The 113,282-nt window shown below is 66.2% G+C and carries 105 protein-coding genes and 3 tRNA genes (2 of these 108 running past the window's edge); 49 read left to right on the top strand and 59 right to left on the bottom strand.

Features of this window, described 5'->3' with window-relative positions:
• Both gluQRS and TK49_RS14450 read right to left on the bottom strand, forming a co-directional pair.
• On the bottom strand, positions 1 to 934 hold the 5' portion of the coding sequence (gluQRS, locus tag TK49_RS14455; RefSeq protein ID WP_045787323.1) for a tRNA glutamyl-Q(34) synthetase GluQRS. The gene continues 11 nt to the left of window position 1, outside the view; only the first 934 of its 945 coding nucleotides appear in the window; its start codon is at positions 932 to 934; its stop codon lies beyond the left edge, outside the window.
• Between the two features lie 61 nt (positions 935 to 995).
• Entirely contained in the window at positions 996 to 1,898 is a 903-nt protein-coding gene (locus tag TK49_RS14450; RefSeq protein WP_045787322.1) for a LysR substrate-binding domain-containing protein, read from the bottom strand.
• Between the two features lie 106 nt (positions 1,899 to 2,004).
• Here TK49_RS14450 and TK49_RS14445 point away from each other — a divergent pair, with 106 nt between their 5' ends.
• Complete coding sequence (locus TK49_RS14445) at positions 2,005 to 2,703, top strand: pirin family protein (protein WP_045787321.1); 699 nt, start codon at positions 2,005 to 2,007, stop codon at positions 2,701 to 2,703.
• 71 nt (positions 2,704 to 2,774) lie between these two features.
• Entirely contained in the window at positions 2,775 to 3,347 is a 573-nt protein-coding gene (locus TK49_RS14440; protein WP_045787320.1) for a flavodoxin family protein, read from the top strand.
• A gap of 184 nt (positions 3,348 to 3,531) precedes the next feature.
• On the opposite strand, the gene TK49_RS14435 is transcribed toward TK49_RS14440, so the two are convergent.
• Positions 3,532 to 4,380 (bottom strand): sulfurtransferase, encoded by an 849-nt coding sequence (locus TK49_RS14435; RefSeq protein ID WP_045787319.1) that lies wholly within the window; start codon positions 4,378 to 4,380, stop codon positions 3,532 to 3,534.
• Positions 4,381 to 4,530: 150 nt separating this feature from the next.
• Between TK49_RS14435 and dnaE the strand changes: the two genes are divergently transcribed.
• Positions 4,531 to 8,049, top strand: a complete 3,519-nt coding sequence (dnaE, locus tag TK49_RS14430; RefSeq protein WP_045787318.1) for a DNA polymerase III subunit alpha — start codon at positions 4,531 to 4,533, stop codon at positions 8,047 to 8,049.
• Between the two features lie 3 nt (positions 8,050 to 8,052).
• Here dnaE and TK49_RS14425 read toward each other — a convergent pair whose 3' ends face one another.
• On the bottom strand, positions 8,053 to 8,820 hold the full coding sequence (locus tag TK49_RS14425) for a glycosyltransferase family 2 protein (protein WP_045787317.1): 768 nt from the start codon (positions 8,818 to 8,820) through the stop codon (positions 8,053 to 8,055).
• An 11-nt stretch (positions 8,821 to 8,831) separates the two neighbouring features.
• Here TK49_RS14425 and TK49_RS14420 point away from each other — a divergent pair, with 11 nt between their 5' ends.
• The 3 genes from TK49_RS14420 to TK49_RS14410 all read left to right on the top strand — a co-directional run bounded on the left by TK49_RS14420 (position 8,832) and on the right by TK49_RS14410 (position 12,494).
• On the top strand, positions 8,832 to 10,088 hold the full coding sequence (locus TK49_RS14420; protein ID WP_045787316.1) for an O-antigen ligase family protein: 1,257 nt from the start codon (positions 8,832 to 8,834) through the stop codon (positions 10,086 to 10,088).
• A gap of 92 nt (positions 10,089 to 10,180) precedes the next feature.
• A complete protein-coding gene (gene msbA, locus TK49_RS14415) occupies positions 10,181 to 11,848 on the top strand; it encodes a lipid A export permease/ATP-binding protein MsbA (protein WP_240479987.1) in 1,668 nt (555 codons plus the stop codon).
• A 49-nt stretch (positions 11,849 to 11,897) separates the two neighbouring features.
• Complete coding sequence (locus tag TK49_RS14410) at positions 11,898 to 12,494, top strand: peroxidase-related enzyme (protein WP_045787314.1); 597 nt, start codon at positions 11,898 to 11,900, stop codon at positions 12,492 to 12,494.
• A gap of 13 nt (positions 12,495 to 12,507) precedes the next feature.
• On the opposite strand, the gene TK49_RS14405 is transcribed toward TK49_RS14410, so the two are convergent.
• Positions 12,508 to 13,407 (bottom strand): LysR substrate-binding domain-containing protein, encoded by a 900-nt coding sequence (locus TK49_RS14405; protein WP_045787313.1) that lies wholly within the window; start codon positions 13,405 to 13,407, stop codon positions 12,508 to 12,510.
• Between the two features lie 89 nt (positions 13,408 to 13,496).
• On the opposite strand from TK49_RS14405, the gene mdlC reads away from it, so the two are divergent.
• The 4 genes from mdlC (at position 13,497) to TK49_RS14385 (ending at position 19,024) form a co-directional block, all read left to right on the top strand.
• Positions 13,497 to 15,086 carry a benzoylformate decarboxylase gene (gene mdlC / locus TK49_RS14400; protein WP_045787312.1) on the top strand — a complete coding sequence of 530 codons (1,590 nt, stop codon included), beginning with the start codon at positions 13,497 to 13,499 and terminating at the stop codon, positions 15,084 to 15,086.
• On the top strand, positions 15,086 to 16,570 hold the full coding sequence (locus TK49_RS14395) for an aldehyde dehydrogenase (protein WP_045787311.1): 1,485 nt from the start codon (positions 15,086 to 15,088) through the stop codon (positions 16,568 to 16,570). The genes mdlC and TK49_RS14395 overlap by 1 nt, the downstream gene beginning before the upstream one ends.
• Positions 16,571 to 16,582: 12 nt before the next feature.
• Positions 16,583 to 17,518 (top strand): ketopantoate reductase family protein, encoded by a 936-nt coding sequence (locus TK49_RS14390; protein WP_045787310.1) that lies wholly within the window; start codon positions 16,583 to 16,585, stop codon positions 17,516 to 17,518.
• A gap of 114 nt (positions 17,519 to 17,632) precedes the next feature.
• A complete protein-coding gene (locus TK49_RS14385; protein WP_045787309.1) occupies positions 17,633 to 19,024 on the top strand; it encodes an MFS transporter in 1,392 nt (463 codons plus the stop codon).
• Positions 19,025 to 19,046: 22 nt separating this feature from the next.
• On the opposite strand, the gene rng is transcribed toward TK49_RS14385, so the two are convergent.
• The 8 genes from rng to TK49_RS14345 all read right to left on the bottom strand — a co-directional run bounded on the left by rng (position 19,047) and on the right by TK49_RS14345 (position 26,307).
• On the bottom strand, positions 19,047 to 20,516 hold the full coding sequence (rng, locus tag TK49_RS14380; RefSeq protein ID WP_045787308.1) for a ribonuclease G: 1,470 nt from the start codon (positions 20,514 to 20,516) through the stop codon (positions 19,047 to 19,049).
• 125 nt (positions 20,517 to 20,641) lie between these two features.
• Complete coding sequence (locus TK49_RS14375; protein WP_045787307.1) at positions 20,642 to 21,265, bottom strand: Maf family protein; 624 nt, start codon at positions 21,263 to 21,265, stop codon at positions 20,642 to 20,644.
• Positions 21,262 to 21,732, bottom strand: coding sequence for a 23S rRNA (pseudouridine(1915)-N(3))-methyltransferase RlmH (gene rlmH, locus TK49_RS14370; RefSeq protein ID WP_045787306.1), 471 nt, complete (start codon positions 21,730 to 21,732; stop codon positions 21,262 to 21,264). Before rlmH ends, TK49_RS14375 begins: the two co-directional genes overlap by 4 nt.
• A 21-nt stretch (positions 21,733 to 21,753) precedes the next feature.
• Complete coding sequence (gene rsfS, locus TK49_RS14365; RefSeq protein WP_045787305.1) at positions 21,754 to 22,377, bottom strand: ribosome silencing factor; 624 nt, start codon at positions 22,375 to 22,377, stop codon at positions 21,754 to 21,756.
• A gap of 72 nt (positions 22,378 to 22,449) precedes the next feature.
• Complete coding sequence (locus TK49_RS14360; protein ID WP_045787304.1) at positions 22,450 to 23,160, bottom strand: nicotinate-nucleotide adenylyltransferase; 711 nt, start codon at positions 23,158 to 23,160, stop codon at positions 22,450 to 22,452.
• Positions 23,157 to 24,065, bottom strand: coding sequence for an oxygen-dependent coproporphyrinogen oxidase (gene hemF, locus TK49_RS14355; protein ID WP_045787303.1), 909 nt, complete (start codon positions 24,063 to 24,065; stop codon positions 23,157 to 23,159). Before hemF ends, TK49_RS14360 begins: the two co-directional genes overlap by 4 nt.
• Before the next feature lie 153 nt (positions 24,066 to 24,218).
• A complete protein-coding gene (gene purD, locus TK49_RS14350) occupies positions 24,219 to 25,487 on the bottom strand; it encodes a phosphoribosylamine--glycine ligase (RefSeq protein WP_045787302.1) in 1,269 nt (422 codons plus the stop codon).
• Positions 25,488 to 25,581: 94 nt separating this feature from the next.
• A complete protein-coding gene (locus TK49_RS14345; protein ID WP_045787301.1) occupies positions 25,582 to 26,307 on the bottom strand; it encodes a YebC/PmpR family DNA-binding transcriptional regulator in 726 nt (241 codons plus the stop codon).
• A gap of 171 nt (positions 26,308 to 26,478) precedes the next feature.
• On the opposite strand from TK49_RS14345, the gene TK49_RS14340 reads away from it, so the two are divergent.
• Positions 26,479 to 28,050 (top strand): helicase HerA-like C-terminal domain-containing protein, encoded by a 1,572-nt coding sequence (locus tag TK49_RS14340; protein WP_045787300.1) that lies wholly within the window; start codon positions 26,479 to 26,481, stop codon positions 28,048 to 28,050.
• 70 nt (positions 28,051 to 28,120) lie between these two features.
• On the opposite strand, the gene upp is transcribed toward TK49_RS14340, so the two are convergent.
• Both upp and TK49_RS14330 read right to left on the bottom strand, forming a co-directional pair.
• Positions 28,121 to 28,771 (bottom strand): uracil phosphoribosyltransferase, encoded by a 651-nt coding sequence (gene upp, locus TK49_RS14335; protein WP_045787299.1) that lies wholly within the window; start codon positions 28,769 to 28,771, stop codon positions 28,121 to 28,123.
• A gap of 73 nt (positions 28,772 to 28,844) precedes the next feature.
• Positions 28,845 to 30,323: an NCS1 family nucleobase:cation symporter-1 gene (locus tag TK49_RS14330; protein ID WP_045787906.1), complete on the bottom strand. Its 1,479-nt coding sequence runs from the start codon at positions 30,321 to 30,323 to the stop codon at positions 28,845 to 28,847.
• A 173-nt stretch (positions 30,324 to 30,496) separates the two neighbouring features.
• Between TK49_RS14330 and TK49_RS14325 the strand changes: the two genes are divergently transcribed.
• Genes TK49_RS14325 through TK49_RS14310 form a run of 4 tightly spaced genes read left to right on the top strand, consistent with a single transcriptional unit; the run spans position 30,497 to position 33,671 of the window.
• Positions 30,497 to 31,435, top strand: coding sequence for a DMT family transporter (locus tag TK49_RS14325; RefSeq protein ID WP_045787298.1), 939 nt, complete (start codon positions 30,497 to 30,499; stop codon positions 31,433 to 31,435).
• A gap of 22 nt (positions 31,436 to 31,457) precedes the next feature.
• Complete coding sequence (locus tag TK49_RS14320; RefSeq protein ID WP_045787297.1) at positions 31,458 to 32,249, top strand: SDR family oxidoreductase; 792 nt, start codon at positions 31,458 to 31,460, stop codon at positions 32,247 to 32,249.
• A 10-nt stretch (positions 32,250 to 32,259) separates the two neighbouring features.
• Complete coding sequence (locus TK49_RS14315; protein WP_045787296.1) at positions 32,260 to 32,694, top strand: methylglyoxal synthase; 435 nt, start codon at positions 32,260 to 32,262, stop codon at positions 32,692 to 32,694.
• A complete protein-coding gene (locus TK49_RS14310; RefSeq protein ID WP_045787295.1) occupies positions 32,691 to 33,671 on the top strand; it encodes a quinone oxidoreductase family protein in 981 nt (326 codons plus the stop codon). Before TK49_RS14315 ends, TK49_RS14310 begins: the two co-directional genes overlap by 4 nt.
• A gap of 9 nt (positions 33,672 to 33,680) precedes the next feature.
• Here the strand turns inward: TK49_RS14310 and TK49_RS14305 are convergent, their stop codons facing one another.
• From TK49_RS14305 to TK49_RS14285, 5 genes are all read right to left on the bottom strand, one after another.
• Entirely contained in the window at positions 33,681 to 33,977 is a 297-nt protein-coding gene (locus tag TK49_RS14305) for a YkvA family protein (protein ID WP_045787294.1), read from the bottom strand.
• 164 nt (positions 33,978 to 34,141) lie between these two features.
• Positions 34,142 to 35,299 (bottom strand): BMP family ABC transporter substrate-binding protein, encoded by a 1,158-nt coding sequence (locus tag TK49_RS14300; RefSeq protein WP_045787293.1) that lies wholly within the window; start codon positions 35,297 to 35,299, stop codon positions 34,142 to 34,144.
• 79 nt (positions 35,300 to 35,378) lie between these two features.
• On the bottom strand, positions 35,379 to 36,299 hold the full coding sequence (locus tag TK49_RS14295) for an ABC transporter permease (protein WP_045787292.1): 921 nt from the start codon (positions 36,297 to 36,299) through the stop codon (positions 35,379 to 35,381).
• Between the two features lies 1 nt (position 36,300).
• Positions 36,301 to 37,410, bottom strand: coding sequence for an ABC transporter permease (locus tag TK49_RS14290; RefSeq protein ID WP_045787291.1), 1,110 nt, complete (start codon positions 37,408 to 37,410; stop codon positions 36,301 to 36,303).
• Entirely contained in the window at positions 37,403 to 38,917 is a 1,515-nt protein-coding gene (locus TK49_RS14285) for an ABC transporter ATP-binding protein (RefSeq protein ID WP_045787905.1), read from the bottom strand. The genes TK49_RS14290 and TK49_RS14285 overlap by 8 nt, the downstream gene beginning before the upstream one ends.
• A gap of 480 nt (positions 38,918 to 39,397) precedes the next feature.
• Here TK49_RS14285 and TK49_RS14280 point away from each other — a divergent pair, with 480 nt between their 5' ends.
• From TK49_RS14280 to pcp, 8 genes are all read left to right on the top strand, one after another.
• Complete coding sequence (locus TK49_RS14280) at positions 39,398 to 40,609, top strand: multidrug effflux MFS transporter (RefSeq protein ID WP_045787290.1); 1,212 nt, start codon at positions 39,398 to 39,400, stop codon at positions 40,607 to 40,609.
• Positions 40,610 to 40,879: 270 nt separating this feature from the next.
• Positions 40,880 to 41,527 (top strand): 5-oxoprolinase subunit PxpB, encoded by a 648-nt coding sequence (pxpB, locus tag TK49_RS14275; protein WP_045787289.1) that lies wholly within the window; start codon positions 40,880 to 40,882, stop codon positions 41,525 to 41,527.
• Positions 41,524 to 42,573 carry a 5-oxoprolinase subunit C family protein gene (locus tag TK49_RS14270; protein WP_082076323.1) on the top strand — a complete coding sequence of 350 codons (1,050 nt, stop codon included), beginning with the start codon at positions 41,524 to 41,526 and terminating at the stop codon, positions 42,571 to 42,573. Before pxpB ends, TK49_RS14270 begins: the two co-directional genes overlap by 4 nt.
• A 16-nt stretch (positions 42,574 to 42,589) precedes the next feature.
• Complete coding sequence (pxpA, locus tag TK49_RS14265; protein ID WP_045787288.1) at positions 42,590 to 43,333, top strand: 5-oxoprolinase subunit PxpA; 744 nt, start codon at positions 42,590 to 42,592, stop codon at positions 43,331 to 43,333.
• A 59-nt stretch (positions 43,334 to 43,392) separates the two neighbouring features.
• Positions 43,393 to 44,115, top strand: coding sequence for a DUF969 domain-containing protein (locus tag TK49_RS14260; protein ID WP_045787287.1), 723 nt, complete (start codon positions 43,393 to 43,395; stop codon positions 44,113 to 44,115).
• Between the two features lie 3 nt (positions 44,116 to 44,118).
• A complete protein-coding gene (locus TK49_RS14255; protein ID WP_045787286.1) occupies positions 44,119 to 45,075 on the top strand; it encodes a DUF979 domain-containing protein in 957 nt (318 codons plus the stop codon).
• Positions 45,076 to 45,213: 138 nt separating this feature from the next.
• A complete protein-coding gene (locus TK49_RS14250) occupies positions 45,214 to 46,239 on the top strand; it encodes a TRAP transporter substrate-binding protein (protein ID WP_045787285.1) in 1,026 nt (341 codons plus the stop codon).
• 78 nt (positions 46,240 to 46,317) lie between these two features.
• Positions 46,318 to 46,965, top strand: a complete 648-nt coding sequence (gene pcp / locus TK49_RS14245; RefSeq protein ID WP_045787284.1) for a pyroglutamyl-peptidase I — start codon at positions 46,318 to 46,320, stop codon at positions 46,963 to 46,965.
• A 25-nt stretch (positions 46,966 to 46,990) separates the two neighbouring features.
• Here pcp and TK49_RS14240 read toward each other — a convergent pair whose 3' ends face one another.
• The 9 genes from TK49_RS14240 to TK49_RS14200 form a co-directional block, all read right to left on the bottom strand.
• The gene (locus TK49_RS14240; protein WP_240479884.1) at positions 46,991 to 47,713 is read right to left on the bottom strand and encodes a ribonuclease E; all 723 of its coding nucleotides are present in this window, start codon (positions 47,711 to 47,713) and stop codon (positions 46,991 to 46,993) included.
• Positions 47,714 to 47,905: 192 nt separating this feature from the next.
• On the bottom strand, positions 47,906 to 48,538 hold the full coding sequence (locus TK49_RS14235; RefSeq protein WP_045787282.1) for a DUF2968 domain-containing protein: 633 nt from the start codon (positions 48,536 to 48,538) through the stop codon (positions 47,906 to 47,908).
• Positions 48,539 to 48,573: 35 nt separating this feature from the next.
• Positions 48,574 to 48,762 (bottom strand): hypothetical protein, encoded by a 189-nt coding sequence (locus tag TK49_RS24980; protein ID WP_238587561.1) that lies wholly within the window; start codon positions 48,760 to 48,762, stop codon positions 48,574 to 48,576.
• Positions 48,763 to 49,083: 321 nt separating this feature from the next.
• A tRNA-Ser gene (locus TK49_RS14225) sits at positions 49,084 to 49,173 on the bottom strand.
• 74 nt (positions 49,174 to 49,247) lie between these two features.
• Complete coding sequence (hemW, locus tag TK49_RS14220; protein WP_045787281.1) at positions 49,248 to 50,516, bottom strand: radical SAM family heme chaperone HemW; 1,269 nt, start codon at positions 50,514 to 50,516, stop codon at positions 49,248 to 49,250.
• Between the two features lie 7 nt (positions 50,517 to 50,523).
• Positions 50,524 to 51,129, bottom strand: coding sequence for an RdgB/HAM1 family non-canonical purine NTP pyrophosphatase (gene rdgB / locus TK49_RS14215; protein ID WP_045787903.1), 606 nt, complete (start codon positions 51,127 to 51,129; stop codon positions 50,524 to 50,526).
• A 20-nt stretch (positions 51,130 to 51,149) separates the two neighbouring features.
• Complete coding sequence (gene rph / locus TK49_RS14210) at positions 51,150 to 51,866, bottom strand: ribonuclease PH (RefSeq protein ID WP_045787280.1); 717 nt, start codon at positions 51,864 to 51,866, stop codon at positions 51,150 to 51,152.
• 100 nt (positions 51,867 to 51,966) lie between these two features.
• Positions 51,967 to 52,881, bottom strand: coding sequence for a PP2C family protein-serine/threonine phosphatase (locus tag TK49_RS14205; protein ID WP_045787279.1), 915 nt, complete (start codon positions 52,879 to 52,881; stop codon positions 51,967 to 51,969).
• Positions 52,882 to 52,982: 101 nt separating this feature from the next.
• Positions 52,983 to 54,005, bottom strand: a complete 1,023-nt coding sequence (locus TK49_RS14200) for a serine/threonine-protein kinase (RefSeq protein WP_045787278.1) — start codon at positions 54,003 to 54,005, stop codon at positions 52,983 to 52,985.
• Positions 54,006 to 54,152: 147 nt separating this feature from the next.
• Between TK49_RS14200 and TK49_RS14195 the strand changes: the two genes are divergently transcribed.
• The 3 genes from TK49_RS14195 (at position 54,153) to rpoZ (ending at position 56,122) form a co-directional block, all read left to right on the top strand.
• Positions 54,153 to 55,088: a YicC/YloC family endoribonuclease gene (locus TK49_RS14195; RefSeq protein ID WP_045787277.1), complete on the top strand. Its 936-nt coding sequence runs from the start codon at positions 54,153 to 54,155 to the stop codon at positions 55,086 to 55,088.
• A gap of 26 nt (positions 55,089 to 55,114) precedes the next feature.
• Positions 55,115 to 55,780, top strand: a complete 666-nt coding sequence (gene gmk / locus TK49_RS14190; protein WP_045787276.1) for a guanylate kinase — start codon at positions 55,115 to 55,117, stop codon at positions 55,778 to 55,780.
• A gap of 138 nt (positions 55,781 to 55,918) precedes the next feature.
• Positions 55,919 to 56,122 (top strand): DNA-directed RNA polymerase subunit omega, encoded by a 204-nt coding sequence (gene rpoZ / locus TK49_RS14185; RefSeq protein ID WP_045787275.1) that lies wholly within the window; start codon positions 55,919 to 55,921, stop codon positions 56,120 to 56,122.
• A gap of 71 nt (positions 56,123 to 56,193) precedes the next feature.
• Here rpoZ and TK49_RS14180 read toward each other — a convergent pair whose 3' ends face one another.
• Positions 56,194 to 56,376, bottom strand: coding sequence for a hypothetical protein (locus TK49_RS14180; RefSeq protein WP_045787274.1), 183 nt, complete (start codon positions 56,374 to 56,376; stop codon positions 56,194 to 56,196).
• Here TK49_RS14180 and TK49_RS14175 point away from each other — a divergent pair.
• Entirely contained in the window at positions 56,375 to 58,789 is a 2,415-nt protein-coding gene (locus tag TK49_RS14175) for a RelA/SpoT family protein (protein WP_045787273.1), read from the top strand. The genes TK49_RS14180 and TK49_RS14175 overlap by 2 nt on opposite strands.
• Positions 58,790 to 58,950: 161 nt before the next feature.
• Here TK49_RS14175 and TK49_RS14170 read toward each other — a convergent pair.
• A tRNA-Arg gene (locus TK49_RS14170) sits at positions 58,951 to 59,027 on the bottom strand.
• 136 nt (positions 59,028 to 59,163) lie between these two features.
• Here TK49_RS14170 and greB point away from each other — a divergent pair.
• Positions 59,164 to 59,727, top strand: coding sequence for a transcription elongation factor GreB (gene greB / locus TK49_RS14165; RefSeq protein WP_045787272.1), 564 nt, complete (start codon positions 59,164 to 59,166; stop codon positions 59,725 to 59,727).
• Positions 59,728 to 59,736: 9 nt separating this feature from the next.
• Here greB and TK49_RS14160 read toward each other — a convergent pair whose 3' ends face one another.
• Positions 59,737 to 60,570, bottom strand: a complete 834-nt coding sequence (locus tag TK49_RS14160) for a DMT family transporter (protein ID WP_045787271.1) — start codon at positions 60,568 to 60,570, stop codon at positions 59,737 to 59,739.
• A 136-nt stretch (positions 60,571 to 60,706) separates the two neighbouring features.
• Here TK49_RS14160 and TK49_RS14155 point away from each other — a divergent pair, with 136 nt between their 5' ends.
• The 3 genes from TK49_RS14155 (at position 60,707) to TK49_RS14145 (ending at position 62,532) form a co-directional block, all read left to right on the top strand.
• Positions 60,707 to 61,642, top strand: a complete 936-nt coding sequence (locus tag TK49_RS14155; RefSeq protein WP_045787270.1) for a transcriptional regulator GcvA — start codon at positions 60,707 to 60,709, stop codon at positions 61,640 to 61,642.
• A 72-nt stretch (positions 61,643 to 61,714) separates the two neighbouring features.
• Positions 61,715 to 62,110: a YXWGXW repeat-containing protein gene (locus tag TK49_RS14150; RefSeq protein WP_045787269.1), complete on the top strand. Its 396-nt coding sequence runs from the start codon at positions 61,715 to 61,717 to the stop codon at positions 62,108 to 62,110.
• A gap of 116 nt (positions 62,111 to 62,226) precedes the next feature.
• Positions 62,227 to 62,532, top strand: a complete 306-nt coding sequence (locus tag TK49_RS14145; protein WP_045787268.1) for a hypothetical protein — start codon at positions 62,227 to 62,229, stop codon at positions 62,530 to 62,532.
• A 6-nt stretch (positions 62,533 to 62,538) separates the two neighbouring features.
• On the opposite strand, the gene TK49_RS14140 is transcribed toward TK49_RS14145, so the two are convergent.
• Positions 62,539 to 63,573: an extracellular catalytic domain type 1 short-chain-length polyhydroxyalkanoate depolymerase gene (locus tag TK49_RS14140; RefSeq protein WP_045787902.1), complete on the bottom strand. Its 1,035-nt coding sequence runs from the start codon at positions 63,571 to 63,573 to the stop codon at positions 62,539 to 62,541.
• Between the two features lie 298 nt (positions 63,574 to 63,871).
• Here TK49_RS14140 and lysM point away from each other — a divergent pair, with 298 nt between their 5' ends.
• The 9 genes from lysM (at position 63,872) to TK49_RS14095 (ending at position 72,930) form a co-directional block, all read left to right on the top strand.
• Complete coding sequence (gene lysM, locus TK49_RS14135; RefSeq protein WP_045787267.1) at positions 63,872 to 64,357, top strand: peptidoglycan-binding protein LysM; 486 nt, start codon at positions 63,872 to 63,874, stop codon at positions 64,355 to 64,357.
• 366 nt (positions 64,358 to 64,723) lie between these two features.
• On the top strand, positions 64,724 to 65,734 hold the full coding sequence (locus TK49_RS14130; RefSeq protein ID WP_045787266.1) for a thiamine pyrophosphate-dependent dehydrogenase E1 component subunit alpha: 1,011 nt from the start codon (positions 64,724 to 64,726) through the stop codon (positions 65,732 to 65,734).
• A 32-nt stretch (positions 65,735 to 65,766) separates the two neighbouring features.
• A complete protein-coding gene (locus tag TK49_RS14125; protein WP_045787265.1) occupies positions 65,767 to 66,840 on the top strand; it encodes an alpha-ketoacid dehydrogenase subunit beta in 1,074 nt (357 codons plus the stop codon).
• Complete coding sequence (locus tag TK49_RS14120) at positions 66,837 to 67,088, top strand: lipoyl domain-containing protein (protein ID WP_045787264.1); 252 nt, start codon at positions 66,837 to 66,839, stop codon at positions 67,086 to 67,088. Before TK49_RS14125 ends, TK49_RS14120 begins: the two co-directional genes overlap by 4 nt.
• Positions 67,085 to 67,795 carry a dihydrolipoamide acetyltransferase family protein gene (locus TK49_RS14115; RefSeq protein ID WP_045787263.1) on the top strand — a complete coding sequence of 237 codons (711 nt, stop codon included), beginning with the start codon at positions 67,085 to 67,087 and terminating at the stop codon, positions 67,793 to 67,795. Before TK49_RS14120 ends, TK49_RS14115 begins: the two co-directional genes overlap by 4 nt.
• Positions 67,795 to 68,574, top strand: a complete 780-nt coding sequence (locus tag TK49_RS14110; protein ID WP_052698612.1) for a lipoate--protein ligase family protein — start codon at positions 67,795 to 67,797, stop codon at positions 68,572 to 68,574. Before TK49_RS14115 ends, TK49_RS14110 begins: the two co-directional genes overlap by 1 nt.
• 74 nt (positions 68,575 to 68,648) lie before the next feature.
• Positions 68,649 to 69,221: a twin-arginine translocation signal domain-containing protein gene (locus TK49_RS14105; protein WP_197742964.1), complete on the top strand. Its 573-nt coding sequence runs from the start codon at positions 68,649 to 68,651 to the stop codon at positions 69,219 to 69,221.
• A 32-nt stretch (positions 69,222 to 69,253) separates the two neighbouring features.
• A complete protein-coding gene (locus tag TK49_RS14100; protein ID WP_045787261.1) occupies positions 69,254 to 70,834 on the top strand; it encodes a GMC family oxidoreductase in 1,581 nt (526 codons plus the stop codon).
• Positions 70,835 to 70,977: 143 nt separating this feature from the next.
• Complete coding sequence (locus TK49_RS14095; RefSeq protein ID WP_045787260.1) at positions 70,978 to 72,930, top strand: sigma-54-dependent Fis family transcriptional regulator; 1,953 nt, start codon at positions 70,978 to 70,980, stop codon at positions 72,928 to 72,930.
• 132 nt (positions 72,931 to 73,062) lie between these two features.
• Here the strand turns inward: TK49_RS14095 and TK49_RS14090 are convergent, their stop codons facing one another.
• From TK49_RS14090 to pepN, 5 genes are all read right to left on the bottom strand, one after another.
• Positions 73,063 to 74,577, bottom strand: a complete 1,515-nt coding sequence (locus TK49_RS14090) for a sensor domain-containing diguanylate cyclase (protein WP_045787259.1) — start codon at positions 74,575 to 74,577, stop codon at positions 73,063 to 73,065.
• A gap of 405 nt (positions 74,578 to 74,982) precedes the next feature.
• Positions 74,983 to 75,375: a LysR substrate-binding domain-containing protein gene (locus TK49_RS14085; protein ID WP_157774005.1), complete on the bottom strand. Its 393-nt coding sequence runs from the start codon at positions 75,373 to 75,375 to the stop codon at positions 74,983 to 74,985.
• 299 nt (positions 75,376 to 75,674) lie between these two features.
• Positions 75,675 to 75,750, bottom strand: a tRNA-Thr gene (locus TK49_RS14080).
• Positions 75,751 to 75,825: 75 nt separating this feature from the next.
• The gene (locus TK49_RS14075) at positions 75,826 to 76,842 is read right to left on the bottom strand and encodes a class 1 fructose-bisphosphatase (protein ID WP_045787258.1); all 1,017 of its coding nucleotides are present in this window, start codon (positions 76,840 to 76,842) and stop codon (positions 75,826 to 75,828) included.
• A 46-nt stretch (positions 76,843 to 76,888) separates the two neighbouring features.
• Positions 76,889 to 79,603: an aminopeptidase N gene (pepN, locus tag TK49_RS14070; RefSeq protein WP_045787257.1), complete on the bottom strand. Its 2,715-nt coding sequence runs from the start codon at positions 79,601 to 79,603 to the stop codon at positions 76,889 to 76,891.
• A 154-nt stretch (positions 79,604 to 79,757) separates the two neighbouring features.
• On the opposite strand from pepN, the gene TK49_RS14065 reads away from it, so the two are divergent.
• Both TK49_RS14065 and TK49_RS14060 read left to right on the top strand, forming a co-directional pair.
• Positions 79,758 to 80,402, top strand: coding sequence for a DUF4136 domain-containing protein (locus TK49_RS14065; RefSeq protein ID WP_045787256.1), 645 nt, complete (start codon positions 79,758 to 79,760; stop codon positions 80,400 to 80,402).
• A 294-nt stretch (positions 80,403 to 80,696) separates the two neighbouring features.
• Complete coding sequence (locus TK49_RS14060) at positions 80,697 to 83,018, top strand: NADP-dependent malic enzyme (RefSeq protein ID WP_045787255.1); 2,322 nt, start codon at positions 80,697 to 80,699, stop codon at positions 83,016 to 83,018.
• Positions 83,019 to 83,118: 100 nt separating this feature from the next.
• Here the strand turns inward: TK49_RS14060 and TK49_RS14055 are convergent, their stop codons facing one another.
• The 6 genes from TK49_RS14055 to TK49_RS14030 form a co-directional block, all read right to left on the bottom strand.
• Positions 83,119 to 84,189, bottom strand: a complete 1,071-nt coding sequence (locus TK49_RS14055; RefSeq protein ID WP_045787254.1) for a porin — start codon at positions 84,187 to 84,189, stop codon at positions 83,119 to 83,121.
• Positions 84,190 to 84,326: 137 nt separating this feature from the next.
• A complete protein-coding gene (uraD, locus tag TK49_RS14050) occupies positions 84,327 to 84,848 on the bottom strand; it encodes a 2-oxo-4-hydroxy-4-carboxy-5-ureidoimidazoline decarboxylase (RefSeq protein ID WP_045787253.1) in 522 nt (173 codons plus the stop codon).
• A complete protein-coding gene (gene puuE, locus TK49_RS14045; RefSeq protein ID WP_045787252.1) occupies positions 84,845 to 85,807 on the bottom strand; it encodes an allantoinase PuuE in 963 nt (320 codons plus the stop codon). Before puuE ends, uraD begins: the two co-directional genes overlap by 4 nt.
• 193 nt (positions 85,808 to 86,000) lie before the next feature.
• Entirely contained in the window at positions 86,001 to 87,419 is a 1,419-nt protein-coding gene (locus TK49_RS14040) for an 8-oxoguanine deaminase (RefSeq protein ID WP_045787899.1), read from the bottom strand.
• Positions 87,420 to 87,435: 16 nt separating this feature from the next.
• Complete coding sequence (locus tag TK49_RS14035; protein ID WP_045787251.1) at positions 87,436 to 88,845, bottom strand: nucleobase:cation symporter-2 family protein; 1,410 nt, start codon at positions 88,843 to 88,845, stop codon at positions 87,436 to 87,438.
• Between the two features lie 92 nt (positions 88,846 to 88,937).
• Positions 88,938 to 89,693 (bottom strand): GntR family transcriptional regulator, encoded by a 756-nt coding sequence (locus TK49_RS14030; protein ID WP_045787250.1) that lies wholly within the window; start codon positions 89,691 to 89,693, stop codon positions 88,938 to 88,940.
• Positions 89,694 to 90,060: 367 nt separating this feature from the next.
• Between TK49_RS14030 and uraH the strand changes: the two genes are divergently transcribed.
• Together uraH and TK49_RS14020 are read left to right on the top strand one after the other, a co-directional pair.
• Entirely contained in the window at positions 90,061 to 90,414 is a 354-nt protein-coding gene (gene uraH / locus TK49_RS14025; RefSeq protein ID WP_045787249.1) for a hydroxyisourate hydrolase, read from the top strand.
• 17 nt (positions 90,415 to 90,431) lie between these two features.
• The gene (locus tag TK49_RS14020; RefSeq protein ID WP_045787248.1) at positions 90,432 to 91,700 is read left to right on the top strand and encodes a urate hydroxylase PuuD; all 1,269 of its coding nucleotides are present in this window, start codon (positions 90,432 to 90,434) and stop codon (positions 91,698 to 91,700) included.
• Between the two features lie 213 nt (positions 91,701 to 91,913).
• Here the strand turns inward: TK49_RS14020 and TK49_RS14015 are convergent, their stop codons facing one another.
• From TK49_RS14015 to xdhA, 6 genes are all read right to left on the bottom strand, one after another.
• Positions 91,914 to 92,486 (bottom strand): TMEM165/GDT1 family protein, encoded by a 573-nt coding sequence (locus TK49_RS14015; protein ID WP_045787247.1) that lies wholly within the window; start codon positions 92,484 to 92,486, stop codon positions 91,914 to 91,916.
• Between the two features lie 237 nt (positions 92,487 to 92,723).
• A complete protein-coding gene (gene guaD, locus TK49_RS14010; protein WP_045787246.1) occupies positions 92,724 to 94,061 on the bottom strand; it encodes a guanine deaminase in 1,338 nt (445 codons plus the stop codon).
• An 18-nt stretch (positions 94,062 to 94,079) separates the two neighbouring features.
• The gene (locus tag TK49_RS14005) at positions 94,080 to 95,117 is read right to left on the bottom strand and encodes an adenosine deaminase (RefSeq protein WP_045787245.1); all 1,038 of its coding nucleotides are present in this window, start codon (positions 95,115 to 95,117) and stop codon (positions 94,080 to 94,082) included.
• Positions 95,118 to 95,119: 2 nt separating this feature from the next.
• Entirely contained in the window at positions 95,120 to 96,148 is a 1,029-nt protein-coding gene (gene xdhC / locus TK49_RS14000) for a xanthine dehydrogenase accessory protein XdhC (protein WP_045787244.1), read from the bottom strand.
• Between the two features lie 19 nt (positions 96,149 to 96,167).
• On the bottom strand, positions 96,168 to 98,534 hold the full coding sequence (gene xdhB / locus TK49_RS13995) for a xanthine dehydrogenase molybdopterin binding subunit (protein ID WP_045787243.1): 2,367 nt from the start codon (positions 98,532 to 98,534) through the stop codon (positions 96,168 to 96,170).
• 3 nt (positions 98,535 to 98,537) lie between these two features.
• Positions 98,538 to 100,061: a xanthine dehydrogenase small subunit gene (xdhA, locus tag TK49_RS13990; RefSeq protein WP_045787242.1), complete on the bottom strand. Its 1,524-nt coding sequence runs from the start codon at positions 100,059 to 100,061 to the stop codon at positions 98,538 to 98,540.
• Between the two features lie 210 nt (positions 100,062 to 100,271).
• On the opposite strand from xdhA, the gene TK49_RS13985 reads away from it, so the two are divergent.
• A complete protein-coding gene (locus tag TK49_RS13985) occupies positions 100,272 to 101,216 on the top strand; it encodes a LysR substrate-binding domain-containing protein (protein WP_045787241.1) in 945 nt (314 codons plus the stop codon).
• A gap of 34 nt (positions 101,217 to 101,250) precedes the next feature.
• Here the strand turns inward: TK49_RS13985 and TK49_RS13980 are convergent, their stop codons facing one another.
• Positions 101,251 to 102,087 carry an ABC transporter substrate-binding protein gene (locus TK49_RS13980; protein ID WP_045787240.1) on the bottom strand — a complete coding sequence of 279 codons (837 nt, stop codon included), beginning with the start codon at positions 102,085 to 102,087 and terminating at the stop codon, positions 101,251 to 101,253.
• Between the two features lie 157 nt (positions 102,088 to 102,244).
• Here TK49_RS13980 and TK49_RS13975 point away from each other — a divergent pair, with 157 nt between their 5' ends.
• Genes TK49_RS13975 through TK49_RS13960 form a run of 4 tightly spaced genes read left to right on the top strand, consistent with a single transcriptional unit; the run spans position 102,245 to position 106,978 of the window.
• A complete protein-coding gene (locus tag TK49_RS13975; RefSeq protein WP_045787239.1) occupies positions 102,245 to 103,345 on the top strand; it encodes a substrate-binding domain-containing protein in 1,101 nt (366 codons plus the stop codon).
• A 57-nt stretch (positions 103,346 to 103,402) separates the two neighbouring features.
• Positions 103,403 to 105,937: an ABC transporter permease gene (locus TK49_RS13970; protein ID WP_045787238.1), complete on the top strand. Its 2,535-nt coding sequence runs from the start codon at positions 103,403 to 103,405 to the stop codon at positions 105,935 to 105,937.
• A gap of 21 nt (positions 105,938 to 105,958) precedes the next feature.
• Positions 105,959 to 106,363, top strand: a complete 405-nt coding sequence (locus TK49_RS13965) for a group II truncated hemoglobin (RefSeq protein ID WP_045787237.1) — start codon at positions 105,959 to 105,961, stop codon at positions 106,361 to 106,363.
• A 36-nt stretch (positions 106,364 to 106,399) separates the two neighbouring features.
• Entirely contained in the window at positions 106,400 to 106,978 is a 579-nt protein-coding gene (locus TK49_RS13960) for a DUF924 family protein (protein WP_045787236.1), read from the top strand.
• Between the two features lie 6 nt (positions 106,979 to 106,984).
• Here TK49_RS13960 and TK49_RS13955 read toward each other — a convergent pair whose 3' ends face one another.
• The 8 genes from TK49_RS13955 to TK49_RS13920 all read right to left on the bottom strand — a co-directional run.
• Positions 106,985 to 107,581 (bottom strand): LysE family translocator, encoded by a 597-nt coding sequence (locus TK49_RS13955; protein WP_045787235.1) that lies wholly within the window; start codon positions 107,579 to 107,581, stop codon positions 106,985 to 106,987.
• An 8-nt stretch (positions 107,582 to 107,589) separates the two neighbouring features.
• Positions 107,590 to 108,174, bottom strand: coding sequence for an LOG family protein (locus TK49_RS13950; protein WP_045787234.1), 585 nt, complete (start codon positions 108,172 to 108,174; stop codon positions 107,590 to 107,592).
• A complete protein-coding gene (locus TK49_RS13945) occupies positions 108,171 to 108,872 on the bottom strand; it encodes a TetR/AcrR family transcriptional regulator (protein ID WP_045787233.1) in 702 nt (233 codons plus the stop codon). The genes TK49_RS13950 and TK49_RS13945 overlap by 4 nt, the downstream gene beginning before the upstream one ends.
• A 127-nt stretch (positions 108,873 to 108,999) precedes the next feature.
• Positions 109,000 to 109,452, bottom strand: a complete 453-nt coding sequence (locus TK49_RS13940; protein ID WP_045787232.1) for a diacylglycerol kinase — start codon at positions 109,450 to 109,452, stop codon at positions 109,000 to 109,002.
• A 12-nt stretch (positions 109,453 to 109,464) separates the two neighbouring features.
• Positions 109,465 to 110,508, bottom strand: a complete 1,044-nt coding sequence (locus tag TK49_RS13935; RefSeq protein WP_180964254.1) for a glycosyltransferase family 4 protein — start codon at positions 110,506 to 110,508, stop codon at positions 109,465 to 109,467.
• A 98-nt stretch (positions 110,509 to 110,606) separates the two neighbouring features.
• Entirely contained in the window at positions 110,607 to 111,557 is a 951-nt protein-coding gene (locus tag TK49_RS13930; RefSeq protein WP_045787231.1) for a UDP-2,3-diacylglucosamine diphosphatase, read from the bottom strand.
• Between the two features lie 244 nt (positions 111,558 to 111,801).
• Positions 111,802 to 112,818, bottom strand: coding sequence for an esterase/lipase family protein (locus TK49_RS13925; RefSeq protein ID WP_045787230.1), 1,017 nt, complete (start codon positions 112,816 to 112,818; stop codon positions 111,802 to 111,804).
• Between the two features lie 27 nt (positions 112,819 to 112,845).
• A protein-coding gene (locus TK49_RS13920) for an RDD family protein (RefSeq protein WP_045787229.1) crosses the window boundary here: on the bottom strand, positions 112,846 to 113,282 show its 3' portion. The gene runs 88 nt beyond the window's last position; only the last 437 of its 525 coding nucleotides appear in the window; its start codon lies off the right edge, out of view; the stop codon is at positions 112,846 to 112,848.

Raw genomic sequence — 113,282 nt, 5'->3', positions numbered from 1 at the left:
GGGTCAATCGTGCAAGGCGGTTGGCCCATGCCGGGATGGCCTCCCGGTAGAAGCCTTCCACATCCTCCGCGTGAATCTCCAGCCCAAGATGTCTTGCCGCCTCGGTGAGCGCGGCAAGCGGCTGATTGCGGTTGATGGCGCGCGCGCCGGTCTGCTTGCTCAGCTTTTCGCCTTCGGCATTGACGACGACAGGCACGTGCAGGTAGCGCAGGGCGGGCAACCCGAGCAGCTGCTGCAGATAGATCTGGCGCGGGGTTGAGTCGAGCAGATCGGCGCCGCGCACCACATCGGTGATGCCCTGGGCGGCATCGTCCACCACCACCGCGATCTGATACGCCCACATGCCGTCGGCGCGCTTGAGCACGAAGTCGCCCACGGCTTCGGCCAGGTTCTGGCATTGCGTGCCCTGCCAGCGGTCGTTGAAGCAGACGCTCGCGGCCTGCGGATCGGGCACGCGCACGCGCCAGGCGCGCGCCTGGCGCCCGTGCAGGCCGTTGCGGCACGTGCCGGGATAGATCAGTGTCTGGTGACGCAGCCGGCCGTTGGCGTCGATGGTTGTGACAGAGTCGGCAATCTCGCGCCGCGTGCAGCCGCAGGGGTAGAGCTTGCCGACGGTTTGCAGCCGTTCCAGTGCCGATTCGAAGCGCGCCAGATGGCTGCTCTGCCATTGGGGCGCTTCGTCGGCGATCAGGCCGAGCGCTTCGAGCGTGGCCAGGATGTCGCGATCGGCGCCCGGCACGTTGCGCTGGAAGTCGATGTCTTCAATGCGCACGAGCCACGTGCCGCCGTGCACGCGCGCGTCGAGCCAGCTCGCCAGTGCGGTGACCAGGGAGCCGATGTGCAGCGGCCCCGTCGGCGATGGGGCGAAGCGCCCGCGGTATGGCCCGCGCGACGCGATAGTGGAATCCGGAAAATCGAGATTGGCTTGGGACAACGCAGCACTCCAGGCGCAGATACCGATACCGCTATTGTGCGCGATCTCGCAGCGGCTACCGCTACTGCATCAGCAGGGCCTGCGCCAGGCGCGGGTCTTCCAGCTTGTCGACCCACCATTGCAGTGCCTTGCCGCGCATGTTCGTGCGCCAGGCGACCTGGAAGGTGCCGGCACGGTCGTCTTCGGTAGTGGTCTTGGCGATCAGGACGCCGGAGTCCAGGTACGGCTGCGCCAGCGGAACGGGCAGCCAGCCGCAGCCCAGGCCGCGGATCTGCGCCTGCACCTTGTCGGCCATCGACGGCACCACCAGCGTGTCCTGCCCCGCCATGACGCCGATCGTGCGTGCCGGGAGACTGCGCGACGTATCACCGACCGCAACGATGCGATGTCGCGTGATGGCGGCAGCGGGCAGCGGCTCCTCCAGCCGCGCAAGCGGGTGGTGCGCCGCCACCGCAAACACGAACGGGATCTTTCCGAGCGTGCGCGTCTGCAGGCCCTGCATCTGCATCACCTGGGCCGGGCCGATCAGCAGGTCGGCCCGGCCCGAGAGCAGTGCATCCCATGTTCCGGCCAGCACTTCGCGGGAGAAGCGCAGGCGCGTGGCGGTGTTCTCGGCGTAGAAATCCTGGATGACCGGCATGAGTGCGCGGAAGTGCACGAGATCATCGACCACGATGGTCAGCGTGGCCTCCCAGCCGGTGGCGAGCCGCTTGACGCGGCGCGCGAGATCGTCGGCGGCCTGCAGCAGGTGGCGGCCTTCGTCGAGGAGCGCCCGGCCGGCAGGCGTCAGTTCCGCGCGGTGGCGCCGGCGGTCGAACAGCAGCACGTCCAGGTCGTCTTCCAGCTTGCGCACCACATAGGTGAGCGCAGACGGCACCTTGCCGAGCTCATGCGCGGCCGCGGCAAAGCTGCCCTTGCGTTCGATCGCGTCCAGCACTTCCAGGGATTCCAGCGAGAGCGCCATATTCAGAATTTTTGATGGGATGTGTCAAAGCGGTACCGCGTAAATATAGCCAATGCGCGTAGCATTCACACATCAATGCAGTGATTTGGATAGGAGATTCATCAAAATGATTGAAATCCGCCCCTCGCAGGACCGCGGCTACGCAGACCACGGTTGGCTGAAGTCGTATCACAGCTTCTCGTTTGCCGACTACATGGACCCGGAGCACGTGCAGTTCGGGCCGCTGCGCGTCATCAACGAAGACCGCGTCGCCCCCGGCATGGGCTTCGGCACGCACGGCCACCGCGACATGGAGATCATCAGCTACGTGCTGGACGGCGAGCTCGCGCACAAGGACAGCATGGGCAACGGCAGCGTGCTGCGCCCGGGCGACGTCCAGCGCATGACGGCTGGGACTGGCGTGCGTCACTCCGAGTTCAACCACGCGCAGGACCAGACGACGCACTTCCTGCAGATCTGGGTGCTGCCCGCCCAGATGAACCTCACGCCAGGCTATGAAGAGCGCCATTTCGATGCGGCGGCCAAGCGCGGCAAGCTCGCGCTGATCGCCAGCGCCGATGGCCGCGACGGCTCGGTCGAGGTGCACCAGGATATGGCGCTCTACGCCGGCCGCTTCGACGGTGCCGAAGCCGCGACGCTGTCCCTGGCAGACGGCCGGCGCGCCTACGTGCACGTGGTGCGTGGCAAGGTGAGCGTCAACGGCCGGGTGCTGAGCGGTGGCGATGCGGCCAAGCTGACGCACGAAACCGCGGTGACGCTGTCGGACGGCGAAGACAGCGAAGTGCTCGTATTCGATTTGCCGTAATGTTGACGGCGCACGCTGGGTGCGCCGTTTCTTTCGTCTTTTTGTCGACCCCCAACCCAAAGAGGATTCTCATGGCAAAAGTTGCCGTCGTTTATCACAGTGGTTATGGCCATACCAAGAAGCAGGCCGAAGCCGTGTTCGCAGGCATCCAGAATGCCGGCGCGGAAGCACATCTGATCTCGGTGGCCGACGTCAGTGACGACACCTGGGCCCTGCTGGCCAGCGTCGATGCGATCGTGTTTGGCGCGCCGACCTACATGGGCGGTGTGTCGGGCGACTTCAAGAAGTTTGCCGATGCCTCGTCCAAGGCCTGGTTTACCGGGGCATGGAAGAACAAGATCGCGGCCGGCTTCACGAACTCGGCATCGATGAACGGAGACAAGTACGCCTCGATCCAGTACCTGTGGACGCTGTCGCAGCAGCACGGGATGATCTGGGTGGGCACGGGCATGATGCCGGCCAACACCAAGGCGGCCACGCGCAACGACGTCAACTACCTGGGCGGGTTTGGCGGGGCGCTGGCGCAATCGCCGTCGGATGTAAGCCCGGAAGAGGGCCCACTGCCGGGCGACCTGGAAACCGCCAGGCTGTATGGCGAACGCATTGTCGCCATCACGAACCAGTTTGTGCGCGGCGCCCAGTAAGCGCGTGCACCACAATAAGAAACGCCGGCATCATGTCCGGCGTTTTTTTATGAGGCGTGCGTTCAGAACCGCGTGCCGGTGCCGCAGAACACGCCCCGGTTGGAGCCGCCCGCACAGCTGGTGGAGCACCCACCCAACACCGCAAGGCAGCATAGTGCAAGCAGGAGGGCGGCGCTCAGTTGCTTCATGCGGCGGCGCGGGTCTGGCGGTCGGCGCAATGCGGGCAGCGCTGACCGGGGATGTAGTCGGCGGATTGCTGTTCTTCCGGTGTCACCACGGCGCGGCAGGCGAAGCACTGCTTGGGGCCGGCCGGCAGCAGCTGGGCATTCAGCGCGGTGCGGTGGTCGAAGACGAAGCAATCGCCATCATAGTGCTCGCCGCCGACTTCTTCGAAGTATTTGAGGATGCCGCCTTCGAGCTGGTACACCCGTTCGACGCCGATTTCCTGCATGTGGATCGCCGCCTTCTCGCAGCGGATGCCGCCGGTGCAGAACGACACGACGGTCTTGCCCGCAAAGTCGTCCTTGTGGGCCGCAATGGCCGGCGGGAATTCGGTGAACTTCGTGATGCCGTAGTCGACGGCGTTGCGGAACGTGCCGACCGCGACTTCAAAGCCGTTGCGCGTATCGAGCATGACCACGGGGCGGCCTTCATCGTCGTGGCCCTGGTCGAGCCAGCGCTTGAGGTCGGCCGGCGAGACCGACGGCGCCCGTCCGTCTTCCGGGCGGATCAGCGGATGGCGCATCGTGATGATTTCCTTCTTCAGGCGCACCAGCAGGCGACGGAACGGCTGGTGGTCGGACAGGCTTTCCTTCGGGTTCAGATCGGCAAAGCGGGGGTCGGCGCGCAGCCAGCCGACGATGCCGTCGATGGCCTCGCGCGTGCCGGCCAGGAAGATGTTGATGCCCTCGGGCGCCAGCAGCACGGTGCCCTTGAGCCCGCGCAGCTGGCATTCGGCCAGCAGGGCGGCGCGCAGGGTTTCGCGGTCTTCGAGGGTGACGAATTTGTAAGCGGAAATATTGACGATCTGCATGTGCTGCCGCGCCGTTTTTCAGGCGCTTGGGTAACCCGTTGATTCGTAAGCCGAAATTATAGCCGCCCGCGAAGCGGTGCGGGGCTGCGGCAGGCCGGGCGGGCGTGCGCGGAATGCTTTGCGGAAGGTGTCACCCGGTACAATACGCGGATGAATTCGCCGCGCTTCGTCCACCTCCGTCTCCATTCCGAATACTCCGTCGTCGACGGCAACGTGCGCCTTGACGATGCCGTCAAGGCCGCGGCCAAAGACGGCATGGGCGCCCTCGCGCTGACCGACCTCGCCAATGCGTTCGGCCTCGTGCGCTTCTACAAGGAAGCGCGCGGCAAGGGCATCAAGCCCATCGTCGGCGCAGACGTGTGGATCACCAATCACGACGAGCGCGACAAGCCGAGCCGCCTGCTGCTGCTGGTGCGCAACAAGCAGGGCTATCTGAACCTGTGCCAACTGCTGGCGCGCGCCTGGCTGTCCAACCAGCACCGCGGTCGCGCCGAAATCGCACCCGAGTGGTTCGACGAGCCTGGCGTGGAGGGCGCGCCGCTGGCCGGCGGCCTGCTGGCGCTGTCGGGCGCGATGGGCGGCGATATCGGCATGGCGCTGGCCAACGGCAACGAGGCGCTCGCGCGCAAGCTGGCAACGCACTGGTCGCGCGTGTTCCCGAACGCGTTCTACATCGAGTTGCAGCGCGCGGGCCACGCGGGCACAGAGGCCTACATCCAGCAGGCCGTGAAGCTGGCGGCGGCGATGCACCTGCCGGTGGTTGCCACGCACCCGGTGCAGTTCATGACGCCGGACGACTTCACCGCGCACGAGGCGCGCGTCTGCATTGCCGAGGGCGACCTGCTGGCCAACCCGCGCCGCGCGCGTCGCTTCACGACCGACCAGTATTTCAAGACGCAGGACGAGATGTGCGCGCTGTTTGCCGACATCCCGTCTGCGCTTGCCAACGCGGTGCAGGTCGCGCAGCGCTGCAACCTCACGCTCGAGCTGGGCAAGCCCAAGTTGCCGCGGTTCCCGACGCCCGACGGCATGTCGCTGGACGACTACCTCGTCCAACTGGCCAAGGAAGGGCTGGAGAAGCGGCTGGAGGTGCTGTTCCCCGACGAGGCCGTGCGCGAATCGAAGCGGCCCGAGTACTACGCCCGCCTGGAATTCGAGACCGGCACCATCATCAAGATGGGCTTCCCGGGCTACTTCCTGATCGTGGCCGACTTCATCAACTGGGCCAAGAACAACGGGGTGCCGGTGGGACCGGGCCGCGGCTCGGGCGCCGGCTCGCTGGTGGCCTATGCGTTAGGCATTACCGACCTCGACCCGCTCAAGTACAACCTGCTGTTCGAGCGCTTCCTGAACCCGGAACGCGTGTCGATGCCCGACTTCGACATCGACTTCTGCCAGCACGGCCGCGACCGCGTCATCCAGTACGTGAAGGAGAAGTACGGCAAGGACGCCGTCTCGCAGATCGCCACCTTCGGCACCATGGCCGCCAAGGCTGCCGTGCGCGACGTGGGCCGCGTGCTCGACCTCGGCTACAACTTCGTCGATGGGGTCGCCAAGCTGATCCCGTTCAAGCCGGGCAAGCTTGTCACCATCGAAGAGGCCAAGAAGGAAGAACCGCTGCTGGCCGAGCGCGAAGCCAACGAAGAAGAGGTCAAGCAGCTGCTGGAGCTCGCGCAGCGCGTGGAAGGCATGACGCGTAACGTCGGCATGCATGCAGGCGGCGTGCTGATCGCTCCCGGCAAGCTGACCGACTTCTGTCCGCTGTACACGCAGGGCGGTGAAGACGCCGGCGTCGTGAGCCAGTACGACAAGGACGACGTGGAAGCCGTCGGCCTGGTGAAGTTCGACTTCCTGGGCCTGACCACGCTGACCATCCTCGACTGGGCCGAGCGCTACATCCGCATGCTCGACCCGTCCAAGGCGGACTGGAATTGCAGCCAGATTCCGCTGAACGACAAGGCGGCGTTCGACATCCTGAAGACGGCCAACACGGTGGCGGTGTTCCAGCTGGAAAGCCGCGGCATGCAGGGCATGCTGAAGGACGCCAAGCCCGACCGCTTTGAAGACATCATCGCCCTGGTGGCGCTGTATCGCCCGGGTCCGATGGACCTGATCCCCAGCTTCTGCGCGCGCAAGCACGGCCGCGAGAAGGTCGAGTACCCCGACCCGCGCGTCGAGCCGGTGCTCAAGGAGACCTACGGCATCATGGTCTACCAGGAGCAGGTGATGCAGATGGCGCAGATCGTGGGCGGTTACTCGCTCGGCGGCGCCGACTTGCTGCGCCGCGCGATGGGCAAGAAGAAGCCCGAAGAGATGGCACAGCACCGAGAGCTGTTCCGCGCGGGTGCAGCCAAGGACGGGCTCTCCACCGAAAAGGCCGACGAGATATTCGACCTGATGGAGAAGTTCGCCGGCTACGGTTTCAACAAGTCGCACGCGGCCGCGTATGCGCTGCTGGCGTACTACACCGCGTGGCTCAAGGCGCATCACCCGGCCGAATTCATGGCGGCCAACATGTCGCTCGCCATGGACGACACCGACAAGGTGAAGATCCTCTATGACGATGCGGTCGGCAAGAACGGCCTGAAGGTGCTGCCGCCCGACATCAACGCGAGCCAGTACCGCTTCACGCCGACCGACGCCAAGACCATCCGCTACGGCCTGGGCGGCATCAAGGGCAGCGGGCAGGGGGCGATCGAAGACATCCTGCGCGCGCGCGAAGACGGCCCGTTCAAGGATCTGTTCGACTTCTGCGAGCGTGTGGATCGGCGCCAGGTCAATCGCCGCACCATCGAAGCGCTGGTGCGCGCCGGCGCCTTCGACAGCCTCAACGAGAACCGCGCGCAGCTGCTCGCCTCGATCGGCCTGGCCATGGAAGCCGCCGAACAGAAGGCTGCCGCCGCCAACCAGGTCTCGCTGTTCGACCTGATGGGCAGCGATGACGCCGAGCAGCACCGCCCCGAACTCGTCGACGAACCGTCCTGGACGACCAAGCGCAAGCTGCAGGAAGAAAAGCAGGCGCTCGGCTTCTATCTATCCGGCCACCTCTTCGACGAATACCGCGACGAGGTGCGCCGTTTTGCGCGTACGACGCTGGCCGATCTCGCCCGCGAGGTGACCGACAAGGGCAGCGGCGGCGGTTACGGCAACCGCGATGCGCGCAACAAGACCGTGGCCGGGGTGATCGTTGGCCTGCGCACGCAGATGACGCAGCGCGGCAAGATGCTGATCGTCATGCTCGACGACGGCTCGGCCAGCGAAGCGACCGAGGTGACGGTCTTCAACGAAGTCTACGAAGCCAACCGGGCGCTGTTCAAGGAAGACGAGGTGCTGATCGTGCAGGGCAGCGCGCGTCACGACATGTTCACCGGCGGCGTGCGGGTGACGGCCGAGTCGGTGATGGATCTGACCCAGGCGCGTGCGAAGTTTGCGCGGGCGATCCGCCTGTCGATGAACGGCGATTCCACGGCCGCCAGGCTGCGCGACCTGCTGACGCCCCACGTGGCGGCTGATGGCAACGGCGTGTCGGTGCGCATCAGCTACGTGTGCGAGCAGGCGCGCTGCGAAGCGGTGCTGGGAGATGCATGGCGCATCGTCCCCAGCGAGGACGCGATCGCCGCCTTGCGCCAGGCGTTGGCGGCGGAGAACGTCCTGACCGTGTACGAGTGATCATCAGCCGCGGTTGGTGGGCGCCTCGGCCATTCGCGCCAGGTGCCAGAGTTTGATGTATTTGTAGTAACTGGCTTGTGCGTTCATGCAAGCCACGCCGAAGCCCTGTACTCCATCCAGAACGCCGAGCCGCACAATGTATGTACGTACGAACGCCCACAGGCCGTGGGCGAGCGCCTGACCTGGTGTGGCGCGTTTTCCGGCCGCGTAGGCTTGACGCGCTCCGGCGCTCGAATACGCTTCGATCTTCCGCAGTACGTCTGAATAGTCTCGGTAGCTGTAGTGCAGGAGAGGATGCGCCAGCACGCCAGCCGCGCCTTGGAAGAGAAGCTTTTCGTGGACTAGGTCGTCCGAAAATCGGACCGCCCCGCGCCGGAAAAGCCTCACCACAGGGTCCGGGTACCAACCCCCGTGGCGGATGAACCGTCCGCAGAATTGCGACAGGCGCGGGATCGCGTAGACAGAGTGCTTTGCGGAGTCCATGGCTAAGAGGATGTCAGCACGCAGCTTGGGCGTGACACGTTCGTCGGCATCCAGGGAGAGTACCCATTCGGTGTCGGCCTTGGACAGCGCGAAGTTCTTTTGGGGACCAAAACCCGGCCACGAATCGGTGACGAAGACCTCTGCCCCGAAGCTTCGGGCAAGCTCGACTGTGCCGTCTGTGCTGCCTGAATCCACTATAATCGCGCGGTCGCACCAAGACACGCTTTCCAAACAAGCCCGCACGTTGTGTGCTTCGTTTTTGGTAATGATGACGACGGAAATTTTCATTGGGTTTGTCAATGACATTGAGTGCAACGCGCCTTCGTGCGTGGGTGGGCGGCATCGCTTTACTTTTCCCTTTCTTGCTGCTCTGCGTGCCCCGAGGGGCGGGCATATTTCTTGGCGCAACGGTGCTGGGCGTTGCCGTCGCGGGAAGAGGTTTGGGGCCGGCGTGGCGGCTGTTTTGGAGTGAGCTGCGTCCACTTATCTTTGCCATTTTAGCCGTACTGGCCGTCGTGCTGTTCTCTTGTTGGCACTTCGGCTTGACATGGAACTGGATGGATAATCCGTCGCGGTTGCTCATTGCGGTGCTTATCGGCGTTCTCGTTGTTTGTGCGCGGCCTGATCCGGGGTGGCTTTGGCGTGGCATCAATGGAGCCCTTTTTTCGGTACTGGCAATCGTCGCGTTTCAGCGATGGAGTCTCGGCGATATGAGGCCCTCGGCATGGGTGCAGCCGATTGCGTTTGCGAACATGGTCGCGGCCTTGGGCTTAATCGGCTTCATCCGGCCGGGCGTGACGCGGCGCACGCACGCAGCCGCCTGGCTTACGGTTGGGTTGGCGTTGGCGGTGCTGGTGTTGAACGGAACGCGGGGCGGATTGCTCGCACTGCTGGTTCCAATGCCGGTGCTGCTGTTCGTGCGTCATCCTTCCCTGAAGGGACCGAAGTTTGTCGTCGCGATCTCTGGCCTTGTCCTGGTGCTTGCAGCGCTCTATGCAGTGGTGGACGGAAAGGGTGCAGGGCGCTTCGCGCAAGTCCAGTCGGAGATACAGCAGTTTCATAAGGGTAGCGTTGATACGTCAGTTGGTGCGCGTTTGGCCTTGTGGGGCATCGCTATTGACACAGTGCTTGCAAAGCCGTGGGTCGGGACCGGTGTGGGGCAGTTCCATACGGCTGTCAAGACGTCACGATATTGTGTCAATCCTGCGGACCACCCAGAAGTCTGCCGTCTGGGTCACGCGCACGATGACATGCTCGAGGCCGCTGCGACGATGGGGCTCCCTGGCTTGATTGCGGTACTGGCCATCTTTCTTGTTCCCGGATGGCTGTTTGCGAAGTTCCGGCGTATCTGTCGCCAAGCCGGTAACCGGTTGGGCGAACGGCTCGCAATCTCCGGGATGGCTGTCGTTGTGGCTAGTCTGATCAGTGGATTGACCCAGGTCACGATGGCTCATCAAGCCAACGCTGTTTTTTACGCCGGCATTACCGGGCTCCTGCTGGGGCTGACGGTAGTTCAGGCGCGTTTTCCTCACCGAGGTGAGGCGGAGTCGATGTGACGCAGCAAAATCAAACGACTACAACCAGCACCCAGACTTTCAAACGTGTGTGGGGGTATCTCAAGCCAGAACTCACCGCGTTCATCCTCGCCATGGTCGCCATGGGCGTGGTGGCTGCCACCGAAGGGATCATCCCCAAGGTCGTGAAGGATCTGCTGGACCAGGGCTTCGGGGGCGAATACGCCGGCAAGCTGTGGCAGGTGCCGGCCATGCTGGTTGGCATTGCCGTGGTACGCGGCGTGGCGCAGTTTGCGTCCACGTACCTGCTGAGCCTGGTGTCGAACAAGGTGCTGCTGAACCTGCGCATGAAGATGTTCGAGCGCCTGCTGCAGGCTCCCGCGTCGTTCTACCAGCGCAACACGGCGGCGTCGATCATCAATGCGGTGATCTTCGAGGTGAACCAGGTGCTGCAGGTGCTGACCGGTGTGTTCATCACGCTGGTGCGCGACTCGATGACGGTGCTGGCGCTGCTGGTATTCCTTTTCTATACCAACTGGCGCCTGACGCTGGTGGTTGCGGTGATTCTGCCGATCATCGGCCTGCTGATGTCGCGCATCAACCGCCGGTTGCGTTCCCTCAACCGTGAGAGCCAGAACCTGACCAACCAGGCCGCCTACGTGGTGGAAGAGGCCGTGGGCGGCTACAAGGTCGTCAAGCTGCACGGCGGCGAGGCGTATGAGTCGCTGCGCTTCAACGCCATGACGAATCGGCTGCGCGGCTATGCCATGCGCGTGGCGGTGGCCGGCGGCCTGAACCAGCCGGTCACGCAGTTCCTGGCGGCGCTGGCGCTGTCCATCATCCTGGCGATTGCCATGCTGCAGGCGCAGGCCAACCAGACCACGGTGGGCGGCTTTACCGGTTTCGTGATGGCGATGCTGCTGCTGATCTCGCCGCTCAAGCACCTGACTGACGTGAACCAGCCGCTGCAGCGCGGGCTGACTGCCGCCGAGTTCATCTTCGGACTGATCGACACGCCGATCGAACCGCAGGAAGGCGGCAAGCGCATTGACCGCGCGCGCGGCGACATCCGCTTTGATGACGTCACGTTCCGCTACGGCCACGACGGCAAGGCAGCGCTCGACAGCATTGACCTGCACGTCAAGCCCGGCGAGGTCGTCGCGCTGGTGGGGCCGTCCGGCAGCGGCAAGACCACGCTGGTGAACCTGCTGCCGCGCTTCTTCGATCCGACCTCGGGCACGATTTCGCTCGACGGCGATGCGCTGGCCGATCTGTCGCTGCACGACCTGCGCCGCCAGATCGCCTTCGTGAGCCAGGACGTGGTGCTGTTCAACGACACCATCGCCGCCAACGTAGCCTATGGTGCACGTGATGCGTCGGAGATCGACATGGCCCGCGTGCGCCGCGCGCTCGAGGCTGCTTACCTGACCGATGTGGTGGACAACCTGCCCGAGGGCATCGACACCAACATCGGCGACAACGGCTCGAAGCTCTCCGGCGGCCAGCGTCAGCGTCTGGCGATCGCACGGGCGATCTACAAGGACGCGCCGATCCTGATCCTGGACGAAGCGACTTCGGCGCTCGATTCCGAATCCGAGCGCCAGGTGCAGGCCGCACTCGAACGCCTGATGGAGGGCCGCACGACGCTGGTCATCGCGCACCGCCTGTCGACGATCGAGAATGCCGACCGCATCGTCGTGCTCGAGCACGGCAAGATTGCCGAAGCCGGCACGCACCGCGAACTGCTCGAGCGCGATGGGCTGTATGCTGGATTGCATCGCATCCAGTTCGCCACCCAATAAGCGTTGCCTCGGGCGGCGTGCGCAGGATGCTCAAACCAAAGGAGACATCATGACGACCACCACGCCGCCCATCAGCCGGTTCCCCGTTCCTGAACTGGCCGACATTCCTGAAGACATCCGCGCACGCATCCTGGAAGTGCAGGAGAAGACCGGCTTTGTCCCGAACGTCTTTCTCGCGCTGTCGCATCGGCCCGACGAGTGCCGTGCGTTCTTCGCCTATCACGATGCCCTGATGCTGCGCGAGGGCAGCAGCCTGACCAAGGGCGAGCGCGAGATGATCGTCGTGGCCACCTCGGGCGCCAACCAGTGCCTGTATTGCGTGGTCGCGCACGGCGCCATTCTGCGCATCTACGAAAAGAACCCGCTCGTGGCGGACCAGGTGGCCGTCAACTACCGCAAGGCCGACATCACGCCGCGCCAGCGCGCGATGCTTGATTTTGCGATGAAGGTCTGCACCGCCTCGCACACCGTCACCGAGGCCGACTACGACGCGCTGCGTGCGCACGGCTTTGACGACGAGGACGTCTGGGACATCGCCGGCATCACGGCCTTCTTCGGCCTGTCGAACCGCATGGCGAACGTGATCTCGATGCGGCCGAACGATGAATTCTTCCTGATGGGCCGGCTGCCGCGCGACAAGAGGTAGGGCGGCAGTTCGCTCAGGCCGTCAGGGTGCGCAGCGCTTCGAGCAGCTTGACGGCCGGGCTTGGCAGGATGCCGTGACGACGCCGGAATGCCGTGAGCGTGCGGCGCGATACGAGACCGGGAATGGGCAGCGGTTCGATCACGCCGGCGCGGCGTTCGGCGTCGATCATCGGCTCGGCCATCCAGCTCAGAAAGCCGGAGCGCGCCACCAGGCTTTTCAGCGCCGTCACCGAGCGCGTTTCCACCACAATGTTCGGCAGCCCCAGACCGGCGGCCTCGAACACCTGCCGCACGTGCTCGAATGGGGCGGTGCCGCGCGGTGGAATCGCCCAGGGCGCCTCCAGCGTATCGGCCAGGGTCAGGGCAGGGCGCTTGTGCAGCGCGTGCTCGGGTGAGGCCACCACGAAGCTGGCGTCCTCCCAGCGGCAATCTGGGATCGCCACGATCTCTTCCGTATCGGGCATCGCCATGGACAGCGCGAGATCGATCTCGTGCTTGACCAACCCTTCGGCCAGCCGGTCCCACACCCCCTCCAGAATCTCTACGCGCAGGTTGGGCCAGCGTGCCACGACCGTGCCCACAGCCAGCGGCAGGACATGGCTCGCAATGCTGCCGACTGCGCCCACGCGGATGGTGCCCTTGGCCAGCCCCCGCATCGCGTCGATCTCTTCGCGTGCGTAGTCCGCCTCGCGCTGCAACAGCGCCGCATGCGGCAGCAGCGCCTCGCCGATGGCGGTCATCTGCATGCCCTTGGCGTGCCGATCGAACAACGGCGCACCGACCTCGTCTTCCAGCCGCTTGATGATGCGGCTCAGCGCCGGCTGGGTGACGTGCAGGATTTCGGCGGCGCGCCCGAGGCTGCCGGCCGAAACGATGGTGGTGAAGGCGCGTAATTGGCGCAGATCGAAAGGCATGCCAAAAGGTAATGACTTTTGGCCGAGAATTCAATATCGCGGCATGGGCGTGGCTCTCATACTGGGCACTTCAAACCAGGAGACGCTGCATGACCCGCACCTCGCTCGCGCTTGTGACCGTGCGCGACGCCACGATCGAATTGCTCCGCCGACTCGGCATGACGCATGTATTCGGCAACCCGGGTTCGACCGAGCTGCCCATGTTTCGCGACTTCCCCGACGATTTCCGCTACATCCTGGGCCTGCAGGAGGCCGTGGTGGTCGGCATGGCCGACGGCTACGCACAAGCGACCGGCAACGCGGCGCTGGTGAACCTGCATTCGGCGGCGGGCGTCGGCAACGCCATGGGCAACATCTTTACGGCCTTCAAGAACCGCACGCCGCTGGTGATCACCGCGGGGCAACAGGCGCGGTCCATCCTGCCGTTCGATCCGTTTCTCGCGTCCAGCCAGGCCACCGAGCTGCCCAAGCCGTATGTGAAGTGGAGCATTGAGCCGGCCCGCGCGCAGGACGTGCCGCTGGCGCTGGCCCGCGCGTATCACATCGCCATGCAGGAGCCGCGCGGCCCCGTGCTGGTGTCGATTCCGGTGGACGACTGGGATCAGCCGACGGAGCCCCTTGCCGTGCATGAGGTGGCCACCGCAGTGCGCCCCGATCCTGTCACGCTGGCGCGCATGGGTGAGGTGCTTGATGCCGCGCAGCGGCCGGCGTTCGTCGTGGGCGCGGCGGTCGACCGTGCCGGTGCGTGGGATGCCGTCGTGCAACTCGCTGAGGCCCACAACGCACGCGTATTCACGGCGCCGATGGCCGGGCGCGGCGCGTTCCCCGAAGACCACCGCCTGTTCGCCGGCTTCCTGCCCGCCATGCGCGAGAAGATCGTCAGCCTGCTGCAGGGGCATGACGTGGTGTTCGCGCTTGGCGCGCCGGCATTTACGTATCACGTGGAAGGGCGCGGGCCGCACGTGCCCGTGGGCGCGAAGCTGGTGCAGCTCATCGACGATCCGGCCACGGCTGCGTGGACGCCCGAGGGTATTTCGGCGGTGGGCAACATCCGGCTGGGCGTGCTCGACCTGCTTGCGCGTCCTGCACCGCCCGCGAGGCCATTGCCGCCGCCGCGAGCCGAACCGCCACCGGCGGAACCGAGGGCGCCCATGTCGGTGGCGTTCGTGCTGCATACGCTCAACGCGGTGCGCGGCCCCGCCGACATCGTCGTCGAGGAAGCACCGAGCGCCCGCGCGACCATGCAGACATATCTTCCGATGCGGCGCCCCGGTGCCTTCTACACCATGGACAGCGGCGGACTGGGCTACGGCATGCCGGCCGCCGTGGGTGTGGCGCTCGCCAGGCCAGGCACACGCGTGATCGGCCTCATCGGCGATGGATCGAGCATGTACTCCATCCAGGCGTTGTGGAGCGCGGCGCAGCTCAAGCTGCCCATGACCTTCGTGATTCTGAACAACCACCGCTACGCGGCGCTGCAGGATTTCGCGCCGGTGTTCGGCTTTGGGCCGGGCGACGCAGTGCAGGGCACGGACCTGCACGGCATCGATTTTGTCGGCCTGGCTCGTGCCATGGGCTGCACTGGCCAGCGCGTGAGCGACCCGCATGCGCTGGAAGCCGTGCTCCGCACCGCGTTGCAATCGGCCGGCCCCACCCTGATCGAAGTGGAGATTGCCTGATGACCCATACGAACATTGCCCCGCTGGAAGCGGCGCAGAACATTTCGATGCTGATCAACGGCGAGCGCATGCAAGCGGCCAATGGCGCGGTCTTCGAGCGTCGCAACCCGCTTGACGGTACCGTCGCCACGCGCGCGCCGGCGGCGACTGTGGACGATGCCCGTCGCGCAGTCGACGCCGCAGCTGGAGCGTTCCCCACCTGGGCCGCAATGGGACCGACGGAGCGCCGCGTGCTGCTGATGCGCGCCGCACAAGCGCTTGAAGCCAAGGGCGAGGCCTTTGCCGCAGCGATGGCGGCCGAAACAGGCGCCTCCGCACTGTGGGCCGGCTTCAACGTGCATCTGGCCGCAAGCGGCTTGCAGGAAGCCGCCGCCATGGTCACGCAGATTGCAGGCGAGATCATTCCGTCCGACGTGCCCGGCAGCCTCGCCATGGGCGTGCGCCAGCCGGCCGGCGTCGTGCTGGGCATCGCGCCGTGGAATGCGCCGGTCATCCTGGCCGTGCGCGCCATTGCATTGCCGCTGGCGTGCGGTAATACGGTCGTGCTCAAGGGCTCGGAAGTCTCGCCCGCCACGCACGGGCTCATCATTGAAGCCTTGCAAGAGGCGGGCTTGCCAAACGGCGTCGTCAACTTCGTGACGAACGCCCCGGCCGACGCGGGCGCGGTCGTGGAAGCGATGATTGCCCACCCGGCCGTGCGGCGCGTCAACTTCACGGGCTCCACGCGCGTGGGCCGGATCATCGCGCAGACGTGCGCGACGTATCTGAAACCCGCGGTGCTGGAGCTCGGTGGCAAGGCCCCGCTGCTGGTGCTGGCCGATGCGGACATCGACGCTGCGGTGGATGGCGCGGCCTTCGGCGCGTTCGCCAATTCCGGCCAGATCTGCATGTCCACCGAGCGCATCATCGTCGACCAGTCGATCGCCGATGCGTTCGTTGCCAAGCTGGCGGCCAAGGCCGCGGCGCTGCCGTTGGGCGATCCGCGCAAGGGTCCGGCGGTGCTCGGCTCGGTCGTTGACATGAGCACGGTCGAACGCTGCAATCACCTCATCGACGACGCACTCGCCAAGGGCGCCAAGCTGCTGTGCGGCGGCAAGGCAGACAGCACACTGATGCCTGCCACGCTGCTCGACCACGTCACGCCCGACATGCTTATCTACGCCGAAGAATCGTTCGGCCCCGTCAAAGGCATCGTGCGCGTGAGCGGGGACGATGCCGCCGTCGCCTGCGCGAATGACAACGCGTACGGCTTGTCGTCCGCCGTGTTCAGCCGCGATGTAGCGCGCGCCATGAACGTGGCGCGCCGCATCGAATCGGGCATCTGCCACATCAACGGGCCGACCGTGCACGACGAAGCGCAGATGCCGTTCGGCGGTGTCAAGGCGAGCGGCTTTGGGCGCTTTGGCGGCCGCGCCGGCGTGGCGGAGTTCACGGAGCTGCGCTGGATGACCGTGCAGACCACACCGCGCCATTACCCGTTCTGAGCCGAGACCGCTATGAAGATCGCCATTCTCGGTGCGGGTGCCATGGGCTCGCTGTTTGGCGGGCTGCTGGCCGAAGCCGACCAGCACATCACGCTGCTCGACATCAACGATGCGCATCTGCATGCCATCTGCACGCACGGCCTGCGACTGGAGACCGATACCGGTGACCGTCAGGTCCGCAACCTGCAGGCGCAGCGGCCGGGCGACGCGACAGAGGTGCCCGATCTGCTGATCGTCTTCACCAAGTCCATGCACACGCGGGCAGCGCTTGCCAGCGTGCGTCATCTCATCGGCGCATCCACGCATGTGCTGACGCTGCAGAACGGCCTCGGCAATGTCGAGGCGCTGGCGTGCGTCGTGCCACAGGAGCGCATCTTCGTTGGCGTGACGACGTGGCCGGCAGATCTTGCGGGCCCGGGCCACGTGCGCTCCCATGGCGCGGGCGTCATCCGGCTGATGACCGCAGACGGCGCGCCGCATCCGATGTTGGCACGCGTGGTCGATACGCTCTGCGCCGCCGGTCTGAACTGCCAGGCCGATGCCAATGTGTGGGGCGCCGTGTGGGAGAAAGTCGCCTTCAACGCCGCGCTGAATCCGCTGTGCACCGTGCTGAATCGGCCCGTCGACGCGCTGGGCGCGGTGGAAGACGGTCCGGCGTTGGCGTTGAGCATCGTGGGCGAAGTGCTGGCCGTGGCACGTGCGAGCGGCATTACGGTTGACGCCGCGAAGGTGAACGACAACGTGCGGCACGCGATCGTCGCGCATCGCGGGCACAAGCCCTCGATGCTGCAGGATGTGCTGGCCGGCCGCCCGACCGAGATCGAATCCATCAACGGCGCCGTGGTAGCCGTAGCGCGTCGGCATAGCGTGCCTGTGCCGCATACCGAGACCCTGATGCAGCTCGTGCGGCTCGTGCAGGCGCAGGTTCCGCATCCGCAGGCCCCTTAGGGCGACGCGGTATCCCGCTGTTCAATCGAAGGCGCGCAGACGCCACCTCAACGGAGACAACCACATGACGTGCAGTTCCAGATCGGTGAGCCAGGCGTCCCAGCGGAGGCCGGCATGAGCGAGAGCCCCACCACAATCGACGTCGGCTCGGTCCTCGACGATGGACCGTTTTCCCTCGCGCAGAAGATGGCGGTGCTGCTCGCGGCGTTCGCCATCGTCATGGACGGCTTTGACGGCCAGCTGATCGGCTTCGCCATCCCCGTGCTGATCAAGGAATGGGGCATCACGCGCAATGCGTTCGCCCCGGCAGTCGCCGCCGGTCTGATCGGCATGGGGCTGGGCAGCGCGCTGGCGGGCCTGTTTGCTGATCGGTTCGGGCGGCGCTGGGCGTTGATCGGCAGCGTTTTCGTGTTTGGCGTTGCGACGTGCTCGATCGGCTTTGCGCCCAACGTGGCGACGATTGCCGCGCTGCGCTTCATCGCCGGCCTGGGCATTGGCGGCGCGCTGCCAAGCTCCACGACCATGACGGCGGAGTTCACGCCCGCGCGCCGCCGCACGCTCGCCGTGACGGCCACCATCGTCTGCGTGCCTTTGGGAGGCATGCTTGCCGGTCTGTTTGCAGGCCACGTGCTGCCGCTTTACGGCTGGCGCGGGCTGTTCTGGATTGGCGGCGCGCTGCCGGTGGTGCTGGGGCTTGTGTTGGTGTTCGGATTGCCGGAATCGCCTCGCTTCCTGGCGCGGCGCCAGTCGCACTGGCCGCAACTGGCACGGCTGCTGTCGCGCATGCAGCGGGACGTGCCGCACCCCGTGGTGTTCACCGATGTTGCCGGCCAGAAGGTGATCCAGCATGCGAGCTTTCGCGCATTGTTCGCGCCGGGCCAGGCTCGGGATACCGTCGCGCTGTGGGCGGCGTTCTTCATGTGCCTTCTGGCCGTGTACGCCGCGTTCAGCTGGCTGCCGACGATGCTGGCATCCGAGGGGCTGAGTGTCGCGGTGGCGGGGCAGGGACTCACGGCATACAACCTGGGCGGCGTGATCGGCGCGCTGGTGTGCGCTGTCGCCATTGCGCGGTGGGGCTCGCGCTGGCCGATGGCGCTGTGCTGTGTCGGCGCGGCTGCGAGTGCGTTCGCATTGCAGGGCGTGGATGCAAGGCTCAATACCGGCCTGCTGATCGTCGGCCTCGGGCTGCACGGGCTGTTCGTCAACGCGGTGCAATCGACCATGTATGCACTGTGTGCCTACGTGTACCCCACGGCCGTGCGAGCGACCGGTACGGCGTCAGCTGTCGCGTTCGGGCGGCTCGGCGCCATCCTCAGCGCCTTTGCCGGCGCGCTTGTCATCACGGCCGGTGGCGCGGTGGCATACCTTGCGATGCTTGGGATCGCGATGCTGGTCGTGCTGGCCGCGCTGCTCGCCATGCGTGAGCAGATTCCACGTCTGACCGCGCGCGCGGCGCAACCCATGGCGAGCGCCCCTGTGGGGCACGGCCGGCCCGTCGAACCATAGGCGGCCCGCTGAAGCGGCGGTGCTACATCAGGATGATGTCGTACTGCTCCTGGCTCGCCGCAGACGACTCCACCTGCAGCGAGATCGGCTTGCCGATGAAGTCCCCCAGCATCGCGAGGTGCTGGCTTTCTTCTTCCAGGAACAGATCGATTACGGATTGCGAAGCCAGGATGCGGAATTCCCGCGGATTGAACTGCCGCGACTCGCGCATGATCTCCCGCAGGATGTCGTAGCACACCGTGCGCGGCGTCTTGACCTGCCCCTTGCCGTGGCACACCGGGCACTGCTCGCACAGCACATGCGCGAGCGATTCCCGCGTACGTTTGCGCGTCATCTCGACCAGCCCCAGCTGCGAGAAGTTGTTGACCGTGATGCGCGTGCGATCGCGCGCCAAGGCCTTGCGCAGCTCGGCAAGTACGGCCTCGCGGTGCTCGGCGGACTCCATGTCGATGAAGTCGATGATGATGATGCCGCCGAGGTTGCGCAGCCGCAGTTGCCGCGCGATGGTGTGCGCGGCTTCCAGGTTGGTCTTGAAGATCGTGTCGTCGAAATTGCGCGCGCCCACGTAGCCGCCGGTGTTGACGTCGATGGTCGTCATCGCTTCGGTCTGGTCGATCATCAGATAACCGCCTGATTTCAGATCGACCCGCCTCGACAGCGCGCGCTCGATTTCCGCTTCGATGTTGTAGAGATCAAAGATCGGGCGCTCGCCGGTGTAGTGCGTCAGGCGTTCGACCACAGCCGGTGTGTATTCCTGCGCAAACTCGATCAGCTTCTGGTGGTTCTCGCGCGAATCGACCTGGATGCTGCGCGTCTCGTCCGTCACGAAATCGCGCAGCACGCGCTGCGCGAGGTTCAAGTCCTGATAGAGGATCGACGGCGCGGGCAGGGTGGTCGCGTTGTGGCGGATCGTCGCCCAGATCTTGCGCAGGTACGCCACATCGTTGGCGAGTTCTTCGTCGGTGGCTTCCTCGGCGATGGTGCGCACGATGAAGCCGCCGCGCTCGTCCGCCGGCACCATCGCGGTCACGCGGGCGCGCAGCGCTTCACGTTCGGCCTCGTTGCCGATCTTCTGCGAGATGCCGATGTGCGGATCTTGCGGCAGATACACGAGCGTGCGGCCGGCGATACTGACCTGGGTGGAGAGCCGCGCGCCCTTGGTGCCGATCGGGTCCTTGATCACCTGCACCATCAGCGCCTGGCCTTCGAAGAGCGTCTTTTCGATGGCCACCTGCGGCGTCGGCGGGGCGTCCTTGGCGTCCCGCGGGTGCCAGATGTCGGCCACGTGCAGGAACGCCGCGCGCTCCAGCCCGATATCGATGAACGCCGACTGCATGCCGGGCAGCACGCGCACCACCTTGCCCAGGTAGATGTTGCCGACGAGGCCGCGCGTGAGCGTGCGCTCGATGTGGAGCTCCTGGACGGCGGCTTGCTGGACGATGGCCACGCGCGTTTCTTGCGGCGTGATGTTGACGAGGATGTCTTCGGACATGGGGATACCTGGAGAGCGGGTTTCAGCACCCGCCTCTGGGCCGGGTCGGGCTGCCCGAAGCGTGTCTTGAAACCAGCTTCCGCACGCTGTCCGGAGCGTGGGTCCGCGGCCGGTCAGAGGGCGAATTACAGCGTGATGCCTGCTTGCGCGAGCAGTGCGGCGGTCTCGAACAAGGGTAGGCCCATGATACCCGAATAGCTTCCCGAAATATGGGAGACAAACGCGGCGGCGCGCCCCTGGATGCCGTAGGCGCCGGCCTTGCCGAAGGGCTCCCCGCTGGCGATGTAGCGGGCGATGTCGTTGTCCGTCAGCACCGCAAAGCGCACGTCGGAAATGGACAATGCGTGCATGGGCGTGCCGTCGGTCCTGACGACGGTGACGGCCGTCAGCACGCGGTGTTCACGTCCGGACATACCGCGCAGCATGCGGTGCGCATCGGCGGCATCGGCCGGTTTGCCGAGAATCTCCCCATCCAGGCACACCGTGGTGTCGGACGTGAGGATCGGCAGCGCGGGGAGGTGGCGGGCGGCGCGTCGGCGCACGGCGGCTTGCGCCTTCAACGCGCAAACACGCTGGACATAGTCGTCGGGCGTCTCACCGGGGAGGACGGCCTCCAGCGCTTCGGCGTCTTCGTCGCCATCGGGCAGCAGCAACGCGAAGCGCGCGCCGATCTGGCGCAGCAGTTCCTGCCGGCGCGGGCTTTGCGAAGCGAGATAGAGGTGCGGCGCGCCCGGCGCGTCCATGGTCATACGCGGTGGTACGGGTGGTTTTGCGTGATGCTCCACGCGCGGTAGAGCTGCTCGGCCAGCAGCACGCGCACCATGCCGTGCGGCAGGGTCAGGCTGGAGAGTCGCATCAGCATGCGCGCCTTGGCCTTGAGCGCCGGGTCCAGCCCGTCGGCACCGCCGATCACGAAGGCCACGTCACCGCCTTCCTGCTGCCATCCGGTGAGCGATTCAGCCAGCGCGACGGTGGTGAGGTCCTTGCCTCGCTCATCCAGCGCGATCATGCGGCAGCCCTTCGGCAGCGCGGCCTCGATGCGTGCAGCTTCGAGCTGCATGACGGTGGCGGCGGTGCGGCTGCCCGAGCGCTGCTCGGGCTTGATCTCGCGCAGTTCGATGCGCAGTTCGGGCGGCATGCGCTTGGCATATTCCGAGAAGCCGTCCTCGATCCAGGACGGCATCTTGTGCCCGACTGCGATGATCAGCAACTGCATGGCGGAAGGCCCGGCGCGGGATTACGACGCGCGCTTGGCTGCCGTCTTGGTTGCCGTTTTTGCGACGGTCTTGGTAGCGGTCTTCGTGGCGGACTTGGCGGTGCCGGCTGCGCGCTTGGTGGCGGGCTTCTTGGCGGCCGTCTTGGCAGGCGCCTTCTTGGCCGGTGCCGCTGCCTTGGTCGGGCGTTCGCCGGCGAGCTTCGGCTTGGTGGTGCGGCGCTTGGCCGGCGTGACGTCTTCGGCCTCGTCTTCCTCGTCGTCGTAGCCTTCGCTGGCCTTGGGCAGACCGCGCTTGCCGGTACCGCCAAGTTCGATGCGCACCGGCTTGTCGCCCCAGATCTCTTCCAGGTTGTAGTACTGGCGCAGTTGCGGCTGCATGATGTGGACCACGGCGTCGCCGCAGTCGACCAGCACCCACTCGCCCACGTCTTCGCCTTCCACGGCGATGATGTGGCCGCCGGCTTCCTTGACGGCGTCACGCACGGAGGCGGCGAGGGCCTTGGTCTGACGGTTCGACGTGCCGCTGGCGATGACCGTGCGGTCGAACAGCTCGGTCAGGTGCGTCGTGTTGAAGACCTTGATGTCTTGCGCCTTGACGTCTTCGAGCGCGTCGACGATCACGCGTTGTAGTTTGCGAATATCCATGCTGATTGAGAAGAACGTTTAAGGGCGAGAAAAGGTCAGGGAAAAGGTGCGTGAAAGCGGTCAATCACGCGGTCAAGCATTGACCGTGCCGTCGGCACGGCGGTACAGCGAATGCGATTGGATCAGGTCGGCCACCCCGGCGGGCAGGTCGGCGTCGCAGCGTTCGCCGGCGGCGAGCCGCTGGCGCAGGCGGGTGGACGACAGATCGACGGCCAGGGTCTGGTCGATCCACATGTGCCCGGCGGGTGCGCATTGTATCAATGCCGCATCGGCCCGGCGTGCGTCGAGTTCGCGTTGCACCGGCGCGTGCAGCGCCTGCAGGTCAAAACCGGGCCGTGTGGCTACGCACAGGTGCACGTATTCGAACAGGTCCTGCCAGCCGTGCCAGGTGTCCAGGCCGACGAGCTGGTCGGCGCCCATCAGCCACGCCATGGAGGTGTCGGGGCCATAGACGCCGCGCAATTCGCGCACGGTGTCGATCGTGTAGCTGGGGCCATGGCGGTCGACTTCCATGCTGCTCGCATGGACCTTGGCGCGCCCGCCGCGCACCGCCCTGGCGGCCAACTCGGTCATGGCCAGGCGCAGCGGAGCGGGCGTGATGTCGGCGGCTTTCTGCCACGACACGCCGGTCGGAATCCACAGCAGTTCATCGAGATCAAGCCGCGCGATGCACAGCTCGGCCAGGGCGATGTGGCCGACATGCGGCGGATCGAACGTGCCGCCCAGCAGGCCGAGACGATAAGGACGCCCAAGCGCGGGGCGGGCGAAGGCGGGAAGCGTCATACCCAGTCGCGCGCCGGCAGGAAATCGGTGTAGAGCGCGGCTTCGGGTGAGCCCGGCTCCGGCTGCCAGTCGTAGCGCCAGTTGGCCACGGGCGGCATCGACATCAGGATCGATTCGGTCCGCCCGCCGCTTTGCAGGCCGAACAGCGTGCCACGGTCGAACACGAGGTTGAATTCGACGTAGCGGCCGCGGCGATAGGCCTGGAATGCGCGCTCGCGCTCGCCGTAGGGCGTGGCGCGGCGTTGCTCGGCGATGGGGAGCCAGGCGGGCAGGAAGGCATCCCCCACGGAGCGCATCATCTCGAAGCTGCGCTCGAAACCGAGTTCGGCAAAGTCGTCGAAGAAAATGCCGCCGATGCCGCGTGCTTCCTTGCGGTGCTTCAGATAGAAGTAGTCGTCGCACCACCGCTTGAAGCGCGGATAGAGGTCGTCGCCAAACGGGGCGAGGGCGCTCTGGCACGTGCGGTGGAAGTGCGTGGCGTCTTCCTTGAAGCCGTAATAGGGCGTCAGGTCCATGCCGCCCCCGAACCACCAGACGGGTTCCGCATCGGGGCGCTTGGCGACGAAGCAGCGCACGTTCATGTGCACGGTCGGCACGTATGGGTTGCGCGGGTGGAAAACCAGCGACACGCCCATCGCCTCGAAACCGCGTCCGGCCAGCTCCGGCCGGTTTGCGGTGGCGGACGGCGGGAGCGTGTCGCCCATCACGTGCGAGAAGCCGACGCCGCCGCGCTCGAGCAGCGCCCCGCCTTCCAGGATGCGGGTGCGGCCGCTGCCGCGCAGGCGCTCGGTGGGCGGCTTCTCCCACGCGTCGGTGGCGAACGTGCCGCCGTCGAGCGTGCTTGCGGCGGTGGTGATGCGGTCCTGCAGGTCCAGCAGGTAGTCGCGGACGGCTTGGGTATCCATCAGTTGGGAAGGGGGCCGCCCGGGCGGCCAAGTCATGCGGTTGTCACCATTGTAGCGGGCGAGCCGCTTACAGCTGGGTGGGGATCACCCGAGGTGACGGAAGCCGCGCCCGGCGTGCGAGGCGCGGCATCAAGTGACGATTGCGTGGCGGGCTCAGTGGCGAATGGCGCGATGCCCGATGTCGGTGCGGTACTGGGCGCCGTCGAAGCGGATCTGCTCGACCACGCTGTAGGCTGCACGCTGCGCTGCCTTGACGGAGTCGGCCAGCCCGACCACGCACAGCACGCGGCCGCCGCTCGTGGTCAATTCGCCGTCCTTGAGCGTGGTGCCCGCGTGGAACGTGACGCTGTCCTCGGTTTCCTTCGGGATGCCGGTGATGACGTCGCCCTTGCGCGGGGCGTCGGGGTAGCCGTGGGCGGCCATGACCACGCCCAGCGCGGTGCGGCGGTCCCAGTCGAGCTCCATGCCGTCGAGCTTGCCGTCGATGGCGCGGTCGAGCACGTCGAACAGGTCGGTCTTCATGCGCGCCATGATGGGCTGCGTTTCCGGGTCGCCCATGCGGCAGTTGAACTCGAGCGTCTTCGGGTTGCCGTCGGCGTCGATCATCAGGCCGGCATACAGGAAACCGGTGTACGGGATGCCGTCCTTCTCCATGCCGCGGATGGTCGGCAGGATGATTTCGCGCAGCGCACGGGCGTGCAGCGTCGGCGTGACCACCGGCGCGGGCGAGTAGGCCCCCATGCCGCCCGTATTGGGGCCGGCATCGCCGTCGAGCAGGCGCTTGTGGTCTTGGCTCGTGGCCAGCGCCACCACGTTCTTGCCGTCGCACACGACGATGAAGCTCGCTTCTTCGCCGGCGAGGAATTCTTCGATCACCACGCGAGCACCGGCGTCGCCCAGGCGGTTGTCGGCCAGCATCATGTCGATGGCGCCGTGCGCTTCTTCAGCGGTCATGGCCACGACCACGCCCTTGCCCGCAGCCAGGCCGTCGGCCTTGATGACGATGGGGGCGCCTTCCTGGTCGACGTAGGCATGTGCCTGTGCGGCATCGCTGAAGGTCTGGTACTTGGCGGTCGGAATACCGTGGCGCTGCATGAACGCCTTGGCGAAATCCTTCGACGATTCGAGCTGCGCCGCCGCCTTCGTCGGGCCGAAGATGCGCAGGCCCTTGGCGCGGAAGAGGTCGACGATGCCGGCGGCCAGCGGCGCCTCGGGGCCCACCACCGTGAAATGGATGCCTTCGCGCTCGGCAAAGGCGGCCAGCACTTCCGGGTCCGTGATCGGCAGGTTCTGCAGGCGTTTGTCGAGCGCCGTGCCGCCATTGCCCGGCGCCACGTACACCACCTGCACCTTGGGCGAGCGTGCCAGCTTCCATGCCAGGGCGTGCTCCCGTCCGCCCGAACCGACGACCATCACTTTCATGCTGTACCTACCTGAGATTGCAAATCCGATTCGAAATCTGAAAAACAAAAACGGCGATCGTGAGGTCGATCGCCGTTATGCGCGCGTCCGGGGCTTATTCCCCGATGACCGCGTTGGTGAAGACTTCCTGCACGTCGTCCAGGTTCTCCAGGGCGTCGAGCAGCTTCTGCATCTTGACCGCGTCGTCGCCGGTGAACTCGACTTCGGTCTGCGGCTTCATGATGACTTCGGCCAGTTCGGCCTTGAAGCCGGCGGCTTCGAGCGCGGTCTTGACCTTGCCGAAATCGTTCGGCGGGCAGATGACCTCGAGCGAGCCGTCTTCATTGGTGACGACGTCGTCGGCGCCTGCTTCGAGCGCGGCGTCCATCAGCTTGTCTTCGGGCGTGCCCGGGGCAAAGATGAACTGGCCGACGTGGTCGAACAGGAACGCCACCGACCCCTGCGTGCCCATGTTGCCGCCGTGCTTGTCGAACGCGTGGCGGACTTCGGCCACGGTGCGCGTGCGGTTGTCGGTCATGCAGTCGACGATGACGGCGGCGCCGTTGATGCCGTAGCCTTCGTAGCGGATTTCTTCGTAGTTCGCGCCTTCCAGGCCACCCACGCCGCGCTGGATGGCGCGCTGGATGTTGTCCTTGGGCATGTTGGCGTCGGTGGCCTTGTCCATGGCCAGGCGCAGGCGGGGGTTGGAGTCGGCATCGCCTCCGCCCAGGCGGGCCGCCACGGTGATTTCCTTGATCAGGCGTGTCCAAACTTTGCCGCGCTTGGCGTCGGCAGCGGCTTTCTTATGCTTGATATTGGCCCATTTGGAATGACCGGCCATGAAACTCTCCGAGCGGAATGCAGTGGAATCTGGCGCGCAGATGGCGGTCCGACGCCACCTGCACGCTCTATAATCGGTCGCGGATTTTAGCATGCTGAACCCGACCGCCGCGCCGTCCGTCCGGTCTAGCCGCGGGTGCGCCATCCTCCGATTGATCCACGTCTGAACGCCATGACCGATCCCATTCTGATTGCCAAGAACGCCAAGACCGAGCTGGTGCTGCTGCCCCAGCTCGCCAACCGGCATGGCCTGATTACCGGTGCCACCGGCACCGGCAAGACGGTGACGCTGCAAACCATCGCGCAGGGCCTGTCGAACATCGGCGTGCCCGTGTTCCTGGCCGACGTCAAAGGTGATCTGACCGGCATTTCGCAGCCCGGCCAGTCGAACGACAAGCTCAAGGCGCGCCTGCAGGAGCGCGGCCTGGACGAGCCGCAATGGGCCGCCTGCCCCGTCACGCTGTGGGATGTGTACGGCGAGCGCGGCCACCCCGTGCGGGCCACGGTGTCCGACATGGGCCCGCTGATGCTGTCGCGCATGCTCGAGCTCAACGACATCCAGACGGGCGTGCTCAACCTCGTCTTCAAGATCGCAGACGATTCGGGCCTTGCGCTGCTCGACCTGAAAGACCTGCGCGCGATGCTGCAGCACGTCGGCGAGCACGCGTCGGACTACACGAACCAGTACGGCAATATTTCGTCGGCGAGCATCGGCGCCATCCAGCGCAACCTGATCGCGCTGGAAGAGCAGGGCGCCGACCGGTTCTTCGGCGAGCCGATGCTCGACATCCACGACCTTATGCAGACCATCGGCGGCAAGGGCGTGGTCAACATCCTGGCGGCGGACAAGCTGCTCAACGCGCCACGGCTGTATGCCACGTTCCTGCTGTGGATGCTGTCCGAGCTGTTCGAGCATCTGCCTGAAGTCGGCGACCTCGACAAGCCAAAGCTCGCCTTCTTCTTTGACGAGGCGCACCTGCTGTTCAACGATGCGCCGCCGTCGCTGCTGCAGAAGGTGGAGCAGGTCGTGCGGCTGATCCGCTCGAAGGGCGTGGGCGTGTACTTTGTCACGCAGAACCCGGCCGATGTGCCGGACACGGTGCTCGGCCAGCTGGGCAACCGCGTGCAGCACGCGCTGCGCGCCTTCACGCCCCGTGACCAGAAGGCCGTCAAGGCCGCGGCCACCACGATGCGCGCGAACCCGGAGTTCAGCATCGAACAGGCGATCAGCGAGTTGGCTGTGGGCGAGGCGCTGATCTCGCTGCTCGACGAGGGCGGGCGCCCCGAGGTGACGCAGCGCGCGTTTGTCGTGCCGCCCGCATCGCGCATCGGGCCGATTTCGGACGACGAGCGCAAGGCGCTGCTCGCGAACTCGCTGGTGGCCGGCCGCTATGACACCGCCATCGACCGCGAATCCGCCTACGAAAAGCTCAAGGGCCGCGTGGGGCCGGACGGCAATGGGGCGGCCGCCCCCGCGCCGGGCACGATCGGCACGGACTTCGGCGCCTCGGCAGGTTCGGCGCCCGCGCCCGCCCCCGCGCCGACGGCGCCTGCGCAGGAAGGCGGCGGCTGGCTCGGCGAAGTGGGTTCGATCCTGACCAAGGGCACCGGCCGCAGCGGGCGTGGCGATTCGATTGTCGAAACGCTGGCCAAGTCGACCATGCGCACGATCGGCTCGACGGTCGGGCGCGAGATCGTACGCGGTGTGCTGGGCAGCATCCTGGGCGGATCGAAAAAGCGCTGAGCGTTTGCCGCGCCCAGAAGCAAACAGCCGGCAGTGCCGGCTGTCTTCGTTTGCGCAGAACCTGTCGCGATCAGTTCTTCGTGCCGAACAGGCGGTCGCCTGCGTCGCCCAGGCCCGGGATGATGTACGCGTTGCCGTCCAGGTGCGAATCGAGCGAGGCCACGAAGAGCTTCACGCCCGGGTGCGCCTTCTGGAAGACCTCGACCCCCTCGGGGGCGGCCACGAGGGCGAGGAACAGGATGTTCTCATCCGGCACGCCACGCTTCTTCATCACGTCGATCGCGTGCGCGGCCGAGTAGCCCGTGGCGACCATCGGATCGCACAGGATGAACGTGCGCTCTTCCAGGTCGGGTAGCCGCACGAGGTACTCCACCGGGCGATGCTGATCATCGCGGTACACACCGATGTGGCCGACCCGCGCGGACGGAATCAGTTCCAGCAGCCCGTCGCTCATGCCCACGCCCGCGCGCAGCACCGGCACCACGGCCAGCTTGCGGCCCGCGATGACGGGCGCGTTCATCGGACCCATCGGCGTGTCGATGTGGCGCGTGGTGAGCGGCAGGTTGCGTGTGATCTCGTAGCCCATCAGCAGCGTGATCTCGCGCAGCAGCTCGCGGAACGTGCGCGTGGACGTGTCCTTGTCGCGCATGTGCGTGAGCTTGTGCTGGATCAGCGGGTGATCGAGGATGAACAGGTTCGGGAAGCGCGGGTCTTGTTTCATGGCAAGGCGGGAAGACGGGAATGCGGTGATGGGGCGCATTGTACGGCGGGCCCCACCCGGAGAGTCGAATGGTCTATCGGCGGCCGCGCATCAGGATGACGTACACCACGGCGGAGATCGCCAGCCCCACGAACCACGCATACGTGTACAGCGCCTCGAAGACGCCCGGCACGCTGGAAACGAACCCGGCCTGCTTGAAGAAGCCCGGCAGGTTCGGCAGCACGCCGATGACCAGCGCCGCAATCGCGCGGCCGTTCCAGCCGTTGCCGTAGCCATAGGGGCCGTCCAGGCGGAACAGCTCGCCGGTCTTGAGCACCGTGCGGCGCACCAGGAAGTAGTCGACCATCATGATGCCGGCCACCGGGCCTAGCAGCGCCCCGTAGCCGACCAGCCACGTGAAGATGTAGCCCTTGGTCGTCTCCAGGATCTTCCAAGGCATCATCGCCAGGCCGATGCCCGCGGTGATGTAGCCGCCGATGCGGAACGAGATGCGATGCGGCGCCAGGTTCGAGAAGTCATATGCCGGCGAGACGACGTTGGCGGCGATGTTCGTCATCAGCGTGGCGGTGATCAATGCCAGCAGCGCGACGATGACCGACGGGCCCGTCATCTTGCCGGCCAGCGTGACCGGATCCCAGATGGCCTGGCCGTAGATGACCACGGTGGACGAGGTGACCAGCACCGCCACCAGCGCCAGCAGCCCCATCGGCCCCGGCAGGCCGATGGCCTGGCCGACGAGCTGGTCGCGCTGGCTGCGCGCGAAGCGGGTGAAGTCGGGAATGTTCAGCGCCAGCGTGGCCCAGTAGCCGACCATGGCCGTCAGCGACGGCCAGAAGAAGCCCCAGAACTCGCCCGCGCGCTTGCCGCCCTCGGCAAAGGCCGATGGCGCCGACAGCATCGGCCCGAAGCCGCCCGCATTCGTGTACGCCCACCACACCAGCCCCAGCGCCGCCAGGATCAGCAGCGGCGTGGCCAGCGCCTGGAAACGCTTGATCGATTCCAGCCCGCGGGTGATCAGCCAGATGTGCAGGCCCCAGAACAGCAGGAAGCAGAACCCTTGGCCCGGGTTGATGCCCAGCCCGGGGATGTTGCCGCCCACCAGCATGTTGTCGGTGATGACGTTCAGGATGGTGTAGATGGCCTGGCTGCCCAGCCACGTCTGGATGCCGAACCAGCCGCACGCCACGATCGCGCGCAGGATGGCCGGCAACTGCGCGCCGCGCACGCCAAACGACGCACGCACCAGCACGGGGAAGGGGATGCCGTACTTGGTGCCCGCATGTCCCACCAGCACCATCGGTACCAGCACGATCAGATTGCCGAGGAACACCGTCAGCACCGCCTGCCACCAGTTCATCCCCTCGCTCATCAGGCCGGAGGCCAGCATGTAGGCGGGCACCGACACCACCATCGACACCCACAGGGCGGCGTAGTTGGCGGCCGTCCAGGTGCGGGCGGCCGGCGGGGTGGGGTTGAGGTCCTCGTTCCAGAGTGTCGGGTCCGGCGCCCCGCTGGCGCCGCCGGAGTAGGCGGGGGAGGTGGTTTGGCTCATGTCGATGTGGAATCCGTTGTCGTTGTGATAGTCCGGAATGCAGGCGCGATTGTACGGCGGTCCTGGGCGCGCCCAAGCGAAAGCCGTGCCACGCAGGCTGCACCCCGCCCGGAACGATTTGTTGAATTCAAATACAATCGACGCGCTTGCCAACCCGCCTCGCGCTCCCCGCTGTGACCACCGCGTCCTCTGCGTCTTCCACCTCCACGCGCCCCACCGACACCGGCGGCCTGCTGCTTGCCTCCGTGGGCGCCGTGCTGTTCTCGGCCAAGGCCATCGTCGCCAAGCTGATGTACCGGTATCAGGTGGATGCCGTCATGGTGATCACGCTGCGCATGCTGCTGGCCGCACCGCTGTTCATGGCAATGGGCTGGTGGCAATCGCGGCGGGCTGCGCCCCTGGCCCCGGCCGATCGCTGGCGCATCGTCGGCCTGGGGCTGATCGGCTACTACCTCTCGAGCTTCCTCGACTTCCTGGGCCTGCAATACATCACGGCAGGGCTGGAGCGGCTGATCCTGTTCCTGACGCCGTCATTCGTGCTGCTGATCACGGCGACGGTATTCAAGCGGCGCATTACCGGCTTGCAGTGGGCGTCCTTGGCGCTCGCCTACGCGGGCATCGTGCTGGTGTTCGCGCACGATCTCGATCTGGGCGGCGGCAACGTGTGGCTCGGCGGCGGCCTGGTGCTCGCCAGCGCCATCAGCTACGGCATCTACCTGCTGGCCAGCGGCGAGCTCGTCAAGCGCGTCGGCTCGATGCGGCTCGTGGCCTATGCGATGTGCGTCTCGACGGTGGCGTGCATCGTCCAGTTTCTGGTGCTGAGGCCGGTGCATGCGCTGGTGCTGCCGTGGCAGGTGTATGGGCTGTCGGCCATCAATTCGGTGTTCTGCACCGTGGCGCCGGTCACGCTCACGATGATGGCCGTGGCGCGCGTCGGTGCGCCGGTGGCCTCGCAGGCGGGCATGATCGGACCGGTCTCCACGCTGCTGCTGGGCTGGTGGCTGCTGGGCGAGCCGATCACGCTGTGGCAGATCGCCGGTAGTGCGCTGGTATTGGCGGGCATGGCGCTGCTGTCCCGCCGTGGCGGTCAATCCGGCGGTTCGCCAAAATAAACCTCAAGAGGAGTCAGGCAGGATGGATCTGGGCTTGAAAGGCAAGCGCGCGCTGGTGTGCGGCGCGAGCAAGGGATTGGGCTTCGCCTGCGCCGATGCACTGGCAGCGGAAGGCGTGGACGTGGTGATCGTCGCGCGCGGCGCCGAGGCATTGCAGGCCGCGGCTGACCGCATCCGCAGCGCACATGGCGTGCGCGTGGAGGCCGTGGCAACCGACATCACCACGCCGGAAGGCCGCGCCCAGGCGCTGCTCGCGTGCGAGCGCCTGGGCGGCTCGCCGGACATCCTCGTCAACAACGCGGGCGGACCGCCCCCGGGCAACTTCCGTGACTGGGACCGCGAGGCGTGGATCGCCGCACTGAATGCCAACATGCTCACGCCCATCGAGCTCATCAAGGCGACCGTCGACAAGATGATCGAGCGCCGCTGGGGCCGCATCGTCAACATCACCAGCGGTGCGGTGAAGGCGCCGATCGATGTGCTGGGCCTGTCCAACGGTGCGCGCTCCGGCCTGACCGGCTTTGTGGCGGGGCTGGCGCGCGAGGTCGCCAAGCACGGCGTGACCGTCAACAACCTGCTGCCGGGCCAGTTCGAGACCGACCGCCTGGCCAAGACGCTGGAAGCCGGCGCCAAGGCAGCGGGCATCAGCGCCGAAGACAACTACGAGCGCAAGCGCCAGGGCAACCCGGCGCGGCGCTTTGGCCAGCCGGCCGAATTTGGCGCCGTGTGCGCCTTCCTGTGCAGCCAGCACGCCGGCTACCTGAACGCGCAGAACATCCTGCTGGATGGCGGCGCATACCCTGGCACCTTCTGAGCCAACCACGATGACGACCCTTACGCCCGAGAGCGCCCCCCTGAAACGCCGCCGTATCGCCCTGATCGCGCACGATCACAAGAAAGACGACATGGTGGCGTTCGCGCAGACGCACCAAGCCTTTCTCTCGCAATGCGATCTGCTGGCGACGGGCACCACCGGCGGCCGGCTGGAGAAGGAGGTCGGCCTGACCGTGCAGCGCATGCTGTCCGGCCCATGGGGCGGCGACCTGCAGATCGGCGCGCAGCTTGCTGAAGGCCGTGTCGACGCGGTCATCTTCCTGCGCGACCCGATGACGCCGCAGCCGCACGAACCCGACATCAACGCGCTCGTGCGCGCGTGCGACGTGCACAACATTCCCTGCGCCACCAACCTGGCGACCGCCGACCTGGTGATGTCCGCCCTGCAGCTGGTGCAGCCCGACCCGAAGGAGATCCACGCATGACCCAAGCCAAAGCCATCCGCATCTTTGAAACCGGCGGCCCGGAAGTGATGCAGCTCGTCGATGTCGACGTGCCGGCGCCAGGCCCCGGCGAGGCCACCATCAAGCAGCACGCCATCGGCCTGAACTACATCGATGTCTATTTCCGCACCGGGCTGTATCCGCAGCCGCTGCCGGGCGGCATCGGCATGGAAGCCTCGGGTGTGGTGCAAGCCGTGGGCGAGGGCGTCACGCACGTCAAGCCCGGTGACCGCGTGGCCTACGCGGGCCGCCCGACCGGCGCCTATGCCCAGATGCGGACGATGCCGGCGGATATCCTCGTGCGGCTGCCCGATGCCATCGACTTCGAAACCGGCGCGGCGATGATGCTGCAGGGCATGACCGCGCAATACCTGCTTCGTGACAGCTATCGCGTTCAGCCGGGCGATACGGTGCTGTTTCATGCAGCCGCAGGCGGCGTGGGCCTGATCGCATGCCAGTGGCTGAAGGCCCTCGGCGCCACGGTGATCGGCACGGTGGGCAGCGACGCCAAGGCCGAACTGGCCCGCGCGCACGGCTGCGACCACACCATCGTCTACACGCGCGAGAACTTCACCGAGCGTGTGCGTGAGATCACGAGCGGCAAGGGGGTGCCGGTGGTCTACGACGGGATCGGCAAGGACACGTTTGCCGGCTCGCTGGATTGCCTGGCGCCGCGCGGCATGATGGTGACCTACGGCAACGCGTCGGGCCCCGTGCCGCCGGTTGACCTGAGCGTGCTGAGCGCGAAGGGCTCGCTCAAGATCACGCGCCCCACGCTGATGACTTACACCGCGCGGCGCGATCTGCTCGAGCCGATGGCGGCCGAGCTGTTTGACGTGGTGGGCAGCGGCAAGGTGAAGATCGAGATCCACCAGCGTTACGCACTGGCAGATGCGGCGCAGGCACACCGCGATCTCGAGTCGCGCAAGACGACCGGTTCGACGATCCTCCTGCCGTAAGGGCAGAACTTACCGCCCGCTCGGCTTCACCCGCCGGGCGGCGGCAAAGCGCGCGTCATCGCGCACGCGGGACGGCAGGGCGCGCAGCAGCATGTGCAGGGCAAACGGCACCAGCACGATGTCGTCGACCCATCCCAGCACCGGAATGACATCCGGCACCAGGTCGACCGGCGACAGCACGTAGCCGACGAGCAGCAGCGCCGCCGGTGCGAGCCACCACGGCGCCCCCGGATGGCGCAGCGCAAACCACAGCAGGCGCACGTCATTGCGCACCACGCTCCACAGGCGGAAGAGTCGTCCGAACATCGCGGCCTCCTGGATGAAAAGCCGGCGTCACATGGTGGGTTGGGGCCGGCAGACCATCGTATCAGCTTGGGCAGGCGGCCCGGTTTTCAAGATCGGAGCGCATCGCGCATGAAAAAAGCCGGCCCCCATGCGAGGTGCCGGCTTCTTGCCGAAGCGAGTGCCGCTTAGCCCGGAATCTTGCCTTCCACGCCTTCCACGTAGAACTTGATGCCGTGCAGGAAGCCGTCGTCGGCGACCTTGTCGGCGGGCAGGACTTCCTTGCCGGTGTTGTCCTTGAGCGGACCCTTCCAGATCGGTGCCGAGCCGTCGATGATGCCCTTCTTGCGGGTTTCGATCAGCGTCTTCACGTCTTCCGGCACCACAGCGTTGTAGGCGCCCAGGTCGATGGCGCCTTCCTTCAAGCCCCACCACACGGTTTCCGGCTTCCACTTGTTTTCGAGCACGTCGCCGACGACCTTGGTGTAGTACACGCCCCACTTGTTCATCGAGGCGGCCAGGTGGGCCTTCTCGCCGAACTTGGTCATGTCGCTGTCCCAGCCGATGGCGTAGACGCCTTTCTCCTGCGCGGTCTGCACCACGGCAGCGGAGTCGGTGTTCTGCATCAGCACATCGACGCCCTGGCCGATGAGCGTGGTGGCAGCTTCACGCTCCTTGCCCGGGTCGAACCACTTGTTGACCCAGACCACGCGCGTGGTGGCCTTCGGGTTGACGCTGCGCGCGCCCAGCGTGAACGAATCGATGTTGCGGATCACCTCGGGGATGGGCACCGAACCCACCACGCCCAGCTTGCCGGACTTGCTCATCTTGCCGGCCACCACGCCTGCCAGGTAGGCGCCTTCATACGTGCGCACGTCGTACTGGCCGAGGTTGTCCGCAGTCTTGAAACCGGTGGCGTGTTCGAACTTCACGTCCGGGAATTCCTTGGCGACCTTGAGCATCGATTCCATGAAGCCGAAGCTCGTGCCGAAGATGACCTTGTTGCCCTGCGTGGCGAGATCGCGGAACACGCGCTCGGCGTCGGCGGCGCTCTCGGGCACGTTCTCGACGAACGACGTCTTCACCTTGTCGCCGAACTTGGCTTCGACCTCCTTGCGGCCGGCGTCGTGGGCGTACGTCCAGCCCGCGTCGCCCACGGGGCCGACGTAGACGAATGCAACCTTCAGCGGCTCATTGGCCGGCGCCGGTGCGGCAGCGGCGGGGGCCGACGATGCGGCCGGCGCGGCATTGCCGCCCGCGTTGTCATTGGACTTGCCGCAACCCCAGAGGGTGAGGGCAGCGCCGGCGGCCAGGGCGGCCAGCGTGATCCTGCGGGTAACGTTCATCGATTTCTCCTGTTGTGTGGCTCGTTGACTGTGTTGAAGCAGATAAAAGCGGAATGCAGAAGCTGAGGCTGCATGCAGTTTAGGCAGCCCCGGGGCGGAACGGCTTGCCAAGCGATGCGGGCATGTTCAGGCGAATCCAGTCCGGATTGCGCGAGATGATGGCCAGCACGACGATGGTGGCCGCAAACGGCGCCATCGACAGAATCTGCGACGGCACCGACACGCCCATCCCTTGCAGGTGGAATTGCAGGATCGTCACGCCGCCGAACAGCAGCGCACCGAACAGGATGCGCAGCGGGCGCCAGGTGGCAAACGTGGTCAGCGCAAGGGCAATCCAGCCCCGGCCGGCGACCATGTTCTCCACCCACATCGGCGTGTAGACCAGCGACAGGTATGCGCCCGCCAGCCCGCAGCATGCGCCGCCGAACAGCAACGCGCCAAAGCGGATGGTGCGTACCGGATAGCCGAGCGCGTGCGCCGACTCCGGCGATTCCCCGATCGCGCGCAGCGTGAGGCCAGCACGCGTCTTGAACAGGAACCACGCAATCGCGCCGCACAGCAGCAGGCTGAAATAGACCATCCAGTGGTGCGCGAAGAGGGCGGGGCCGACAAACGGGATCGACTCCAGCCCAGCGATGCCGTGCGCCTGCGCCGGTAGCGACATGCCGACAAAGCGCTGGCCCATGAAGGCCGACAAGCCGGTGCCGAAAATCGACAGGGCGAGGCCCGTGGCGACCTGGTTGGTGACGAGCACCAGCGCCAGCCATGCAAACAGCGACGCCATCACCATGCCGGCAATCGCGCCGGCAGCAAAACCCAGCAGCGGAATCTGCGTCTGGTAGCCGACCATGAAGCCCGCTACGGCGGCCACCAGCATCATCCCTTCGGCGCCGAGGTTGAGCACGCCGGAGCGCTCGTTCATCAAGAGGCCCAGGGCGGCCAACAACAGCGGTGTGCCGGCGTTGATCGACGCGGCGATCAGGGGAGCGAGACTTTCCATATCAGTGGTGCGCGCGCCAGCGCAGGCGGTATTCGATGAGCGTGTCGCAGGCGAGCAGGAAGAACAGCAGCATCCCCTGGAACACTCCGGTAATGGCCGACGGCAGCCCCAGGCGCGATTGCGCAAGCTCGCCGCCGATATAGAAGAGCGACATCACGATCGCGCCCAGCACGGTGCCCACCGGATTCAGGCGCCCGACGAACGCCACCACGATGGCGGCAAAGCCGTAGCCGGGGGAAATGGATGGCAGCAGTTGCCCGATCGGCCCGGTCACTTCGAAGGCGCCGGCAATGCCTGCCAGGCCGCCCGACACCAGCAACGCCGTCCACAGCGCCGCCCGCGACGAGAAACCTGCATAGCGCGCGGCCTGCGGTGCCAGGCCACCGACTTGAAGGCGATAGCCCGCAAAGCTGCGGAAGACGAACAACGTCATCGCCGCCGTCGTCACGAGCATGAACAGGAAGCCGACGTGCAGGCGCGTGCCGGCCACCAGCGTGGGGAGAACGAACGCGGAATCGAACACCATCGACTGCGGGAAGTTCATGCCGTTCGGGTCTTTCAACGGCCCGTTGACCACGTACAGCAGCAGCAACTGCGCGATGTACGTGAGCATCAGCGAGACGAGAATCTCGTTGGCATGAAAGCGATCGCGCAGCAGCGCGGTGATCGCCGCCCACAGCGCGCCGCCGACGAGGCCGGCAACGATGGCCAGCACCAGCGCAAAGCCGCCGGGGATGGCGGGCGTCGGCGTATCGAAGTAGATGATGGTGGCCGCTGCAAAGATGCCGCCCACGATGAGCTGCCCCTCCGCGCCGATGTTCCACACGTTGGCGCGATAGCACACCGACAAGCCCAGCGCGCACAGCACCAGCGGTACGGTCTTGAGCAGCACTTCACCGATCGCCCGCTTGCTGACCAGCGGTTCGACCAGGAACACACGCAGGCCCGCCACCGGATCCTTGCCCAGCAGCGCGAACAGCAGCAGGCCGAACACCATCGTCAGCACCAGCGCGATGAGCGGCGAGGCATAAGCCATGGTGCGCGACGGAATGGCGCGCAGTTCCAGCGAAACCGGCAGCGCCAGGCGGCTGCCATGCATGACGTCAGCCATGGGCCACCTCCGAGCTGGCGGCGGCCGGCACCGACGCTTTGTCCCACATGCCGCTCATCCACAGGCCAATCTGTTCGCGGTCGGTGGCGTGCGTGGGCGTGGAGGGCGAGAGGCGCCCGTTGGCGATCACGTGCAGGCGATCGCACAGCGCAAAGAGTTCGTCGAGTTCTTCCGACACGATGAGGATGGCGCAGCCCCCCGCCTTGAGCGCGAGGATTTCGTTGTGGATCTGGGCAGCGGCGCCCACGTCGACGCCCCAGGTGGGTTGCGCGACGATGAGCACGCGCGGCGCGCATTCGATTTCGCGGCCGACGATGAATTTCTGCAGGTTGCCGCCCGACAGGCTCTTGGCCAATGCGTCCGGGCCGCCGGCCTTCACGCCAAACCGGCTGATGATGGCGGTAGCCAGCTTGGCGGCGGCTTTCTTGTCGATGAGCCCGCCGCGCACCTGGGGTGCACGCTGATGCGTCAGCAACGTATTGGCCGCCAGCGACAGCGATGGCACGGCGCCGCGCCCAAGGCGCTCTTCCGGCACGAACGACAGCCCGCGCTTGCGGCGCGCACGCGGGTCCAGCTTGGCGACCGGCTCGTTGCCGATGCTGATCGTCTGTGCCGAGGCACGCGTGTCCTCGCCAGACAGGGCTGCCAGCAGTTCCTGCTGCCCGTTGCCCGATACGCCGGCGATGCCGACGATCTCGCCGCTGCGCAATTGCAGCGCGATGTCGCGCAGCTCCGTTGCAAAGGCGTGGGCCTTGGGCAGCGACAGGCCGGCCACCTCCATGCGCACCTCGCCCGGTGTGGTCTGGGGGCGCAATTCGCGCGGAGGCTCGCCGCCGATCATCATGCGTGACAGCGACGCCGCCGTTTCCTGGCGTGGGTCGCACACGCCCGTGACCTTGCCCATGCGCATCACCGTGGCGGTGTGGCACAGGGCCTGGATCTCGTCGAGCTTGTGGCTGATGTAGAGGATGCTCGTGCCTTCTGCGGCCAACTGGCGCAGCGTCACGAAGAGCTTTTCGACCGCCTGCGGCGTCAGCACCGAGGTCGGCTCGTCAAGGATCAGCAGGCGCGGCTTGGTGAGCAGCGCACGCACGATTTCCACGCGCTGGCGCTCGCCCACGGAAAGCGTATGCACATGGCGATGCGGCTCCAGCGGCAGGCCGTATTTCTCGCCCGTGCTGCGCACCTGATCAGCCACGTCGCGCAGGTCGGTGCCTGCGGGCAGGCCGAGCAGGATGTTCTCCGCCACCGTGAGCGTGTCGAACAGCGAGAAGTGCTGGAACACCATGGCGATGCCCAGCGCGCGCGCCTGGTGCGGATTGGCGATCTCGACGCGCTGGCCGTCGAGCTGCATCTCGCCGGCGTCAGGCTGCACGGCGCCGAAGATGATCTTCATCAGCGTCGATTTGCCGGCGCCGTTTTCGCCCAGCACGGCATGGATTTCGCCCGGCGCGACAGTCAGGCTGACGCCGTCGTTGGCGACCACGCTCGGGTAGCGCTTGGTCATGCCCGTCAGCGACAGGCGCGGTGGGAGTGGTGTCACAACAGGTTGGCTCGTGGTTTCCGTGCCGCTCACCGCGAGCGCATGTCGCGGAGGCAGTCTTTTTAGGGCGTTGACGACACTTCACAACAGGCGATGCCGACGCAGATTCGCGCCGACGCATCGCAGCAATCATCATGGGTGTGTGATGCTTATCATCAACGAGGAATTATATCGTCCGGCACCGCGCCGGACGCCCATTTTGGCGGGCTCGGCGCATGCCTCGTACGGGGGTGGGGGAGTGCAAAAGCCGTGCCGGCCCGATCACGTTGATCTGCCGGTCGCAACTTGTCATGCCGAGGTATTCACGTTGCAGGGGAGGCTCTCGCGTGGGGCGCGCAGGCGGTCTTGCACCCACACGGTGCGCGGCGGCGTTTGCCAGTTTGCGCTACAGTTCACCGTTTGCCCCGGCACGGAAGCCATCCCTGCCGCGCGTCCCGCTTCCTCATGACCGCTCCCACTCCCCGATCCCGCGTGCCGGGCCCGATTCCCGGCTGGCTTCTGTTGCTCGGCGCGCTCACGGCCGTCGGCCCGCTTTCGGTCGACATGTATCTGCCGAGCTTGCCGACCATCGCGCGCGAGCTGAACACGTCGTCGTCGGCGGCCGGCCTCACGCTCACCGTGTTCCTGATCAGCCTGGCGATCGGCCAACTCATCTACGGGCCCGCCAGCGACCGGTTCGGCCGCAAGCCGCCGCTCTATATCGGCCTGGCAATGTACGTGGCAGCCTCCATCGGCTGCGCGTTCGCCCAGGACGCCACCACGCTGGCGGTCCTGCGCGGTGTGCAGGGTTTCGGCGGCTGCGCCGGCATGGTGATCGCGCGCGCGGCGGTGCGCGACCGCATGGACCCGGCCGGTGCGGCGCAGGCCTATTCCACGCTGATGCTGGTGATGGGCGTGGCGCCCATCCTGGCGCCCATGATCGGCGGGGCGGTGCTGCAGGTGGCGTCGTGGCGCGTCATCTTTGCGCTGCTGACGGCGTTCGGGCTGGCATCGCTGGTGGCGGTGCACTACCTGATGCGCGAATCGCTGGCGCCGGAGCAGGCGCGCAGGCTGGCCGTCGGCCACGTGCTGCGCGACTACTGGGAACTGCTGCGCGCTCACCACTACGCCGCGTACATGTGGTGCGGCGCGGTGTTCCTGTCGGGCATGTTTGCGTACATCACCGTGTCGTCGTTTGTGCTGATCGACGGCTATGGGCTGACGCCGTCGCATTACGCCTGGGTGTTCGGCAGCAACGCGGCGGGGATGATCGCGGCCTCGCGTGTGAATGTGCGGCTGGTGCGCAAGTACTCACCGGTGCGGGTGCTGCGCCGGGCGCTGTGGGTGCCGGCGATCACGAGCGTGCTGGCCGCACTGGCCGCGGCCGCCGGCTTTACGCCGTTGCCGCTCGTGCTGGCGGCGCTGTTCTGCTACATCGCCTCGATCGGCTGCATTTCGCCCAACACCGGCGCGCTGGCCATGGCCGGACAGGGCGCCCGCGCAGGCACGGGCTCGGCGCTGATGGGCGCCATGCAGTTCGGCCTGGGCATGGTGACCGGCACCGTGGTCGCCGCCATCGGGCAGACCGCGCTACCGTTGCTCGGCATGATGGCCGTCTGCGCCGTCGCCGCGCTCGTCCTCGGCTTGCGCATTACGCGCGAAGAGCCGACGGCCTGATTCCTGCTCCCTTCTGCGCCCGGGTTCTCCGGGCGTTTTCACGTTGACGGCGGGGCGCCGCGCGCGGTTCCACCCCCGCATGTCCGGCGCCTATCATGAATGCGGGCCGATCGCGCTGGCAGTTGACGCCCCGCCCGATCCCGGACGGACTAAGGGTTACTTCTTATATAGAATTTATCAACGTTTTATTAACGTATCGCTTTCGTTTTCAATCGCGCACGGTTTTGCCGGGATCTCCCCGCGAATCGCGCTCACGAGACGGGGGTTAAGTTGCAGTGCACGATTCACCGGCTGGGCGAACTGGCGCTGTTGTGCGAGGTGCCGCCGCCGGCGACCTTGAACTGTCAGCAGCGCATCTGGGCCATGGCTTCGCGCGTGTCCAACTGGCCGGATGTGGTTGACGTGGTGCCCGGCATGAACAACCTGACGCTCGTGTTCGGACCGCTGGCCGACGCGCAACGGCTTGAAACGCAACTGCGCGCGGCCTGGGAAGAAAGCGAGGCGCTGGTCGCCGACGGCAAGCTCGTCGACATCGAAGTGGCTTATGGCGGCGACGAGGGTCCCGATCTGCGCGAGGTGGCCAAGCACACCGGGCTGACGCCGGCCGAGGTCGTGCGCCGCCATACCGCGCCCGAATACATCGTGTACTTCCTGGGCTTCCAGCCCGGCTTTGCCTATATGGGCGGCCTCGACAAGTCGCTCGCCACGCCGCGCCGCGCCGAGCCGCGCATGGCGGTGCCGGCCGGTTCCGTGGGCATTGGCGGCGAGCAGACCGGTATCTACCCGGCCGCCTCGCCCGGCGGCTGGCAACTGCTCGGCCGTACGGATGCGGCGCTCTTCATGCCGCAGCGCAATCCTCCGGCGTTGCTGTCGCCCGGAGACCGCGTCCGCTTTGTTGCCTCGAAGGTGCGCGTATGAGTGCCAAGCTCCAGCCGATGATCGAGATCGTGCGGGCCGGCGTGCTCGCCTCGGTGCAGGATCTGGGCCGCACCGGGTACCGCCGCTTTGGCGTGTGTACGTCCGGCGCGCTCGATCCGCTGTCGCTGTACGTCGGCAACCGCCTCGTCGGCAACCCCAGCAATGCGGCCGGTATCGAGTTCACGTTGGGCAACGCCACGCTGCGCTTCCATGCGAATGGCCTGATCGCGCTGACGGGCGCTGACTGCCGGGCGACGCTCGACGGCGCCCCGGTGCACGCCTGGCGCGCGATTCCGGTGCAGCGCGGGCAAACGCTGACACTGCGCGTCGCACAGGGCGGCGTGCGGGCGTATCTGTGCGTGGCCGGCGGCATCGATGTGCCGGAAATGATGGGCTCGCGCAGTACCGACCTGAAGGCCGGCTTCGGCGGCTTTGAGGGCCGCCCGCTCAAAGACGGCGACAGGCTGCCCGTGCTGCCGGCGGACACCACATACGCGCCCGACATCAGCGGCGACGCCGTCGCCGTGAAAGCCGCGCGCTGGACGTTCGACCGCACGCATCACGACACCCCGGTCATCCGCGTGCTGCCCGGCCCCGAATACGACGACTTCCTCGCCGATGCGCAGGCCGCGTTCTGGGAATCCGACTGGACGCTCACGCCAAACAGCAACCGCATGGGCTTCCGCCTGCAAGGGCCCGAGCTTGCCCGCAGGAAGCAGCGCAGCGGCGATCTGCTCTCGCACGGCGTGGTGCCGGGCGTGATCCAGGTGCCGCCGTCCGGCCAGCCCATCGTGCTGATGGCCGACGCGCAGACCACCGGCGGCTATCCGAAGATCGGCACGGTCATCCTGGCCGACCAGTGGCGCCTGGCGCAGATTCCGCTGGGGCAGCGCATCCGCTTCGAACGCGTGACGCTGGAACAGGCCGAAGCCGCCCGCGCCGATGTGGCACGTTATCTGCAGCAAATCGAAACCGCGCTGGATTGGCAGCGCCAGGGCATTCTTTCGACCGCGCGGCGCACCGCGCGCACGCGATTGAACGCCTGATGCACCGGAAAACACCATGACAACGATTGATCTGAACGCCGACCTGGGCGAAGGCTGCGAAAACGATGAGGCGCTGCTCAAGCTCGTGAGCTCCGCCAACGTCGCATGCGGCTGGCACGCCGGCGACGTCAACACCATGCGCCGGACGGTGGCGTGGGCACTGCGCGAAGGCGTCTCGATCGGCGCGCATCCGAGCTTTCCCGACCGCGAGAACTTCGGCCGCACGGAGATGCACCTGCCGCCCGAAGAGATCTACGCCGGCGTGCTGTTCCAGATCGGCGGCCTCGCAGCCATCGTGCGCGCGCAGGGCGGCAAACTCGCGCACGTGAAGGCGCACGGTGCGCTCTACAACCAGGCGTCGCGTGACCGGCCGCTGGCCATGGCCGTCGTGCGCGCCATCCGCGATTTCGATCCGTCGCTGGTCGTGTTCGGCCTTGCCGGCGGCGAGCTCATCAAGGCCGCGCGCGAGCTGGGCCTGCATGTCAAGGAAGAGGTGTTTGCCGATCGGGGTTACAACGCCGACGGCTCGCTCGTCAAACGCGGCACGCCCGGCGCGCTGATCGACGACGAAGACGCCGCGCTGGACCAGACGCTGACGATGGTGCGCGAACAGCGTGTGAAGGCCATCGACGGCACGTGGGTTCCGATCCGCGCGGAAACGGTTTGTCTGCACGGCGACGGCGCGCATGCGCTGGCGTTCGCGCGACGCATTCGGGAACGGCTTGGCAGCGAAGGCATCGCTGTCCGCGCCGGCGCCTGAACCATGATGGCCCCGTCCTTGCGGCGGGGCTTTTTTGACCTTTGGGGGGGAAGCACCACATGAGTACGGCAGTGAATCTATGGCCGCTGATCGGGGTGGTCGTCATCATCGCGGGGTTCATCCTGCGATTCAATCCGATGCTGGTGGTGGCCGTGGCCGCCATCGCTACCGGTTTTGCGGCGTCGATGTCCATCGAACAAATCCTGACGGCGATCGGGACGGGCATCGTCAAGACGCGGACCTTGCCGCTGATCATCCTGCTGCCGCTCGCGGTGGTGGGCCTGCTCGAGCGCCACGGCTTGCGTGAGCATGCGCAGAACTGGATCGCGCGCATTCAATCGGCCACCGTTGGCCGTCTGCTGATCGTCTATCTCGCCGTGCGCGAGCTGACGGCCGCTGCCGGTCTGACGAGCCTCGGCGGTCATCCGCAGATGGTGCGTCCGCTGCTGGCCCCGATGGCAGAAGGCGCTGCCGAGAACCGTTTCGGCAAGCTGCCGGCGCCGGTGCGCGAACGCCTGCTGGCCTTCTGCGCTGCCACCGACAACGTCGGCCTGTTCTTCGGCGAAGACATCTTCGTGGCCTTCGGCGCCATCGCGCTGATGCACACGTTCCTGCTGGGCTCGGGCATCGACGTGGAACCGCTGCATATCGCCGTGTGGGGCATCCCGACCGCGATCTGCGCGTTCCTGATCCATTCCGTGCGCCTCAAGCGCCTGGACGGCTGGCTGGCCCGCGAGCTGGGCGGCGCCAACACCAACGCGGCTGCGGCCAAGCAGGGGTAAGCCATGATTCTGTCGATCAACTATCTGTACTGGCTGGCCGGGATCATCCTGACGATCACCGCGCTGATGACCTTTGCCGACAAGCACCACCCGCGCCGCTGGACCACGGGCCTGTTCTGGGCGATCTTCGCCGTCATCTTCCTGGTCGGCGACAAGATTCCGCCGATCGTGGTGGGGGTGGGCGCCGTGGTGATGGCGCTGCTGGCGGGCATGGGCGGCGTCACGCTCGGCAAGCACGGCGAGCTGTCGGTGGAGGAACGCCGCGCCTCGGCCAAGCGCCTGGGCAACCGCCTCTTCATCCCGGCGCTGACCATTCCGGTGGTCACCGTCATCGGCAGCGTGTTCCTGAAGGACGTGAAGATCGGTGGCGACTTGCTGCTCGATCCGAAGAACCAGACCTTCGTCTCGCTGGGCCTGGGCTGCATCATCTCGCTGGCGCTGGCGTGCTGGTTGACGCGTGACACGCCGGTGCAGGCCATGCGTGAGTCGCGTCGGCTGACGGAGTCGCTCGGCTGGGCGCTGGTGCTGCCGCAGATGCTGGCCATGCTGGGTCTCGTCTTTGCCGATGCCGGCGTGGGCAAGGCCGTGGCGCACCTGACCACCGCCTACATCAACATGGACTATCGCCTCGTCGCAGTCATCGTCTATTGCGTGGGCATGGCGCTGTTTACCGTCATCATGGGCAATGGCTTTGCCGCTTTCCCGGTCATGACCGGCGGGGTGGGCGTGCCCATCCTGGTGGGCGTGTTCCATGCGAACCCAGCGGTCATGGCGGCCATCGGCATGTTCTCGGGCTACTGCGGCACGCTCATGACGCCGATGGCGGCCAACTTCAACATCGTGCCGGCGGCGCTGCTGGAGCTGTCCGACAAGAACGCCGTCATCAAGGCGCAGGTGCCGACGGCGCTGATGTTGCTTGCAGCCAATATCGTGCTCTTGTACTTCCTGATGCTCCACTAATCGTGTTTAATGCGACGCGTGCGGTGCGCGTCACGCTGGCGGTTCTCAGCCGGCGGACGCCGCCAAGCGCGGTCGCTGCCCGCGAGACAAGGGCACGCGGTCGTAGACCTCGCATCGTGCTCTTCTCCGGGGGGATTCATGAGCAGCCAGATGACGAGCGGCCGTTCCATGTCGGGACGCCGCTTTTTTTGTGTTCTCGCAGCCAGCGCGCTGTCGTTGATTTCCGCCGCGCAAGCCTGTGCGGAAACGCTCCGAGTGGCCACGCCGTATCCGGCCCTCAATTTCCATACGCAAAACCTGCAGGCCTTCGCAGATGCGGTCAGCAGCGCCACCAATGGCGGGCTCAAGCTTGAGGTCTATCCGAACGGCACGCTGCTCAAGCCGGCCGCGATCTTTGACGGTGTCAAGGAAGGCAAGGCCGAGGCGGGCGAAGTGATGCTGTCGACGTTGGCCCAGCGCGATCCGCTCTTCGGCGTGGATTCGATTCCCTTTGTGGTATCGGGCTACAACGATGCGCGCCTGCTGTGGGAAGCCTCGCGCGGCCACATCGAAGCCTTGATGAAGGCCAACGGACTGCACTTGCTGTATGCCGTGCCCTGGCCGCCGCAGAACCTGTATTCCGAAACACCGATTGCCCGTTTGTCTGACCTGAAGGGACATCGTTTGCGTACGTATAACGCGGCGCAAAAGCGCATTGCCGAGTTGTATGGCGCGCAGGCCGTGCAGGTGGAAGCCGCCGATCTGACCGCCGCGATTGCCGGTGGCCGCATCGACACCATGGTCACCTCGCCGTCCACCGGTCTGGAGACGAAGGCCGGCCAGCGCATGACGTATTACTACAAGGTCAATGCGTGGATTCCGAAGAATGCCGTGTTCGTGAACGAGGCGCGCTTTGCCAAGCTCCCGCCCGCGATGCAGCAGACGGTGCTCAAGCTCGCCAAGGATTACGAGGCGCGCGGTTGGGATTCCAGCCGCCAGACCTACGAGCGCGATGAAGCCGAACTCGCCAAGACCGGCGTGCGCGTGCTCAATCCCGACGTGACCCTGCAGGGCGACATGCGCCGCCTGGGCGAGCGTCTGACGCGTGAATGGCTGCACACCGCGGGCACGGACGAAGTCGACATCCTGTTGAACTTCGAGAACAAGCGCAGCAAGGCACACTGACGCCGCAACGCGCTTGGGCATGATGTTCGACGGACGTTTATCATCGTTTTTGTCTTACGCAGCAAGCAGGAGAACGTCATGCCTACCGTCCTCGTCACCGGCTTCGATCCGTTCGAGAACGAACCCATCAATCCGTCGTGGGAAGCCGTGCGCACCCTCGATGGACAGGGAATCGCAGGCGCCGACATCGTCGCGCGCCAGTTGCCGACCATCTTTGGCGAGTCCAACAAAGTGCTCGGCAAGTTGCTGCAGACGCTACAGCCGGATGTCGTGATCGCCGTGGGGCAGGCCGGTGGCCGTGCCGAGATGGCTGTCGAGCGCATCGCCATCAATGTCGACGATGCGCGCATTGCGGACAACGCCGGCAAGCAACCGATCGATATCGCCATCGCGAGTGACGGGCCGGCCGCGTATTTTTCAACGCTGCCGATCAAGACGATCGTGCGCGAACTGCGTGCGGGCGGTGTTCCCGCGTCCGTCTCGCAGACGGCGGGCACCTTTGTCTGCAATCACGTCTTCTATGGGTTGATGCACGCCATCGCCCGCCACAAGCTGCCCACGCGCGGCGGCTTCATCCACATCCCGTATCTGCCGTCGCAGGCGGCCAAGCACCCGGGGCAACCCAGCATGGCGCACGACACCATCGTCGCCGGGCTGCGCATCGCCATCGAGACAACGCTGCGCACGCTGCACGACGTACGCGAAACCGGCGGCCAGTTGCACTGAGCCGGCGCGGCGGCACGCGCTCCGGTCAGTCTGTGAAGCGCGTATGCCGTTGCAGTTCGATGCGCACCGGCGTGCCCGGCGCTGCATAGGCTGAGGTGATCGGCGCCGTGTCGGTCGTCGGCCATTCGACTTCGATCGTCGCTGGCGCTTCGTCGTGCAATGCGGGCGAGCGCAGCAACTTCGGTGGCGTCGGCGCGGCGGCCCGCACCAGGGGGCGCGGTCGACGCGGTTTCGCCGGCAACTGCGCTACGGCTGACTCTGCTGCGGCGATGGCCGGCGCGGCAACTTTCGTTTCGTCGAGCGCCATGTCGGCCGCCGGGACCACGTGGGCTACGGGTGTGGCAACGACCTCGGATTCCGTGGCTTCATTTGGTTCCGTGGACGCCGCCTCTGACGCAGGGGCATGCTGGAGCGAAAGGGGCGGTACGGTCTGCGGGGCGAGGGCGGCCACGGTTGCTTGCTCCAACTCTGCGGCTGCCTGCCCATGCTGCCCGGTCCACCAGCCAAGCAACGCTGCCGCCAATGTGCATGCCATGCCAATGGACAGCACGGTCATGCGTTGACGCCACTGCCCATGGCCCGCTGTACCGGTGTCAACGCATGTGTCGGCTGCCGGCTCGATCGGTGCGCTTACCTGCGTTGTCGCGCTGGGCTGCGCGCTGTCGAGTGCTGGCCCGAATGGCGGCGGCATACGCACCAAGCCCGGGAGGCGCAGGTGTCCGTCGATGATGAAGTTGGGGGATTCCAAGTCCGTCTCCGCTGGTGGCCGCAGCGCGCATCCGAGCTGGCTGCGCAAGCAGGCGCCATGCTAAGCGGGAGATGGACGGTGGTCGATCAGATTGCTCTTAACTCGATGCGCGTTGCGAAGGCGGAGAGGATGCCGGCCTGCCGCAGTTGCGCCAGGCCGGGAAGGTGAATGTCAAAGACCTTGACTAGACGTTTAGGGCGTCGGCGACCAGTGCGGATCGTTGAGTTGCTTTTCCAGCAGGCGGATCTGCTGCTGCAGCGATTCGACCTGCGCCTGGTACGCCCGGCGCTCGATGTCCAGCGCCTTCGTTTCCTGACGCATGGTCTGCTGTTCGGTCAGCATCTTCCGGCGCTGCGCCTGCATGATGCGAACTTCCTCGCTGAGCGAGGCGGCGCGCTGCTGAGCTGCCTGGGCTTCGCGCTCCAGTTGCGCCTTCTGGCCGGCCGTGACGGCGCGGCGCAGATCGTCTTCCGCCCACGTACGGGTTTGGCTGGCCAGCGTTTCGTACGCGCCCTCGGCCGGAGCGACCGACGCAAACTTGTAAACACGCCACAGTTCTTTGCGATACGACAGGGCGACGTAGGCCGTGGTGTCTTCGTTGACCAGCAGCAGGCTCGTGCCGTAGTCGCCGTTGTAGGTCGTGCGCAGTTCGGTCAGGCGCTTCTGCGCCAGCAATTGCTGCAGTTCTGCGACGGTGCCGCCCGACGCAGCCGTGGACACTGCCGGGGCTTGTGGCGCACTGGCTTGCGCGTGGACGAGGCCGGCGCCCGCAACCGAGGCTGCGGCAACGAACGTGAGGACGGTTCGGCGGAGGACGAAAGACATCGCAAGGTTCAGAAATCGGAGGCGACGCGACTATATCAGCTTTGTGCGCCCGGCCCCGCAGCGAGCGTACCGATTTGACCTTCCGTCGCCTTTGAATCATGGCGGCGTCGCGCCTCGGCCACGATGCAATGCCATTCGCTGAATAAGACGCGCTCGCGGAACATCTCGATCAGGAAGTCGCCGACGTCCTGATGCCGCTTTGACGTGCCAAGCGCGGCTTTCAAGCGCCGAAACTCTCTCTGCAAACGCGTGACGCGAGCCCGTGCGTTGGCCTGTTGCAATGAGCCGATGGGGAATGTTCTTACGGATCTTCGGCCGCTGCCAGCGCTCGCACGAGATCGGCGCGTTGCTGTTGGAGCGATTCAATCTCGCGCTCGAGGTTGCGACTGGTTAGTGGGGAAGGGGACTGCGATTGCTCGCGGCGCCCGACGCCAATCGGGTGGCCGGGCACATGGCAAGGTTGGCGTACCGGTGACAAAGGAAACCCGGCGAGCGCAAGCGCTCCCCCACCAAGGCCCGGCCTTGGGGCAGGTGGGAGGGGGAATTGGCGGAAGCGGTGAGATTCGAACTCACGGATGGGTCACCCCATCGGCAGTTTTCAAGACTGCTGCCTTAAACCACTCGGCCACGCTTCCCTGGACTTTGCTACGCAGTGCGTGCAAGGTCGCCATTGTAACGGCACCCGGTGCAACTTGGCACCGGGTCGCTGTCAGTTTTCGTCGTCGGACAGGAACAGCGCCTGCAGGTCGTTCAGGAATCGCTGGCCAAGCTCGGTGGGGCGGATGGCCACGTGGTCGCGCGTGAGCAGGCCGCGCTGCTCGGCCGCATCGAGTTCGCGCTCGATGGAACGCAGCGGCAGGCCGGTGCGCTCCTGGAACAGCGTGACGGGGAAACCGTCCGTCAGGCGCAGCGCGTTGAGCATGAATTCGAACGGCAGGTCGGCCGCGTCCACTTCCCGCTGCTCCTGCACGAGCGCCGCGCCGCCGGCGCTCTCGGCGTTGCGCAGATACGTGTCCGGATGCTTGTGCCGCATCTCGCGGATGACCCGGTGCGGAAAGCTGAGCTTGCCGTGGGCACCCGGCCCGATGCCGAGGTAATCGCCGAACTGCCAGTAGTTCAGGTTGTGCTTGCAGCGTTTGCCGGGCCTGGCATATGCCGACACCTCGTAGTGCTGGTAGCCCGCCGCGGCCAGCCGCGCGTGAATCCAGTCCTGCATCGCAAACGCCGTGTCGTCGTCCGGCAGTGCGGGCGGGTACTTGGCGAAGTACGTGTTCGGCTCCAGCGTCAGGTGATACAGCGACACGTGGTTCGTCTCGAACGACAGCGCGGCTTCCACGTCGGCCTCGCATTCGGCGAGGGTCTGGCCGGGCAGCGCGAACATCAGGTCGAGGTTGATGTTGTCGAAGTGTGCCCGGGCGATCTCGATGGCGGCACGCGCCTCGGCCGCGCTGTGGATGCGGCCCAGCGCCTGCAGGTGCTTGTCATTGAAGCTCTGGATGCCGATCGACAGCCGGTTCACCCCGCTGGCGCGGTAGCTGCGGAAGCGCTCGGCTTCGAACGTGCCCGGGTTGGCTTCCATCGTGATCTCGGCATCGGCGTCCACGGGCAGCAGCATGCGGATGTCCGACAGCAGGCGGTCCAGTCCCTGCGCGGAGAGCAGGCTCGGCGTGCCTCCGCCGATGAAGATGGTGTGCACGGGGCGGCCCCAGACCATCGGCAGCGCGGCCTCCAGGTCCTGCCGCACGGCCGCCAGGAAGCGCGCTTCCGGGATGCCGTGTTCCGGCTCCGCATGCGAGTTGAAATCGCAGTACGGGCACTTGCGCACGCACCACGGCACGTGCACGTACAGGGACAGCGGCGGCGAGGCGGGCAGGCTGATCTTGCCGGGCTGCAAAAAGACGGAGGTGACCTTGTCGCCCGTCTCGGCGGGTGGCGCGGGGGGCGTCCTGCCAGCGCCGGCTGGATGAATCGGGATCATGGAAACGTCAGGCGTTGTCAAACTGGCGCAGGCGCTGGACCAACCGTCCGAGCGCCTGTGCCCGATGGCTCACGCGGTTCTTCTCGGCCTTGGACAGTTCGGCCGCAGTCTTGCCGAGGTCCGGGAGCAGGAAATGCGGGTCGTAGCCGAAGCCACCGTCGCCGCGCGGAGTGTCGATCACCTGGCCGAACCAGTTGCCCTCGGCGATGATGGGCTGTGGGTCGTCGGCATGGCGCACATAGACGAGCACACAAACATAGTGCGCGCCGCGGTCGGCCTTGCCTGCGAGCTCGCGCACGAGGCGGGCGTTGTTGGCGGCGTCGGACTTCTCTTCGCCGGCCAGTTGCGCATAGCGGGCGGAGTACACGCCGGGTGCGCCGCCCAGCGCATGCACGCAGATGCCGGAGTCGTCGGCCAGCGCCGGCAGGCCCGACGCGCGGCTTGCATGGCGCGCCTTGGTCAGCGCGTTTTCCACGAACGTGGCGTACGGTTCTTCCGCTTCGGGAATACCCAGTGCGCCCTGCGGCGTCACGTCGAAGCCGAGCGGGGCGAGCAGGGCGTTGAATTCCGCCAGCTTGCCGGCGTTGTTGGAGGCGAGCACGATCTTGCGCATGGCTGCCGCGACGGTTGCGCTCACAGGCCCAGCGCCTGCTTCTGCAGGCCGATTAGTTCGCGGATGCCCTTGTCGGCGAGGCCGAGCAGCGCCTCCATTTCGGCGCGCGTGAAGGGCGTGCCTTCGGCCGTGCCCTGCACCTCCACAAAGCCGCCGCTGCCCGTCATGACGACGTTCATGTCGGTGTCGCACGCGGAGTCTTCGGGGTAGTCGAGGTCGAGCACCGGCACGCCGTCGACCACGCCGACCGAGACGGCCGCCACGAAATCGCGGATGGGCTCGCCCACGAGCAGGCCTCTTTCGCGCATCACCGAAACGGCGTCATGTGCGGCGACGAATGCGCCGGTAATGCTGGCGGTGCGCGTGCCGCCGTCCGCCTGCAGCACGTCGCAATCGAGGTGCAGGGTATGTTCGCCCAGTGCGGCCAGGTCAAACACCGAGCGCATCGCGCGGCCGATCAGGCGCTGGATCTCCTGCGTGCGGCCGGTCTGCTTGCCGCGCGCGGCTTCGCGGTCGGAGCGGGTGTGCGTCGAGCGCGGCAGCATGCCGTATTCGGCCGTCACCCAGCCTTCGCCGCTGCCTTTCTTGTGGGGCGGCACCTTGGGCAGCACGCTTGCCGTGCAGAGCACTTGCGTGTCGCCAAAGCACACCAGCACCGAGCCTTCGGCATGGCGCGTGAAGTGGCGGGTGAGGGTGACGGGGCGGAGTTGGTCGGGCTGGCGGCCGCTGGGTCGCATGTGGGGTCTCGCTTGAGAAAACGTGTAGCCCGACATGATACCGGCCCGCGCTGCCAGCGTGATGCTGGCAGGGCGGGCCGGCGGCGTGCAGACCAGCGGCTCAGCGCGTCAGGTTGCTCGTCTTGTCGATGGCGGCGCGGATCTCGGCGATCGAGCGCTCGATCTCTTCCTCCGACATCAGCCCCGATTCGCCGCTGGGCGCGTCAAGGATGGACGTGGTGAAGGCGTTCAGCGGCAGGGTGTCGGTCTGCACCGAATCCTGCGTGGTCGTCACCGCATCGAGTTCCCACATCATGGCGATGGCCGTGGTGTTGTCCGCCGTGTCGCCGGCGTTGCGCAGGGCGCGCGCGATGAGCTCCGGAATGGCCTGCGTGACGGAGAAGCTCGTGCAGGTGTCGACCAGTTCGTCTTCCTGCACGCTGCCCCACAGGCCGTCGGAGCACAGCATGGCGACGTCGCCGGGCTCCAGGTTGACCGGCCCGCCGATGTCGATCAGCGGCAGGTTGGGTGAGCCCAGGCAGTTGTAGATCTTGTTGCGCTCGGGATGGTTGGCCACCTGCATCGGCAGCACGCGGTCTTGCTGCAGCAGGTTCTCGATCTTGGAGTGATCGCGCGTGCGCGTGACGAGCGCGCCTTTGCGCATCAGGTACATGCGCGAGTCGCCCGCGTGCGCCCAATGCAGGGCACCGCGCTGCGCCAGGGCGCAGACGATCGTCGTGCGCGGTGCATCGGGCAGGCCGTTGGTCTCGGCATAGCGGTGGATGTCGCGGTGCGCGAGCATGATGCCTTCATGCAGGAAATCGCGCGGATTGCGGATGGACGGGCGGGCGTGGCGCTGGAACTGGCGCGCCATGGTCTGCAGCGCCTGCTGGGCCGCGACTTCGCCCAGGGAGTGTCCGCCCAGACCGTCGCACAGCACCATGAGCATGGCGTCGCGCGTGAAGCAGTAGCCCATGCGGTCCTGGTTGACGCGTCGCGCGCCCTTCTTGCTTTCTTGATAAACCGAGAAACGCATCGTGGCAGTGAGGTTTCGATCAAAAGGGAAAACGGTGCAGCGGCTGGTCGCGTCCAGTGCTGCACCGTTGGAATGTAAAAATCATACTCCGCGCGAGCGGGTCAGTTGTCCCGGCGGCGCAACAGGCTCATGAATCGCGTGGTCAGCGGCTCTTTTTCGTCCGGCACGGGACCGCCAAGCGTGACGGCAGTCAGAGCCTGCATCTCGGTCAGGGCATTGCTCTCTTCGCGCAACACCTTCTGCAGGCGGAAGACGCTTTGCGGGCGCTCTTCCGGCTTCAGCTTCAGGCACCAGCCGACCAGGTCGATCAGGCTGCTCGTATAGACCTTGCGCAGGCGCTCCAGGCCTTCTTCGAGCTTGTCCTCCTTTTCGCGCTGCGTGGCTTCCTGGGGCGGCGTGCCGGCCATGCAGGCGTAGATCGTGGCGCCGATGCTGTAGATGTCGGTCCACGGCCCCAGTTCGTTGTGCTTGCGATACAGCTCCGGCGCGGCAAAGCCGGGCGTATACATCGGCTGGAAGCGCGACGCCTCGGCAGTCAGCGTCTGCCGTGCCGCGCCAAAGTCGAGCAGGATCGGCGAGTGGTCTTCGCGCAGATAGATGTTGCCAGGCTTGATGTCGAGGTGGAGCAGCTTGTGGATGTGGACTTCGCGCAGACCGCTCATCAGGTCGTGGAAGACCTGGCGAATGAAACGCTCACGCAGCATCTTCAGCTTGCCCTGCTGGCGCGCGGCGAGAATGTGCTCCTGCAGCGTTTTGCCCTGCTCGTACGCCATCACCATGTAGACGGTGCCGTTTTCCCGGAAGAAATTCAGCACGCGCACGATGGCGGGGTGCGAAATCCTGGCCAGCGACCGGCCTTCTTCAAAGAAATACTTGAGCCCCAGGCGGAACGCGCTTGCGCTTTCTTCCGGCACGACGGGGATCAGCTCGCCGGGCGCGCGACGGGCCAGTGACGACGGCAGGTATTCCTTCACGGCCACCGGCGTCCCATGCTCGTCGGTGGCGAGATAGACGAAGCTGAACCCCCCGCTGGCCAACTTCTTTACAATACGATAGTTGGACAGCAACGTGCCGACCGGCAGCGGCGCACTGCGTGGCTGTCCTGAGCCTTTTGACTCTGTCATGGGTTTGTATCGCGAAATGGCTGACGGATTCTCCCCGAGCAGTCCATACGTTGTAAAGCGACAAAAGGTGGGGGATTCCCCGCCAATTCGGGGCCTGAAAAGACGCCGCCGGATTCCCGATCCGTATCCAGAACACACCACGATTCCATGATCCACAGTATGACCGGCTACGGCGTCGCTACACGCCAGGCAGCCTTTACCGATGCGCATGGCGCACCCAGCGGCGGCGTTGCCACCGTGTCGGTCGAATTCCGCACCGTCAATTCGCGCTTCCTCGACCTGCTGTTCCGCGCGCCGGAAGAGTGCCGCGCCTTCGAGCCGGCCCTGCGCGAGATGCTCATGAGCGCGCTGTCGCGGGGCAAGCTCGAATGCCGGATCAACCTCCAGCGCCAGGAAGCCGCCAGCGATGTCGCCGCCCTCAATGTCGACGTGCTGCAACAGCTGGTGAAGCTGGAGCAGGAAGTCACCCGTCATCTGCCCGCTTCGGGATCGCTGCGCATGGGCGAGATCCTGCGCTGGCCCGGAGTGCTCGCAGAGCCGCAACTGACGCAGGACGCTCTGCGCGATGCCGTGATCGACGCCGCCAAAGAGGCGCTCAAGCAACTTCTGGAGTCGCGCCGCCGCGAAGGCGATGCGCTCAAGGCCGTGTTGCTGGAGCGCGTCGACGCGATGCTGGCGATCGTCGATCGGTTGACGCCGATGGTGCCCGTGCTGATCCAGCAGCATCAGGACAAGCTGACGGAGCGCCTGCGCGAAGCGTTCGGGCTCGCCGCGCCGGAAGGCACGCCGGCGCTCACCCGCGACGAGCTCTCCGAGCGGATCCGTCAGGAGGCGACCGTCTACGGCATCCGCATCGACATCGCCGAGGAGCTCTCGCGCCTGCAGGCGCACCTGCGTGAGACGCGCCACATCCTGGAGAAGGGCGGCCAGATCGGCAAACGCCTGGATTTCATGATGCAGGAGCTCAACCGGGAGGCCAACACGCTCGGCTCGAAGGCCGCCGCCAAGGAACTGGCGGACGCGTCGATGGAGCTGAAGCTGCTCATCGAGCAGATGCGCGAGCAGGTCCAGAACCTCGAATAACACCCTCAGCACAACAGAACGAGAACATGCCATCCCCTCAAGCGCACTCTGCCGTTGATACGCCCATCGAGAACCATTTTCCGGGCAGCCTGTTCATGGTCGTGGCGCCGTCTGGCGCCGGCAAGTCGACGCTGGTGAACGCGCTGCTGGCGCAGGATCCATCGATCCGGCTGTCGATCTCGGCCACCACGCGCAAGCCGCGCCCGGGCGAGCAGCATGGCCGCGAATACAACTTCATGACCGTGGAGGAATTCAAGGCCTGCCGTGACCGCGGCGAGTTCCTCGAATGGGCGGAGGTGCACGGCAACTACTACGCCACCTCGCGCGTGTGGATCGAAGAGCAGATGCGCGCCGGCACCGACGTCCTGCTGGAGATCGACTGGCAGGGTGCGCAGCAGGTGCACCGCCGTTTTGCCAACGCGGTGGAGATCTTCATCCTGCCGCCATCGCTCACGGCGCTGGAAGACCGCCTGAAGAAGCGCGGCCAGGACGAACCCAATGTGATCGTGCGCCGCCTGCTCGCCGCCGGCTCCGAGATGGCCCACGCGCCCGAAGCCGACTACGTGATCATCAACGAAGATTTCAACACGGCACTCACCGAACTTCGCACGGTCGTGCAGGCGACGCGGCTGCGTTTCGGTGCACAGAAGGCGCGCCACGGCGAGCTTTTCGTGGAACTGGGCATCCATTGAGCCGTGCGGTGCGCCCGGGGTTTTCCGGTGCACCGGCAAAAGTGTGGTAGCGCTCGTGCCGCCGCCGGCTGCGAGGCGAGGGCTGCGCTGCTGCTAAAATACCGAGATCAACAAGATTTGCCACCAGGTGGAGTTTTCATGGCGCGTATTACCGTCGAAGATTGCTTGAAACAGATTCCGAACCGCTTCGAACTGGCGCTGGCCGCAACGTACCGCGCGCGTCAGTTGGTGCAGGGCCACACGCCCAAGGTTGATGCCAAGGACAAGCCCACCGTGATCGCGCTGCGCGAGATCGCCGCCGGCCAGGTCGGTATCGAAATGCTCAAGAAGGTCCCTTCCTGAGCTGACGCATTGCCTGGCGTGGTACGCTGCCCCGGTCACTGATCGCGGCGATGGATCGTTCGTGCGATCTTTCATGGATGTGAAAGCCGCGATTGCCCGAGACCCGGCATGCCTACCTCGCCTGCTTCCTCTTCTCCCAGGACCAAACGTCCCGCCACGCACGAGAACCACGTGCCGCCGGCGGGACCGTCCGGCAGCGCGCCGGCCGAGTCGGTGCCGCCATCTGGGTCTTCCTCCGCTTCGTTGGTCTCCATGCCGTCATCCGCTTCCGGCCCCACGTCGCCTCGCACGGGCGCGCCGAACCTGCCTGACCCGCGTGGCGCCGACCTGGTAGGGGAGCGGTCGGCACTGCCGCCCAAATCCCACAAGAGCCCTGCCGCCGACGCGGCCACTCCGGCCGCCAAGCCGGAGGCCGGCGACACCCTCTTCATCGATGCGGTGCTGGAGCAGACTTACCGGCACCTGTTCGGCCCGACTTCGCAGCCGGCCGCGCCGCCGCGCCAGCAGGTCGTTTCCATCGCGGGGCTCACAGAGAAACTGTCGTACCTGAAGCCCGCTGACCTCAAGCTGGTGAAGGAGGCATTCCACTTCTCCGATGAGGCGCACCTCGGCCAGTACCGCCAGAGCGGCGAGCCGTACATCACGCACCCGGTGGCGGTGGCGGAAATCTGCGCCGGCTGGAAGCTCGACGTGCAATCGATCATGGCGGCATTGCTGCACGACGTGATCGAAGACCAGGGCGTCACCAAGAGCGAACTCGCCGAGAAATTCGGCCCGAAGGTCGCGGAACTCGTCGATGGGTTGACCAAGCTGGACAAGCTCGAATTCCAGAGCCGCGAGCAGGCGCAGGCCGAGAGCTTCCGCAAGATGCTGCTCGCGATGGCGCGCGATGTGCGCGTGATCCTCGTCAAGCTGGCCGACCGTACGCACAACATGCGCACGCTCGACCATGTACCGCCCGAGAAGCGCCGCCGCATCGCGGGCGAGACGATGGAGATCTACGCGCCGATCGCGCACCGGCTCGGTCTGAACACGACGTATCGCGAGCTGCAGGAACTGAGCTTCCGCATCGGGTCGCCGTTCCGGTATGCCACGCTCGAGAAGGCCGTCAAGGCGGCGCGCGGCAACCGGCGCGAAGTGGTGAGCCGCATCCTTGAGGCCGCGCAGCGGGCCCTGACGGATGCCGGCATCCCGGCCGAGATGACCGGCCGCGAGAAGACGCTCTACAGCATCTATCGCAAGATGCACGACAAGCAGCTGTCGTTTTCGCAGGTGCTGGACGTGTACGGCTTTCGCGTGGTGGTCGACACGCAGATGCAGTGCTACATGGCGATGGGCGCGCTGCACAGCCTCTACAAGCCGATGCCCGGCAAGTTCAAGGACTACATCGCCATTCCGAAGATCAACGGTTATCAGTCGCTGCACACGACGCTGGTGGGCCCGTTCGGCACGCCGGTGGAGTTCCAGATCCGCACGCGCGAGATGAACCAGATCGCGGAAGCCGGCGTGGCCGCGCACTGGATGTACAAGCAGCATCACGACGAGCCTGATCGCGCGCAGCAGCAGGCGCATCAGTGGTTGCAGTCGCTGCTGGATATCCAGAGCCAGACGGGCGATTCGCAGGAGTTTCTCGAGCACGTCAAGATCGACCTGTTCCCCGATGCCGTCTACGTATTCACGCCCAAGGGCGAGATCCGCGCACTGCCGCGCGGTGCCACGGCCCTGGATTTCGCCTATGCCGTGCACAGCGATCTGGGCAACCAGTGCGTGGCGGTCAAGATCAACAACGAGCTGCTGCCGCTGCGTACCGAACTCAAGAACGGCGACATCGTTGAAGTGGTGACCGCGCCGTACTCCAAGCCGAATCCGGCCTGGCTCACGTTTGTGCGCACTGGCAAGGCGCGTGCGGCCATCCGTCATTTCCTCAAGACGGCCAAGCTGGACGAGGCGATTCAGCTGGGCGAACGCCTGCTCGATCAGGCCCTGCGCCAGCTCGGTATCGACATGAAGGCCGTGCCGGCGCCGGTGTGGGAGCGCATCGTGCAGTGGACGGGCAACAAGGCGCGCGAAGACGTCTTCGCAGACCTGGCGCTCGGGCGCAGGGTGGCCGCCGTGGTGGCGCGCCGCATCGAGATCGTCCTGCAGGATGCCGGACACGAGGGCGACGAGGCGCTGATGGCCGCGGTCCATACCTTTGCGGGCGACGAGGCACCGGCCGTCACGGTCAGCGGCGACGAGGGCATGGCGATGGTGTTCTCGCCGTGCTGCCGGCCCATCCCCGGCGACCCGATCGTCGGCTACATCGGCAAGGGCGAAGGGCTGCAGATCCACGTGCAGGAGTGCCGCGTCGCCAAGCGGCTGCACGGCAAGGATCCGGAACACTGGATCGACGTCATGTGGGCCGAGCACACGACGCGCGCCTTCGATGTGTCGATCAAGGTGCTGGTGCGCAACACCAAGGGCATTCTCGCGCGCGTGGCGGCGGACCTTACGTCGGCCGACGCCAACGTGGCGCATGTGTCGATGGAGCAGGAGGGCGACCAGGAGGCGACGTTCATGACGTTCCTGATCCAGGTGCATGACCGCGTGCACCTGGCAGACGTGATGCGCGCGCTGCGGCGCAACCCGGATGTGATCCGCATTGCGCGGGATCGTGGCGGCGACTGACGTCCTGCCCGAGCGAAGAACCAAGAAGGCGAGGCCACGAGGCTTCGCCTTTTTGTTTGTGATCCACGCGCGAAGCACGTCGGCGTGAGGTCGTGCCCCGAGCCTGTCGAACGGGCAAAAGAAAAGGGCTTCCATTTCTGGAAGCCCTTTTTGAATGAGGTTGGCGCGGCTGGCAGGATTCGAACCCACGACCCCTTGGTTCGTAGCCAAGTACTCTATCCAACTGAGCTACAGCCGCAACCGAGAAATGAGATTATACAGAGATTTTCGATCTTGTGAACCCCCTTCTTCACTTTTTCTTCGCTGGAGTTGTCGACGGGGCCACCTTTCTATAATGGAGCCTTGATCCATCAGGCTTTACCGTTGGTCCGACCATGAACAAGGCTTTCGTCCGGGAAGATGCCGGCGACGATGAAGACGACCTGCCCGAAGGTGCTGCGCCGCTGCCGCCGGGGTCGAAGAACTACATCACACCTGCGGGGTACGAGCGCCTGCGCACCGAGCTGATGCGCCTGATCGACACCGAGCGGCCCGAAGTGGTGGGCATCGTGTCGTGGGCCGCGTCCAATGGCGACCGCTCCGAGAACGGCGACTACCTCTACGGCAAGAAGCGGCTGCGCGAAATCGATCGGCGCATCCGCTTCCTCACGCGCCGCATCGAAAAGGCCGAGGTGGTCGACGCCAGCCTGCAGGGCGACAACGACCAGATCTTCTTCGGCGCCACGGTCACCTATGCGAACCAGGCCGGCGAGGAAACCACCATCACGATCGTCGGCATGGACGAGGTCGATCTCGACAAGGGTCACGTGAGCTGGATCTCGCCGATTGCGCGCGCGCTCATCAAGGCGCGTGAAGGCGATACGGTGCCGCTGCGCACGCCCACGGGCGTGGAGCAGATCGACATCCTTGAAGTCCGGTATCCGCCGCGCAAGACGTGAGCGCGACGCTCAGGCCGGATGGCCTAGGCAATAGGCGCCCAGGGCAATCACGGAGCAGGCCGACAGGCGTCGCGCGGTGAGCGACTCCTTCAGGAACACGCGGCCGAGCAGTGCAGCAAATACCACCGACGTTTCGCGCAGGGCCGATACCGGGCCCATCGGCGCGAGCGTGACGGCCCAGATGACGATGCCGTACGCGGCCAGCGACACCACGCCGCCGCCGAACGCCTTGAGCGTGTCGGCGTCGCGCACGTCGATGTTCAGCGGGCCCTTCCACACGCGATACAGCAGCACCATCGGCAGGCCATCGAGCATGAACAGCCACGCCGAATAGGCGTTGGCGTTGCCCGCCGCGCGCGCGCCGATGCCGTCGCACACCGTGTAGCAGGCGATGAACACACCGGTGGCCAGCGCAGCCAGCGTCGAGCCGACGTCTGCCTTGCGGCCGCGCGCCAGGCTCAAGATGCCGCCGCTGACCAGTACCACGCCGGTCAGCGCGATCGCGCCGGGCATCTCGCCCGCAAACAGGGCGGCACCGACCGTCACCAGCAGTGGCGACGAGCCCCGCGCGATGGGATAGACCTGCCCGAACTCTCCGAACCGGTAGGCGCGCGCGAGGAAGACGTTGTACCCGACGTGCAGTACGGCCGAGACCGCGACGTACGGCCAAGCCGCCGGGGCGGGCAGCGGCAGGGCGATCGCCATCGGCACGGCCGCCACGCCCGAGGCCAGCGTCATCAGCGTGATGGCGCGCAGGCGGTCGGTGCCGCTTTTGAGCAGCGCATTCCAAGACGCATGAAGCAGCGCGGCGCACAGGACGAGAGCGATGACGGCGGGGGTCACGATGGCGATGTGTGATCGGGTGGATTTTTCTCACCCGATATCGCATGGATTGGATGAAGAACCGCCAGCGTATCGCCAGAAAGAGGGATTCACAATCGATATATACTGACCCGATCTGTGCAAAAAACTCACGTGAATGCGCCAGTTGCCCCCACTGAACGCGGTGCGCGCCTTTGAATCGGCGGCCCGCCATCTGAGCTTCACGCGCGCCGGCGAAGAGCTGAACGTTACGCATGGCGCCATCAGCCGGCAGATCCGCGCGCTCGAAGCGTGGCTCGGCGTCGTGTTGTTCCGACGGCTGAATCGCCGCGTCGAGCTGACCGATGCCGGCCAGCGTTACCTGTCCGAGATCGGTGTCGCGCTCGATCGGATCAGCATGGCCAGCCAGGCACTGCGTGACCGCGATGCGGCGCGCATCCTGCGCGTGAACAGCATCCCGACCTTCACGATGCGCTGGCTGATTCCGCGGCTTTCGACATTTCAGATGCGGTTTCCGCGGGTGGAGGTGCGGCTCACCACCTCCACCGACGACATCGAAGACTTGCCCGACCATTTCGACGTGATCATCCGTGGCGGGCCGGAGATCCACGCGGGATTCCGCTCGGGCCGGTTCCTCAACGAGAGTCGCTTTCCGGTATGCAGCCCGGCGCTGCTCGAACGCGTGCCGTTGCGGGCGCCATCGGATTTGCGCCATCACACGCTGCTGCATTCCGATACGTTGCCCTCGGTGTGGCCGAGCTGGCTCGTGCTCGCGGAGGTGCCGAACCTGCGGCCGGCGCATGCGCTCACGTTCGAGCATTTCTATCTGTCGATCCAGGCCGCGATCGACGGGCTCGGTGTGGCGATGGGGCCCTCGGCGCTCATCACCGAGGACCTGGAGGAGGGGCGTCTGGTGGCCCCCTTTCCGGACCTTGCGTTGAGCGCGCGCAGCTACTACTGGTACTGCCCCGCGCGCAACCTGGGCGACGAAGTGGTGCAGGCATTCTGTGCGTGGCTGGAGGAGCCTCGCCCACAACGTCACACAAACGTGAACACATTGTCGGTCTCCCGTAACGAAGGTAACGCTGCGTAACACCCTAGAGCCGGTCGAGGTGCGCGATGCTACGATCGAATCAAGCTCGATTGCCTTGAAGGAGGTCCTGATATGAAGAAGAACGCATGGATGCTCGCCGCCTGCCTGGTGGCAGCCGGATTGGCCGGTTCGATCGCTCTGCCGGCACAGGCTCAGGTTTCCATTGGGGTGCAGATCGGGCCGACCTACGCTCCGCCGCCGCCTCGCTATGAAGCCGTGCCGGTCCTGCCGCCCGGCTATGTCTGGACGCCCGGTTACTGGCAATGGCGTGACGGGCGTTATGTCTGGCGCTCCGGATATCGCGTGCATGCCCGGCCAGGCTATTACTGGCGCGAGCCACGCTGGGAGCAGGGTCCGCGTGGCTGGGTATTGCGTGAAGGCGGCTGGGATCGCGACGACGACGGACACGGGCGCGGCCATGGCCGCTATCACTGCCCGCCGGGCCACGCACGCAAGGGCGAGTGCTGATACTGACGCTGCAACGGCAAGCCGGTCCTGGACCGGCTTGTTTTTTGCGAACACGGTCTGTGATGCAGCGCCCGGCACGGTCAACGTACCTTCGGGCCGTTTCTCCAGGAGGCAACATGACAGTGCAATCGAATTGGCGCACCGAGTTCTACAAGGGCTTCGACGTCTACGTGCTGGCCATTCCGCGCGCGGAGCGGGCGTCCGGCGAAGGCGCAACGGCGCCGTCGCAATGGGACTTTGTGGTGCGCATCTGCGAGTCGGGGGCGGATCCGACAGCGGTGGAGACGCTCGTCGCCCATTCGCATGACGAGCGGCCGCTGCCCACGCGCGCGCACGCCGAAGATGCCGGCCTTACACGCGGCTACGGGCTGGTCGATGCGCTGCTTGGGCGCAATGCCGTGCAGCAGTCGATCGATCTCTGATGGCGCTTATGCCGCCAGGGCTTCGGCACGCGCGTGCTGCCGCGCGAATTGCCACCACAGCCAGGTGGCATCCGGCCCGGGCGCGTGAAACGCATAGCGCGGGTCGCCCCCGCTCCAGGCGTGGCCCGTGGCGGCGATTTGGCACAGGCTGACCACGCATTCACCGTCGCGCATGTCGTTACGCAGGACGAAGCCTTCGCCGCGCACGGTCTCGCGCGAGACGCCGTTGGTGTCGCCGAGGTGGTTCAGCGCGCGAAACTGCGCGGCCAGCTGCAACTGGTTGGCCGGGTTGACGGCTTCGTCGCGCAGGCCGTGCAGGATCATCGTCGGCATGCCGGGGTAGGTGGCCACATTCACCAGGCCGGAGAGCGCATCCACCACATCGACGCGCGCACCACGGCGCATCAGGTTCAATGCGGAAGCCGCCGACCGGGCCACGCCGAGGGCCGGGCCGGAGTGCAAGGCCAACGCCGCGAACAGCGTCGGATGACGCAGCGCCATCAACCCCGCCAGGCCTGCGCCCGCCGACAACCCTGCGAGATAGACCCGCGACGGGTCCGCACCCGTGCGCGCCACGGTCTGTTCAACGAGCTGCACGAGGCCGTCAGCCTCGCGTGCTCCCGTATGCTCGGGGTCGTACCAATGCCAGCAACACTGCGGATGCGCGCGGCGCGGTTGCTCCGGATACAGCACGATGAAGCCTTCGCGGTCTGCGAGCGCGTTCATGCGCGTGCCATGTGCGAGCACTTCGGCCGACTGCTTGCAGCCATGCAGCATGACCATGAGCGCCGGTGGCTTGCTGCCGCGCGCAGGCGGTGTGTAGAGCCAGTATTCCGGCCGGCGTGCCACCACGGCGGGGGACTCGGGTTCATAGATGAACTGCTCGCGCACGAACGCGCCCTCCGTCGGGGTCGGGCGCAGGCGGCGGGGCCCGTCGCGACGGGCGGCCGGCTTCGCGGGCTTGACGGGCTTGGGCGGCCACGACTGGCGGCCGAACCCCGGCGAGGCAAGGGCGTCGACCAGCCGGGTGATGGACTTCATCCACGTACGGTGCATGACGGCGGCGGATGGCTCGGATGAGAACGATGGTGCCTGTGCTGCCCGAGCGATCGCAAGTGGTTTCGATAACAGTCGGACAGTGTGCCAGTGATTTTGTTGCGTTGCAGCACTGCAAATGAAAACGACTTCCCACGTGCGTTGGCAGGCGCACAGTTTGCATTTGCGCCCCGACTGTCATGGAGACAAGGTGGGCGACCGGCTACACTGCCGCGGAAGGCGCGCGCCCCCACGCGCCTTTTCCGCTTTCCTCGTTCCCCGTTGTTGACACAAGGAGGTCGTTATGGGTTTTTTTGACTTCATCAAGGAAGCTGGCGAGAAGCTGTTCCACGGCAGTGCGGCTGCAGCCACCTCCACCGCACCCGCGGACGCGGATGCGGCGAAAGCCGCGGACGACGCCAAGGGCCAGGCGATCCAGGACTACATCGCCAAGCAGGGCCTGAGCGCCACGGCGCTCTCGGTGCAGGTCGAAGGCGACACGGCCAAGGTGTTTGGCGTGGCACCCGACCAGGCAACGCGCGAGAAGATCATCCTGTGCTGCGGCAATGTCGAGGGCATCAAGTCGGTGGATGACCAGATGTCGGTCAACACGGAGTCGGCGGAGTCGCAATGGCACACCGTCGAGCGCGGCGACACGCTCTCGGCCATCGCCAAGAAGTTCTATGGCGATGCGAACAAGTACCCGGTCATCTTCGAGGCCAACAAGCCGATGCTGTCGGACCCGAACAAGATCTATCCGGGCCAGAAGCTGCGCATTCCGGCAGCGTGAACTGTCTGGCAGTGGAACCACGGGAAAGGGCCTTCGGGCCCTTTTTCTTTGGCGAGGCCTGCGCACGGTTCTGCATCCGCTTTCCGCTTGCGACCGCCCCTGAGGCGCGCGATGGATGACGGCAGCCGACTGAGACATCTGTCTCGTTCGCTGCGACGGGTGTCTCGCTGTACGGCCCGCAGTTGAGACATCCCGAAGCACGTACCCATCTCGCATTCCCGGGGCGTGAAGCCTTTTGCCACAAGGCTTTGCGGCAGATGCTCCCGCTCGAGCCGCCCAGCCTGTTGCAGCTGGCACCCCTCTTGCAATTCCCGCTCAGCCGGCTCTGAAACCGGACACCAATACGAGCGCAAGAGGAGACTTTGCATGGACCCGACACCCCAACATCTTCTGTGGATGTACGAGAAGATGATCGAGATTCGCCAATATGAAGAGACCATGGCGAAGGTCTATCTGGAAGGCAAGCTGCCGCCGAAGATTCAGAAGGGCCTGGCGTTCGACATTGGCGCCGGCCCCGTGCCGGGGGAGATGCACCTGTCGGCAGGGCAGGAGCCGGTGGCCGTCGGCGTATGTGCGCACCTGCGGCCCGAAGACACCGTGGTCGGGCCGCACCGTGCCCACCATTTCGCCATCTCCAAGGGCGTGCCGCTTGACGAGATGACGGCCGAGATCTTCGGCAAGGCCACGGGCCTGGGCCGCGGCAAGGGCGGCCATATGCACCTGTTCCACCCCGAGACGAAGTTCTCCTGCAGCGGCATCGTGGGCGCGAGCATGCCGCAGGCCTGCGGCGCCGCGCTCGCGGCACGCAAGCTCAACAAGGATTGGGTGGCGGTCGCCGTGTTCGGCGAAGGCGCGGCCAACCAGGGCGCGTTCCACGAATCGCTGAACCTGGCCGCGCTGTGGAAGCTGCCCGTCATCTTCATCTGCGAAGACAACAAGTACGGCATCTCGGTCGAGAAATCCGAATCGACGGCGGTGCCGTCCAACGACGTGCGCGCGGCCGGCTATGGCATGCCGGGCGTGCTGGTCGATCGCAATGATGCCGTGGCGGTGTATCGCGCCGCCGGCCAGGCCGTGGCCCGGGCGCGCCGCGGCGAGGGCCCCACGCTGATCGAGGTGAAGACCGACCGCTACCTCGGCCATTTCCAGGGCGACCCCGAAACCTATCGCCCGAAGGACGAGGCGAAGCACCTGCGCGAGTCCGATCCCATCAACCTGCTCGGCAGCAGCCTGCATGCGTCGGGCCTGCTCGATGACAACGCGGATGCCGCACTGCGGGCCGCAATCGCTGCGCGCATCGACGCGGCCTACGACTTCGGCCGCAACAGCCCGTACCCCGAGCCGAGCGACGCGCTGAACCACGTTTTCGTCCACTAAGCAGCCCCTGCGGCCATTCCAGGAGACTCACCATGCAAGCCTCACAAGGCGCGGCGCAGGGCGCGCGCACCCTCACCATGGCGCAGGCCATTTCCGAAGCCATCGGCCAGGAAATGGAACGCGACCCGCGTGTCTTCGTCATGGGCGAAGACATCGGCAAGTACGGCGGCATTTTCAGCGCGACCACTGGGTTGCTCGACCGCTTCGGGCCGGATCGCATCATGGACACGCCGATCTCGGAGACGGCCTTCATCGGGGCGGCGCTGGGCGCGGCGGCAGAAGGCCTGCGCCCCATCGCCGAGCTGATGTTCGTGGATTTCTTCGGGGTGTGCTTCGACCAGATCTACAACCATCTGGCCAAGAACACCTACATGTCCGGTGGCCGTGTCGCGCTGCCGGCGGTCATCACCACCGGCATCGGCGGCGGCTACAACGATGCGGCCCAGCACTCGCAATGCCTGTACGCGAGCTTTGCGCACATGCCAGGGATGAAGGTGGTCGTACCGTCCAACGCATACGACGCCAAGGGCCTGATGATCCAGGCCATCCGCGACGACAACCCCGTCATCTTCTGCTACCACAAGGGCATCATGGGCCTGTCGTGGATGTCCTACTTCGAGGGCAGCACGAACGCGGTCCCCGAAGAGGCCTACACGATCCCCTTCGGGCAGGCGCGCGTGGCGCGCGAAGGCCGCGACGTGACCATCGTCACGCTCTCGCAGATGGTGCAGAAGTCATTGTTGGCGGCCGAGCAGCTCGCCGCCGAGGGCATTGACGTTGAGGTGATCGACCTGCGCACCATCGTGCCGCTCGACCGCCAGGCCGTGCTGCGCTCGGTGGCCAAGACCGGCCGTCTGCTGGTGGCCGACGAGGACTACCTCAGCTTCGGCCTGTCTGGCGAGATTGCCGCCATCGTGGCGGAGAACCTCGACACCGTGGCATTGCGCGCGCCCGTGCGGCGCGTGGCGGTGCCCGACGTGCCCATCCCGTACTCCCGGCCGCTCGAGCAGTTCGTCATTCCGCAGGTCGACAGCATCGCCGCGCAGGTGCGTGCGCTGGTGCAGCACCAACCCGTTTCCTATTCACTCAAGCGAGAAGCAGCATGATCGACGTATTGATGTCTGACGCCGCCTGGCAGGACGTGGAAGAGGGCACCGAGGCCCTGTTGCAGGAGTGGCTCGTCAAGCCCGGGGAGGCGGTGAGCGCCGGGCAGCCGTTGGCGGTGGTGGAGCTCGTCAAGACCACGCATGAGGTAACGGCGCCGGCCGACGGCGTGGTCGCCGCGCTGGAGGTGGCCGCGCAGGACACCTTCGGGCGCAGCGCCGTCCTCGCACGGCTGGAGCCCAAGGCATGAGCCACGACCTTGCTTCCGTGCCGGAGGCCGGCGCGCGCCGTGTCGTGCCGCTCGCCGGCATGCGCGGCGCCATCGCGCGCTCCATGGGCGCCGCGTGGCAGGTGCCGCGCGTGGCGCAGTCGATCGAGGTGGATGCCACCCGGTTGGAAGCCGCCGTGCAGGCCCTGCAGCAGCAGCTCGGGCCGCAGTGCAAGGTCACGCTGACGGCCTTCGTGCTGCGCGCTGTGGCGCTGACGCTGCGCGAGCATCCGCGCCTGAACGCCCGCGTGGTGGAAAAGGAAGTCGAGCTGATGCCCGACGTCAACATCGGCCTGGCCGTCAGCCTCGACGAGGGGCTGATGGTGCCGGTGCTGCGCCAGGTCGATACGAAGCCGGTGGCCGACATTGCCGCCGAGAGCCGCCGCCTGGCGGAAGGCGCGCGGGCGGGCACGCTGTCACCGGGCAGCTATCAGCAGGGCACGTTCACCGTCACCAACCTGGGCATGACCGGTATCGACAGCTTCACCCCGATCATCAACGTGCCGCAGGTCGCCATCCTCGGCGTGACGCGCGTTGCCAGGCGCGTGGTGGTGCGCAACGACAGCATCGTGATCGCGCCGATGATGGGCCTGCATCTCGTCTTCGATCACCGCGCTGTGGACGGCTACCCGGCCGCGCGCTTCCTGACCGACCTGCGCACGCGGTTGGAAACCACGGAAGGCCTGTGATGCTCGCGCCCGCCTTTCTTGCCGACGGCATCCACTGCGCGCAGGAGCAGGCGTGGAACCGCGCGCAGCTTGCGCAGCCGGTTCTGCGGCCCGCCGTGCGGCTGTGGACCTATGCGGCGCCCGGTGTCGTGCTCGGCCGCGCGCAGGCCACGCTGCATGCGCAGCTGGCGGGCGGCCGTACGCCGGTGGTCGTGCGCGATGCCGGAGGCGGCGCGGTGCTGACGGGGCCGTGGATGCTGTCCGCGTCGATCGTGCTGCCTGCAGACCACCCGTTGCTCGCGACCGGCACGGTGTCCAGCTACCGCTGGCTCGGGATGCTGCATGCGGGCCTGCTGCGCGATCTCGGCATGGCCGCCCATGCGGTGGCGCCCGAGGCGCTGCAGGCGGCGCGCCCGGACCCGTCGCTCAAGTGGGCCTGCTTTGGCGGCCTGTCGCCGTGGGAAGTCGTTGTCGGCCAGCGCAAGATCGTTGGGCTCGCCCAGGTCCGGCGGCGCACCGGCGCCTTGCTCACCTGCGGCACGCTGCTTTCACCTCCTGACTGGCCGCTGCTGTGCAGCGTGCTGGGCGCGGACACCGCCGACGTCGCGCGCTTGCAGGCCTGCACGACGTCGTGTGCGGAAGAGCTCGGCACGCCGCTGATGGCGACCGTCCTGGCCGAGCGCCTGCACCACATGCTCATCGACGTGCTTGGCGAACACGACGATCCGGGCGGCCCCTCTCGACCACGCCGCGCGCGCCGACCGGCGCCGGGCCCCCTGTCCGCCGCGGCGGGCCCGTGATCCCACGGCCAACGCAGTGCATATCCACAAAACGAGGCGCGCCCTGTGCCCGCCCACAAAAGGAGGCAATCACCATGAAACCCACGGCACCCGCTGGCCCCGCCATGCGCGTACTGGACAAACAACCGAAGGTGTCGCGCCGAGGCTTTCTGCGCGGCAGCGGCCTGGCCGCGATCGGCGTCACGGTCATCCCGGCAGCCATGGCGGCCAGCAAGGACGTGACGGTCACGCAGAGCTTTCCGCGCCTCGGTACGGCCGCCGGCAAGACGCTGGTGCGCATGGCGCGCGACATCTATCCGCACGACAAGCTGGCCGACACGTTCTACGTGGAGGCGGTCGCGCCCTATGACGCCGCCTCCGCCAAGGACCCGGCGGTAAGAACCCTGCTGACCGACGGCGTGAGGAACCTGGATCAACGCGCAAGGCAGCGTTATGGCGTGCCCTATGCCCAGGTCAAAACCGAGAGCGAACGCGTGGCGCTGCTCAAGGACATCGAACCCACGCCCTTCTTCAAGAAGGTCCAGGGCGACCTGGTCACGGGGCTCTACAACAACAAGAAGCTGTGGCCGCTGTTCGGCTACGAGGGCTCGTCGTGGCAGAAGGGCGGCTACCTGCACCGCGGCTTTGACGATATCGACTGGCTCTGAGCCGGCACACAACAAAACTGGAGACAACCATCATGGCGGATCAGGCAAGGTTCTCGCTCGACGATGACAGCGTCGTCGTGATTGTCGGTTCGGGGGCAGGCGGCGGCACGCTGGCCAACGAACTGGCGCAGCGCGGCGTCAAATGCGTGGTTCTGGAAGCCGGCAAGCACTACACGCAGGCTGATTTCGAGAACGACGAATGGGCGATGTTCAACAAGATCTCGTGGCTCGACAAGCGCATCTCGGCCGGCGGCTGGCATCACACCAAGACGTATCCGAACCTGCCGGCCTGGATTGTGAAGGGCGTGGGCGGCTCGACGGTGCACTGGTCGGGCGTGGCGCTGCGGTTCCAGGAGCACGACTTCCACACCAGGACTACGTATGGCGCGATCCAAGGCGCCAACGTGCTCGACTGGCCCATCACGCTGGCAGAACTCGAGCCGTATTACGAACTGGCAGAGAAAAAGATGGGCGTATGCGGCACAAAGGCCAGCGGCCTGCCGCCGATGCCGCCGAACAACCACTACAAGGTGATCGAGGCGGGCGCGAAGAAGGTTGGCTACAAGCACATCGTCCGCCCGGCGGCGTCCAACTCCGAACCGTACGACGGCCGGCCCGGCTGCATGCAGATCGGTTTCTGCATGCAGGGCTGCAAGATCGGTGCGAAGTGGTCCACGCTCTATACGGAAGTGCCGCGCGCGCAGGCCACGGGCAACGTTGAACTGCGGCCCGAATCGATGGTGCTGCAGATCCAGCACGACAAGCAGGGCCGTGCCAACGGCGTGCTCTACGTCGACAACAAGGGCCGCAAGCAGCTGCAGAAGGCGCGCGTGGTGTGCGTGGCCGGTAATTCGATCGAGTCGCCGCGGCTGCTGCTGAATTCAGCGTCGAGCATGTTTCCGGACGGGATGGCGAACTCGTCGGGGCAGGTGGGCAGGAACTACATGAACCACGCCACGGCGGCGGCGGTGTCGATCCACAAGAAGCCGGTCTACATGTACCGCGGCTTCGACATTGCCGCCGTGGTGGCTGACGAGGTGCCGCTCAACACCAAGCGCGGGTTTGTCGGCGGCTACTACCTTGAGGGCCTGGCGATTCACCTGCCGTACACGGCGGCGTTCATGAAGCCGGGCGGCTGGGGGCGCGACTTTACCTCGGCCCTGGAAATGTACGACCACATGAGTTGTGTCTGGGTATGCGGTGAAGACCTGGCGCGCGAGCAGAACAGCATCACGCTGCATCCGACCGAGAAGGATCAGTACGGCCTGCCCATCCCCATCGTCACCAAGACCTATCACGAGAACGACGAGAAGATCACGGCGCACGGCCTCGTGCAGTGGCGCAAGGTGTCGGAAGCGGTGGGCGCGACCCGCGTGATCGACATGCCGGCCTATCCGGCCAGCCACAACATGGGCACCAACCGCATGAGCGCCAATGCCCGCGATGGCGTGGTCAACAAGTGGGGCCAGGCGCACGACGTGAAGAACCTGTTCATTTCCGACGGCAGCCAGTTCACGTCGAGCTCCGCGGCCAACCCCACGCTCACCATCGTGGCGCTGGCCATCCGGCAGGCGGAATACATTGCCGGGGCATTGAAACGGCAGGACATCTAGGCCCGCCGGCCTGGTCGCCGGCACGTTGCGGTGACCGGGCAAATCGATTAGCGTAGACCGCATCGCGGGCCCCTCAACGACCGGCACGAGACCGGCGGCATGGGCTCCGCATCCCTTCCAATGCGGCGGCCAAGGAGACAGTCGTGCAGCAAAAAGCACACCGCGCACATATCGAGCGGCTGCTCGCCTTTTCGCAGCAGCCGGGGGAGGCGCACGGCGTCATCGAGCGCTCGTGGCGGCGCTGCCTGGACGACTACGGCCGCGACCCCAGCCGCCCGACGCCCGCGTACATCGTCGAGGCGCATCAGCTGCGCGAGCACAAAGACCAGATCGAGGATTTCCTGAGCGTCGCCCGCACCGGCATGGAGCAGCTCTACAAGCGCGTCTCCGGCCTCGACTACGTGCTGCTGCTGACCGACGCCTATGGCGTCACGGTCGACTTCATCGGCAACGACCACCTCGACCGCGAACTCAAGCGCTCCGGCCTCTATCTGGGCGCCGACTGGAGCGAATCGCGCGCCGGCACCTGCGCGGTCGGCACGTGCATCGTCGAGCAGGCCCCGGTCACATGCCACCAGACCGACCACTTCGACGCCTGCCACATCTCGCTCACCTGCAACAGCGCGCCGCTGTTCGACCCGACGGGCAACTTCCTGGGCGTGCTCGACGTGTCGGCGCTGAGCGCACCGGCTCCACGCGAAGGGCAGCACCTCGCGCTGCAGATGACGGCCATGTATGCGCAGAAGATCGAAGACGCCAACTTCCTGCGCTACTTCCGCGACCAATGGATTCTGCGGCTGGGCTCGACGTGGTCCCTGGTCGATGTGGACAGCGAAATCATGATCGCCTTCGATGCCGACGGCATCATCCGCGGCATCAACAGCGGCGGGCGGCGCAAGCTGCGGCTTCAGAGCGATCCGCATGCCGACGTGCGCGGGCATCTGCTCACGGAAGTGTTTCGCGAAGACATGAGCGAGCTGTGGCGCATTGCCCGCGCGGGCACCTCGTCGGAGCGCACGGCGGTGCGGATGTTCGACCACGGCGTGTACTACGCCACCGGGATTCCGCCGCGCGGTGCGCCGAGCAAGCCGTCGATGCCATCGGCCGCGGCACAGCCCGCCTTGCCGAGCCCCGAGGCGAGCGCAGCGCTGGACGCCCTCGGCGCAGACGATCCGCACATGCAGCGGCTCATCCTGCAGGCCAAGCGCCTGGCCAACAAGCCGCTCAACATCCTGGTGCAGGGCGAGACCGGTACCGGCAAGGAGGTCCTCGCCAAGGCGCTGCACAGTGCGAGCGAGCGCCGCGGCAAGGCGTTCGTCGCCGTCAACTGCGCCGCGATTCCCGAATCGCTGATCGAGAGCGAACTGTTCGGCTACACGCCCGGCACGTTCACGGGCGCCCGCAGCAAGGGCATGCGAGGCCTGATCGCACAGTCGGATGGCGGTACGCTCTTCCTCGATGAAATCGGCGACATGCCACTGCACCTGCAGAGCCGGCTGCTGCGCGTGCTGTCCGAACGCGAGGTGATGCCGCTCGGCTCGGAAAAACCGATTCCCGTTGACCTGCGCGTGATTGCCGCCTCGCACCGCGACCTGCGTCAGCTGATTGCCGAGCAGCGCTTTCGCGAGGACCTCTACTACCGGCTATGCGGCGCCACGCTGCACCTGCCGACGCTGCGCGAGCGGCGCGACAAGGATTACCTGATCGGCCGCATCGTCGAGGAAGAGGCGCGCCAGCTCGACATGCAGGCGGAGCTCGCACCGGCCGCGCTGGCCCTGCTGCGCAATTACCCGTGGCAGGGCAATGTCCGCCAGCTGCGCAACGTGCTGCGTTTCGCGCTGGCCATGAGCGACAACGGCTTGATCGACGTCGATGCCTTGCCGCCGGAGATTCTGGAAGGCTCGACCGGGAGCATGCCGTCGGCGGTTCCTGCCGCGGCCGAGGCAGCTGCCGGCAACGAGCGCGAAGCGCTGCTGGCCGCCCTGCGCCGCAACAAGTGGCGCATTACGCAGGTCGCGCACGAGCTTGGCATCGCGCGTGCGACGGTCTATCGGCAGATGGAGCGGTTCGGAATCGTCGCGCCCAATCAACAGTAGTAAGGCGGGCGGGCGAGACATCGCAGCGGTGATCACGGCCTCTGGTCCGCAGCGCACGATGGATGCCTGCGGTACCGGAGGCACATCCTTGCAGCGTCACGCAACCGTTCGCGGCCAGCGCGGCTCCTGTGCCTAGGTGGCCGCGACGGGCTCCGAGGGCGTCGAGGCGGCGGCGATGTCGTGGAAGGAGACGGTCTTGTTTCGTCCGCTGGCTTTGGCGTAGTACAACGCTTCGTCGGCCTCCTTGATGAGGTCCTGCGCCTCTCCCACCTGCTCGGGCGTCCAGGAAGCGAGGCCGATACTGACGGTAACGTGCCCGAGGTCGCTCCCGACGTGTTCGATCAACAGTCCGATGATTGCGGTTCGGATCTTCTCGGCGATCTGGCGCGCGCCGGCTTCCGGGGTATCGGGAAGCAGCACGATGAACTCCTCTCCACCGTAACGGGCCGCTGTGTCGCCGGGGCGGCGGATGTTGTCGGCAATGCATCGGGCGACGGCGGCGAGCGCGTCGTCTCCGGCCTGGTGTCCGTAGGTGTCGTTGTAAGGCTTGAAGCGGTCGATATCGATGAAGAGCAGGGAAAGGGTGGACCGCGCCCGGCGTGCGCGTCGCCACTCGTTCTCCAGCAACTCTGCGAACCGGCGGCGATTGCTCAGGCCCGTGAGCCCGTCGGTGCGGGCGAGCAGCTCAAGCTCGTACTCGGCGCGGATTCTCCGGCGCAGCTGTGCGCCAAGCATCAGCGTCAGCACGATGAAGGAAATACCGAACGCGAACACCAGACCGCCGATGATCAAGGCGCGGCTTCGCCACCTGGCATAGATATCGTCCTCGGCCTCCGCGACCATGATGATGAACGGCAGCTTCGTGAAGTGCTTGAAGTAGTAGACCCGTCGGACCCCGTCGATGGAGGCGGTCTCGGAAAACGTCCCTTCCCGGGCCGTTTGGAACTTCTGGAAGGTGGCGGCCTTGCTGATGTTGCGGCCGACGATCTTCGGGTCGTACGGCTGGCGCATCACCATCACCCCATTGGAACCGATGAGCGAAATGGCGCCGCGCTCCCCCAGATCGAGACCGCCGAAGAGCTTGTGGAAATAGTCGAGATTGAGCGCGACCACGGCAATCCCGCCAAACGACCCGTCCGGCTTGGAAATGCGTCGTGACAGGGCAATGCTGAGCGCGCCGCCCCGCAGGCGCGACACATAAGGGTCACTGATGTACAGGCCGGCGTCCGGGTTTTCCCTGTGGATCGTGAAGTACCTGCGGTCCGCGAAATTGCCCTGCCGCGGGACGTCGTTGGCCGAGTCCTGAACGATGTTGCCGTGCTCATCGAAGATCAGCATCGCGCCGAGGTAGTCTGCCGTCATCGCATGGTCGAACAGAATCGCCCGCCGCAGCGCGGGTGGCACCGACATGATGTTTGGCAACTGCAGGTTGTGGATCGCCGCTTGCAGGGACAGGTCGTATAGCTCGATGTTGCGTTCGATGTCGCGCTCTGCCAGCAAACCAACGTTGCGCGAGGTTTCGCGGGCACGCTCCAGCGCGTCGGCACGGCTCTGGATAAGTTGCAACACACACACACCCATCAGCGCACAGGCAATGACGATGCCGATACCGATGATCGAATATGGAATGCGTTTGCGATGGGGCATGGGGGGGGCTAGGGAGGAGGAAAGCGGTCCCCGGAGGCGCGAAGGACCGTTCTTATACTATCGGATATGCAACAAGTTGTTGTCTTACATCGGGGGGGCGGGCCCGTCTAGGCCCTCCACCTGTTGCGGCTCAATCCGCAACCCGAACGTAGTGTTGTAGCGATCGTCGTTGGGTTGGTGGGTGTCCTGCTGGACATGCCATCCGTGGGGTCGATTCTGGGCTTCCATCGGATCTCCTCCGCATGCACGGGGCGTCGATCTATCGACCGACTCGTTTGTGCAGGGCGCAGGCGAGCCGCAGGTGCTTGGGGGCGGCACAGTGTTGCCTCTGCAGGAGCCGGACATCGGAGGATGCGGCGGTCGGGTTGCCGGAGTACCGGTCGGTGCGCCCCGCACGCGCGATCGTCACTGTTGGTCGTTATCGCGCCCGGCTTTTAGGCGCTTGAGGAACCAGCGGCCCGCCGGCCCAGGCGGTGTGTCCTTTCGGTAGACAGCAAACATGGCGATCGGAGGCGTGTACGGTTGGATGGCTTCAAGCTGCAACGGCACGAGCTTTCCCGAATCGAGGTCATCCTGAACCATCGCCACCGGCATGTGCCCCCAGCCGAATCCAGCGCGCAGGAAGGCATGCCTGGCGCCCAGATCGGCCAGTCGCCATCTATGCGGCGAGAAAACGCCGAAGGTCTTGCCTTCCGTGAGCGTCGTGCGATCGGTGAGCACCAGTTGCACATGCTCGTCGAGATCAGCGGGACGAATGACCCACGGCTTTGACCCCAACGGATGGGACGGCGCCGCCACGGTGATTCCAGCCTGCGAGCGTCGAATCGGCTCCGCTGCACCTGTTCGCCGGCAAGATGGCCAACGAACTCGCGGCTGCCAACGCCAGCGCGGTCGCAAAGGGTCTGCACGGGTGGAAGGGCTCTCTGAACCCACTGAGTTCGCGACTAACCCGGTGATGGCCACATCATGGCGGGCCGAAGGGTATGAGGGCGATAGGCGTCTCGCGGCTGATATGGGCAGCAGCGATCTGCGCGTACGCCAGATTTGCGCCAAAAAAGACAAAACCCAAGCATAGGCTTGGGTTTTGGGTGATGTCCTGGTGCCGCTGACCGGAATCGAACTGGTGACCTTCGCATTACGAATGCGCTGCTCTACCGACTGAGCTACAGCGGCGTCGGAAACAGCGATTCTAGCAGAACTTTTTGCCACCCTGCAAGCACCGCTGAAACCTCGGGCAAAACCGCGTCGTCATGCCGTCTTGGCGGCCTCGCGGTGGTACTGCGTCACGCGGTCCACTTCGTTTTTCGACCCCAGGATCACGGCCACGCGCTGGTGCAGCTTCTCGGGTTGGATGTCGAGAATGCGCTCAAGGCCGTTGGTGGCGGCGCCGCCGGCCTGTTCCACCAGGAAGGCCATCGGGTTGGCTTCATACATCAGGCGCAGCTTGCCGGCCTTGCCAGGCTCGCGCTTGTCCCACGGATACATGAAGATGCCGCCGCGCGTGAGGATGCGGTGCACGTCCGCCACCATCGAGGCGATCCAGCGCATGTTGAAATCCTTGCCGCGCGGGCCTTCGGTGCCGGCCAGGCATTCGTCGATGTAGCGGCGCACGGGCGGGGCCCAGTGGCGCATGTTCGACATGTTGATGGCGAATTCCTTCGTATCGGCCGGAATCTTCACATCGCGGTTGGTCAGGATGAAACTGCCGACTTCGCGGTCGAGCGTGAACATGTGCACGCCGTTGCCGACGGTCAGCACCAGCGTGGTCTGCGGGCCGTACACGGCATAGCCCGCGGCGACCTGCTTGGCGCCCGGCTGCATGAAATCGGCCTCCGAGACGGCCTCGCCGGGCTTGGGCATGTGCAGCACCGAGAAGATCGTGCCGATCGACACGTTCACGTCGATGTTGGACGAGCCGTCGAGCGGATCGAACAGCAGCAGGTATTCGCCCTTCGGGTAGCGGTGTGGAATCTCGTAGAACGATTCCATCTCTTCCGAAGCCATGGCGGCGAGGTTGCCGCCGTATTCGTTGGCCTCGAGCAGGACTTCGTTGGCGATCACGTCCAGCTTCTGCTGGGTTTCGCCTTGCACGTTGCCGGTGCCGGCCGAGCCGAGCACGCCGGCAAGGGCCCCCTTGTTGACGCTGTGCGAGATCGCCTTGCAGGCGCGCGCCACGACTTCGAGCAGCAGGCGCAGCTCGGCCGGGATGGTGTTGTGCTCGCGCTGCTCTTCGATCAGGTAGCGGGTGAGGTTGATGCGCTTCATGGGTTCTCCTGAGACGGGCGCGATTTTACGATACAAGCGGTGACATTCAGGCCAGCGCCTTGCCGACGATCTCCCGCACATCGCGCGAGAGGCTCGGGTGTGCCGCCACGCGCTTGAGCGCGTCGTGCATGGCGTCGCGCAGCGCCGGCACGTATTTGCGCCAGCGGTCCATCACGCGCGCCAGGCGCGCCGACACCTGCGGATTGATCGCATCGAGCGCCAGCACCTGCTCGGCCCAGAACGCATAGCCGGAGCCATCGGCGGCGTGGAACTGCGCGGGGTTGCCCGAGCAGAAGCTGAAGATGAGCGAACGCGCCCGGTTCGGGTTGCGCAGCGTAAAGGCCGGATGCGCCATCAGTGCGCGCACGGTCGCCAGCGTCGGCTTGCCCGCGGCACCTGGCTGCATGGCCTGCAGCGAGAACCATTTGTCGATGACGAGCGCGTCGTCGGCAAAGCGGGTGTAGAAGTCGGCGAGGGCGGCTTCACGGCCGGGGCCGTAGCTGTTCACCATGGCAGAGAGGGCGCCCATGCGGTCGGTCATGTTGGTGGCGGCGGCGTATTGCTTTTCGGCGAGGGCCAGCGCTTCGGGCGCCTCGGTTTCCACGAGGTAGCCGAGAGCGATGTTCTTGAGCGCGCGCTTGCCCGCGGAGACGGCATCCGGCGAATACGCGCCTTCGGTCTGGTTGTCGTGGTAGGCGCGCAGCAGCTCGGCGTTGAGTGCCGCGGCCAGCGTGCGGCGCAGCGTGCGGCGCGCGGCGTGGATCGCGGCCGGGTCGGCCACGTCCATGCGCTCGGCCAGGTAGCTCTCGGCCGGCAGGATCAGCATCTGCTCCCGGAAGGCCGGGTCCAGGGCGCGATCGGCGACCACGGCGCGCAGCGCCTCCACCAGTGCGGGGTCGACAGCGGGCGCGCGGCCCTGCTGGATGTCGGCCACCATGCGCAGCAGCGTGTCGGTGGCCAGGCGCTGGCCGGCTTCCCAGCGGTTGAACGGGTCGGAATCGTGCGCAAGCTGGAAGGTGAGCTGCTCGGTCGTGTAGCCGTACTCGACGATGACCGGCGCCGAGAAATTGCGCAGCAGCGAGGGCAGCGGCGCCTCTGCCACGTCTTCGAAGACGAAGGTCTGCTCGGCCTCCGTGAAGTCGAGCACGCGCGTGGTGGCGGGGCTGCCCGATGCCGTTTCACCGCGCAGGCGCAGCGGCAAGTCGCGGCCCTGGCTGTCGATCAGGCCGATGGCGAACGGGATGTGGAACGGCTGCTTCTGGATGCCGCTGCCCACCTCGATGCCGACCGGCTCGCAGCGCTGGCGCAGCGTGAGCGTATAGGTGTGCGTGGCGGCGTCGTGGCGGCCTTCCACGGTGACGACCGGCGTGCCGGCCTGGCTGTACCAGCGGCCGAATTGCGTGAGGTCGCGGCCGTTGGCGTCGGCCATGGCGGCGCGGAAGTCGTCGCAGGTGACGGCCTGGCCGTCGTGGCGCTGGAAGTACAGGTCCATGCCCTTGCGGAAGCCGTCGCGGCCGAGCAGGGTCTGGTACATGCGCACGACTTCGGCGCCTTTTTCATACACCGTGACGGTGTAGAAGTTGTTGATCTCTTCGTAGCTGTCGGGGCGCACCGGGTGGGCCATGGGGCCGGCATCTTCGGGGAACTGCGCCTGGCGCAGCAGGCGCACGTCTTCGATGCGCTTGACGGCGCGCGCGCTCGCAGCGGCCGTTTCGTTGCCCGCCTGGGCGGCGGCCTGCGCAGCCATGTCGGCGGAGAACTCCTGGTCGCGGAACACCGTCAGGCCTTCCTTCAGGCTCAGCTGGAACCAGTCTCGGCAGGTGACGCGGTTGCCCGTCCAGTTGTGGAAATACTCATGGCCGACCACCGATTCGATGTTGGCGAAATCCACGTCGGTGGCGGTTTCCGCATTGGCCAGCACGTACTTCGTGTTGAAGATGTTCAGGCCCTTGTTCTCCATCGCGCCCATGTTGAAATCGCCCACGGCGACGATCATGAAACGGTCCAGGTCGAGCTCCAGGCCGAAGCGGCGCTCGTCCCAGCGGATCGAGTGGATGAGCGAATCCATTGCATGGCGCGTCTTGCCCAGATCCTGCGGCTCGACCCAGACCTGCAGCAGCTTTTCCTTGCCCGAGGCGGACTGGATGCGCTCTTCAATGCATTCCAGCTTGCCGGCCACCAGCGCAAACAGGTACGACGGCTTCTTGAACGGGTCGTGCCACACCGCCTCGTGGCGGCCCTCCGGCAGGTCGCGCTCGGACACCAGGTTGCCGTTGGACAGCAGCACCGGGTAATCCGCCTTCGAGGCGCGCAGCGTGACGGTGTAGACCGTCATCACATCCGGGCGGTCAAGGAAGTAGGTGATCTTGCGAAAGCCTTCCGCTTCGCACTGCGTGAAGAAGTTGCCGTTCGAGACGTACAGCCCCATCAGCGACGTGTTGGCCGCCGGGTTGCAATAGGTGGCGATTTCGAGCGTGAAGCTGGCGCCCACGTCTGCCGGGACCGCGTCCACCGTCAGCGTGTCGCCGCTGGCCTGCAGGCCGGACAGCGCCCGGCCGTCGAGCGTTGCGCCCGCCAGCTCCAGCCCTTCGCCCATCAGCACGAGCGGCCTGCCGGCCTCGGTGCGGGTCATGCGCATGCGGTTGACGACGCGGGTGCGCTCGGGCACGAGGTCGATTTCCAGGGCCACGTCGTCGATGCGGAAGGCCGGGGCGGTGTAGTCCTTGCGGTAAATCGTGGCGGCGGTGTCGGTGCGCAACATCGGTAACATCCTCGTAGCGGAACGCAAAAGACCATTGTACTCAGGCCCCCGGCGGGAATCTTCCATGCCGGGCCTGACTCTCAGTCACAGGCCGTCCGCAACGCTTTTGCGCCTGTGCAGCCATCTGTCTGATCGAGAGTAGGGGGATTTTTCTATGTGGAAGTGGAACAAGACATCGGGCGTCTGGCCGATGGGCGGTGCGCTGCTCGCGGCCAGCCTGCTGGCGGGCTGCGCGAGCACGGTCACCAGCCAGGTGACGGCATTCCGGCAGCCGGGCTGGAACGATACCCCGCCCCGCACCTACGCCTTCGAGCGCAGCCTGGCGCAGCAGAACGATCTCGAACGGCAGACCTACGAGGCCTGGACTTCAGACCAGCTGGCCGCACACGGCTTCACCAGCGCGCCGCGCGGGAACGCGCGCTACCTCGTCCGCGTGGAATACTCGACGGCCACGCGGCTCGTGCAGGTGCGGCAGCCGGTCTATCCGGACCCGTACTGGGGGCCTGGGCCGTGGGGTCCGTGGCGCAGTCCGTGGGGGCCCTGGGGCCCGTGGGGTCCGCAATATGTCGAATCGAACGTGCAGGTACCGGTCTATTCGTACCACGCCGAGATCGACGAGGCGGCCACCGGAAAGCGCGTCTACCAGGTGACGGCCCAGACACAAGGCGGCGATGGGTCGCTGACGGCCGTGATGCCGTATCTGATCCGCAGCGCATTCGCCAACTTCCCGGCGCCGAACGCGCAGCCCATCCTCGTCGAGCTGCCCGTTGATCCATCGGTGAAACCGGCGCCTAAGTAATGCGCCCGGGTGGGCTTGGCGGCCTCTCTACGTTAGAATGCGTGACCTAATTTGTAGGCCGCCAGCCGTACCCTGCTTGAGCGTTGTCACTCCATCCCACCCCGCGCCGACCGCCACCCCTGGCCGGCGCCGCTTGCGTCCCGTCGCTACCGTCCTGACGGCGCACCGCAACGCTCGCGGCCTCGCTTCCGGTTTCTCCCGGTTCCTCCTGTTTTTTGCCCCTCCGTACCAGGGTGAGCCTGCCTGAGCGCACGTGCGTTTCCGCGGCAGAACACCCCATCAGGATTCATCCATATGAACGACAAGCTTCACGATGCCTCGCCGGATTCCCAAGACAAGGGCGCCGAGGCCGAATTGCGCCGCGCTGCACTCGAATATCATCGCGCCCCCACGCGCGGCAAGATCGAGGTGCGCCCCACCAAGGCCCTGATGAACCAGCGCGATCTGTCGCTGGCGTACTCGCCGGGGGTGGCCTACGCATGTACGGCCATCGAGCAGGATCCGTCGCTGGCGGCCGAATACACCTCGCGCGGCAACCTCGTCGGCGTGATCACCAACGGCACCGCCGTGCTGGGCCTGGGCGACATCGGCCCGCTGGCCGGCAAGCCGGTCATGGAAGGCAAGGGTTGCCTGTTCAAGAAGTTTGCCGGCATCGACGTGTTCGACATCGAGCTGGCCGAGCGCGATCCGGACAAGCTGGTCGACATCATCGCCTCGCTGGAGCCGACGCTGGGCGGCATCAACCTCGAAGACATCAAGGCGCCGGAGTGCTTCTACATCGAGCAGAAGCTGCGCGAGCGTCTGAACATCCCCGTCTTCCACGATGACCAGCACGGCACGGCGATCATTTCTTCGTCGGCGCTGCTCAACGGCCTGAAGGTCGTCGGCAAGGACATCGCCAAGGTGAAGGTGGCGGTGTCGGGCGCGGGCGCGGCGGCCATCGCGTGTCTGGACCTGATGGTGAGCCTGGGCGTCAAGCGGGAGAACATCTACGTGGTCGACTCCAAGGGCGTGATCTATGCCGGCCGCGACGCCAAGATGGAGCCGAACAAGGCGCGCTATGCACAGGACACCTCGGCCCGCACTCTGGCCGACATCGTGCGCGATGCGGACGTGTTCCTCGGCTGCTCGGCCGCCGGCGTGCTGACCGCCGAGATGGTCAAGACGATGGCCGACAAGCCCATCATCCTGGCACTGGCCAACCCCGAGCCGGAAATCCGTCCCGAGGTGGCCAAGGCCGCCCGCCCTGACTGCATCATTGCAACGGGCCGTTCGGATTATCCGAACCAGGTCAACAATGTGCTGTGCTTCCCGTACATCTTCCGCGGCGCGCTCGATTGCGGCGCCACCAAGATCACGGAAGCGATGAAGCTCGCGTGTGTGAAGGCCATCGCTGAACTGGCCGAAGCCGAGACGAACGATGCCGTGGCGCAGGCCTACGCCGGCCAGGAACTGAACTTCGGCCCGGATTACATCATTCCGAAGCCGTTCGATTCGCGCCTGATCGAGAAGATCGCCCCGGCGGTGGCCAAGGCGGCCGAAGAGTCCGGTGTGGCCACGCGCCCGATCCAGGATCTGGATGCCTATCGCGCGCAGCTGAGCGACTTCGTGTATCACACCGGCCTGACGATGCGCCCGGTCTTCTCGGCCGCGAAAGCCAACCCGAAGCGCGTCGTGTACGCCGAGGGTGAAGAAGAGCGCGTGCTGCGCGCCGTGCAGACGGTGGTCGACGAAGGCCTGGCCAAGCCGATCCTGATTGGTCGCCCGCACGTGATCGAGATGCGCATCCAGAAGGCCGGCCTGCGCCTGAAGGCCGGCGTGCATTTCGAGCTGGTGAACCCGGAAGACGATCCGCGCTATCACCAGTACCACACGGCCTACCACGAACTGATGGGCCGCAACGGCGTGACGCCCGACATGGCGAAGTCGGCGCTGCGCCGCTCGAACACGCTGATCGGCGCGATGCTGGTGCGCCTGGGCGATGCCGACGCCATGCTGTGCGGCACGATCGGCCGCTTCGACGCGCACCTGGAGCACGTGCGCGATGTGATCGGCCTGGCGCCGAACGCCAAGGTGTTTGCGGCCATGAACGGCCTGATGCTGGAGAAGCACACGCTGTTCATCGCCGATACGTTCGTCAACGAGAACCCGAGCGCTGAAGAGCTGGCCGACATCACCAAGCTTGCAGCCGAGGAGGTGCGCCGCTTCGGCCAGGAGCCGAAGGTGGCGATGCTGTCGCACTCGATGTTCGGCTCGTCGAAGAACGCGTCGGCCCGCAAGATGCGCGCCGCGTACGACCTGCTGAAGACCGAGGCGCCAGACCTGCAGGTGGAAGGCGAGATCCAGGGCGATGCGGCGCTGTCGGAAGACATCCGCCACCACTTCCTGCCCAAGAGCGCGTTCTCGGGCAGCGCGAACCTGCTGGTGATGCCGTCGCTGGATGCGGCCAACATCGCGTTCAACCTGCTCAAGATCACGGGCGGGCAGGGCGTGACGGTGGGCCCGATCCTGCTGGGCGCGGCCAAGCCGGTGCACATCCTGAACCCGTCGGCCACGTCGCGCCGGATCGTCAACATGACGGCGCTGGCGGTGGCGGACGTGTCGGCCGCGCGCTGATCGGTTGATCGTCGCGTTCGGGCCGCCGCAGCGCGGCGGCCCAATGAAAAATGGCGCCTGGGGGAAAGTCCAGGCGCCGTTTTTATTTGCTGCCGACGGCTCAGAACTTCGCGCGGATGCCCACGCCGAACGTGTCGGCCGAGCTCAGGTCCGACACCTTGTCGCGGAAATACGCGGCATACACGTCGGTGCGCTTGGACAGCGCGTAGTCGTAACCCACCGCCCACGTATTGCGCTTCACGTCCACTGCACCGCTGGTTTTCGTGTACGCGTACGACGCGAGGATGCTGCCCGGGCCGGCCGGGATCGACACGCCGAGCTGGCCGCCGTTGCTCTTGGCGTCGCCCGTGTTGATCGTGTTCTTGATGTACTGGTACTGGCCGTACAGCTTGACCACGCCAAAGTCGTACGTCGCGCCCAGCTGCGCAGCCGTCTGGCGCGAGAAGCCCGTCACCAGCGCATTCAGGTCGCCCGGATTGGCGTTGAAGCGCACTTGCTGGAAGGCCGCCGTGGCCGCGAAGTTGCCGCGGAAGTACAGGAAGTTGCCGCCCCACTTGTTCTGGCCGTTGTGGCCGGCCTGCTCGCCTGCCCCGTAGATGAAGTTGCCGGTCAGCCCGTTGAAATCGGGCGTGGAATACATGATCGAGTTGTTCCAGCCCGAATCGCCCACCAGCCCCGAGATGCCCGCGGCGCCCGTCAGGCCGTTACCGAGGTAGGTGTGGAACACCATCGGCGAGAACGTGTACGAATCGCCGTACGGGTTGAACAGGATCGTCGAGACGAAATACGGCGGCGTGATACGGCCGAGCTTGATCGTGCCCCACGAGTTCGAAGACAGGCCGACGGTTGCGTTGCGCGCGAAGAACGTGTCGCCGTCAAAGCGACCGGCCTTGCCGGTGTCGGGACGGAAGAATGCTTCTAGCGTGAAGATCGCCTTCAGGCCGTTGCCCAGGTCTTCGCTGCCCTTCATGCCCCAGTACGACGTCGACATGCCACCCGAATTGACGCCCCAGGCACGATCGGATGCGCCGAGGTTCTTGGTTGCGCCGGCCCAGGCGTCCACCTGGCCGTAGAGCATGACGGACGATTGCGCCTGTGCCCCGGCACTCGCTGACCCCAGTGCCGCTGCCGCTGCCAGCGCGGCCGCGCCACGCTTGATGTTCCACTGCATTGCTACCTCCTTGGTTGTTGAAGATCACCGTGGGTCGCGCCGCATTCTTCGATGCGGTCGCAGGCCGGCTGGTCAGGCTCCATGCCGGGCGGCGTCCCAGGCCCCATGACGCCGCGCCCACAGCGTTGTTGTCGTGCTTAACCTGAAATCAAATCGTGCAGACGGAAGGCCGCGATCCGGTGGATCTGCTCCAGCGACGTGCGCAGCTCGGTATCGCGGTCGTTCTCGACGCGCTTGGCGAAGGCTTCGATGATGCCGTGGCGGTCGTAGCCGCGCACCGCGAGAATGAACGGGAAGCCGAACTTCTCGTTGTAGCGGGCGTTGAGGTCTTGCAGGCGCGCAAACTCTTCCGGCGTGCACTGGTTCAGCCCCGCGCCGCTTTGCTCGCGCGTCGACTCGGCAGTCAGTTCGCCGCGCACGGCAGCCTTGCCGGCGAGCTCCGGGTGGGCACGGACGAGCGCGAGCTGCGGGCCTTCGCCGGCGTTGTCCACGGCGTGGCGCATGGCGTTGGCAAGCGCATCGGCGGACGCGAACGGGCGTTGCGCGGCAGCCTGCTCGGCCACCCACGGCGAGTGTTCGTAAACGCCGCCCAGGACTTGCACGAACTGGGCAGCGTCCATGCCGTTGAGTTGCGAAAGGGTGTAAGTCGTCGGGCTCATGCTGCGGTGCTCAAAACGGGTTGCCTGGCGTACGGGTGGTGCTGCATCCAGTGGTTGGCGATGTCGATGCGGCGGCAGATCCACACCTTGTCGTGCGATTGCACGTAATCGAGGAAGCGCTGCAACGCACGGAAACGCGCCGGACGGCCCAGCAGCCGGCAATGCATGCCGATCGACAGCATCTTCGGGCGGGCGAGGCCGTTCGGGTCGCCTTCTTCGTACAGCACGTCGAAGGCGTCCTTCAGGTACTGGTAGAAGTGGTCGGCCGTGTTGAAGCCCTGCGGACTGGCGAAGCGCATGTCGTTGGTGTCGAGCGTGTACGGCACGACCAGGTGCGGCTTGGTCTCGCCGGATGACGTTTGGACTTCGGTCCAGAAGGGCAGGTCGTCGCCGTAATAGTCGGCGTCGTAGACGAAGCCGCCGTGCTCGACGACCAGGCGGCGGGTGTTCGGGCTGTCGCGGCCGGTGTACCAGCCCAGCGGCGCGTTGCCGGTCATCTGGCGGATGATCTCGACGCCGATGCGCATGTGCTCGCGCTCGGTCGCTTCGTCGATGTTCTGGTAGTGGATCCAGCGCCAGCCGTGGCAGGCAATCTCATGACCGAGGTCCACGAACGCCTGCGTCACGTCCGGATGACGCTGCAGCGCCATCGACACACCGAAGATGGTGAGCGGCAGCCCGCGCTTTTCGAACTCGCGCAGGATGCGCCAGACGCCCGCACGCGAGCCGTATTCGTAGATGCCTTCCATGCTCATGTGCCGAGCAGGGTAGGCGGCCGCGCCGATGATCTCGGAGAGGAACTGCTCAGAACCGGCGTCGCCGTGCAGCACGCAGTTTTCACCGCCTTCCTCGTAGTTGAGGACGAACTGCAGGGCTACGCGCGCGCCGCCCGGCCACTTGGGGTCGGGCGGGTTCTTGCCGTAACCGATGAGATCGCGCGGGTAGTTGTTGTTGGTCATGATTTTTGGCACCGAAGAGACTTCATACAACACCGGCCGGACGGCGGAATGGGGTTTTCCAAATGCGCGACATCACGCGTGGATGTTGTTCCCGTCAACGCAGGGCCAGCGCCGCTTGCGCGTGGCCAGGCCCTGTGTTGTCGGGACGCCGCAGATACGCGGGATGTCGTGCACCAGGCCACCCTCCATCCGGTCACGCCGGGACTGCCCGGGCAGCCTGCGCCAGTTCCAGCGCGAGCTTCCGGTGAACCGTGAGATGGGCGTCGAGTTCGAGCGTGGTCAGGCGGCCGTCTTCGACGACCACGCGCCCGTTGATCACGCTATGCGCCACGTTGGACGGGGCGCAGAACACCAGGGCGGCGACCGGATCGTGATCGGCGCCGGCAAGACCGACCTGATGGCGGTCGAAGCTTACAAAGTCGGCGGACATGCCGGGCGCCAGGGCGCCGATGTCGTCGCGGTTGAGCACCCGCGCGCCGCCGAGCGTGGCGATTTCCAGCGCCTCCCGCGCGCTCATCGCCGCAGGGCCGAAGCCCACGCGTGCCAGCAGCATGGCCTGGCGCGTTTCGCCGAGCATGTGCGCGCCATCGTTCGACGCGCTGCCGTCCACGCCCAGGCCGACCGGCACGCCGGCATCGCGCATGGTGCGGATGGGCGCAATGCCGGAGGCCAGGCGCATGTTCGAGCACGGGCAATGCGCAACGCCCGTGCCGGTGCGTGCAAACACGTCGATGCCGTGTGCGTCGAGCTTGACGCAGTGCGCATGCCACACGTCGTGGCCGACCCAGCCGAGGTCTTCCGCGTACTCCGCCGGCGTCATGCCGAACTTTTCGCGCGAGTACGCAATGTCGTTGTCGTTCTCGGCCAGGTGCGTGTGCATCGATACGCCATAGCTGCGCGCAAGCCTGGCCGATTCGCGCATGAGGTCGCGCGAGACCGAGAACGGCGAACACGGCGCCACCACCACGCGCAGCATCGAATGGCGATCGGGGTCGTGCCAGGTTTCGATCAGGCGCTGCGTTTCCTTCAGGATGGCGTCTTCGCCTTCGACCACGCGGTCCGGCGGCAGGCCGCCCTGGCTGCGGCCGACGCTCATGCTGCCGCGCGCCGCGTGAAAGCGCATGCCGATCAGCCGCGCGGCTTCGATGGAGTCGTCCAGCCGGCAGCCGTTCGGGTACAGATACAGGTGGTCGCTCGACGTCGTACACCCCGAGAGCAGCAGCTCTGCCATCGCCGTGAGCGTGGACACGCGCACCATCTCGGGCGTGAGCCCCGCCCACACCGGATACAGGTTCGTGAGCCAGCCGAACAGTTCGGCATCCTGCGCGGCGGGCAGGGCGCGCGTCAGGCTCTGGTACATGTGGTGGTGCGTGTTGACGAAGCCTGGCGTGACGACGTGGTCGCGCAGCTCAATGACCCGCACGCTGGGCCGGCCGATGGCATCGCGATACTGCGACGGCAGATCGGCCGTGGCGCCCACCCATTCGATCACGCCGCCGCGCGCCACCAAGGCGCCGTCGGCGATCTCGCGCCGTTGCGCGTCCATGGTGACCAGCACGTCGGCGTGACGCGCGATCAGAAGCGGATCCGTGTGCGCGGCAGTGGCGCTCATGTGCCCGGCCATGCGGTTACTCCGTGCCGTGGGTGTTGGCAGCGGCCTCGCGCATCGCGTGCTCGGTTGACTGCATGCCGTTGTAGTAGAGGTTCAGGATGACGGCCACCAGCGTGCCCAGCACGATGCCGCTGTGCGTGACCGGCTCCAGCCACTTGGGCAGGTACTGGAAGAACGTCGGCGCCAGCGTGGGGATCATGCCGAAGCCGATCGAGATGGCCACGATGAACAGGTTGTGGCGGTACTTGTTGAAATCGATCGAGCCCAGGATGCGCACGCCGGTGGCGGCCACCATGCCGAACATCACGATGCCCGCGCCGCCCAGCACGAACGACGGCACCGACGCCACGATGTGCGCCATCTTCGGGAACAGGCCCAGCAGGATCAGGATCACGCCGCCCATGGCCGCCACGAAGCGCGAGCGCACGCCCGTCACCGTCACCAGCCCCACGTTCTGCGAGAACGACGTGTACGGGAACGTGTTGAACACGCCGCCGATCACGGTGCCAAGGCCGTCGGCGCGCAGGCCGCGGGTCAGGTCATCCGTGGAGAGCTTCTTGCCGGTGATTTCCGCCAGCGCCAGGAACATGCCGGTCGATTCCACCAGCGTGATCAGCATCACGATGCACATCGAAGCGATGGCGCCGAAGTGGAAGGTCGGCATGCCGAAGTGCAGCGGCGTGATGACGGCCACCCACTCGGCCTCGGCCATGCCGGCAAAGCTGACCTTGCCGAACGCCATGGCGATGAACGTGCCGATCACGATGCCCAGCAGCACGGCGATGTTGCCGATCAGGCCGCGGCCATACTTGGTCAGCAGCAGGATGATGACCAGCACCGCCAGCGCAATTGCCAGGCCGCTCAAATCGCCATACGCAGGGTTGGGCACGGTCTTGAGCACGCCGTCGACCATCGTTTTCATGGTCGGCTGGCCGCCGGCTGCCCAGTTGATGCCCACGCCCATCAGCGACATGCCGATCAGCGTGATGACGGTGCCCGTCACCACCGGCGGAAAGAGCCCGAGCACGCGCCCCATGAGCGGCGCGACGATGATGCCGAACAGCCCCGCCGCGATCACCGCGCCGTAGATGCCGAGCAGGCCGATGCTCGGATCGCTGCCGATGGCGATCATCGGGCCGACCGAGGCGAACGTCACGCCCATCATCACCGGCATGCGGATGCCGAACTTCCAGATGCCGAACGCCTGGATGAGCGTGGCCAGCCCCGCGGCAAACAGGTCGGCGTTGATGAGAAAGGCGAGCTGTTCCTTGGGCAGATGCAGTGCGCCGCCCACGATCAGCGGCACCGCGACGGTGCCTGCATACATCACCAAGACATGTTGCAGACCCAGTGCGAGCAGGCGGCCGTACGCCACGCGCTCATTGGTCAGGTCCGCCGTGGGGGCGGCGATGGTGCTGCTTGCCATGAAGGTCTCCTTTTTGGTGGTGAGCCGGATGGCATCCGGCCTGGGGCGGCGGCCTCTGTCGTGCCAGCTCGCCCGATACGGCAAAACCGGTCCTAGACTTGGTTGCGCGGGCCCAATACCGAACGCAGGTCGAAATCAGCGGGCGCTTCGGGGCGCACGCGGTCGGCACAGCATTGCAAGTGCTGGGCCATGTGGGCCTGCGCGGCGGCGGCGTCGCCGCGCTCGAGCGCGTTGAGGATGTCCAGGTGTTCGTCGAACGAGCAGGCGTTGTTGCCCGGGGCCTCGACGCTGGCGATCATCAGCGTGGTGCGCGACACCAGCCGGCGCATCATCTCCACCACCAAGGGGTTGCCTGCCTGCTCGGCCAGCGCGACGTGGAATTCGGCGGAAAGACGGATCCAGCGCGGCCGGTCATGCGTGACGAAGGCCTGGCGCTCTTCCTTGACGAGTTCCACGAGCGGGGCGATGGCGGCTTTCGGGTCGCCGCCGCGGCCGACCTTGTCGAGCACGGCACGCTCCAGGATCTGGCGCAGCTCGAACATGGCGTGCGCCTCGTCGATGGAAGGCGCCGCAATGAACGCACCGCGATTCGGTTCCAGATCGACCAGGCCGTCGGCGGCCAGCCGGGAGAACACCTTGCGCACCGTATGGCGTGCGGTGGCATAGATTTCGCACAATGCGTGCTCCGTGAGCTTCGTGCGCGGGGGAAGGCGGTGCTCCATGATCGCGTCGTAGATCTCGTGGTACATCCGTTCTTCGAGCGACATACGTGCCCCCGCTGCCTTGGTGCCCGACGTACCGGGCTTGAGCGTCGTTTCCGTGGAGACCAGCTTGAGATTCTTGGACATGGAAGACCCGCCTTTCAGTAGTGCAGCGCCGCATCAGGAGCCGCGAAAATCTGTTGACAATTATTCGGGTGGGCCTTCAATATTGTCAACAAAATGCGTTCTGGAATCCGACAAACTAGGGAAATCCCTGTTTCACGTCCCCACAGAGACAGGGGTGTCGGACCGGAGCGAGCGACGGCTTTGCCGGCTTGGCAGGCGCCTTCCACACGAAGGCCGCAGGCGTAAACCGGCTGGACGCGCGCCGGGATGCGTGCAGTAGCACGTACCGAGCGGGCCCCGACGCCAGCCCTTGCCACACAAGGGTTCGGCGCGAGGTGCAAGTGGAGGCAGCGGCGCTTCTGAAAATTCGAACTACAGAGGAAGACAAATGGGACGCTTGACTACCCATGTGCTCGACACCGCTGCAGGCACGCCGGGCCAAAACCTGGCGATCGCCCTGTTCAAGATTGTCGACAATCAGCGCCAACCGATCAAATCGGTTCGCACCAATCACGATGGCCGTTGCGATGCGCCGCTGCTGGAAGGCGATGCGCTGCAGGCCGGCGTCTATGAGCTGGACTTCGCGGTGGGCGACTACTACCGCGCGGCCGGCGTCAAACTCCCCGAGCCCGCGTTTCTGGACGTGGTGACGCTGCGCTTCGGCGTGGCCGATACCGGCGCGCACTATCATGTGCCGCTGCTGGTGTCGCCGTGGTCGTACTCGACCTATCGCGGCAGCTGACGCACGGGGAGCGCATCATGGAAGGCTATATCCTCGACTGGGCCAACCTGCTCTTGCGTTGGCTGCACGTGATCGTCGCGATTGCGTGGATCGGCTCGTCGTTCTACTTCGTGTGGCTCGACAACAGCCTGACCAAGCCGACCGCACCGGACCTGAAGGACAAGGGCGTCGACGGCGAGCTGTGGGCTGTGCACGGCGGCGGGTTCTACAACCCGCAGAAGTACCTGCTGGCGCCGAAGCAGTTGCCCGAACATCTGCACTGGTTCTACTGGGAGTCGTACTCGACATGGATGTCGGGTTTCGCGCTGCTGACGGTGGTGTACCTGTTCAACGCCAACGTCTACATGATCGATCGCAGCATCTTCGACATGTCGGCGACGACGGCGGTGATCCTCGCGCTGGCGTTCCTGGTGGTCGGCTGGCTGGTGTACGACACGATCTGCCGCGTGTTCGGCAAGAACGACCGCGTGGTGGGCATTCTGGTTGCGATCTACGTGGTGATCGCGGCGTATGCGGCGTGCCACCTGTTCTCGGGCCGTGCAGCGTTCCTGCTGATCGGCGCGATGATCGCGACCATCATGAGCGCCAACGTGTTCTTCTGGATCATCCCGGGGCAGCGCAAGGTGGTGGCCTCGCTCAAGGCTGGCGAGAAGCCGGACCCGATCCACGGCAAGCGCGGCAAGCAGCGCAGCGTGCACAACACGTATTTCACGCTGCCGGTGCTGTTTGCGATGCTGTCGAACCACTACAGCATGACGTACGCCCACAAGTACAACTGGGCCGTGCTGGTGCTGATCATGCTGGCTGGCGTGCTGATCCGCCAGTTCTTCATCCTGAAGCACAAGGGCGTGATCAACTGGGGCTATCCGGCAGCGGGCGTGGCCGTGCTGCTCGGTGTGGCCGTATGGCTGGCACCGGTGCAGCGTCCGGCAGCACCTGCGGCGCAAACTCAGGCAGCAGCGGCCCCGGCGGCAGCCGCAGCGGGCGGCGCTTCGGCACCCGCCGCGGCGGCTCCGGCGGCGGCTGGCGGATCGGATTTCTCCAAAGTACAGGCAGTCGTTACCGCACGGTGCTACCAATGTCACTCGGCGCATCCTACCCTGATGCCTTCGCCGGCCAAGGGCGTGCTGCTCGATACGCCGGAGCAGTTGTCCGCGCATGCGCAACTCGTCTACCAGCAGGCTGTGCAGCAGAAGCTGATGCCCCTGGGCAATGTGACGCAGATGACCGACGACGAACGCGCGATCATCGCGAAGTGGTTTGAAGGCGGCGCCAAGACGAACTGACACTTGGGCGCAAGCCACAACAGGACGGTTTATCGGAGCATGTCACGCGTTCCCTAGCGGGTGACATGACCGGTGAGGGTTGAACGGGGCTGCGGCCCCGTTTTTTTTTGCCTGAAGCCTTGCAGCGGTGTTTGCTTGGCCGGCCCGATCGGCTGGTGCCTCACCTGCGAAAGGGATGCCGGCAAGGCAGGTTCAGCGTCTCGGAATGACGACTTACTTCCCGACGCCCAGCAGTGCCAGCACCCCGAGCACCAGGAAGATCAACGCCGCGATCCGATGCACAAGCTGGATCGGCATGCGCGCCGCAAACTTGTTGCCCATCAGCACGGCCGGCACATTGGCGAGCAGCATGCCGATGGTCGTGCCTGCCACGACCGATACGACGTCATGGAAGCGAGCTGCCAATGCCACCGTGGCGATCTGCGTCTTGTCGCCCATCTCGGCAAAGAAGAACGCGACGATGGTCGTGCCCAGGATGCCCAGGCCGCGCTGCGTGCCCGAAGGCGCTTCTTCTTCATCGAGCTTGTCCGGAATCAGCATCCATCCGGCCATGGCGATGAAGCCGACGCCGAGGATCCAACGCAGGACGTTTTCACCGAGCACCTGCGTGATCCAGCCGCCGACAGCGCCGGCAAATGCATGGTTGACGAGGGTGGAGATGAAGATGCCGAGAATGATCGGCACCGGCTTGCGAAAACGCGCGGCCAGCAGGATCGACAGCAGCTGCGTCTTGTCGCCGATTTCCGCAAGCGCGACGATGCCGGTGGAGACGAGGAAGGCTTCCATGTTGTTGTGGTGTCCGGGCCGTATGCGAACCAATGACGCGCCACTGCCGGCCCTGTCCGCAGTGGGTTGTCATCGGTCTCGCCAGGCGCGTCACCGGGTGCACGGATGGCACCCTGAGTGCGGCTGACCACGCCATAACCGCCTGTCGTTGCGACGGCGGTCAAGTCTGTTGACGTGGCCCTCGAAGTGACGACTTCGAGTGGCTACTCCCCAATGGAAGCCGCGATTATAAGTGCATCAGGCGTGGGCGCCAACCGTAAATGTTGCGGGTTCACCCTGCACGTAAGTGGCGGATACAGCACGGTCCTCACCCAGCAGCGCCAACGAGAACAGCAGCTCTTCGAGGGTTTCAGAACGCGCGTTGCGGCGGGCCAGCAGCGGCGTGGCGGCCGGGTCCAGCACGATGAAGTCGGCTTCCGCGCCCGGCACGAAGCTGCCGATGCGGTCTTCCCAGCCCAGCGCTTCGGCGGCGCCGCGAGTGGCAAGGTAGAACATGCGCAGCGCGGTCAGGTGATAGCCGCCCATGCGTGCGACCTTGTGCGCCGTGCCCATCGTGCGCAGCATCGAGAACGAGCTGCCGCCGCCCACGTCGGTGGCCAGCGTCAGCGCCAGGCGGTGTGCATCGTTGGCGTGGAAGTCGTACAGGCCGCTGCCCAGGAACAGGTTCGACGTCGGGCAGTGCGCGACGGCGGCGCCCGATTCCGCGAGGCGTTTGCGGTCGCCGTCGTCCAGCCAGATGGCGTGGCCATAGAAGGCACCCTTGCGCAGCAGCCCGTAGCGGTCATACACATCCAGGTAGCTGCGTGCGTTCGGGAACAGCTCGGCCACCCATTTGACCTCGTCGGGATTCTCGGCGACGTGCGTCTGGATGAAGACGTCCGGGTATTGCCTGGCCAGTTCTGCGCAGGCCTGCAACTGCGCTTCACTGGAGGTCGGCGCAAAGCGCGGTGTGATGGCATAGGCCAGGCGGTCCTTGCCGTGCCAGCGCGAGATCAGGTCGGCCGTGTCGCGCGCACCGGACTCGGCTGTGTCGCGCAGGTATTCCGGGCAGTTGCGGTCCATCATCACCTTGCCGGTGATCAGACGCATGCCGCGCTGCCGGGCTGCCGTGAACAGTGTCTCGGCGGAGCCGCGATGCACCGTGCTCCAGACCATCGCGCTCGTCGTGCCGTTGCGCAGCAGTTCGTCGAGGAAGAACGAGGCGACGCCGGCGGCGTACTGCTCGCTCTCGAAGCGGCGCTCTTCGGGAAAGGTGTACGTCTCCAGCCAGTGCAGCAGGCCCGGCGACGGCGACGCGATCATGTCCGTCTGCGGGAAGTGGATGTGCGTGTCGATGAAACCCGGCACGATCAGCTTGCCGCTGTGGTCGTGCAGCTGCGTGCCGGCGGGCAGGCCCTCGCGCAGTGCGGCGTAGCCGCCCGCCTGCAGTACCTTGCCGCCTGAAACCACCAGCAGGCCGTCCTCCCAATACTCATAGGCATCGCGCTCGCGATACTGCGGATCGTGCAGGAAATGCAGCACGCGGCCGCGGTAGGCGTGAACGGTGGCGTTTGAGTTTGGAGGCATCTTGGTCATTCGTCGTCTCGTGGGGTTTCAGTGGGTGGCGTTCCAGTGGACGTCCACCGCGTTCAGCCACAGGGCTTTGTCCTGCTCGGGCAGGAAGGACGCCTCGAAGCTGTTGCGCGCGAGCGTGTGGGCATCGGCAGCGCTCAGGTCGAGGGCGTCGAAGGTGGCGAGCCAGTTGGCGTTCATGTAGCCGCCGAAGTAGGCCGGGTCATCGGAGTGCAGCGTCACTGCGCAGCCGGCGTTCAGCAATTGCTTGAGCGAGTGGTCGCGCAGGTCGGGGTAGACCTTCAGCTTTTCGTTCGACAGCGGGCAGACCGTCAGCGCGATGCGCTCGGCGGCGAGGCGCCTGACCAGTGCCGCGTCGTCGATGGCGCGCACGCCATGGTCGATGCGCTCCACCTTCAGGATGTCGAGCGCGTCGGTCACGTACTGTGCGGGGCCTTCCTCACCGGCGTGGGCGACCAGGCGCAGGCCGAGTTCCTTGCAGCGTGCGAAGACACGCGCGAACTTCTCGGGCGGGTTGCCGCGTTCCGACGAATCGAGCCCCACACCGATGATGCGGTTGGCCGGGTCCTGGATGTACGGCAGGGCGGCTTCCAGCGTAGTGAACGCGTCTTCCTCGCTCAGGTGGCGCAGGAAGCAGAGGATCAGCCGGCTGGAAAAACCATGCTGGCGCTCGGCGTCGTCCAGCGCGCGGACGATGCCGCCGATGACCACGTGCATCGGCACGTTGCGCGCGGTGTGGGTCTGCGGGTCGAAGAAGATCTCGGCGTGGCGGACGTTGTCGGCCACGGCACGCGCCACATACGCGGCGGTCATGTCGTAGAAATCCTGCTCGGTGAGCAGCACGCTTGCGCCCGCGTAGTACAGGTCGAGGAACGATTGCAGGTCGTCGAAGGCATACGCTGCGCGCACTTCCTCGACGGAGGCATACGGCAGCTTGACGCCGTTGCGCTCGGCCAGCGCGAACATCAGTTCGGGTTCGAGCGAGCCTTCGATGTGGATGTGCAGTTCGGCCTTCGGGCTGGTGGCGATGCGTTCGGCAAGGGCTGGCGAGATCGGCATGATCAGACTGGCGTAGGAGTGCGGTAGGGGACTATCGCGCCGCCGCTGGCAGTGGTGAGCGCGTGCTGTTGCAGCTCTCGCACCTGCAGCAGTTGCGCGACGACGGAGACCGCAATGATATCCGGCGCCTTGTCGGCGATGCCAGCAATCCCAATCGGGCAGACCATTTCCGGCAGGCGTGCGGGGTCGACGCCGTGCTCGACCATGCGGTGCTCGAAGCGGGCGCGCTTGGTCTTGGAGCCGATGAGACCGAAGTAGGCGAAGTCCGTGCGGCGCATGATGCGTTCGCACAGCGCGAGGTCCAGCGCATGGTTGTGCGTCATGACCAGGAAGTAGCTGCCGGCCGGCGCGTGGTCGATCACGGCTTCCGGCGTATCGCTGGCTTCGATGACGACGTTCGGCGGTACATCGGCGGGGAACATCGCGTCGCGCTCGTCCACCCATGTCACGCGGCAGGGCAGGTTGGCCAGCGCGCGCACGATGGCGTGGCCGACATGGCCCGCGCCGCACAGCACGATCGACATGTCGGGCGGCAGGATGGTCTGCGTGAAGCCCACCGCATCGAACTGCACGCCGGCCGCCGCGGCATCGCCAATGGCGGCCGTGACGGGCACCGACGGGTCGGCCGATACGGAACGGCGCAGGCTGCGACGCTGGCGCATGGCGTCATCGGCCAGGGCGATCCACTGCGCATCGCGCGCATCGAGCCGTTCGAGCGACAGGCGCACCACGCCGCCGCAACACTGGCCGAGCGCGGGCCCAAGCGGGATGCGCACGAACTGGCGGCGCGCTTCGCCGCTGGCTTCGTGCGCCGCCATCATCGCCTGGGCGATCTCCATCGCGCGCCATTCGAGGTGGCCGCCGCCGATGGTGCCGAAGAAGCCGTCCGCGCACACCAGCATGAGCGTGCCCGCCTCACGCGGGGCGGAGCCCTGCACGTCCGTCACCGTGACCAGTACGCACGGCTGCCCCGCCTGCACGGTGGCCAGCACGTCGGCAAAGCGGAAGGGGCGCAGTTGTGTGTGGTCCATGGTGGCCTCGGTCTCGGGCTCAGACGGTCAGCGGGGTGCTGCGGATCGCCTCGATGGCCTTGAGGATTTCCTCGCACGTGGCCGGCGCGTTCAGCGGCGGATTGGTGCGGCCGTCGCCCACGGCGGCCACCGCGTCGCGAATGGCGAAGAATACCGAGAACGGCAGCAGCAGCGGGGGCTCGCCCAACGCCTTGGAGCGGTGGATGCTGTCTTCCACGTTGGCGTTGTTGAACAAGCGCACGCGGAAATCCGGCGGGCAGTCGTTGACGGTCGGGATCTTGTAGGTGGACGGCGCATGCGTCATCAGCTTGCCGTTCTTGTTCCACCACAGTTCTTCGGTCGTCAGCCAGCCCATGCCCTGGATGAACGCGCCTTCCACCTGGCCAATGTCGATGGCCGGGTTGATCGAGCGGCCGGCGTCGTGCAGCACATCGGCGCGCAGCAGGCGCCATTCGCCGGTCAGCGTATCGACCACCACTTCCGACACTGCTGCGCCATAGGCGTAGTAGTAGAACGGACGGCCCTGCAGCCTGGCCTGGTCCCAGTGCAGCTTGGGCGTGGCGTAGAAGCCGTCCGACCACAACTGCACGCGCGCGATGTAGGCAAGGCGGATCAGTTCGTCGAACGGCACGCGGCGTGGCCCGATCTCTACCTGGTCGGCCACGAACGCGACGCTGCTGGCAGGTACGTCGTAGTGCTGCGCGGCAAATGCGGTGAGACGCTCGCGGATCTGGCGGGCGGCATCCTGCGCGGCCTTGCCGTTCAGGTCGCTGCCCGTGGACGCGGCGGTGGCCGAGGTGTTGGCCACCTTGCTGGTGTCCGTGGCCGTGACGCGAATGCGCGTGAACGCCACGCCCAGTTCGTGCGCGACCACCTGCGCAACCTTCGTGTTCAGGCCCTGGCCCATTTCCGTGCCGCCGTGGTTCACCAGGATCGAGCCATCGTTGTACACGTGCACGAGCGCGCCGGCCTGGTTGAAGTGCTTCACGTTGAACGAGATGCCGAACTTCACGGGCGTGAGCGCCAGGCCGCGCTTGAGCACCGGGCTCGTCGCGTTGAATGCGCGGACGGCCTCGCGGCGCGCCCGGTACTCCGACGACGCTTCGAGCTCGTCGAGCAGTTCGTGGATGACGTTGTCTTCCACCGTCTGGCCGTACGGCGTGACGTTGTTCGTGTTCTTGCCGTACAGGTTGGCGCGCCGCACGTCGAGCGGGTCCTTGCCGAGGGCGCGCGCGATGTTGTCCATGATGTACTCGATGGCAAACGCGCCCTGCGGGCCGCCAAAACCGCGGAAGGCGGTGTTCGACTGCGTGTTGGTGCGCGCACAGAAGCCGTCGATCTCCACTTCCGGCAGCCAGTAGGCGTTGTCGAAGTGGCAGATGGCGCGCGTCATCACGGGGCCGGACAGGTCGGCCGAGAACCCGGCGCGCGAGGTCATGTCGACCTTCACGCCCTGGATGCGGCCGTCGTCGTCGTAGCCGGCCTCGTAGGCGAAACGGAAGTCGTGCCGCTTGCCGGTGATCATCATGTCGTCGTCGCGGTCCGGACGCAGCTTCACCGGGCAGGCGAGCTTCCAGGCCGCGAGCGCGGCGCAGCAGGCAAACAGGCCCGACTGCGACTCCTTGCCGCCAAAGCCGCCTCCCATGCGGCGGCATTCGACCTGCACCTGGTTGGCGTGCCAGCCCAGCATGTGCGACACCATGTGTTGCATCTCGGTCGGATGCTGCGTGGAGCACCACACGTGCATGCCGTTGTCTTCCTTCGGCACCGCGTACGAGATCTGGCCTTCCAGATAGAACTGCTCCTGGCCGCCCAGCGACATGTGGCCCGCTTCAGCGTGGGGCGCAGCCGCGATGCGCGCAGCGGGTTCGCCGCGCTTGAGGTGCATCGGCGGCAGCACGGATTTGCCGGCCGCGCGGGCTTCTTCGGGGGTGAGGAGCGCGGGCAGCACTTCGTACTCGATCTGGCCCAGGCGTGCCGCGCGGCGCGCCGCATCGTGCGACGTGGCCACCACGATGAACATCGGCTGGCCGACAAAGTGCACCGTGTCGGTGGCCAGGATCGGATCGTCGTGGATGATCGGGCCGCAATCGTTCGTGCCCGGAATATCGGCCGACGTGAATACCGCCACCACGCCCGGCGCCGCTTTCACGCGCTCGAGGTCCATGTTGACGATGCGCGCATGCGCCTGCGTGCTCATGCCCAGTGCCGCGTGCAGCGTGCCGGCCAGCTCGGGGATGTCGTCGGTATAGGTGGCGGTGCCGGCCACATGCAGGTGCGCGGATTCATGCGGGCGCGAGATGCCGACCACGGCACCGCGCTGGTCGGGCATCGCCGCCGCGATGTCGGCTTCCGCCAGCAGGAAAGCTTCGGTTTGCTTGTTCATGTCTCAGGCAGCGGTGAGGGTGTTCAGTTCGACCGCGCGCACATTGATCTGTTCGGGCGCGAGCGGCCCGTCGGCGCGGGTTTCCAGCCAGAAGCGGTACACCGTGTTGGCCGCCGAGATGCGGCGGTAGTTGTCCGTGGCGCGCATGTCGGTCAGCGGCGTGTAGTCGCGCGACATGGCTGCCATGGCCGCCCGCACGGTCGCTTCGTTCCACGGCTGCCCGATGATGGCGTTCTCGGTTTCGGTCGCACGCTTGGACGTTGCGGCCATGCCGCCGTAGGCGATGCGCGCGCTGCGGACGCGGGTTTCGCCATCCTGGTCGTCCAGCTCGATCGCGAGCGCCGCGCACACGGCCGAGATGTCTTCGTCAAAGCGCTTGGACAGCTTGTACGTGCGGAAGCGCAGCGCATCGCGGCCCTCGCGTGCCGGAATGCGCAGGCCGGCCACGAACTCGCCGTCTTCCATCGCGTTCTTCTGGTAAGCCAGGTACAGGTCTTCGAGCGGCAGCTCGCGGCGGGCTTCCCCGCGCTGCAGCACGACCCGCGTGCCAAGGGCGATGAGGGCTGGGGCCGAATCCCCGATCGGCGAGCCGTTGGCGATGTTGCCGCCCAGCGTCCCGGCGTTGCGGATCGGCAGCGAGGCGAAGCGCTTCCACAGTTCGGTCAGCTCCGGGTAGTCCTGGGCGAGGAAGCCGTAGGCCGCCTCCAGCGACACCGCGGCGCCGACCTCGATCCAGCCGTCGCGCTTTTCCAGTGCGTACAGGTCGGCCACCTGCCCGATGTACAGGATGTCGCCCAGCTCGCGGAACTGCTTCGTGACCCACAGGCCCACGTCGGTGCTGCCGGCGAGGATGCGGATGTCCGGGTGCGCAGCCTTGATGGCGGCGAATGCCGAGACGGTGCGTGGGGCGTAGAAGCGCGGCGCGTTCTCGACACCGGCGGGGGCGTAGGCGAAGGTGTCCTTGCGCTGCAGGTTGCGCAGCGTTTCAGCCAGCTGAGTGCGGTCGATGCCGGCCGGCGCGGGCAGCTCGAACATGCGTTCGCCCGCGTCGATGATCGGCCGGTAGCCGGTGCAGCGGCACAGGTTGCCCGTGAGCGAATCGCAGATGGCCTGGCGGGACGGCGGCGCGTTGCTGCCGGTGTTCTCGTACAGCGCGTAGAGCGACATCACGAAGCCCGGGGTGCAGAAGCCGCACTGCGAGCCGTGGCACTCGACCATCGCCTGCTGCACGGGGTGCAGCGAGCCATCCTTGCTGCGCACGTCTTCCACCGTGAACAGCGCCTTGCCATCGAGCGTGGGCAGGAACTGGATGCAGGCGTTGACAGCCTTCAGACCGACGCTGCCGTCTGCCTGCAGCTCGCCGAGCACGACGGTACATGCACCGCAATCGCCCTCGGCACACCCTTCCTTGGTGCCTGTGCAGTGCGCGTCTTCACGCAGGTATTGAAGCACCGTCCGGGTGATCGGCGCGTCTGAAACGGTGCGCACCTGGCCGCGGTGGAAGAAGCGGATGGGCTGAGTCTCCATGGGGTCTACGCGTGTTTGTGTGTATGACGGAACCATAGCACCGGGTCAGGAATGCAATATTTGGCCCAGGTGATAACCCGCATCGGAAAGCCAAAATCCGGGGTATACCCGTCGGTAGTGGTCTGGCGGCGCGGCGTGCAAGTGACATACACTCACAGCGTCCCTCAGCCCGTTTTTGGCGGTACGGCGTCGCCCGTGCCCGGTGTCCACATGCACGGCAAAGATCACCTCGATACGTACCTCCTGCGCGTTCTGTACACGCTGCTCACCGAGCAGAGCGTGACCCGTACGGCCGTCAAGCTTGGCCAGTCGCAGCCGGCGATCAGCAATACCCTCAAGCGGCTGCGCGAGATCACCGGGGACGCCATCCTCGTGCGCGGCAAGAACGGCATGGTGCCCACCGAGCGCGGCCACGAGCTGCTCACGCTGGCGCAGCAAAGCCTGGAGGCGATGGAGCGCATCGCCCGGCCGTCGCAGGAGTTCGACCCGGGCAACACGACGCGCACGTTCCACCTGGGGGCGCCCGATTACCTCGACGCGTTCTTCCTCCCCAACATCGTGGAGCGCCTGCGCAAGCACGCACCGCAGGCCAAGCTGGTGGTGCATCCGCTCAATGCCGGTGTGGATTACCTCGCCGCGCTCGAGCAGGGCGGCATGGATCTGGTGATCGGCAACTGGCTCTCGCCGCCCGAGCATCTGCATATTTCACCGCTGTTCGACGACGAGGTGGTCTGCATGCTCGGTGCACAGCACCCCCTGGCGCGCAAGGGCATCTCGCTCAAGCACTATGTCGAGATGCCGCATCTCGCCCCGGCTCCGTATGCGGCGATGCAGCGCAGCATGATCGATCAGGCACTTGCAGAGCAGGGTTTGAAGCGGCAGATCCAGGTGTCGCTGCCGTATTTCGGGCTGGTGCCGTATGTCCTGATGCGCACCGATCTGGTGTTCACGACCGGCCGGCAATTTGCCGCGCATTGCGCGCAGTACCTGCCGATCCGCATCCTGCCCACGCCCGTGGCGTTCCCGAAGATGCGTTTCTACCAGCTGTGGCACGAGCGCAGCCACGCCGCACCCGACGTGATGTGGCTGCGCCGCATGATCGGCGAGGTCGCGGCGGAGCTGCCGCAGCATCCGCAATTGGAAACGGCGGCCTGAGCCGCCGTTCCGTCAGTCGCCGCTTGCGCCTGCGTCACTTGCCGCCGGCGAGCGCCTTTCCGTAGTTCGGGAAGAACACCTGCTCGCCGTTCACCTTGAAGTCGGCAATGGCCTGTTGGCCAGCCGGCGAGGTGATCCATTCGATGAGTTTCGTGGCGTCGGTGTAGTTGATGCCCGCGTGCTTCGCCGGGTTGACCGCAATGATGCCGTACGGGTTGAACATGCGCGGATCGCCGGCCAGCACGATGTCGAGGCCGGTCTTGGCGCGGTAGGCGCCGTAGGTGGCGCGGTCCGACAGCGTGTAGGCGTTCATCTGGGCGGCCATGTTCAGCACCTCGCCCATTCCCAGGCCGGCGCTCACGTACCACGGCTTGCCCTTCGGGTCGATGTCGGCGGATTTCCAGTAGGCCTTTTCCATGACGTCGGTGCCGGAGTTGTCTGCGCGCGAGATGAACTTCGCGTTGGCCCTGGCGATGGTCTCCATGCCCTGGATCACGTTCTTCTGACCCCGCACGCGGGCCGGGTCGGCGGCCGGGCCGACGAGGATGAAGTCGTTGTACATCACGTCGCGCCGGTCGATGCCGCCGCCGGACGCAACAAAGGCATCCTCGAGCGGACGGGCGTGCACCAGCACCACGTCGACGTCGCCCGATTCTCCGAGCTTGACTGCCTTGCCCGTGCCAACGGCAATCACGTGCACATGGACGCCCGTGGCGGCCTCGAACTTGGGGAGTAGGACTTTGAGCAGGCCCGAGTTTTCCGTGCTCGTGGTGGTGGCCATGCGGAGCTCGCCAGCATATGCGGCCGTGGCGGCAGCCAATGTCAGGCAGAGTATCGCAGGCAGCCGAAGGGTTTTGAGGAATCCGGGCATGGTGTCAGGGTCATGTGGAACACGTGGACGCTTTATGTCGAATGCTGCATGATTGCGGCAATTCGGGGACGGCCGGCGGCCACCATGCGCCCGCCCCAGAATCCGAGGCATTGTTCTCTGGGGCCGCGGTCGAAGTAAATAGGAAATCATTAACATAATGGCGTTCCAGTTTGAGGTCTTTCCGGTGATCGGGCCGGACGATAATCCGCGCGCTAACGGCAAGGTGTTCCAGTTGCTGCGCGCCGTGCGGGAAACCGGCTCCCTGCATCGGGCCGCGAAGCAGGTCGGGTTGTCGTACCGGCACGCCTGGGGCGTCATGCGATCGTGGGAAGAGATGCTCGGGCGCACCTTGCTCGACATGGAGCGCGGCCGGGGCGCGTCGCTCACACTGTTTGGCGAGCGCCTGCTGCGCGCCGAGATGCGGTTGCGCGAGCAGCTCGACCCCGCGCTGCGGCAGGCCATGGGGCAGTTCCTGTCGGAGCTCGACGACGCCTCGCAGTCGCAGGCGCGCATCCGTTTTTCGGGCAGCCACGATCCGGCCGTCGAGGTGCTTGCCCAGACGCTGGCCGCGCATGGCAACGGCGCGCACCTGGACACCGTCTTCTGCAGCGCCGTCGAGGGGCTGATCTGCCTGCAGGAAAAGCAGTGCGAGGTGGCAGGCTTCTATGTGGCGCCGCAGCAGGGCGCCGGCTCGATCGCGCATCAGACCCTGCGCAAATGGCTGCGGCCCACCGCCGTGCGCCTGATCGCATTGGCCGACCGGGAGCAGGGGCTGATGATGTCGGCCGACTGGGCCGGCAAGGTACAGTCGTTGAGCGACCTGGCGCGCACCCAGGCGCGTTTCATCAACCGCCAGCGCAGCTCCGGCACGCGTCTGCTGTTCGATCAGCTGCTGGTTGCGGCGGGGTTGTACCCTGATCAGATCAACGGCTACGACGAACAGGAGTTTTCCAGCGACAAGATCGCCGTGGCCGTGCAGGAGGGCCGCGCGGACGTCGGCTTCGGGCTGCGTCCGGGGGCCGAGGCGCACGGGCTGCATTTCGTGCCGCTGACGCGCGAGACGTATTACCTCGCGGTGCGCCGCAACGACGCCCTGGCGCCGTGGGTGCGCGAACTCATGGAGCGCATCGGCCAGCCGGCCTTCCGCGAAGGGCTCGGTCATCTTGCCGGCTATCGCGCGACCGAACATGTCGCGTTGCTCACGGCTGACGAAGCGCTGCCGTGGCACGTCGACGAGGCGCGCACGCCTGCCCACTGAAGTCATGCGAACATGGCGGGGTCTGCGCGACGCCGCGCCCCCGTTCCCGTGTTGCCCATGCTCCGTTTTTCCGTCTGGACCCAAGCCTTGCGCATGCTGCGCCGCGACTGGCGCGCCGGCGAGCTGAACCTGCTGCTCATCGCCCTGGTGCTGGCGGTGGCTGCGCTGGCGTCGGTCAGTTTCCTGGCCGATCGCATGCATGCCGGCCTGGAGCGCGATGCGCGTCAGCTGATCGGCGCCGATGTGCTCGTGGTGTCCGATCAGCCGCTGCCGCCCGACATCGAGGCGCATGCCCGCGCCGGCGGCCTGCAGGTCGCCCATACGGCCACCTTCCCCAGCATGGCCAGCACGCTCACCAACACGTCTTCCGGCGAGCCGGCATCGCAACTGGCGGCCATCAAGGCCGTCGATGCGGGCTACCCGCTGCGCGGCACGCTCAAGGTCAGCGACGACGCGCGCGACCCGGCCGGCGCGCCCATCCGCGGCATTCCGGCCGCCGGCACGGTGTGGGTCGATGCGCCGCTGCTCGAAGCGCTCGGCATTCGCGTGGGCGACGCCATCCGCCTCGGCACACGCTCGTTCCGCGTCGCTCACGTCATCACGCAGGAGCTCGATCGCGGCGCCGGCTTCATGAACTTTGCTCCGCGCGTGATGCTGCCCATGGCCGATCTGCCTTCCACGGGGCTGGTTACGTATGGCAGCCGCGTCACGTACCGGCTGCTGGTGGCAGGCCCGGATGCGGCGGCCAATGCGTTCCGCACGTGGGCCGAAAACGCGCTGAAGACCCGCGGGCTGCGCGGCGTGCGCGTCGAATCGCTGCAGAACGGTCAGCCGCAGATGCGCGAAACGCTGGACCGCGCGGAACGCTTCCTCTCGCTCGTCGCGCTGCTGGCGGCCATGATCGCCGCGGTGGCCATCACCATGGCGGCGCGCCGCTATACCGCGCGGCATACCGATGCGGTGGCGGTCATCAAGTGCCTGGGCCTGAAGCAGGGGCAGATTCTGGGCACGTTCGCGCTGGAGTTTCTGCTGATCGGCGTGCTGGGCTCCGCGGTCGGCGTGGCGCTTGGCTATGGCGCGCACTGGCTGCTGCTCGCGTCGCTTGGCGATCTGGTCACGGTCACGCTGCCTGCGCCGTCTGCATGGCCGGCTGTGGTGGGTTTGGCAGCGGGTCTCGTGCTGCTGGTCGGTTTTGCCGTGCCGCCGTTGCTCGGCCTGGTGCGGGTGCCGCCGCTGCGCGTGTTGCGGCGCGATGTGGCTGAGCGCGCAGTCGCCGCATGGGTCGGGTATGCGCCGGGCGCGGCGGCTTTCTTTGCCCTGCTCGTGGTCTCTGCGCGCGACGTGAAGCTCGGGGCGCTGACGGCGGCGGGCTTTGCGGGGGCGATTCTGGTGTTTGCGCTGTTGGCCGCCGCGGGCCTGCGCGGGCTCGCCGTATCGCTGGGCCGAGGGCGCGCGCTGGGCGTGGGCTGGCGCTTTGCGCTGGCCGTGCTGGAGCGCCGTCGTGGCGTCAGCGTGCTGCAGACGGTGGCCCTCGCGGTGGGGCTGATGGCGTTGCTGCTGCTCGCCATGACGCGCAATGACCTGATCCGTTCGTGGCACAACGCCACGCCGGCCGACGCGCCAAATCGCTTCATCATCAACATCCAGCCGGACCAGGTCGAGCCGGTCACGCAGGTGCTGGCGCAGGCCGGCGTGGCGGCGCCAAGGCTCTATCCGATGGTGCGCGGGCGCCTGACGCAGGTGAACGGGCAGGCCATCAATGGCCAGACCTACGCTGAATCCCGTGCGCGCAATCTGGTCGAGCGCGAATTCAATCTCTCCTACGCGACCGAGCAGCCTCCCGAGAACCGTATCGTCTCTGGGCAGTGGTTCAGCGGCCAGAAGCCGGAAGCGTCGGTGGAAGAGGGCATCGCCAAGACGCTGAACCTGCGCGTGGGCGACGTGCTGCGTTTCGACGTGGGCGGCCAGCCGGTGGACGCGCCCATCACGTCATTGCGCAAGCTCGACTGGAGCTCGATGCGCGTGAACTTCTTCGTGATCCTGCCGCCCGTGGCGCTGCGCGACATGCCGCAGACGTACGTGACAGCGTTCCGCATTCCCGCCGGCCAGGCCGATCTGCCGGCCAGGCTGGTGCGCGAGTTTCCGAACCTGACGGTGGTCGATACCGAGCTGATCCTGAACCAGGTGCAGGGCGTGCTGGACCAGGTGACCGCGGCGGTGGAGTTCCTGTTCGTGTTCACGCTGGCGGCCGGTGTGCTGGTGCTCTATGCCGCGCTCTCGGGCTCGCGCGACGAGCGCCTGCGCGATGCCGGCGTGCTGCGGGCGCTCGGTGCGGGCTCCGGCGTGGTCCGCCAGACGCAATACGCCGAGGTGCTGATCGTCGGCGGCCTCGCGGGCTTGATGGCCGGCGTGGGCGCCATCGCCATCGGCTGGGTGCTGTCGGCGTATGTGTTCGATTTTCCGTATCGTTTCAACCCGGCGATCTTGCCGGTGGGCATCCTTGGCGGCATGGCCTGTGCCTTTGCCGGCGGGTGGCTCGGCCTGCGCGACGTGCTGCGCCGCCCTGCCATGGCCACCTTGCGCGATGCCTGACTCTCTTCACGTGATGGCTGTATGACAGATGCAACTGCCGGCCAGGAAACCCTGGCCTTTGACCTCATCGGCGGCGAGGCGCGCGTGCGCGAACTCGTCGACCGCTTTTACGACCTGATGGACCTCGAGCCCCAGTTCGCGGTGCTGCGCGCGCTGCATCCGCAAAGCCTCGAGGGCTCGCGCGACAAGCTTTTCTGGTTCCTCTGCGGCTGGCTTGGCGGGCCGAACCACTACATCGAGCGCTTCGGTCATCCGCGCCTGCGTGCACGGCACCTGCCGTTTGAGATCGGCACGCAGGAGCGTGACCAGTGGATGCGCTGCATGGCGCTGGCCATGCAGGACCTCGGTCTGGACGAAGCGCTGCAGATGCGCCTGATGCAGGCCTTCTGGCAAACCGCCGACTGGATGCGCAACGTGCCGCGCTGAACGGCCCATCACAAGAACGATTCGAGGAGACTTTCCATGATCGGCTTGCCCACTGCCGACGACGTGCTTGCGTTCTGGTTCGGCAACGCACCGCTGCACGCACCGCGGCCGGAATGGTTCGCGAAGTCCGACGCGTACGATGCCCAGATCCGCACGCGCTTCCTGCCGCTGTGGGAGGCCCTCTCGAGCGGAGGCGCCGACACGTGGATGGACACGCCGCTGGAAGCCATTGCGCGCATCGTGGTGCTCGACCAGTTCCCGCGCAACATGTTCCGCAATACCGCACGCGCATTTGCGAGCGACACGGCAGCGCTGCATACCGCGCAGATCGTCGTGGCTGCCGGCTGGGATGCGCAGTTGCCGACGCGCTTTCACCGCACGTTCTGCTACCTGCCGTTCGAGCACAGCGAATCGCTGGCCATGCAGGACGAGTCCATCCGGCTCTACACGCGCTTGCGCGACGAGGAAGGCGATGCCGACCCGCTCGTCTGGGCGGAAAAGCACCGCGAGATCATTGCGCGCTTCGGGCGGTTTCCGCATCGGAATGCGGCACTCGGGCGCACGTCGACGCCCGAGGAGGTGGCGTTCCTGGCGCAGCCGGGCTCCTCGTTCTAGGCGCGATCAGCGCGCCAGCACGGAATACATGAGCGTGCCGGAGAACGCCAGCAGCACGAGCGACGCACCACGCAGCAGCGTGGGCGTATGCGGCGCCCAGCTGCGGCGGGCCGTCAACAGCACGCCGAGATACGACCAGCCGACCGCGATCGGCACCAGCACGACGAGGAACGACGCGATCGTCCACGCAAAATACTGCGCCGACCGGAAGGCCTCGAGCGGAAACAGCGTACTGGCAAACAGCAGGGCCTTCGGGTTCATCAGCGTGGTGAAGAACATGTCGCGAAAGCTGACGGGGCTGGCCGTGACATGTTGCAGCGCCTTGCTCTGGCGCCATATCTTCGCGGCCAGGTAGACGATGTAGGCCGACGCGATGAGCTTGATGCCCATCGGCAGCCACGGCCGGTCGGCCGACACCGCGCTGAGGAAGAAGCCCCAAAGCGCGATGCCCAGCACATAGCCAAGCGCTTCCGCGGCGATGAGCGGGCTGGTCCGCCGCACGCCGACCTTGAGCCCCGACGACAACAGCAGCGTGTTGGTCGGCCCCGGCACGATGAGGACCAATGACACGTACAGTGCCATCCTGAGCAAGGTGTCCGGCATGTCGCGGCTTACGTGCGCTCGCGGCGCTCGGACCACTTGTCGACGGTTTCGCGCGGCGCGCGGGCGAGCATGTCGATCAGTTCGGCAGGATCGGTGCTCACGTGGAGCAGGTTGGCGTGATGGCGCTTGAGGAAACCCTCGTGCACGGCGTGGTCGATGAACGCGAGCAGCTTGTCGTAGAAGCCCGCCACGTTGAGCAGGCCGATCGGCTTGTTGTGGTAGCCGAGCTGCAGCCACGTGAAGGTTTCGAACAGCTCTTCGTATGTGCCCACGCCGCCGGGCATGGCGATGAACGCGTCGGCGCGGTCGGCCATCATCTGCTTGCGCTGGTGCATGCTGTCAACGATGTGCAGCTCGGTCAGATCCTTGTGGCCAACCTCCTTGCGCACCAGCGATTTCGGGATGATGCCGATGACGGGGGCGCCGCCCTGCAGGACCGCATCGGCCACGATACCCATCAGGCCGACGTTGCCGCCGCCGTAGACCAGCGTGAGGCCACGCTCGGCCATTTCGTTGCCCAACGCGATGGCGTTGGCCTTGTATTCCGGGCGCTCGCCCGGGCTGGAACCGCAATAGACGCAGATCGATTTCATTGTGCAGGGTGGCTGGTGTCGAGCGGCGGATCGTTGCTGCGGCTGACCGCCAGCAGATCGAAGGCACGCCGCGGCTTGCCGCGCAGGTAGGGCGCGAGGATGGAAAGGATGTGGTAGCTCGCACCGTGCAGGTGGTCGCGGATGGCGTTCGGGTCGTTGTACTGGCGCGGGTGCTGCACGAACTGGAACGACAGCCAGTAGGTCGCCACCACGACGATGTTGGTGCACATGACGTCGACCTGCTCGGGCGTGGCTTCCATCTCGCCGTCTTCGATGAACTGATGGCAGATGTCCATCGCGAAGTGGCGCTTCTGCTCGACGATGCGCTTGAAGTTCAGCTCCAGCATGCGGTTGCGCGCAAGCAGGTCGTTGATGTCGCGGTACAGGAAGCGGTAGTTCCACAGGAACTCCGACATGTACTGCAGGTAGCCCCACGTCTCGTCGAGCGTGGCCTTGTGGTCGTCGGGCAGCTTCAGGCGACGGCTCATCTCCTGCTCGAACTGCACGAAGATCGAGTTGATGATGTCGTCCTTGTTGCGGAAGTGGTAGTACAGGTTGCCCGGGCTGATCTCGAGCTCTTCGGCGATCGTCGTGGTCGTGACGTTGGGCTCGCCCAGTTCGTTGAACAGGCGCAGCGACACCTCGAGGATGCGATCGCGCGTGCGGCGGGGGCCGGTGGAGTGCTGCTTGGTTTCCATTGAACTGCCAAGGCCGGTGGCCCTGTCTCCGTGGCATGTAGGTGCCCGGATTATAAGAGATCGTGCTGCGGCAACGACGCCCCACCCGCAGCGGGCGCGGCGCCGCCAAACGTTGTCGTGCCGCTTTTCAGCGCAGCAGCGACGCGATCCACGGCCAGGCGATGGCCGCCCACGTGCCCACGCACAGCAGCAGGGCCAGCATGACGGCCGCGCTGCCGAAATCCTTCGCACGCTTGGACAGGCCATGCTGCTCGAGCGAGATGCGATCGACTGCCGCCTCCACGCTCGAATTGAGCAGCTCGACGATGAGCACCAGTACCAGAGTGCCGATCATCATGATGCGCTCCACCACCGTGGCCGGGATGACGAACGCACACGGCAGCAGGATCGCGCACAGCGTCAGCTCCTGGCGGAACGCGCTTTCCTCGTCAATGGCGAAGCGGATGCCGCTGATGGAATTCTTGAGCGCAAACCACGCGCGCGTGATGCCGCGATTGCCCTTGTGCGGGTTGTCGGCGGGCGAATACGCATCCGCCGCAGAAGGCGCCGGCGGCCGTTCCGGCGGGGAGGTCGGCTTCATGGAACGCAAGACTCAGGCACCCGCGGCTGTGGACGGTTGAGCGGTCTTGGCATCGCCCGATGCGGAGGCCGGCATGGGCCGCAGATGCGCAAGGAATTGCTCCGACGCCGCGCGCCATGAGAACTTCTCGGCATGCGCGCGCGCCGTGGCGCGGTCGATGCGCAGCGCTTCCAGGCAGGCCTCACGCAGGTCTTCGCGCAGGGCGCCGGCCGGGGAATCGCCCAGCACGTCGATCGGACCCGTCACCGGATACGCCGCGACCGGCAGCCCGCTGGCCAGCGCTTCGAGCAGCACCAGGCCAAACGTATCGGTGCGGCTCGGAAAGACGAACACGTCGGCTGACGCATACACCTTGGCGAGTTCCGGCTGCTTGAGCACGCCGAGGTAATTGGCGTTCGGGTATTTCGCCTTCAGCCCGGGCAGTGCGGGGCCTTCGCCGACGACCCATTTGGAGCCGGGAAGGTCGAGCTCGAGGAAGGCCTCGACATTCTTCTCGACGGCCACGCGGCCGACGTACAGGAAGATCGGATGAGCGGTGTTCAGGACGTTGCCACGCTGCGCCGTGAAGATGTCCAGATCCACACCGCGCGTCCACAGCACGCCATTGGTGATGCCGTAGTCGGCGAGGTCTTTCAGCACCACGGGCGTCGGCGCCATCACCGCCTGGGCGGGGCTGTGGAACCAGCGCAGGAAGCGGTACGTCCACGCCAGCGGAATGCCGAAGCGCGCCTGCACGTACTCCGGGAAGCGCGTGTGATACGCCGTCGTGTACGGCAGCTTGTGGCGCAGCGCATAGGCGCGCGCGGCCAGCCCCAGCGGCCCCTCGGTGGCGATGTGCAGCGCCTGTGGCGCGAATGTTTCGATGCGCTCCCGCACGCGCTTGGAGGGCAGGATCGACAGGCGGATCTCCGGATACGTCGGGCACGGCACCGTCTTGAATTCAAGCGGCGTGATCATGTCGACGATGTGGCCCATGGCTTCGAGTTCGCGGCGCGTCTGGGTGAGGGTGCGGACGACGCCGTTGACCTGCGGTTCCCAGGCATCGGTGACGATCATGATTTTCACGGGCTCTCCTTGCGGTGTGGCGGATGTCGGATGAATGGCGAGGGCGGGCTGAACGAGATCGATGCCGGTTTGGGTCATGTGGGGTTCCATCAGGCGGTGGCCGCCGCGGCACGGCGTGCGCGGCGGGACGTGCGCGGTGCATCGAGCAGATGCGTCCAGTAGACGATCTGCAGTTCGCCTTCCATCGTTTCGACCAGGGCGGAGAGGCTCTCGACCCAGTCGCCGTCGTTGCAATACAGCTGGCCGTCGATCTCGCGGATCTCGGCCTTGTGGATGTGTCCGCAGACCACCCCGTCGCAGCCGCGTCGGCGGGCCTCGTCGGTCATCACCCGCTCGAACGAGTTGATGAAGTTCACCGCGTTCTTGACCTGGTGCTTGAGGTATTGCGACAGCGACCAATACGGAAACCCCAGCCGCACGCGGATGCGGTTGAAGTGACGGTTCATGGCCAGGATGAAGGTGTAGAGCGAGTCGCCCACGTAGGCGAGCCAGCGCGCGTGCTGCATGACGCCGTCGAACAGGTCGCCGTGCACGACCCACAGGCGCTTGCCCGTGGCCGTCACATGCACGGCGTCTTCCGCGACTTCGATGTCGCCGAAGTTCAGGCCGTGGAACTGGCGCGCCATCTCGTCGTGGTTGCCCGGGATGAACACGACGCGTGTGCCCTTGCGCGCGCGGCGCAGCACTTTCTGCACGACGTCGTTGTGGGCCTGCGGCCAGTACCAGCCCTTGCGCAGCTGCCAGCCGTCGACGATGTCGCCCACCAGGTAGAGCGTGTCGGACTCGTTGTGCTTGAGAAAGTCGAGCAGGTAGGCGGCCTGGCAGCCCGGCGTGCCGAGGTGGATGTCCGAGAGCCAGATCGTGCGGTAGCGGTGCACGTTCTCGGCAGGCGGGTCGGTGTCCTTGTCCGCCGATTGGCCGGGCGTGAGCGCCTGGGTCGGTGTGCTGGCTGGCGTCTCGTGATCTCGCACGTCACCCCGACCGGCCGGCGCGGCCGAGCCGAGCGCACCGGCGGCGGACAGGCCCGCGGCCAATTGCATCAGGGGCGGTGGAGCGTTCCAGTCGGAACCGGTGAGGAGGGCAGCGCGAAAGCGTTGCGCGAGGCGGCGGAGAAAACCAGGGCGCGATGGCAGATTGGGCGAGACCATGTCGGCAACGGAGGCTGCGTTGGACCGATTTCGCCACCGCTGCGTGAACAAGCCATGTCAAAAACATGACCGTCACATGACGGGGTCGCCGCAAGACAAGGCGGCGTTGGCCCGAGAGTCGTGCCGGTGGCGCGTTTCAGGCCGCAGGGGCCGGGAGGCTCGCTTCAATGCGCGCCAGCTCTGCCAGCACCGCCTGGCGTATGCGCGCGTCGCATAGCAGCGACACATGGCCAATGCCGGAGAACGCAATGTGCCGTGCGCCATCGAGCCACGATGCGCCGGCCGGCCCGACAATGGAGTCGTGCCACGAGAAGATCGACGTGATGCGCGCGCGCGCGGCGGCCGTTTCAGACGCTGCCAGGCGCCGCAGCCACGGGCTGGCCCACGCCATCTGGCGCACGTTGTGGCCGCGGCCCGTGCGCGCCATCGCCGTACCACGGTGCGGTGTGCCGAGTGTGATGACGTGCGCGATGAAGTCGGCCTCGCACTGCCGAAGCGCAGCGCGTGCCGCGAGGCCGCCCATGCTGTGGCAGAGCAGGACGGGCGCGCGGCCGTGGGCGTGCGTCAGGCGCGCAACGGCAGCGGATATGTCGCTGGCGTAGTCGTCGATGTCGCCCAGCAGCGGCATGAGGTCGATGGCCTCGGTCGGGTGGCCGGCAGCGGCCAGGTGCTTCTGCATGGGCAGCCACACCGCGCGGTTGCAGCCATAGCCGTGGATCATCAGTACAGGCACGCGCCTGCCGTCACGCGCCGGCGCATCGAACGCAGCATGTGCGCGAAACGGCTGCAGCACGTTGAACATCCACGCCACGGATACACATTCGCGGAGCCAGCAGCCGACGAAGCCGAGGAGGCCGATGCGTTGCGTGCTGGGCACGGGCATGCGGTCCCACGTCGGGTCGTCCGGTATTGCCACGCCCAGGTTCGTCGACGAGACGAGAAACGCCCAGCCGACCGACAGCAGATAGGCCATCACCAGCACGATGCCGGCGAGCAGCGCGGCCATGGGCCAGCGCCATCCGCCCCAGTGATGCAGGCCCCATGTCACGGCGACCGTCGCAGCGCACTGCAGCGCGACGGCAACGCGGCGTGCCGTGGCCGCCGTCAGGAAGGAAAGGGGAACCGTGGAGGCGGGCAGGTCGGCGCGCGTCATGTTGAACCGGCCGCCTGCAGGGTGGGGTCAGTCGCGCACCAGCCGCGTGCCGGCCAGGCGATCGTGCAGGAACTGCCGTTGCGGATCGAGCCACGCCAGCGCGCCCCAGGCGAGCAGACAGACCGCTGCCACGGCCGCGCCCGTCCAGCGGGATGCCCCGCTCAGGTGGATGATGCCGACTGCCGCGGCTACCCACATCCACGCCAGCACGTAGCGCGCAACGGCACGGCCGAACGAAATGCGCGAACCGTCGGCATTGACCACGCGCATGCGCCATGTCTGCATCGCCAGGGTCCGGCCGCGCTTGCACCAGAACCCGACGAAGTAGACGCCCATCGCCAGGAAGCCCCAGACCTGCAGGCCCACATCGCCGGTGCGCGCCAGCGGCGGCACGATGGCCCGCAGAAGCAGGAACACGGCGGTCGCTCCGAACATCACGCCGAACAGCAGCAGGCCTTCATAGA

This window comes from Ralstonia mannitolilytica (genome assembly GCF_000954135.1).
GTDB lineage: Bacteria > Pseudomonadota > Gammaproteobacteria > Burkholderiales > Burkholderiaceae > Ralstonia > Ralstonia mannitolilytica.
The sequence above is the reverse complement of the archived record's forward strand: the minus strand, read 5'-3'. Positions and strand labels throughout refer to the sequence as shown.

Coding starts and splice junctions, on each gene's coding strand:
- TK49_RS14450 (WP_045787322.1), bottom strand. CDS start 1,898: ATGGCGCTCTCGCTGGAATCCCTGGAAGTGCTGGACGCGATCGAACGC.
- TK49_RS14445 (WP_045787321.1), top strand. CDS start 2,005: ATGATTGAAATCCGCCCCTCGCAGGACCGCGGCTACGCAGACCACGGT.
- TK49_RS14440 (WP_045787320.1), top strand. CDS start 2,775: ATGGCAAAAGTTGCCGTCGTTTATCACAGTGGTTATGGCCATACCAAG.
- TK49_RS14435 (WP_045787319.1), bottom strand. CDS start 4,380: ATGCAGATCGTCAATATTTCCGCTTACAAATTCGTCACCCTCGAAGAC.
- dnaE (WP_045787318.1), top strand. CDS start 4,531: ATGAATTCGCCGCGCTTCGTCCACCTCCGTCTCCATTCCGAATACTCC.
- TK49_RS14425 (WP_045787317.1), bottom strand. CDS start 8,820: ATGAAAATTTCCGTCGTCATCATTACCAAAAACGAAGCACACAACGTG.
- TK49_RS14420 (WP_045787316.1), top strand. CDS start 8,832: ATGACATTGAGTGCAACGCGCCTTCGTGCGTGGGTGGGCGGCATCGCT.
- msbA (WP_240479987.1), top strand. CDS start 10,181: ATGGTCGCCATGGGCGTGGTGGCTGCCACCGAAGGGATCATCCCCAAG.
- TK49_RS14410 (WP_045787314.1), top strand. CDS start 11,898: ATGACGACCACCACGCCGCCCATCAGCCGGTTCCCCGTTCCTGAACTG.
- TK49_RS14405 (WP_045787313.1), bottom strand. CDS start 13,407: ATGCCTTTCGATCTGCGCCAATTACGCGCCTTCACCACCATCGTTTCG.
- mdlC (WP_045787312.1), top strand. CDS start 13,497: ATGACCCGCACCTCGCTCGCGCTTGTGACCGTGCGCGACGCCACGATC.
- TK49_RS14395 (WP_045787311.1), top strand. CDS start 15,086: ATGACCCATACGAACATTGCCCCGCTGGAAGCGGCGCAGAACATTTCG.
- TK49_RS14390 (WP_045787310.1), top strand. CDS start 16,583: ATGAAGATCGCCATTCTCGGTGCGGGTGCCATGGGCTCGCTGTTTGGC.
- TK49_RS14385 (WP_045787309.1), top strand. CDS start 17,633: ATGAGCGAGAGCCCCACCACAATCGACGTCGGCTCGGTCCTCGACGAT.
- rng (WP_045787308.1), bottom strand. CDS start 20,516: ATGTCCGAAGACATCCTCGTCAACATCACGCCGCAAGAAACGCGCGTG.
- TK49_RS14375 (WP_045787307.1), bottom strand. CDS start 21,265: ATGACCATGGACGCGCCGGGCGCGCCGCACCTCTATCTCGCTTCGCAA.
- rlmH (WP_045787306.1), bottom strand. CDS start 21,732: ATGCAGTTGCTGATCATCGCAGTCGGGCACAAGATGCCGTCCTGGATC.
- rsfS (WP_045787305.1), bottom strand. CDS start 22,377: ATGGATATTCGCAAACTACAACGCGTGATCGTCGACGCGCTCGAAGAC.
- TK49_RS14360 (WP_045787304.1), bottom strand. CDS start 23,160: ATGACGCTTCCCGCCTTCGCCCGCCCCGCGCTTGGGCGTCCTTATCGT.
- hemF (WP_045787303.1), bottom strand. CDS start 24,065: ATGGATACCCAAGCCGTCCGCGACTACCTGCTGGACCTGCAGGACCGC.
- purD (WP_045787302.1), bottom strand. CDS start 25,487: ATGAAAGTGATGGTCGTCGGTTCGGGCGGACGGGAGCACGCCCTGGCA.
- TK49_RS14345 (WP_045787301.1), bottom strand. CDS start 26,307: ATGGCCGGTCATTCCAAATGGGCCAATATCAAGCATAAGAAAGCCGCT.
- TK49_RS14340 (WP_045787300.1), top strand. CDS start 26,479: ATGACCGATCCCATTCTGATTGCCAAGAACGCCAAGACCGAGCTGGTG.
- upp (WP_045787299.1), bottom strand. CDS start 28,771: ATGAAACAAGACCCGCGCTTCCCGAACCTGTTCATCCTCGATCACCCG.
- TK49_RS14330 (WP_045787906.1), bottom strand. CDS start 30,323: ATGAGCCAAACCACCTCCCCCGCCTACTCCGGCGGCGCCAGCGGGGCG.
- TK49_RS14320 (WP_045787297.1), top strand. CDS start 31,458: ATGGATCTGGGCTTGAAAGGCAAGCGCGCGCTGGTGTGCGGCGCGAGC.
- TK49_RS14315 (WP_045787296.1), top strand. CDS start 32,260: ATGACGACCCTTACGCCCGAGAGCGCCCCCCTGAAACGCCGCCGTATC.
- TK49_RS14310 (WP_045787295.1), top strand. CDS start 32,691: ATGACCCAAGCCAAAGCCATCCGCATCTTTGAAACCGGCGGCCCGGAA.
- TK49_RS14305 (WP_045787294.1), bottom strand. CDS start 33,977: ATGTTCGGACGACTCTTCCGCCTGTGGAGCGTGGTGCGCAATGACGTG.
- TK49_RS14300 (WP_045787293.1), bottom strand. CDS start 35,299: ATGAACGTTACCCGCAGGATCACGCTGGCCGCCCTGGCCGCCGGCGCT.
- TK49_RS14295 (WP_045787292.1), bottom strand. CDS start 36,299: ATGGAAAGTCTCGCTCCCCTGATCGCCGCGTCGATCAACGCCGGCACA.
- TK49_RS14290 (WP_045787291.1), bottom strand. CDS start 37,410: ATGGCTGACGTCATGCATGGCAGCCGCCTGGCGCTGCCGGTTTCGCTG.
- TK49_RS14285 (WP_045787905.1), bottom strand. CDS start 38,917: ATGACCAAGCGCTACCCGAGCGTGGTCGCCAACGACGGCGTCAGCCTG.
- TK49_RS14280 (WP_045787290.1), top strand. CDS start 39,398: ATGACCGCTCCCACTCCCCGATCCCGCGTGCCGGGCCCGATTCCCGGC.
- TK49_RS14270 (WP_082076323.1), top strand. CDS start 41,524: ATGAGTGCCAAGCTCCAGCCGATGATCGAGATCGTGCGGGCCGGCGTG.
- pxpA (WP_045787288.1), top strand. CDS start 42,590: ATGACAACGATTGATCTGAACGCCGACCTGGGCGAAGGCTGCGAAAAC.
- TK49_RS14260 (WP_045787287.1), top strand. CDS start 43,393: ATGAGTACGGCAGTGAATCTATGGCCGCTGATCGGGGTGGTCGTCATC.
- TK49_RS14255 (WP_045787286.1), top strand. CDS start 44,119: ATGATTCTGTCGATCAACTATCTGTACTGGCTGGCCGGGATCATCCTG.
- TK49_RS14250 (WP_045787285.1), top strand. CDS start 45,214: ATGAGCAGCCAGATGACGAGCGGCCGTTCCATGTCGGGACGCCGCTTT.
- pcp (WP_045787284.1), top strand. CDS start 46,318: ATGCCTACCGTCCTCGTCACCGGCTTCGATCCGTTCGAGAACGAACCC.
- TK49_RS14235 (WP_045787282.1), bottom strand. CDS start 48,538: ATGTCTTTCGTCCTCCGCCGAACCGTCCTCACGTTCGTTGCCGCAGCC.
- hemW (WP_045787281.1), bottom strand. CDS start 50,516: ATGATCCCGATTCATCCAGCCGGCGCTGGCAGGACGCCCCCCGCGCCA.
- rdgB (WP_045787903.1), bottom strand. CDS start 51,129: ATGCGCAAGATCGTGCTCGCCTCCAACAACGCCGGCAAGCTGGCGGAA.
- rph (WP_045787280.1), bottom strand. CDS start 51,866: ATGCGACCCAGCGGCCGCCAGCCCGACCAACTCCGCCCCGTCACCCTC.
- TK49_RS14205 (WP_045787279.1), bottom strand. CDS start 52,881: ATGCGTTTCTCGGTTTATCAAGAAAGCAAGAAGGGCGCGCGACGCGTC.
- TK49_RS14200 (WP_045787278.1), bottom strand. CDS start 54,005: ATGACAGAGTCAAAAGGCTCAGGACAGCCACGCAGTGCGCCGCTGCCG.
- TK49_RS14195 (WP_045787277.1), top strand. CDS start 54,153: ATGATCCACAGTATGACCGGCTACGGCGTCGCTACACGCCAGGCAGCC.
- gmk (WP_045787276.1), top strand. CDS start 55,115: ATGCCATCCCCTCAAGCGCACTCTGCCGTTGATACGCCCATCGAGAAC.
- rpoZ (WP_045787275.1), top strand. CDS start 55,919: ATGGCGCGTATTACCGTCGAAGATTGCTTGAAACAGATTCCGAACCGC.
- TK49_RS14175 (WP_045787273.1), top strand. CDS start 56,375: ATGCCGTCATCCGCTTCCGGCCCCACGTCGCCTCGCACGGGCGCGCCG.
- TK49_RS14180 (WP_045787274.1), bottom strand. CDS start 56,376: ATGGAGACCAACGAAGCGGAGGAAGACCCAGATGGCGGCACCGACTCG.
- greB (WP_045787272.1), top strand. CDS start 59,164: ATGAACAAGGCTTTCGTCCGGGAAGATGCCGGCGACGATGAAGACGAC.
- TK49_RS14155 (WP_045787270.1), top strand. CDS start 60,707: ATGCGCCAGTTGCCCCCACTGAACGCGGTGCGCGCCTTTGAATCGGCG.
- TK49_RS14150 (WP_045787269.1), top strand. CDS start 61,715: ATGAAGAAGAACGCATGGATGCTCGCCGCCTGCCTGGTGGCAGCCGGA.
- TK49_RS14145 (WP_045787268.1), top strand. CDS start 62,227: ATGACAGTGCAATCGAATTGGCGCACCGAGTTCTACAAGGGCTTCGAC.
- TK49_RS14140 (WP_045787902.1), bottom strand. CDS start 63,573: ATGAAGTCCATCACCCGGCTGGTCGACGCCCTTGCCTCGCCGGGGTTC.
- lysM (WP_045787267.1), top strand. CDS start 63,872: ATGGGTTTTTTTGACTTCATCAAGGAAGCTGGCGAGAAGCTGTTCCAC.
- TK49_RS14130 (WP_045787266.1), top strand. CDS start 64,724: ATGGACCCGACACCCCAACATCTTCTGTGGATGTACGAGAAGATGATC.
- TK49_RS14125 (WP_045787265.1), top strand. CDS start 65,767: ATGCAAGCCTCACAAGGCGCGGCGCAGGGCGCGCGCACCCTCACCATG.
- TK49_RS14120 (WP_045787264.1), top strand. CDS start 66,837: ATGATCGACGTATTGATGTCTGACGCCGCCTGGCAGGACGTGGAAGAG.
- TK49_RS14115 (WP_045787263.1), top strand. CDS start 67,085: ATGAGCCACGACCTTGCTTCCGTGCCGGAGGCCGGCGCGCGCCGTGTC.
- TK49_RS14110 (WP_052698612.1), top strand. CDS start 67,795: ATGCTCGCGCCCGCCTTTCTTGCCGACGGCATCCACTGCGCGCAGGAG.
- TK49_RS14105 (WP_197742964.1), top strand. CDS start 68,649: ATGAAACCCACGGCACCCGCTGGCCCCGCCATGCGCGTACTGGACAAA.
- TK49_RS14100 (WP_045787261.1), top strand. CDS start 69,254: ATGGCGGATCAGGCAAGGTTCTCGCTCGACGATGACAGCGTCGTCGTG.
- TK49_RS14090 (WP_045787259.1), bottom strand. CDS start 74,577: ATGCCCCATCGCAAACGCATTCCATATTCGATCATCGGTATCGGCATC.
- TK49_RS14075 (WP_045787258.1), bottom strand. CDS start 76,842: ATGAAGCGCATCAACCTCACCCGCTACCTGATCGAAGAGCAGCGCGAG.
- pepN (WP_045787257.1), bottom strand. CDS start 79,603: ATGTTGCGCACCGACACCGCCGCCACGATTTACCGCAAGGACTACACC.
- TK49_RS14065 (WP_045787256.1), top strand. CDS start 79,758: ATGTGGAAGTGGAACAAGACATCGGGCGTCTGGCCGATGGGCGGTGCG.
- TK49_RS14060 (WP_045787255.1), top strand. CDS start 80,697: ATGAACGACAAGCTTCACGATGCCTCGCCGGATTCCCAAGACAAGGGC.
- TK49_RS14055 (WP_045787254.1), bottom strand. CDS start 84,189: ATGCAGTGGAACATCAAGCGTGGCGCGGCCGCGCTGGCAGCGGCAGCG.
- uraD (WP_045787253.1), bottom strand. CDS start 84,848: ATGAGCCCGACGACTTACACCCTTTCGCAACTCAACGGCATGGACGCT.
- puuE (WP_045787252.1), bottom strand. CDS start 85,807: ATGACCAACAACAACTACCCGCGCGATCTCATCGGTTACGGCAAGAAC.
- TK49_RS14040 (WP_045787899.1), bottom strand. CDS start 87,419: ATGAGCGCCACTGCCGCGCACACGGATCCGCTTCTGATCGCGCGTCAC.
- TK49_RS14035 (WP_045787251.1), bottom strand. CDS start 88,845: ATGGCAAGCAGCACCATCGCCGCCCCCACGGCGGACCTGACCAATGAG.
- TK49_RS14030 (WP_045787250.1), bottom strand. CDS start 89,693: ATGTCCAAGAATCTCAAGCTGGTCTCCACGGAAACGACGCTCAAGCCC.
- uraH (WP_045787249.1), top strand. CDS start 90,061: ATGGGACGCTTGACTACCCATGTGCTCGACACCGCTGCAGGCACGCCG.
- TK49_RS14020 (WP_045787248.1), top strand. CDS start 90,432: ATGGAAGGCTATATCCTCGACTGGGCCAACCTGCTCTTGCGTTGGCTG.
- TK49_RS14015 (WP_045787247.1), bottom strand. CDS start 92,486: ATGGAAGCCTTCCTCGTCTCCACCGGCATCGTCGCGCTTGCGGAAATC.
- guaD (WP_045787246.1), bottom strand. CDS start 94,061: ATGACCAAGATGCCTCCAAACTCAAACGCCACCGTTCACGCCTACCGC.
- TK49_RS14005 (WP_045787245.1), bottom strand. CDS start 95,117: ATGCCGATCTCGCCAGCCCTTGCCGAACGCATCGCCACCAGCCCGAAG.
- xdhC (WP_045787244.1), bottom strand. CDS start 96,148: ATGGACCACACACAACTGCGCCCCTTCCGCTTTGCCGACGTGCTGGCC.
- xdhB (WP_045787243.1), bottom strand. CDS start 98,534: ATGAACAAGCAAACCGAAGCTTTCCTGCTGGCGGAAGCCGACATCGCG.
- xdhA (WP_045787242.1), bottom strand. CDS start 100,061: ATGGAGACTCAGCCCATCCGCTTCTTCCACCGCGGCCAGGTGCGCACC.
- TK49_RS13985 (WP_045787241.1), top strand. CDS start 100,272: ATGCACGGCAAAGATCACCTCGATACGTACCTCCTGCGCGTTCTGTAC.
- TK49_RS13980 (WP_045787240.1), bottom strand. CDS start 102,087: ATGCCCGGATTCCTCAAAACCCTTCGGCTGCCTGCGATACTCTGCCTG.
- TK49_RS13975 (WP_045787239.1), top strand. CDS start 102,245: ATGGCGTTCCAGTTTGAGGTCTTTCCGGTGATCGGGCCGGACGATAAT.
- TK49_RS13970 (WP_045787238.1), top strand. CDS start 103,403: ATGCTCCGTTTTTCCGTCTGGACCCAAGCCTTGCGCATGCTGCGCCGC.
- TK49_RS13965 (WP_045787237.1), top strand. CDS start 105,959: ATGACAGATGCAACTGCCGGCCAGGAAACCCTGGCCTTTGACCTCATC.
- TK49_RS13960 (WP_045787236.1), top strand. CDS start 106,400: ATGATCGGCTTGCCCACTGCCGACGACGTGCTTGCGTTCTGGTTCGGC.
- TK49_RS13955 (WP_045787235.1), bottom strand. CDS start 107,581: ATGCCGGACACCTTGCTCAGGATGGCACTGTACGTGTCATTGGTCCTC.
- TK49_RS13950 (WP_045787234.1), bottom strand. CDS start 108,174: ATGAAATCGATCTGCGTCTATTGCGGTTCCAGCCCGGGCGAGCGCCCG.
- TK49_RS13945 (WP_045787233.1), bottom strand. CDS start 108,872: ATGGAAACCAAGCAGCACTCCACCGGCCCCCGCCGCACGCGCGATCGC.
- TK49_RS13940 (WP_045787232.1), bottom strand. CDS start 109,452: ATGAAGCCGACCTCCCCGCCGGAACGGCCGCCGGCGCCTTCTGCGGCG.
- TK49_RS13935 (WP_180964254.1), bottom strand. CDS start 110,508: ATGATCGTCACCGATGCCTGGGAACCGCAGGTCAACGGCGTCGTCCGC.
- TK49_RS13930 (WP_045787231.1), bottom strand. CDS start 111,557: ATGCAATTGGCCGCGGGCCTGTCCGCCGCCGGTGCGCTCGGCTCGGCC.
- TK49_RS13925 (WP_045787230.1), bottom strand. CDS start 112,818: ATGACGCGCGCCGACCTGCCCGCCTCCACGGTTCCCCTTTCCTTCCTG.